Source organism: Methylobacterium sp. A54F (assembly GCF_053346035.1).
Genome location: NZ_JBKFBF010000005.1, coordinates 54601 through 169943, shown reverse-complemented (window position 1 = coordinate 169943; position 115343 = coordinate 54601). Strand labels below are relative to the sequence as shown.

At 71.7% G+C, this 115343-nt stretch carries 90 protein-coding genes (2 of these 90 only partly in view); 48 read left to right on the top strand and 42 right to left on the bottom strand.

From position 1 onward, the window contains the following. The 6 genes from parE to ACLBXP_RS10390 all read left to right on the top strand — a co-directional run. On the top strand, positions 1-1543 hold the 3' portion of the coding sequence (gene parE / locus ACLBXP_RS10415; RefSeq protein ID WP_447667575.1) for a DNA topoisomerase IV subunit B. Its footprint begins 515 nt before the window's first position; the window shows 1543 of its 2058 coding nt (coding positions 516-2058); its start codon lies beyond the left edge, outside the window; the stop codon is at positions 1541-1543. Between the two features lie 433 nt (positions 1544-1976). Beyond that, positions 1977-3122: a transglycosylase SLT domain-containing protein gene (locus tag ACLBXP_RS10410; RefSeq protein WP_447667574.1), complete on the top strand. Its 1146-nt coding sequence runs from the start codon at positions 1977-1979 to the stop codon at positions 3120-3122. Between the two features lie 185 nt (positions 3123-3307). Then, positions 3308-3832 (top strand): response regulator, encoded by a 525-nt coding sequence (locus tag ACLBXP_RS10405; protein ID WP_447667732.1) that lies wholly within the window; start codon positions 3308-3310, stop codon positions 3830-3832. Positions 3833-3933: 101 nt separating this feature from the next. Continuing rightward, complete coding sequence (locus ACLBXP_RS10400; RefSeq protein WP_447667573.1) at positions 3934-4896, top strand: transglutaminase family protein; 963 nt, start codon at positions 3934-3936, stop codon at positions 4894-4896. Next, positions 4893-5711, top strand: a complete 819-nt coding sequence (locus ACLBXP_RS10395; RefSeq protein WP_447667572.1) for a transglutaminase-like domain-containing protein — start codon at positions 4893-4895, stop codon at positions 5709-5711. The genes ACLBXP_RS10400 and ACLBXP_RS10395 overlap by 4 nt, the downstream gene beginning before the upstream one ends. A 129-nt stretch (positions 5712-5840) precedes the next feature. Continuing rightward, positions 5841-6521 carry a L,D-transpeptidase gene (locus ACLBXP_RS10390; RefSeq protein WP_447667571.1) on the top strand — a complete coding sequence of 227 codons (681 nt, stop codon included), beginning with the start codon at positions 5841-5843 and terminating at the stop codon, positions 6519-6521. Between the two features lie 88 nt (positions 6522-6609). Here ACLBXP_RS10390 and ACLBXP_RS10385 read toward each other — a convergent pair whose 3' ends face one another. Together ACLBXP_RS10385 and ACLBXP_RS10380 are read right to left on the bottom strand one after the other, a co-directional pair. Further along, entirely contained in the window at positions 6610-6933 is a 324-nt protein-coding gene (locus ACLBXP_RS10385) for a hypothetical protein (protein WP_447667570.1), read from the bottom strand. A 146-nt stretch (positions 6934-7079) separates the two neighbouring features. Next, positions 7080-7559, bottom strand: coding sequence for a phasin (locus ACLBXP_RS10380; protein WP_447667569.1), 480 nt, complete (start codon positions 7557-7559; stop codon positions 7080-7082). A gap of 247 nt (positions 7560-7806) precedes the next feature. Here ACLBXP_RS10380 and ACLBXP_RS10375 point away from each other — a divergent pair, with 247 nt between their 5' ends. The 5 genes from ACLBXP_RS10375 to ACLBXP_RS10355 all read left to right on the top strand — a co-directional run bounded on the left by ACLBXP_RS10375 (position 7807) and on the right by ACLBXP_RS10355 (position 17053). Next, positions 7807-10599: a sensor histidine kinase gene (locus ACLBXP_RS10375; protein ID WP_447667568.1), complete on the top strand. Its 2793-nt coding sequence runs from the start codon at positions 7807-7809 to the stop codon at positions 10597-10599. A gap of 347 nt (positions 10600-10946) precedes the next feature. Next, positions 10947-12896 (top strand): acetate--CoA ligase, encoded by a 1950-nt coding sequence (acs, locus tag ACLBXP_RS10370; RefSeq protein WP_447667566.1) that lies wholly within the window; start codon positions 10947-10949, stop codon positions 12894-12896. Positions 12897-13011: 115 nt separating this feature from the next. After that, on the top strand, positions 13012-13317 hold the full coding sequence (locus ACLBXP_RS10365; RefSeq protein ID WP_447667565.1) for a DUF485 domain-containing protein: 306 nt from the start codon (positions 13012-13014) through the stop codon (positions 13315-13317). Then, positions 13314-14993, top strand: coding sequence for a cation acetate symporter (locus tag ACLBXP_RS10360; RefSeq protein WP_447667563.1), 1680 nt, complete (start codon positions 13314-13316; stop codon positions 14991-14993). Before ACLBXP_RS10365 ends, ACLBXP_RS10360 begins: the two co-directional genes overlap by 4 nt. A gap of 323 nt (positions 14994-15316) precedes the next feature. Beyond that, positions 15317-17053: an MFS transporter gene (locus tag ACLBXP_RS10355; RefSeq protein WP_447667562.1), complete on the top strand. Its 1737-nt coding sequence runs from the start codon at positions 15317-15319 to the stop codon at positions 17051-17053. Between the two features lie 121 nt (positions 17054-17174). On the opposite strand, the gene purH is transcribed toward ACLBXP_RS10355, so the two are convergent. From purH to ACLBXP_RS10340, 3 genes are all read right to left on the bottom strand, one after another. After that, complete coding sequence (purH, locus tag ACLBXP_RS10350; protein WP_447667561.1) at positions 17175-18773, bottom strand: bifunctional phosphoribosylaminoimidazolecarboxamide formyltransferase/IMP cyclohydrolase; 1599 nt, start codon at positions 18771-18773, stop codon at positions 17175-17177. Positions 18774-18893: 120 nt separating this feature from the next. Continuing rightward, a complete protein-coding gene (locus tag ACLBXP_RS10345; RefSeq protein ID WP_447667560.1) occupies positions 18894-20648 on the bottom strand; it encodes a heparinase II/III family protein in 1755 nt (584 codons plus the stop codon). Positions 20649-20761: 113 nt separating this feature from the next. After that, positions 20762-22201: an RsmB/NOP family class I SAM-dependent RNA methyltransferase gene (locus ACLBXP_RS10340; protein ID WP_447667559.1), complete on the bottom strand. Its 1440-nt coding sequence runs from the start codon at positions 22199-22201 to the stop codon at positions 20762-20764. A gap of 85 nt (positions 22202-22286) precedes the next feature. Between ACLBXP_RS10340 and ACLBXP_RS10335 the strand changes: the two genes are divergently transcribed. Beyond that, positions 22287-22529 (top strand): DUF1674 domain-containing protein, encoded by a 243-nt coding sequence (locus ACLBXP_RS10335; protein ID WP_447667557.1) that lies wholly within the window; start codon positions 22287-22289, stop codon positions 22527-22529. A 20-nt stretch (positions 22530-22549) separates the two neighbouring features. On the opposite strand, the gene ACLBXP_RS10330 is transcribed toward ACLBXP_RS10335, so the two are convergent. Continuing rightward, positions 22550-23065: a L,D-transpeptidase gene (locus ACLBXP_RS10330; protein ID WP_447667556.1), complete on the bottom strand. Its 516-nt coding sequence runs from the start codon at positions 23063-23065 to the stop codon at positions 22550-22552. A gap of 180 nt (positions 23066-23245) precedes the next feature. Then, positions 23246-23890 carry a 5,6-dimethylbenzimidazole synthase gene (bluB, locus tag ACLBXP_RS10325; RefSeq protein ID WP_447667555.1) on the bottom strand — a complete coding sequence of 215 codons (645 nt, stop codon included), beginning with the start codon at positions 23888-23890 and terminating at the stop codon, positions 23246-23248. Positions 23891-24248: 358 nt separating this feature from the next. On the opposite strand from bluB, the gene ACLBXP_RS10320 reads away from it, so the two are divergent. Next, positions 24249-24620 (top strand): DUF2794 domain-containing protein, encoded by a 372-nt coding sequence (locus ACLBXP_RS10320; RefSeq protein ID WP_447667554.1) that lies wholly within the window; start codon positions 24249-24251, stop codon positions 24618-24620. Between the two features lie 86 nt (positions 24621-24706). On the opposite strand, the gene ACLBXP_RS10315 is transcribed toward ACLBXP_RS10320, so the two are convergent. The 3 genes from ACLBXP_RS10315 to ACLBXP_RS10305 all read right to left on the bottom strand — a co-directional run bounded on the left by ACLBXP_RS10315 (position 24707) and on the right by ACLBXP_RS10305 (position 29029). Next, entirely contained in the window at positions 24707-25474 is a 768-nt protein-coding gene (locus ACLBXP_RS10315; protein WP_447667552.1) for a Bax inhibitor-1/YccA family protein, read from the bottom strand. A gap of 255 nt (positions 25475-25729) precedes the next feature. Next, complete coding sequence (locus tag ACLBXP_RS10310) at positions 25730-28309, bottom strand: ABC transporter permease (protein WP_447667551.1); 2580 nt, start codon at positions 28307-28309, stop codon at positions 25730-25732. Between the two features lie 36 nt (positions 28310-28345). After that, the gene (locus ACLBXP_RS10305; protein ID WP_447667550.1) at positions 28346-29029 is read right to left on the bottom strand and encodes an ABC transporter ATP-binding protein; all 684 of its coding nucleotides are present in this window, start codon (positions 29027-29029) and stop codon (positions 28346-28348) included. A 144-nt stretch (positions 29030-29173) separates the two neighbouring features. Here ACLBXP_RS10305 and ACLBXP_RS10300 point away from each other — a divergent pair, with 144 nt between their 5' ends. Both ACLBXP_RS10300 and thpR read left to right on the top strand, forming a co-directional pair. Next, positions 29174-29812: an arylesterase gene (locus ACLBXP_RS10300; RefSeq protein WP_447667548.1), complete on the top strand. Its 639-nt coding sequence runs from the start codon at positions 29174-29176 to the stop codon at positions 29810-29812. Positions 29813-29825: 13 nt separating this feature from the next. Further along, a complete protein-coding gene (thpR, locus tag ACLBXP_RS10295; protein WP_447667547.1) occupies positions 29826-30365 on the top strand; it encodes an RNA 2',3'-cyclic phosphodiesterase in 540 nt (179 codons plus the stop codon). Between the two features lie 6 nt (positions 30366-30371). On the opposite strand, the gene coaA is transcribed toward thpR, so the two are convergent. The 14 genes from coaA to ACLBXP_RS10225 form a co-directional block, all read right to left on the bottom strand. After that, positions 30372-31364, bottom strand: coding sequence for a type I pantothenate kinase (gene coaA / locus ACLBXP_RS10290; RefSeq protein ID WP_447667731.1), 993 nt, complete (start codon positions 31362-31364; stop codon positions 30372-30374). Positions 31365-31390: 26 nt separating this feature from the next. Then, on the bottom strand, positions 31391-31714 hold the full coding sequence (locus tag ACLBXP_RS10285; RefSeq protein ID WP_447667545.1) for a phosphoribosyl-ATP diphosphatase: 324 nt from the start codon (positions 31712-31714) through the stop codon (positions 31391-31393). A gap of 137 nt (positions 31715-31851) precedes the next feature. Further along, positions 31852-32628 carry an imidazole glycerol phosphate synthase subunit HisF gene (hisF, locus tag ACLBXP_RS10280; protein WP_447667544.1) on the bottom strand — a complete coding sequence of 259 codons (777 nt, stop codon included), beginning with the start codon at positions 32626-32628 and terminating at the stop codon, positions 31852-31854. Between the two features lie 7 nt (positions 32629-32635). Next, on the bottom strand, positions 32636-33112 hold the full coding sequence (locus tag ACLBXP_RS10275; RefSeq protein ID WP_447667543.1) for a DUF29 domain-containing protein: 477 nt from the start codon (positions 33110-33112) through the stop codon (positions 32636-32638). A 35-nt stretch (positions 33113-33147) separates the two neighbouring features. Further along, on the bottom strand, positions 33148-33918 hold the full coding sequence (hisA, locus tag ACLBXP_RS10270; RefSeq protein WP_447667542.1) for a 1-(5-phosphoribosyl)-5-[(5-phosphoribosylamino)methylideneamino]imidazole-4-carboxamide isomerase: 771 nt from the start codon (positions 33916-33918) through the stop codon (positions 33148-33150). A gap of 31 nt (positions 33919-33949) precedes the next feature. Then, the gene (gene hisH, locus ACLBXP_RS10265) at positions 33950-34606 is read right to left on the bottom strand and encodes an imidazole glycerol phosphate synthase subunit HisH (RefSeq protein WP_447667541.1); all 657 of its coding nucleotides are present in this window, start codon (positions 34604-34606) and stop codon (positions 33950-33952) included. Positions 34607-34637: 31 nt separating this feature from the next. Then, on the bottom strand, positions 34638-35120 hold the full coding sequence (locus ACLBXP_RS10260; RefSeq protein WP_447667540.1) for a DUF2628 domain-containing protein: 483 nt from the start codon (positions 35118-35120) through the stop codon (positions 34638-34640). Positions 35121-35132: 12 nt separating this feature from the next. Then, positions 35133-35720 carry an imidazoleglycerol-phosphate dehydratase HisB gene (hisB, locus tag ACLBXP_RS10255; RefSeq protein ID WP_447667539.1) on the bottom strand — a complete coding sequence of 196 codons (588 nt, stop codon included), beginning with the start codon at positions 35718-35720 and terminating at the stop codon, positions 35133-35135. A 207-nt stretch (positions 35721-35927) separates the two neighbouring features. Beyond that, positions 35928-36803, bottom strand: a complete 876-nt coding sequence (locus ACLBXP_RS10250; protein ID WP_447667538.1) for an S-methyl-5'-thioadenosine phosphorylase — start codon at positions 36801-36803, stop codon at positions 35928-35930. A 131-nt stretch (positions 36804-36934) separates the two neighbouring features. Continuing rightward, positions 36935-37843: a cytochrome c1 gene (locus tag ACLBXP_RS10245; RefSeq protein ID WP_447667537.1), complete on the bottom strand. Its 909-nt coding sequence runs from the start codon at positions 37841-37843 to the stop codon at positions 36935-36937. 22 nt (positions 37844-37865) lie between these two features. After that, positions 37866-39152, bottom strand: coding sequence for a cytochrome b (locus ACLBXP_RS10240; RefSeq protein ID WP_447667536.1), 1287 nt, complete (start codon positions 39150-39152; stop codon positions 37866-37868). A gap of 39 nt (positions 39153-39191) precedes the next feature. Then, a complete protein-coding gene (petA, locus tag ACLBXP_RS10235; RefSeq protein ID WP_447667535.1) occupies positions 39192-39761 on the bottom strand; it encodes a ubiquinol-cytochrome c reductase iron-sulfur subunit in 570 nt (189 codons plus the stop codon). 154 nt (positions 39762-39915) lie between these two features. After that, a complete protein-coding gene (locus tag ACLBXP_RS10230) occupies positions 39916-41358 on the bottom strand; it encodes an MATE family efflux transporter (protein ID WP_447667534.1) in 1443 nt (480 codons plus the stop codon). Positions 41359-41438: 80 nt separating this feature from the next. Then, on the bottom strand, positions 41439-43313 hold the full coding sequence (locus ACLBXP_RS10225; RefSeq protein ID WP_447667533.1) for an ABC transporter ATP-binding protein: 1875 nt from the start codon (positions 43311-43313) through the stop codon (positions 41439-41441). Positions 43314-43432: 119 nt separating this feature from the next. Here ACLBXP_RS10225 and ACLBXP_RS10220 point away from each other — a divergent pair, with 119 nt between their 5' ends. From ACLBXP_RS10220 to hslU, 7 genes are all read left to right on the top strand, one after another. Continuing rightward, complete coding sequence (locus tag ACLBXP_RS10220; protein WP_447667730.1) at positions 43433-43894, top strand: tRNA (cytidine(34)-2'-O)-methyltransferase; 462 nt, start codon at positions 43433-43435, stop codon at positions 43892-43894. Positions 43895-43960: 66 nt separating this feature from the next. After that, positions 43961-44902: an oxygen-dependent coproporphyrinogen oxidase gene (hemF, locus tag ACLBXP_RS10215; protein WP_447667532.1), complete on the top strand. Its 942-nt coding sequence runs from the start codon at positions 43961-43963 to the stop codon at positions 44900-44902. Further along, positions 44899-46017 carry an ATP-dependent DNA helicase gene (locus tag ACLBXP_RS10210; protein ID WP_447667531.1) on the top strand — a complete coding sequence of 373 codons (1119 nt, stop codon included), beginning with the start codon at positions 44899-44901 and terminating at the stop codon, positions 46015-46017. The genes hemF and ACLBXP_RS10210 overlap by 4 nt, the downstream gene beginning before the upstream one ends. 76 nt (positions 46018-46093) lie before the next feature. Next, positions 46094-46489, top strand: a complete 396-nt coding sequence (locus ACLBXP_RS10205; protein ID WP_447667530.1) for a GFA family protein — start codon at positions 46094-46096, stop codon at positions 46487-46489. A 102-nt stretch (positions 46490-46591) separates the two neighbouring features. Beyond that, entirely contained in the window at positions 46592-47119 is a 528-nt protein-coding gene (gene hslV / locus ACLBXP_RS10200) for an ATP-dependent protease subunit HslV (protein ID WP_447667729.1), read from the top strand. 58 nt (positions 47120-47177) lie between these two features. Further along, entirely contained in the window at positions 47178-48305 is a 1128-nt protein-coding gene (locus tag ACLBXP_RS10195) for a hypothetical protein (RefSeq protein ID WP_447667529.1), read from the top strand. Further along, positions 48302-49615, top strand: coding sequence for an ATP-dependent protease ATPase subunit HslU (hslU, locus tag ACLBXP_RS10190; protein WP_447667528.1), 1314 nt, complete (start codon positions 48302-48304; stop codon positions 49613-49615). The genes ACLBXP_RS10195 and hslU overlap by 4 nt, the downstream gene beginning before the upstream one ends. Positions 49616-50137: 522 nt before the next feature. Here hslU and ACLBXP_RS10185 read toward each other — a convergent pair. The 3 genes from ACLBXP_RS10185 to ACLBXP_RS10175 form a co-directional block, all read right to left on the bottom strand. Beyond that, positions 50138-51850 (bottom strand): methyl-accepting chemotaxis protein, encoded by a 1713-nt coding sequence (locus ACLBXP_RS10185; protein WP_447667527.1) that lies wholly within the window; start codon positions 51848-51850, stop codon positions 50138-50140. 192 nt (positions 51851-52042) lie between these two features. Continuing rightward, positions 52043-53104: an MBL fold metallo-hydrolase gene (locus ACLBXP_RS10180; protein WP_447667526.1), complete on the bottom strand. Its 1062-nt coding sequence runs from the start codon at positions 53102-53104 to the stop codon at positions 52043-52045. Between the two features lie 48 nt (positions 53105-53152). Further along, positions 53153-54274 carry a Rieske 2Fe-2S domain-containing protein gene (locus ACLBXP_RS10175; protein WP_447667525.1) on the bottom strand — a complete coding sequence of 374 codons (1122 nt, stop codon included), beginning with the start codon at positions 54272-54274 and terminating at the stop codon, positions 53153-53155. A gap of 527 nt (positions 54275-54801) precedes the next feature. On the opposite strand from ACLBXP_RS10175, the gene ACLBXP_RS10170 reads away from it, so the two are divergent. The 4 genes from ACLBXP_RS10170 (at position 54802) to ACLBXP_RS10155 (ending at position 59750) form a co-directional block, all read left to right on the top strand. Continuing rightward, the gene (locus ACLBXP_RS10170; protein ID WP_447667524.1) at positions 54802-57675 is read left to right on the top strand and encodes an EAL domain-containing protein; all 2874 of its coding nucleotides are present in this window, start codon (positions 54802-54804) and stop codon (positions 57673-57675) included. Between the two features lie 164 nt (positions 57676-57839). Beyond that, positions 57840-58280, top strand: coding sequence for a DUF805 domain-containing protein (locus ACLBXP_RS10165; protein ID WP_447667523.1), 441 nt, complete (start codon positions 57840-57842; stop codon positions 58278-58280). Between the two features lie 197 nt (positions 58281-58477). Then, the gene (locus ACLBXP_RS10160) at positions 58478-58780 is read left to right on the top strand and encodes a hypothetical protein (protein WP_447667522.1); all 303 of its coding nucleotides are present in this window, start codon (positions 58478-58480) and stop codon (positions 58778-58780) included. A gap of 49 nt (positions 58781-58829) precedes the next feature. Next, positions 58830-59750, top strand: coding sequence for a ferredoxin--NAD(+) reductase (locus ACLBXP_RS10155; protein WP_447667521.1), 921 nt, complete (start codon positions 58830-58832; stop codon positions 59748-59750). Between the two features lie 149 nt (positions 59751-59899). On the opposite strand, the gene ACLBXP_RS10150 is transcribed toward ACLBXP_RS10155, so the two are convergent. Next, positions 59900-62452, bottom strand: coding sequence for a glycogen/starch/alpha-glucan phosphorylase (locus ACLBXP_RS10150; RefSeq protein ID WP_447667520.1), 2553 nt, complete (start codon positions 62450-62452; stop codon positions 59900-59902). A 332-nt stretch (positions 62453-62784) separates the two neighbouring features. Here ACLBXP_RS10150 and ACLBXP_RS10145 point away from each other — a divergent pair, with 332 nt between their 5' ends. The 4 genes from ACLBXP_RS10145 (at position 62785) to ACLBXP_RS10130 (ending at position 69047) form a co-directional block, all read left to right on the top strand. Further along, on the top strand, positions 62785-64383 hold the full coding sequence (locus tag ACLBXP_RS10145) for an alpha-amylase family glycosyl hydrolase (RefSeq protein WP_447667519.1): 1599 nt from the start codon (positions 62785-62787) through the stop codon (positions 64381-64383). Between the two features lie 164 nt (positions 64384-64547). Beyond that, positions 64548-66071 (top strand): glycogen synthase GlgA, encoded by a 1524-nt coding sequence (gene glgA, locus ACLBXP_RS10140; RefSeq protein ID WP_447667518.1) that lies wholly within the window; start codon positions 64548-64550, stop codon positions 66069-66071. Positions 66072-66332: 261 nt separating this feature from the next. Continuing rightward, entirely contained in the window at positions 66333-67175 is an 843-nt protein-coding gene (locus tag ACLBXP_RS10135; RefSeq protein ID WP_447667517.1) for a TY-Chap domain-containing protein, read from the top strand. A 141-nt stretch (positions 67176-67316) separates the two neighbouring features. Beyond that, positions 67317-69047 (top strand): methyl-accepting chemotaxis protein, encoded by a 1731-nt coding sequence (locus ACLBXP_RS10130; protein ID WP_447667516.1) that lies wholly within the window; start codon positions 67317-67319, stop codon positions 69045-69047. A gap of 28 nt (positions 69048-69075) precedes the next feature. Here the strand turns inward: ACLBXP_RS10130 and glgB are convergent, their stop codons facing one another. The 7 genes from glgB to ACLBXP_RS10095 all read right to left on the bottom strand — a co-directional run bounded on the left by glgB (position 69076) and on the right by ACLBXP_RS10095 (position 88795). Then, the gene (gene glgB, locus ACLBXP_RS10125; RefSeq protein WP_447667515.1) at positions 69076-71373 is read right to left on the bottom strand and encodes a 1,4-alpha-glucan branching protein GlgB; all 2298 of its coding nucleotides are present in this window, start codon (positions 71371-71373) and stop codon (positions 69076-69078) included. Beyond that, positions 71374-74640, bottom strand: a complete 3267-nt coding sequence (gene treS / locus ACLBXP_RS10120) for a maltose alpha-D-glucosyltransferase (protein ID WP_447667514.1) — start codon at positions 74638-74640, stop codon at positions 71374-71376. It abuts the gene before it with no gap. Positions 74641-74799: 159 nt separating this feature from the next. Next, positions 74800-78189 (bottom strand): maltotransferase domain-containing protein, encoded by a 3390-nt coding sequence (locus ACLBXP_RS10115; RefSeq protein WP_447667513.1) that lies wholly within the window; start codon positions 78187-78189, stop codon positions 74800-74802. A gap of 64 nt (positions 78190-78253) precedes the next feature. Next, the gene (locus ACLBXP_RS10110) at positions 78254-83164 is read right to left on the bottom strand and encodes a malto-oligosyltrehalose synthase (RefSeq protein WP_447667512.1); all 4911 of its coding nucleotides are present in this window, start codon (positions 83162-83164) and stop codon (positions 78254-78256) included. A 43-nt stretch (positions 83165-83207) separates the two neighbouring features. Then, entirely contained in the window at positions 83208-85010 is a 1803-nt protein-coding gene (treZ, locus tag ACLBXP_RS10105) for a malto-oligosyltrehalose trehalohydrolase (protein ID WP_447667511.1), read from the bottom strand. A gap of 208 nt (positions 85011-85218) precedes the next feature. Next, positions 85219-87336, bottom strand: coding sequence for a glycogen debranching protein GlgX (gene glgX, locus ACLBXP_RS10100; RefSeq protein ID WP_447667510.1), 2118 nt, complete (start codon positions 87334-87336; stop codon positions 85219-85221). A 37-nt stretch (positions 87337-87373) separates the two neighbouring features. Next, positions 87374-88795 (bottom strand): alpha,alpha-trehalose-phosphate synthase (UDP-forming), encoded by a 1422-nt coding sequence (locus tag ACLBXP_RS10095; protein WP_447667509.1) that lies wholly within the window; start codon positions 88793-88795, stop codon positions 87374-87376. A 430-nt stretch (positions 88796-89225) separates the two neighbouring features. Here ACLBXP_RS10095 and ACLBXP_RS10090 point away from each other — a divergent pair, with 430 nt between their 5' ends. The 9 genes from ACLBXP_RS10090 (at position 89226) to ACLBXP_RS10050 (ending at position 95122) form a co-directional block, all read left to right on the top strand. Next, positions 89226-89744 (top strand): hypothetical protein, encoded by a 519-nt coding sequence (locus tag ACLBXP_RS10090; RefSeq protein ID WP_447667508.1) that lies wholly within the window; start codon positions 89226-89228, stop codon positions 89742-89744. Positions 89745-89753: 9 nt separating this feature from the next. After that, on the top strand, positions 89754-90173 hold the full coding sequence (locus ACLBXP_RS10085) for a phage holin family protein (RefSeq protein ID WP_447667507.1): 420 nt from the start codon (positions 89754-89756) through the stop codon (positions 90171-90173). Positions 90174-90184: 11 nt separating this feature from the next. Continuing rightward, the gene (locus ACLBXP_RS10080) at positions 90185-90553 is read left to right on the top strand and encodes a DUF3618 domain-containing protein (protein WP_447667506.1); all 369 of its coding nucleotides are present in this window, start codon (positions 90185-90187) and stop codon (positions 90551-90553) included. A 109-nt stretch (positions 90554-90662) separates the two neighbouring features. After that, positions 90663-91595 carry a hypothetical protein gene (locus ACLBXP_RS10075; protein WP_447667505.1) on the top strand — a complete coding sequence of 311 codons (933 nt, stop codon included), beginning with the start codon at positions 90663-90665 and terminating at the stop codon, positions 91593-91595. A 122-nt stretch (positions 91596-91717) separates the two neighbouring features. Continuing rightward, the gene (locus tag ACLBXP_RS10070; protein ID WP_447667504.1) at positions 91718-92845 is read left to right on the top strand and encodes a UV damage endonuclease UvsE; all 1128 of its coding nucleotides are present in this window, start codon (positions 91718-91720) and stop codon (positions 92843-92845) included. Between the two features lie 41 nt (positions 92846-92886). Next, a complete protein-coding gene (locus tag ACLBXP_RS10065) occupies positions 92887-93438 on the top strand; it encodes an RBBP9/YdeN family alpha/beta hydrolase (protein ID WP_447667503.1) in 552 nt (183 codons plus the stop codon). A gap of 11 nt (positions 93439-93449) precedes the next feature. Then, positions 93450-93950 carry a pantetheine-phosphate adenylyltransferase gene (gene coaD / locus ACLBXP_RS10060; RefSeq protein WP_447667502.1) on the top strand — a complete coding sequence of 167 codons (501 nt, stop codon included), beginning with the start codon at positions 93450-93452 and terminating at the stop codon, positions 93948-93950. A 44-nt stretch (positions 93951-93994) separates the two neighbouring features. Next, a complete protein-coding gene (locus ACLBXP_RS10055) occupies positions 93995-94552 on the top strand; it encodes a peptidylprolyl isomerase (RefSeq protein WP_447667728.1) in 558 nt (185 codons plus the stop codon). A 111-nt stretch (positions 94553-94663) separates the two neighbouring features. Further along, the gene (locus ACLBXP_RS10050) at positions 94664-95122 is read left to right on the top strand and encodes a peptidylprolyl isomerase (protein WP_447667501.1); all 459 of its coding nucleotides are present in this window, start codon (positions 94664-94666) and stop codon (positions 95120-95122) included. Positions 95123-95125: 3 nt separating this feature from the next. Here ACLBXP_RS10050 and mobA read toward each other — a convergent pair whose 3' ends face one another. Further along, positions 95126-95740, bottom strand: coding sequence for a molybdenum cofactor guanylyltransferase MobA (gene mobA / locus ACLBXP_RS10045; protein ID WP_447667500.1), 615 nt, complete (start codon positions 95738-95740; stop codon positions 95126-95128). Positions 95741-95750: 10 nt separating this feature from the next. After that, the gene (locus ACLBXP_RS10040; RefSeq protein WP_447667499.1) at positions 95751-96881 is read right to left on the bottom strand and encodes an Mrp/NBP35 family ATP-binding protein; all 1131 of its coding nucleotides are present in this window, start codon (positions 96879-96881) and stop codon (positions 95751-95753) included. Between the two features lie 390 nt (positions 96882-97271). On the opposite strand from ACLBXP_RS10040, the gene ACLBXP_RS10035 reads away from it, so the two are divergent. The 3 genes from ACLBXP_RS10035 to pncB all read left to right on the top strand — a co-directional run bounded on the left by ACLBXP_RS10035 (position 97272) and on the right by pncB (position 101446). Beyond that, on the top strand, positions 97272-99233 hold the full coding sequence (locus tag ACLBXP_RS10035) for an autotransporter domain-containing protein (protein WP_447667498.1): 1962 nt from the start codon (positions 97272-97274) through the stop codon (positions 99231-99233). 138 nt (positions 99234-99371) lie between these two features. Next, complete coding sequence (locus ACLBXP_RS10030; RefSeq protein ID WP_447667497.1) at positions 99372-99875, top strand: pyridoxamine 5'-phosphate oxidase family protein; 504 nt, start codon at positions 99372-99374, stop codon at positions 99873-99875. A gap of 278 nt (positions 99876-100153) precedes the next feature. Then, entirely contained in the window at positions 100154-101446 is a 1293-nt protein-coding gene (pncB, locus tag ACLBXP_RS10025; RefSeq protein WP_447667496.1) for a nicotinate phosphoribosyltransferase, read from the top strand. Positions 101447-101555: 109 nt separating this feature from the next. Here pncB and ACLBXP_RS10020 read toward each other — a convergent pair whose 3' ends face one another. After that, positions 101556-101912, bottom strand: coding sequence for a translation initiation factor 2 (locus ACLBXP_RS10020; protein WP_447667495.1), 357 nt, complete (start codon positions 101910-101912; stop codon positions 101556-101558). Positions 101913-102231: 319 nt separating this feature from the next. Next, the gene (locus ACLBXP_RS10015; RefSeq protein ID WP_447667494.1) at positions 102232-104886 is read right to left on the bottom strand and encodes an MGH1-like glycoside hydrolase domain-containing protein; all 2655 of its coding nucleotides are present in this window, start codon (positions 104884-104886) and stop codon (positions 102232-102234) included. A gap of 158 nt (positions 104887-105044) precedes the next feature. Here ACLBXP_RS10015 and ACLBXP_RS10010 point away from each other — a divergent pair, with 158 nt between their 5' ends. The 3 genes from ACLBXP_RS10010 to hisN all read left to right on the top strand — a co-directional run bounded on the left by ACLBXP_RS10010 (position 105045) and on the right by hisN (position 108899). Beyond that, complete coding sequence (locus ACLBXP_RS10010; RefSeq protein ID WP_447667493.1) at positions 105045-105803, top strand: LamB/YcsF family protein; 759 nt, start codon at positions 105045-105047, stop codon at positions 105801-105803. A gap of 168 nt (positions 105804-105971) precedes the next feature. Continuing rightward, complete coding sequence (locus ACLBXP_RS10005; protein ID WP_447667492.1) at positions 105972-108026, top strand: AI-2E family transporter; 2055 nt, start codon at positions 105972-105974, stop codon at positions 108024-108026. Positions 108027-108110: 84 nt separating this feature from the next. Further along, complete coding sequence (hisN, locus tag ACLBXP_RS10000) at positions 108111-108899, top strand: histidinol-phosphatase (protein ID WP_447667491.1); 789 nt, start codon at positions 108111-108113, stop codon at positions 108897-108899. Positions 108900-108983: 84 nt separating this feature from the next. On the opposite strand, the gene ACLBXP_RS09995 is transcribed toward hisN, so the two are convergent. Further along, a complete protein-coding gene (locus ACLBXP_RS09995; RefSeq protein ID WP_447667490.1) occupies positions 108984-109307 on the bottom strand; it encodes a hypothetical protein in 324 nt (107 codons plus the stop codon). Between the two features lie 162 nt (positions 109308-109469). On the opposite strand from ACLBXP_RS09995, the gene ACLBXP_RS09990 reads away from it, so the two are divergent. The 3 genes from ACLBXP_RS09990 (at position 109470) to ACLBXP_RS09980 (ending at position 113280) form a co-directional block, all read left to right on the top strand. Next, positions 109470-110624: a hypothetical protein gene (locus ACLBXP_RS09990; protein WP_447667489.1), complete on the top strand. Its 1155-nt coding sequence runs from the start codon at positions 109470-109472 to the stop codon at positions 110622-110624. 120 nt (positions 110625-110744) lie between these two features. Continuing rightward, positions 110745-112193 carry a YcjX family protein gene (locus ACLBXP_RS09985; protein ID WP_447667488.1) on the top strand — a complete coding sequence of 483 codons (1449 nt, stop codon included), beginning with the start codon at positions 110745-110747 and terminating at the stop codon, positions 112191-112193. A 22-nt stretch (positions 112194-112215) separates the two neighbouring features. Beyond that, the gene (locus ACLBXP_RS09980; RefSeq protein ID WP_447667487.1) at positions 112216-113280 is read left to right on the top strand and encodes a YcjF family protein; all 1065 of its coding nucleotides are present in this window, start codon (positions 112216-112218) and stop codon (positions 113278-113280) included. Here ACLBXP_RS09980 and ACLBXP_RS09975 read toward each other — a convergent pair. Beyond that, the gene (locus tag ACLBXP_RS09975; RefSeq protein WP_447667486.1) at positions 113269-113520 is read right to left on the bottom strand and encodes a hypothetical protein; all 252 of its coding nucleotides are present in this window, start codon (positions 113518-113520) and stop codon (positions 113269-113271) included. The genes ACLBXP_RS09980 and ACLBXP_RS09975 overlap by 12 nt on opposite strands. A 108-nt stretch (positions 113521-113628) precedes the next feature. Beyond that, positions 113629-115343, bottom strand: the 3' portion of a protein-coding gene (gene gyrA / locus ACLBXP_RS09970) for a DNA gyrase subunit A (protein WP_447667485.1). It continues 1003 nt past the right edge of the window; only the last 1715 of its 2718 coding nucleotides appear in the window; its start codon lies off the right edge, out of view — the gene reads right to left on this strand; it ends in the stop codon at positions 113629-113631.

The following is a 115343-nucleotide window of genomic DNA, read 5'->3' as shown; positions in this document are numbered from 1 at the left end:
GGTCGCCCGCAACCAGACCCTCTATCGCCAGAGCTTTTCCCGCGGCCACGCACAGGGCGGGTTGGAGACGGTCGGGCGGGTCCAGAACCGTCGCGGCACCCGCGTGCGCTTCCACCCCGATGCCGAGATCTTCGGAGCGCTGAAATTCGATCCGCGCCGCCTGTTCAAGATGGCGCGCTCGAAGGCCTACCTGTTCGGCGGGGTCGAGATCCGCTGGCGCTGCGCGCCGAGCCTGCTCGAAGGGCTCGACGACGTGCCCCCGGAGGCCGTTCACCGCTTCCCGGGCGGCCTGCGTGACTACCTCGCCCGCGACATCGACGGGAAGGAGCTCGTCACCGACGCGATCTTCTCCGGCAAGGTGACGCGGCCGGGCTCCCACGGCTCCCTCGAATGGGCCGTCGCCTGGATGGTCACGGAGGACGGCGTCTCGTCCTCCTACTGCAACACCATCCCGACGCCCGAGGGCGGCACGCATGAATCCGGCCTGCGCGTCGCGCTGCTGCGGGGCCTGCGCGAGCACGCCGAGCGCGTGAACCAGGCCAAGCGCATGACGGCGGTGACCACCGACGACGTCATGGCGACCTGCGCCTCGATGCTCTCGGTGTTCATCCGCGAGCCGGAGTTCCAGGGCCAGACCAAGGACAAGCTCGCCACCGTCGAGGCCTCCCGCATCGTCGAGACGACGGTCCGGGACGCCTTCGACCACTGGCTCGCGGATTCGCCGACGCAGGCCGCGAAGCTCCTCGACTGGGTGATCGACCGGGCGGAGGAGCGCCTGCGCCGCCGCCAGGAGAAGGAGGTCGCGCGCAAGACCGCCACCCGCAAGCTGCGCCTGCCCGGCAAGCTCGCCGACTGCTCGGCCGCCGGCACGGCGGGCTCCGAGATCTTCATCGTCGAGGGCGACTCGGCCGGCGGCTCCGCCAAGCAGGCCCGCGACCGCGCCACCCAGGCAATCCTCCCGCTGCGCGGCAAGATCCTGAACGTCGCATCGGCAAGCCGGGACAAACTCGGCGCGAACCAGCTCATCTCGGACCTGACCCAGGCCCTCGGCTGCGGCACGGGCCATCAGTACCGCGCGGAGGACCTGCGCTACGACAAGGTGATCATCATGACGGACGCCGACGTGGACGGCGCCCACATCGCCTCGCTGCTGATCACCTTCTTCTACCGGCAGATGCCCAAGCTCATCGACAAGGGCCATCTCTACCTCGCGATGCCGCCGCTCTACCGGCTGCAGCAGGGCACCAAGACGGCCTATGCCCGGGACGACGCCCACAAGGACCAGCTCATCCGGACCACCTTCAAAAACGGCAAGGTCGAGATCGGCCGCTTCAAGGGCCTCGGCGAGATGATGCCGGCGCAGCTGAAGGAAACCACGATGGACCCGAAGAAGCGCACGCTGCTCCGGGTCGCGGTGCTCGACGAGGCGCGCGAATCCACGGGCGACGCCGTGGAGCGCCTGATGGGCAACAAGCCGGAGGCGCGGTTCGCCTTCATCTCAGAGCGCGCCACGTTCGCGGACGGCGCGCAACTCGACATCTGAGGCGCTTGGCCCCTGGCTTCTCTGCCGGATACCTCCTCCGGGGCGGGCCGGCAGGCCCGCGCGATTGCCTGAGCGGAGCCCAGTTCGCCCTCGACGTGACCCGGTGGGGCGTCGAGGGCCAAGCCACCGGGAGGGGTGGCTCCTCGCCTGCATCGTCCGCCGTGATGCCCCGTAATACGGACGCGGACCCGCGCGTCCGCGACGAAGCGCGTGCGCCGATTTATTCTCAGTTCTACTTCAGCGCGCTTCAGATGGACTTGCATTTCAACTTTCCGATGCTTTGCGTCCGGGCCTGGGGCGCCGAGCCCCGATTCCGCCGCGAAATGCCTCGGGACGGCCGCAAGCGCGGCCGTGTTGTCGCCACATCTGTCAAGCCACATCGGGGCTGCGGCCAGAATCGCCGCGCGGTTGTGCAAACAGGGTACAAGGCCAGATGCAGGCTCGGGTCGGGACGTCTCGGATCGCTTCCACCAAGGCACGCTTCGGTGCCGGCCCTGCCGTTCCGCCCGATGCGATCACCGTCTCCGCCCTGGTCGGGCGCGACCACGGCAGCCGCCCCGCCCTCACCCGCTCGATCCTGTCCATGACGCTGCTCGCCGGCGGGTTGAGCGCCGTGCTCATCGGCTCCGGGGCGGAACTCGGGCGGATCGGCCTGGAGCAGGCCGTGCCGGCCGCTCATGCGGCCACCGAGATCACCATGCCGCGCCCGCGCCTCCAGGCCGTGTCCGCGACGATTCCGGCTCCGGCACCGACGGTGCTGACGGCCTCGTCGGCCTTCGCGCCCGTGCATGACCTCGACACGGAGCTCGGCTCCAACGCCGTCGACCGCGTCTCCTACGACTTCCTGCTCTCCGAGAGCGCCGTCGGCGACCCGAACGACATCCTCGAGTTCGGGCCGATGAAGATCCGCCGCCACATCGTCCAGACCATCGTGCGCGCTGCGCAGAGTGTGCAGACCGACCCCGTCCTGCTGATGGCCGTGGCGGACAAGGAGTCGAGCTTCATCACGGCGGTCCAGGCGAAGACCTCCTCGGCGACCGGCCTCTATCAGTTCATCGAGCGCACCTGGCTCGGCGTGGTGCGCGATTTCGGCCCAAAGTACGGCCTCGCCCAGGAGGCCGCCCTCGTGGTTCCGGATGCCAACGACCGCCCGAGTGTGACCGACCCCGCCGAGCGCGCCCGGATCCTGGAGCTGCGCCGCGACCCCTACCTGTCCGCGCTGATGGCCGGCGAGATGCTGAAGCGCGATGCCGCCCGCATCGCTCTGCGGATCGGGCGCGAGCTGTCCCTCGGCGAGGTCTACCTGGCGCACTTCCTTGGGCCGGACGACGCCGAGTCGTTCCTCGCCAAGGTGGTGGACAAGCCGAAGGCCGCCGCCGCCCAGCTGCTGCCGGGGCCGGCCCGGGCCAACCGCTCCATCTTCTTCGCGGCGGGCCGCGGCCGGCGCAAGGCGGCGAGCCTGTCCGTGGCGCAGGTTCACGAGAAGTTCGAGGCCATGATGAGTGCACGCGGCGCCCGTTACCGGGACGTGCGCGCGGTCTCCGGCCTCGTGGCCTCCGCGGATACCGCGACAGAGTGAGGGGTGGCCGCCGCTCCGCGGCGAATTGCCGGCTGCGGCGCAACTGACGGACGGTTGCCGACTTTTCTCCTCGTTTGGCGACATCCGCCGCCGACACCGTTGACGGGGGGATCCACGTGAGCACACCGAAGCGCGACGGCCCCGATGGACGCGTCCCGCGCGCCGTCGAGACCCTGACGCCCGGCATTCCGCTGGATCAGATCGGTCAGACCCTCGCCTCGTTCTACGACAGCCTGGTGGCCGAGGGCGTGCCCGAGCACCTCGCGGCCCTGGTGCGGCAGGTGCGGCAGGGACCCGCCGACCGGGCCGAGGCGGATGCCGGACCCGACGCGCAGGCGCGCCTCGCCCTCGTGGTCGAGGATGATCCGTCCGTGCGCGCGCTCGCCGAGACGCTCCTCGAGGAGACCGAGCTGTCGGTGATCGGCTGCGACAGCGCCGAATCCGCGCTCACGGTGCTCCAAGCCCGGGGCGGCGAGGTGGCGCTCGTATTCGCCGACGTGCGCCTTGCCGGCGAGATGGACGGCCTGCAGCTGGCCCACGCGGTCGCGACCCTGTGGCCTAGGGCCCGCCTCGTGATCACCTCGGGCTGCTATTCGGGCCGCCCGCAGATTCCGCCGCAGGCGGTCTTCATCCCGAAGCCCTGGCGCCCCTTCGACGTGTTGGTCCAGGCCGAGCGCGCCACGACCGAACTGCCGCCACCCCTGCGCTGAGGCCGCGACGGCCCGCAGCTTGCTACGCGCTCCACGGCGGAGGGCGGAGCCGTGATGCGGCCCCTCGCCCCGACGCCGCGCGAAGCCGATTGCGACATGCCGTGCCGATTCTCGCCGTCCGCCACGTCACAACCTATCGTTACCGGCAGCCCGTCGCCTTCGGCGAGCACCGGATCATGTTCCGCCCGCGGGACAGCTACGACCAGCGCCTGATCGAGGCGTCGCTGGAGATCGACCCGGCACCGGAGGCGGTGCGCTGGCTGTTCGACGTGTTCGGCAACTGCGTGGCGGTGGCGACCTTCTCGGGACGGGCGCAGGCCCTGACCTTCACCTGCAGCATCACGCTGGATCACCAGCCGGACCACGCGCCGGTCTTCCCCCTGGCGCCCCACGCGACGCATTACCCCTTCGGTTACGGGGCGGAGGACATGCCGGACCTCATCCGGTCGATCGAACGGCAGTATCCGGACCCCTATCACGAGGTCGACGCCTGGGCGCGCGGCTTCGTGCCCGCCGAGGGTCGGATCCCGACGCAGGACCTGCTCGCCGCGATGACCCGCAGCGTGCGGCGGAACTTCACGTATCTCGCCCGCAGCGAGAAGGGCGTGCAGGATCCGGTGACGACGCTGAAGCTGAAGCGCGGCAGCTGCCGCGACTTCGCGGTGCTGATGATGGAGGGCGTGCGGGCGCTCGGCATGGCGGCGCGCTTCGTATCCGGCTACCTCTACAATCCCCGCGGGGACCGCGAGCGCCACGTCGACGGACACCGGGGCGCCGGCTCGACCCATGCGTGGCTGCAGGTCTACCTTCCCGGCGCGGGCTGGGTCGAGTTCGACCCGACGAACGGCATCGTCGGCAATCGCGACCTGATCCGCGTCGCGGTGGCCCGGGACCCCCGGCAGGCGGTGCCGCTGCACGGCTCCTTCTTCGGGTTCCCGCACGACGACCTCGGGATGAGCATCAGCGTGGAGGTGCGCGAGGTCCAGCCGGGCACGATCCCTGCTCCGGGCGAGGATGGCCGGGCCGATCCTCCGGCGGATGCGAAGGCGGGTGGCAGACCATGAAGATCAGGACGGGCTTCGACATCACCTTCGAATCGGCTCAGCCGACACCGATGATCCTGATGCTCAGCGTCCACCCCTCCCGCCTGCCCGACGTCCTGACCCCCGACGAGATCCGCTTCGACCCGCCGATCCCGAGCCAAACCTATCGGGACACGTTCGCCAACACCTGCACCCGCATCGTCACGCCGCCCGGTCGCCTCACCCTGTCGGCCGACTTCACCGTGCAGGATTCCGGGGATCCGGACGCGGTGGAGCCGGGGGCCCGGCAGATCCCCGTGCAGGACCTTCCCGACGACGTGCTCGTCTACCTCCTCGGCTCCCGCTACTGCGACACCGACAAGCTCTCGGCCACCGCCTGGTCGCTGTTCGGCACCGCGCCCGAGGGCTGGAGCCGGGTGCAGGCCATCGTGGACTACGTGCACGAGCGCATCCGCTTCGACTACATGCGCGCCGACGCGACGCGCACGGCGCATGACGGCTTCATGCAGCGGGAAGGTGTCTGCCGCGACTTCGCGCACCTCGCGGTCGCGTTCTGCCGCTGCATGAACATCCCGGCCCGCTACTGCACCGGCTATCTGGGCGACATCGGCGTCCCGAAGGACCCGGCCCCGATGGACTTCTCGGCCTGGTTCGATGCCTTCCTGGAAGGCCCCGAGGGTCCGCGCTGGTACACGTTCGACGCGCGCCACAACGTGCCCCGCATCGGCCGCATCGTCATGGCCCGGGGCCGGGACGCCACCGACGTCGCGATCACCACCAACTTCGGCTACGCGCACCTCGCACGGTTCGCGGTCCATACCGACGAGGTCGCCTAGCCAGGTCGGCATTGCCTACGTCCGAGACTGCGCATTCATCCGCGCTTCAAATTCTTCCACGGCGGGTGGAACCTGAAAGCCACGCTTACGCTTGTAATGGCAAAGGTTACTGCACAGGTAGGCTCCACCATGAAGACCACCGTCAGCGCAATCGCAGCTCTCCTCGGCGTCTGCGTGCTTGCCGCGGCGCCCGCGAAGGCCGCCTCGTCCTACGACCCCTTCGGCGGCGATGCCGACGACTACTATTCGGAGCCCTACCAGCCCTACGGCTACCAGGGCACGCAGAGCCGCGACGCCTACGGCCAGCAGGGCGCCTACGCCCCGGGCTACGGCCAGGGCGTGCAGGCGGCACCCCAGGCGCAGGTTCAGCCGATCCCGCGCGAGCTCGTGCGGTTCGACGGTGCCTACAAGCCCGGCACGATCGTGGTGGTGACGGCCGAGCGCCGGCTCTACTACGTACTGCCGAACGGCGAGGCGATCCGCTACGGCGTCGGCGTCGGCCGGCCGGGCTTCACCTGGTCGGGCGTCAAGACCGTCACCGCCAAGCGCGAGTGGCCCTCGTGGACGCCGCCGGCCGCGATGATCGCCCGCCGCCCCGATCTGCCGCGCTACATGGCCGGCGGCATCGAGAATCCCCTCGGCGCCCGCGCCATGTACATCGGCAACACCGAGTACCGCATCCACGGCTCCAACGAGCCGGACACGATCGGCCAGGCGGTGTCCTCGGGCTGCATCCGGATGACCAACGACGACGTCACCGACCTCTACGAGCGCGTGAAGGTCGGCGCCAAGGTCGTCGTCCTGAACTGAAGCCTCGGCGAGGCGCAGGACGCGGGCCGCGTCGTCTTCGGACGGCGCGGCCCGCCTGCGTTCGGCTTGAGGGACGCCCCTCGGGGCCTCAGGGAACGATCCGCCCGACCGCCGTCTGAGGCGGGCTGAACGAGACCACCGGCATGTCGCAGAAGCAGCGAGCGCCGAGGGGCCGCGGCCCGGGCAGCGGACACGAATAGGGCTGGGGACCGCTGATGCCCTGCTGGATGGCGTCGCAGTTGAGGCCGACCGCGCGGCGCGGCGGCGGACGGACGGCCCGATCCTCGTAGGCCGGGCGCCGCGGGGGGCGCTCGTACTCGTCCTCGCCGTAGTACTGGGCGCTCGCGCCCTGGGCTCCGAACATCCCGGCAAGTATCGCCGCGGCGAGGCCGAGGCGGTGAAGGGGTCGCATGGTTCGTCCTTTCGCGGATGCCTGTGCGGGCCCGGGCTTACGCGGAGAACGGGGGCGAAAACGAGACGGCCCGCCCCGCCTGGTCGGCGGTGCGGGCCTCTCCTTGCTCAAGCAGTGCCGACTGACGCCGGAGCTGCGGGATGGCCTCAGCTGTTGGCGGCCTTCTCGGCGTCGTGGACGGTCTGGCGGGCGGCATCGGTGCCCTGCTCCATCGCCCGGCGTGCGTTATCGGCACCTTCCTGCATCGCGGACTTCGCGCGCTCGGCGCCCTGCTGCATCGCGGTCTGCGCGAGCCCGCCGAACTCCTTGGCCTGGGCCTGGATGGCGGCGAACTGGCTGCGCACGAACTCGGCCTGGTGCTGCATGGCCTCCTGCATGTCGCGGGAGCGGACGATCTTCTGGGCGAGGTCGAAGGCCGCGTTCACGTTCTGCTCAGCGAACTCGAAGCCGCGGGCGGAGACGTCCTGCGCGTTGGTGCGGGCGAGCTCGGCCGAGCCCTGGACAGTGTCGGCAGTGCGGCGGGCGGCGCCGATGAAGCTGTCGAAGGCCTTGCGGGCCTGGTCGACACTCTTCTCCGCAAAGTCACGCATCTCGCCGGGGATCTCGTAATTGGGCGTGTTGGCCATTTGCGTTTCCTCTCCAACTGTATGGTGCAGTGCGATAGTGCGCTGCACAATAACACATCTGCGACCGGATGCCAGCCCCCGACCCCGTTCCGGGACCGGCATTAAGGTTGACATGACGTAAACGTGTGACGCGCGCTTGAACTGTCCAGCGCTCCGGCGCACTCAGCCTACACTATGGGTGACGAACCGACCCATTTTTCGGGGTCGGGGGTTGGACGACGGCAGGAGTGGGGACGGGTCCAGGCGCATGAGCGGGTACGGGGCGGGTACGGACCAGGGGACGGACCAAGGGACGGACGACGCGCTGATCGAGCCGGCCCGGGCTGGCTGGATGGCTGATCCGCGCCTCGGCGCGATCCTCGAGGATCGCTCGGCACCCTGGCTGGTGCTCGATGCCCAGGGCGCGACCATCCTGGAAGCCGGCCCCGGGGCGACCGGTCTCGCGCGGGCGCTCGCAGATGCTGATGGGCACATCGCGGCGGCCATCGACCTGCCCGGACAGATCCTGCGGGCCGGACTTCCCGAGGCAGGGCCGCGCCTCGTCCGGCTGCGGCTCGACGCCCGCCGCCTCGCCGTCCCGGTCACCGCCCTGCTCTGCCGCGGCACGCTCGCGGACGGCACGACGGCTCTTCTCGTCGCGCCCACGGGTGCGCTCCCGGTGCTCCGGCCGCGGGGCCCGTCGCGTTTCGGCGCCGAGTCGCCCGGGCCGGCCGCGCCCGAGCCTTCGCGGGGGGACCGTCCGAGGCCCCGCGTCGGTGATCGCTTCGTCTGGCGCAGCGATGTCGAGGACCGCCTGATCGCGGTCACGGGCGGCTCCGCCGAGGCCCTCGCGCCCATCCTGCTCGGCCAGTCCTGGAGCGGCCTCGCGGCGGCCGGTCGCCTGCAGGCCGCGGAGGCGCTCCTTCGCGCGATCGCGGAGCGCCGCACCCTCCGGTCGGTCGGTGTCCGCCTCCTCGACGCCGGACAGGTTGTCGATGTCGACCTGTCCGGCGCGCCGCTCGCCCGGACAGTCCAGGCCTTCGCGGGCTATGGCGGCTTCGGCCTCGTGCGCGCGGTGTCGGGTACCGCGACCGAGCGGGCTGGCCCGGAGCCCGAAGCCACGCCACCCGCGCTCCCTGAGGACGGTGGAACTCCGCCGACCGAGGACCTCGGGACCGAGCCGACCTCGGGCGGGCCGGAGGCGGCCCCGGAGCCCGCCCTATCGGCCGGGCCGGCGCTCGCCGCCCTGTCGCTCGCCGCCCTCGTCACCGCCGCCCGGTTCGGCAAGACCTGGACCGAGGCGCCCCCCCTGCCTCGCACGACCGGCTCGGCGGGAACCTGGATGCCGCCGGTCCCCCCCTCCGTTCCTGCCTCCGAACCTGCCCTGTCGGTGACCGAGCACGACGCGTTCCGGGAGATCGCCCGGGCGCTCGGTGCGCGCTACGCCGGCGACGAGGAGGCGCCGCGCGACGGTGGGGCCGAGCGGCCGGAAGCCTCCGTGACGCCCTTCCCGGCAACCCGCAGGCCGGAGGACGCGGGCGACGCCGCCGCGTCCGTTCCGAACGGCGGGGCCCGGCCCGACGACGCCGCGGCTCTCCTTGCGGGATGGCCCGAGGCGATCCTGATCTACCGCGGGGACGCGGTCCTCCACGCCAATGCCCGCCTGCTCGCGCTGACGGATTTTCCCGACCTTGACGCGCTGGCGGAGGCCGGCGGCGTCACCAGCTTGTTCAAGGGGCTCGCGCCCCACCGGCACGGCGAGCCGGAGGCCGGGGAGCCGGCGGATGTCCCGGCCTGGAGCATCCTGCCGGTGCCGGTGGCCCTCGCCACCCGGACCGGTGCCAGCCGCAGCGTCGAGATCCGGCACGCGACGGTCCCCTGGCAGGGCGGTCCCGCCGAGTGCCTCCTCCTACGCGAGATCCGGGCGGACGACGCGGCGCGGGAACTCGCCGCGGAGCGGGTCGCGCAGGCCTTTCGTGAGGCGCACTCGGCCGATGCCCGGGCGGCGCTCGATGCCGTCGAGGACGGGATCGTGACCGTGGACGGCGCCGGCCGTGTCGTGGCCCTCAACCTCCGGGCGAGCCTCCTGTTCGGCTGCGACGACCGCGAGGTGGTGGGCGGCAGTTTCGTCGCCCTGTTCGCGGCCGAGAGCGCGGACGCCGTGCGCCAGAGCCTGAACCTGCCCGGCAGCGATGCCTGCCCGGTGACGATCGGCGGTCGCGGCCCGACCACCCTCGACCTGAAGGTCGCCCGCCCCTACGCGGACGGCAAACGCATCGCCACACTGCGGCCGCGGCTCCCCGCCGCCCAGCCGCTCGCCGTGCCCTCCGCCGGAAGGGCTCAGGCGGCCGCCGGCATCGCGCCGACGGAATTCCTCGCCAAGGTGAGCCACGAGATCCGAACCCCGATGAACGGCATCCTCGGCTTCACCGACGTGATGCTGAAGGAGCAGTTCGGACCCGTCGGCAACGACCGCTATCGGCACTACCTGCGGGACATCCACGCCTCCGGCACGCACGTCCTCGGTCTCGTCAACGACCTCCTCGATCTGGCCACCATCGAGGCGGGCGGGCTCGACCGGACGGTCACGGCGCTCCGGCTCAACGACCTCGTCGGCGCCTGCGTCGCGCTCCTTCAGCCCCAGGCCGCGCGCGGGCGGATCGTGGTGCGCACGAGCTTCGCGCCGGACCTGCCCCCGCTGGAGGGCGATGAGCGCTCTCTCCGGCAGGCCGTCCTCAACGTCGTCGGCAACGCGGTCGCGTACACGCCGGCCGGCGGGCAGGTCATCGTATCGACGGGCCTCGCCGAACGGGGCGAGATCGCCCTGCGGGTGCGCGACACCGGCACTGGCATGAGCCCGGAGGAGATCGAGGCCGCCCTGGAGCCGTTCCGGCACGTTACGGTTTCGGGGCCGCGGCGCGGCGGGGGGACGGGTCTCGGCCTGCCGCTCACCAAGGCGCTCGTCGAGGCGAACCAGGGGGGGCTGCACATCGCCAGCCGCCCGGGCGAGGGCACGCTCGTCGAGATCCTGTTCCCGGCCCGCTTGGCGATGAGCGCCTGAGACCAGGCGGGACCGCGGTCGGAGCCGGCCCGTCCCACCAGGAGGCGACAAATCAAAGGCGTTGTCAGCGTCCCCAGCAGCGACGGCGTGGCGCCGCCGCGAGCGGCTCCAGATGCATCTCGCGCTGGGTGCGCCACGGAGGCGACGCTTGCGGCGGCCCGACTCATGTCGACTTGACAGGTGTCGCGTCCGCATCCAAGCACGAATTGCATTGTGCCCAACCGATTTAGACGTCGGGACTGACGCTTGCAGCGGCCGAGAGCCGGAGTCTAAGAAAAGTTTGGAAGATCCGGCTGCGCGGGCTTAACCGCGATACGATCGGACGCCGAAGGACAGGGAAGAACGCGATGGGCGACAGGATCGTTGAGGTTCAGGACGCGTGGCGCCAGGGTGCGCACGTCGACGACGCCAAGTATCTCGAAATGTACAAGGCCTCCGTCAGCGATCCGGATGCGTTCTGGGGTGAGCACGGCAAGCGTATCGACTGGATGACGCCCTACAAGCGCGTCAAGGACACCAGCTTCGAGCCCGGCAACGTCTCGATCAAGTGGTTCGAGGACGGCAAGACCAACGTCTCGTACAATTGCGTCGACCGTCACCTGGAGACCCGCGGTGATCAGACCGCGATCATCTGGGAGGGCGACGACCCGAACGAGTCGAAGCACATCACCTATCGCGAGTTGCACGCCCAGGTCTGCCGCATGGCGAACGTCCTGCGCAACCGCGGCGTCGGCAAGGGGGATCGCGTCACCATCTACCTGCCGATGATCCCCGAGGCCGCCTACGCGATGCTGGCCTGCGCCCGTCTCGGCGCCATCCACTCCATCGTGTTCGGCGGCTTCTCGCCGGATTCGCTGGCCGGCCGCATCGAGGGCTGCGCCTCGAAGCTCGTGATCACCGCGGACGAGGGCCTGCGCGGGGGCCGCAAGGTTCCGCTCAAGGCCAACGTGGACGCCGCGATCGAGCGGCTCGGCAAGGACGTGGTCGACCACGTCGTGGTGGTGCGCCGCACCGGCTCGCAGGTCGCGATGGAGCCCGGCCGCGACGTCTACTACCACGAGGCCGCCGAGCAGGTGACCGACGATTGCCCGGCCGAGGCCGTCGAGGCCGAGCACCCCCTCTTCATCCTCTACACCTCGGGGTCCACGGGCCAGCCGAAGGGCGTCGTCCACACCACCGGCGGCTACCTCGTCTACGCCGCGATGACCCACCAGTACGTGTTCGACTACCGCGAGGGCGACATCTACTGGTGCACGGCCGATGTCGGCTGGGTGACGGGCCACAGCTACATCGTCTACGGCCCGCTCGCGAACGGCGCCACGACCCTGATGTTCGAGGGCATCCCAACCTACCCGTCGAACGCCCGGTTCTGGGAAGTCGTCGACAAGCACAAGGTCAACATCTTCTACACCGCCCCCACCGCGATCCGCTCGCTGATGGGCGGCGGCGAGGGCCCGGTGAAGAAGACCTCCCGGGCGAGCCTGCGCGTGCTCGGCTCCGTCGGCGAGCCGATCAACCCGGAAGCGTGGGAGTGGTACTACCGGGTCGTCGGCGACGAGCGCTGTTCCATCGTGGACACCTGGTGGCAGACCGAGACCGGCGGGATCCTGATCACCCCGCTGCCCGGCGCCACCGCGCTGAAGCCCGGCTCGGCCACCCGGCCGTTCTTCGGCGTGCAGCCGCAGATGGTCGATGCCGAGGGCAAGGTCCTCGATGGCGCCTGCGAGGGCAACCTCTGCATCGCGGATTCCTGGCCGGGCCAGATGCGCACGGTCTACGGCGACCACGAGCGCTTCGAACAGACGTACTTCTCGACCTATCCGGGCAAGTACTTCACCGGCGACGGCGCCCGGCGGGACGCGGACGGCTACTACTGGATCACCGGCCGCGTGGACGACGTCATCAACGTCTCCGGTCACCGCATGGGCACGGCGGAGGTCGAGTCCTCCCTCGTGGCGCACCCGAAGGTCGCCGAAGCCGCGGTGGTCGGCTACCCCCACAACCTCAAGGGCCAGGGCATCTACGCCTACGTCACCCTCAACGAGGGCGAGGAGGGTTCGGACGAGCTGCGCAAGGAGCTCGTCACCTGGGTCCGCAAGGACATCGGCCCGATCGCCTCGCCGGACCTGATCCAGTTCGCGCCGGGGCTGCCGAAGACCCGCTCGGGCAAGATCATGCGCCGCATCCTGCGCAAGATCGCCGAGGACGAGTTCTCCTCCCTCGGCGACACCTCGACGCTCGCCGACCCGGCGGTGGTCGACGACCTGATCGAGAACCGGCAGAACCGGGCGCGCTGAGCACCCGCCGCGACGGGCGCGCGAAGGCGCGCCCGTCGCCCGTTTTCCCTACCCACGTCGATCCTCAACGACCGGAGCCCGCCAGAAGGCTGCCGGCAATACGGGAGTCTGTGCCATGTCCACGCTGGACGTCGAGAGAATCGTTCGAAACCCGGAGTTCCGCCAGCTCGTGCACGAGCGGACGCGCTTCGGCTGGATCCTCACCGGGCTGATGCTGCTCGTCTATTTCGGGTTCATCGGCCTCATCGCCTTCGACAAGGCGCTGCTGGCCACCAAGGTCGGCGGCACGGCCTCGCTGGGCCTGTTCCTCGGCGTCGGCGTCATCGTGTTCGCCTTCATCCTCACCGGCATCTACGTGGCCCGGGCCAACACGCGCTACGACGCGCTCGCGGCCGACCTGAAGCGGAGCGTCGGGCAATGAGCCGCCTCGTCCTCGCGGCCGTCCTCGGCCTCGCCGCCCTGCCCGCGCACGCGGCCGGGCCGGATCTCGGCGCCGTTCAGCAGCAGGCCACGAACTGGCCGGCCATCGGCATGTTCCTGTTCTTCGTGCTGTTCACCCTCGGCATCACGTACCGGGCCGCCAAGGGCACGAAGTCGGCCTCCGACTTCTACGCGGCCGGCGGCGGCATCTCGGCCGGCACCAACTCGCTCGCCATCGCGGGCGACTACATGTCGGCGGCCTCGTTCCTCGGCATCTCGGGCCTCGTCTACACCTCGGGCTTCGACGGGCTGATCTACTCCACGGGCTTCCTGGTCGGCTGGCCGATCGTGCTGTTCCTGATCGCCGAGCGCCTGCGCAACCTCGGCAAGTTCACCTTCGCGGACGTGGCGAGCTTCCGGCTCGACCAGACCGCGATCCGCATCATCTCGGCGACCGGCACCCTCGTCGTGGTGGCCTTCTACCTGATCGCCCAGATGGTCGGCGCCGGCAAGCTGATCCAGCTCCTGTTCGGCCTGCCCTACCTCTACGCGGTCATCATCGTCGGCGTGCTGATGATCGTCTACGTGGCCTTCGGCGGCATGAAGGCGACGACCTGGGTGCAGGTGATCAAGGCCTGCCTGCTCCTCGGCGGCGCGACCTTCATGGCGGGCGCGGTCCTGTACAAGTACGGCTTCAGCCCCGAGGCGCTGTTCGCCTCGGCGGTCGCGACGCATCCGAAGGGCGACGCGATCATGGCGCCGGGCGGCCTCGTGTCGAACCCGATCGAGGCGATCTCGCTCGGCGTCGGCCTGATGTTCGGCACGGCTGGCCTGCCGCACATCCTGATGCGCTTCTTCACGGTGTCGGACGCGCAGGCCGCCCGCAAGTCGGTGTTCTACGCCACCGGCCTGATCGGCTACTTCTACATCCTCACTTTCATCATCGGCTTCGGCGGCATCGCCCTGCTGATGTCGGATCCGGGCTACTTCAAGCTCGGCCCGGCCGGTGCCTTCGACAAGCTCAAGGACATGATCGGCGGCACCAACATGGTCGCCGTGAACCTCGCGAACGCGGTCGGAGGGCCTTACTTCCTCGGCTTCATCTCGGCGGTGGCCTTCGCGACGATCCTCGCGGTGGTGGCAGGCCTGACGCTGGCCGGGGCGTCCGCGGTCAGCCACGACCTTTACGCCCAGGTGATCGCCCGCGGGCGCACCACCGAGGCGCACGAGGTCAACCTGTCGAAGATCTCGGCGGTGGTGATCGGCCTCGTGGCGATCTACCTCGGCTACGTGTTCGAGAACCAGAACGTCGCCTTCATGGTCGGCCTCGCCTTCTCGGTGGCGGCGAGCTGCAACTTCCCCGTGCTCGCGATGTCGATCCTCTGGCGGGGCACCACCACCCTCGGCGCCCTGCTCGGCGGCCTCGTCGGCCTCGTCGCGGCGGTGACGATGGTGGTCCTCTCCAAGGCCGTGTGGGTGACGACGTTCGGGCATCCGGCAGCGCTCTTCCCCTACGACAACCCGGCCCTGTTCTCGATGCCGTTGGCCTTCGCCACGATCTTCATCGTGTCGAAGCTCGACAACACTGCCCGCGCGCGCCGCGAGCGCGACGCCTTCGACGCGCAGTACGTCCGTTCGGAGACCGGGATCGGAGCGGCGGGCGCCCACGCGCACTGAGGCACCGCAGAGAAACTCGCTCAACGGATGCAACGGGCGCGGCGCATGCCGCGCCCGTTGCATTTTCAGAGTCCGGCGCGTGATCGGAGTTACAAAGTCGAAACGAGCTGTTGCTGAGTAGTAAATTCAGGGCGTCCACCGGTTGGGCCCGGTTGAGACGTGCGGTAACGTCGCCGTGTTCGACGGTGTGATCCAGGCCAGTGCCTTGCCGGCAGACGGCTTTTCTGGATCGGGCAGTGCGGATCGACGGCGCGGGGGCGCCGTTGCAAGCCGGATCCCGTGAGGGAGACCGGAAACAAGGACAGGCTGGAGGATACGACGTTATGGCTGTGGCAACGACTGTTCCACAAAGGGCCGATGCAGCGAGGCCCATGACCGCCGGCGAGAAGAAGGTCATCCTGGCCTCCTCGCTCGGTACGGTCTTCGAGTGGTACGACTTCTACCTGTACGGCTCCCTCGCGGCGATCATCGGGGCGCAGTTCTTCTCCGCCTACCCGGAAGCGACCCGCAACATCTTCGCCCTGCTCGCCTTCGCGGCGGGCTTCCTGGTCCGCCCGTTCGGAGCCCTGGTGTTCGGCCGGCTCGGTGACATGGTCGGCCGCAAGTACACCTTCCTCGTCACCATCCTGATCATGGGCATCTCGACCTTCGCGGTCGGCCTGCTGCCCTCCTACACCACGCTGAATGCCTACGGCGTCGGCTGGATCGCGCCCGTGACGCTGCTCGCGCTGCGTATGCTCCAGGGCCTGGCGCTGGGCGGCGAGTACGGCGGCGCGGCGGTCTACGTGGCCGAGCATGCGCCTCCCGGACGCCGCGGCTTCTACACGGCGTTCATCCAGACCACCGCGACGCTCGGCCTGCTGCTCTCGCTGATCATCATCCTGTCGACGCAAGGCTACGTGAACAGCGCCTACCCGGCCACTACGGTGACCAACCCGGACGGCACCACCTCGACGCTCACGGCCTTCCAGGTCTGGGGCTGGCGCATCCCGTTCCTCGTCTCCGTGGCGCTCCTCGCCATCTCGGTCTGGATCCGGCTGCAGATGCAGGAGAGCCCGGCCTTCCAGAAGATGAAGGACGAGGGTACCCACTCCAAGGCGCCGCTCTCGGAGGCGTTCGGCCAGTGGCGGAACGCCAAGTGGGCGCTCCTCGCCCTGCTCGGCCTCACGGCCGGTCAGGCGGTCGTCTGGTATACCGGCCAGTTCTACGCGCTGTTCTTCCTGCAGAGCATCCTGAAGGTCGACCAGTTCACGGCGAACGTGGTCATCGCCTGGTCGCTGGTCCTCGGCACCGCGGGCTTCCTGATCTTCGGCAGCCTGTCCGACAAGATCGGCCGCAAGCCGATCATCCTCGGCGGCTGCCTGATCGCGGCGCTCACCTACTTCCCGCTGTTCAACATGCTCACCGCCAACGCCAACCCGGCGCTCTACGCGGCGCAGGCGAACGTGCCGGTGGTGGTGAAGACGAACACGGCCGAGTGCTCGTTCCAGTTCAACCCGGTCGGTACGGCCAAGTTCACCAAGGAGTGCGACATCGCCAAGGCGCTGCTCGCCCGCTCCGCGGTGAGCTACCGCACCGAGGAGGTGCCCGCTGGCTCGCCCACCGTGGTGAGCGTCAACGGCAAGGACTTCCCGGTGGCCGACCCGACCTTCGCCAAGGCCGTGCCGGCGGCTCTGACCGAGTCGGGCTACCCCTCGGCCACGAGCAACCCGACGGTGATCAAGGCCGCGAACCCGATCGACGTCTTCACGAGCCAGAAGCTCGCGGTGATCGGCATCCTGACGATCCTCGTGGTCTACGTCACGATGGTCTACGGCCCGATCGCGGCGGCGCTGGTGGAGCTGTTCCCGACCCGGATCCGCTACACCTCGATGTCCCTGCCCTACCACATCGGCAACGGCTGGTTCGGCGGCCTGCTGCCCGCCACCGCCTTCGCGATGGTGGCCCAGACCGGCGACATCTACTACGGCCTCTGGTACCCGATCGTGATCGCGCTGTTCACCTTCGTCGTCGGGCTGATCTTCATCCCCGAGACCAAGGACCGCGACATCCTCGCGTAACGAAGACGAGCGCCCGCGCAAGACGCGGGCGCCCGAAAGACTGGGGGCGCGGGCTTCAGGGCTCGCGCCCCTTATGCGTTCCGGGACCGCTCGATCCGTTGGGGCGGATGCGCCGAACCGCTCAGTGCCGGAAGTGGCGGTGGCCGGTGAAGACCATGGCGAGGCCCGCCTCGTCGGCGGCGCGGATCACCTCGTCGTCGCGCATGGAGCCGCCAGGCTGGATCACGGCGGTGGCGCCGGCCTCGGCCGCGGCGAGGAGACCGTCGGCGAAGGGGAAGAAGGCATCGGACGCCACCACCGCGCCACGCGCGAGGCTTTCGGAAAGCCCGAGGCGCTTGGCGCCCTCCGCGGCCTTCCAGGCGGCGATCCGGGAGGAATCGACTCGCGACATCTGGCCGGCACCGATGCCGACCGTGGCTCCGCCCTTCGCGTAGACGATGGCGTTCGACTTGACGTGCTTGGCGACCCTGTAGGCGAAGCGCAGGTCCGCGTATTCCTCAACGCTGGGCTCCCGCCGCGTCACGACGCGCAGGGGCATGTCGTCGACGACGGCGTCGTCGCGGCCCTGCACCAGGAGGCCGCCCGCGAGGCTGCGCACCGTCTCGCCAGGCGCGCGCGGATCCGGCAGGCCGCCCGCCAGGAGCAGGCGCAAGTTCTTCTTGGCCGCGACGATCGCGACGGCCTCCTCGCTCGCGTCCGGCGCGATGATCACCTCGGTGAAGATCTCCACGATCCGCCGGGCCGCCTCAGCGTCCAGGGGGCGGTTGAGGGCCACGATGCCGCCGAAGGCGGAGGTCGGGTCGCAGCTGAGCGCCGACTCGTAGGCCGCCAGCAGGGTCTCCCCTTCGGCCACGCCGCAGGGGTTGGCGTGCTTGATGATGGCCACCGCCGCCGTGCGGGCCGGATCGAACTCGGCGACGCATTCGTAGGCCGCGTCCGTGTCGTTGAAGTTGTTGTAGGATAGCTCCTTGCCCTGGAGCTGGCGGGCGCTCGCGACGCCGGCCCGCACGAGGCCCGGAGCGCGGTAGAACGCCGCCGCCTGATGGGGGTTCTCGCCGTAGCGCAGGCCCTGGGCGAGGCTGCCGCCGAAGGTCCGGAACGCAGCGGCCTCCTGGGGGCCGATCTCGCCCGCGAGCCAGTTGGCGATGGCCGCGTCGTAGGCGGCGGTGCGCGCGAAGGCCTTCTGGGCGAGGCGGCGACGCAGCGCGGCGTCGAGGGTGCCGCCGGCCGCCTCCAGGGCCGCGAGGACCGCGGCATAGTCCGCGACGTCGGTGACGACGGCGACGTCGGCGTGGTTCTTGGCGGCCGCGCGGATCATCGCCGGGCCGCCGACGTCGATGTTCTCGACGCAGTCGTCGTAGGCGCGGCCCGCCGCGATCGTCGCCTCGAACGGGTAGAGGTTGACGACGAGGAGGTCGATCGCCCCGATCCCGTGGGCGGCGAGCGCGGCCTGATGCTCGGGGTTCTCCCGGACGGCCAGGAGGCCGCCGTGCACGGCCGGGTGCAGGGTCTTCACGCGCCCGTCCATCATCTCGGGAAAGCCCGTGAGGTCGGCGACCTCGGCGACGGCAAGGCCCGCCTCACGCAGCGCCCGGTGGGTGCCGCCGGTCGAGACCAGCTCGATCCCGCGGGCGCTCAGCGCGCGGGCGAAGTCGATGAGGCCCGCCTTGTCGGAGACGGAGAGGAGCGCGCGGCTGATCCGCACCTGATCTTGCGACATCGTGGAAGTCTTGGGTGTCCGGTGAACGTCCTGGGCGCCAACGGAGCGGTGCGCCCGCCTGTCGCGGCGCGGTAGCACGGAAGCGGGCCCCCGGGCCAGGGGAGCCGGCGGATGCCCGTATCAGCCGGCCTGCGCCGTCGTCGGGGCGCCCATCGCGGCCCGGTCGAAGGACCAGCGCACCTCGGCCTCCTCGGCGACGGTGAGGTGGAGCACGATCTGGTCCGTGCGCCGGGCCCCCGTGAGGCCCGCGAAGTAGACGCTCTCCTCGATCGCCACGTCGGCGCCCTCGGCGCGGAAGCGCCAGACCTCGCCGAGCGGCGCGGCGAGTTCGAGCCCCTCGCCGTCGCTGCGCACCGCGATGGCGGGATGCAGGTGGAAGCGGATCGCCACGCTGGCCGGGCGCCTGCCGAAGCGCTTTGTCCCGCGCTTTCCGGCTTGCTCGCGCAGGAGCCGGTCCGTTCCCTCCAGGCGACCGTCCGGCGCGAGGTGCCAGCGGCGCTCGTGCACGAGGCCGAAATCCGGCTGGTAGCCGTCATGGCGCGCGGCGAGCAGCAGGGCGCCGCCATCCTCCGCGCGTTCCGCCCGGACCTCGCCGGGCCCTCGCAGGATCACCGCCCCGAGGCGGGTCTCGAGCCACGCCCCGGCGAGCCGGTCGCCCCACCACGACCCGCCCTTCAGGAAGCGGCAGGAGGAGGCCGCCTCGACGCAGGCGGTCGAGTGGGCCGCGGTGGTGCGGGCGAGCCGGCGCAGCTCCGGCCCGCTGTCCGGCAGGCCGCAATTGACGACGATGCGCTGCGGGCCGCTGGACATCTCGAAGGACAGGCAGCCGGCCCCGGCGTTCAGCGAGAAGGACAGCGGCGGCGCCCGGCCGACGTCAGCCACCACGACGACCCGGCCGCGCTCCAGGCGCTCGTAGCCGGTGTTCGGGGCGTGCATCAGGGGCTGGGCGAGGGCTCCGTCGTAGACAAGGAGCGTGGCGAGATGGTCGGCGGCGGTGGCGCCCATGCCGTTGAAGTGGCTGAGCGAGGCGTCGGCGTGGCGCAGGAGCCGCAGCAGCGGCAGCATCCGGTCGATGGCGCGCAGGAGCGCGTCCGGCGGCTCGACGTTGCGGCTGAGGTAGCTCTGGCGCAGGGGCAGCAAGTCGAGCAGCAGCTCCATGGCGTAGCGCGGATCGCGCGAGCGATGGCCCCCGTCGGCCAGGATCTGCCGGTCGAGCTCGCGGCTGAGCACCCGCGTGGCCCGCCGCAGGATTGGCTGGATGCCCTCGCAGCACAGCCCCGCGTAGCAGAGGGCCACCGCCGCGTTGAGCCGCCACTGCGGGGGGATGCCGCGGCGCAGGTCGCGCTCGAGCTGCTGCGCGCCGCGGGCGATCGCCTTCAGGAAGGTCTGGTAGAAGGCGCGGTCTGCGCCCTCCAGCACCAGGGGTGACTGGCACAGGAAGGAGATGAGGCGCCGCGCCGCCACCGGTGTGGGGCGCGCGAGCGCCGGGTCGCCGCGCCCGGCCATGAAGTCGGCCACGAAGGCCCGGGCGTTGGCGCGGGCGAGTGCGGTGTCGGCGGCGCGCAGGTGGCGCAGCCAGCCGAACCCGTAGAGCACGTCGGCCCATTCCGGACTCGGGGGCGTGTAGTCGAAGGGCGAGCGTCCGCTGACCGCCAGCGAGCGTCCGGCGAAGACGAACAGGCCGGCGTAGATATCGTCCGCGAAGGTGGCGTCGCTGGTGCGCAGGTCGTGGGGCGCGATGACGAGGCCCGTGACCCGGACGCGGGCGAGGATATCGGGCGGGGCGCTCAGGCGCGCGCTGGCGGCACGGATCGCGCGGGCGAACTCGCGTCCGATCAGGCCGTACAAGCGCCAGCGGTCAGGCCCCCACGCCACGCGGTCTCCTCGCCCGGCGGCGCGCGGGCGCCCGGCCGGTCTCCTCACTGCAGGGTTCAAGCTAGGCCGTGCGTCTTAACCACCGGTTAAGCATAAGCCCAGGGAAAACGCATTCAGCGCAGGCGCGTGAGCCGGCTCGCGAAGAAGCCGTCGAGGCCGCCGAGCTCCGGCAGGTGGCTCGGCAGGGTGCGCAGGTCCCCGGACCCGTCGATCAGCTCTGCCCGGTCCCCGACCTCCTCGGGGCGCAGAGGCACCCGCGCGAAGGCGTCGTGGCGGGCGAGGAAGGCGGCGAGCTGGGCCTCGCTCTCCTCGGGCTCCAGCGAGCAGGTGCAGTAGACGAGGCGCCCGCCCGGCCTCACCAGGGCGGCCGCCTTGTCGAGGAGGCGGGCCTGCAGCGCGACGAGCCGGGCGAGGTCGGCCTCGCTCTTGGTCCAGGCGACATCCGGGTGCCGGCGGATGGTGCCGGTGGCGGAGCAGGGCGCGTCGAGGAGGACGGCGTCGTAGGTGCCCTCCCCGTCGAGGGCGAGGGCGTCTCCGACCTGCACCTCGGCGTCGAGCCGCAGGCGCGCCAGGTTCTCGCGCAGGCGCTCCAGCCGGGCCGCGGAGCGGTCGACGGCGGTGACGGCGGCCCCCGTCGCTGCGATCTGCGCGGTCTTGCCGCCCGGCGCGGCGCAGAGGTCGGCCACGCGCTCGCCCGCCTGCGTGCCGAGGAGCCGGGCCGGCAGCGCGGCCGCCGCGTCCTGCACCCACCAGGCGCCCTCGGCATAGCCCGGCAGGCTCGCGATGGCGGCGCGTGCCTCCACCGGCTCGTCACCCGTCTCCGCAGGCCCCTCCCCCGTCGGGATTGCCTCCCGGCGCGGGGCGGAGGCGAGCCGGAGCGAGCCGGTCGGCAACAGGGTGGCGCCGAGGCGCTCGGCCCAAGTCGCGGGGTCGGCGGCGGGGTCGGCGCGGACGGTCAGGTCGATCGCCGGGCCCGCCAGATGCGCCCGCGCGATGGCCTGCGCGCCGGCCTCGCCGTAGGCGGCGCGCCAGCGGCGGGCGAGCCAGTCCGGCGTGTTGTCCGCGAGCGGATCCCCGGCCGCCAGGATCTCGGCCCGCTCGCGCGCCACACGGCGCAGCACCGCGTTCACGAGGCCGCCGAGATGGGCGGTCTCCGGCTCGGCCTTGGCGAGGCGCACCGCGAGGTCGACCGCCGCGTGGTCCGGCACCGCGAGGTCGAGGATCTGGGCCGCGCCGGTGGCGAGGAGCGCCACGAGGCGCGGCTGGTTCTGCGGCAGGCCCTGCGCCATGCGCGCGCCGAGCGCCGCCCGCAGAAAGCCGAGGCGCCGGAAGGTGGCGGTGGCGATGGCGCGGGCGAGGCCCGCATCGGCCGCGTCGAGCCCGGCGTTGCGCCCGGCCTGCGCGAGCGCATCCTCCAGCGCGAGTGCGCGGCCCTTGCCGAGGAGATCGGCCACGGCGCTGCGGGCCACCGCCCGGCTGGCAAGCCCTGCGATGGGCGCGCCCGGCTCGCGGCTCGCCCGCTCCCTGTCCGCGGCGTTGCGGCGTGTCGCCATGAGGGCCATGTTCCTGCGTATGAGACCGCACGGCGCCGTCGCGCCCGTGTTCGAGGCCAACGCCCCTTCCACCTGAGCGATCCTGATGCAAGTCCCGACGCAACGCCCGACGCAAGAGCCTGCTGACCCGGAGGCCGCCCCCGTCGCGCCGCGCCGCCCCCTGAGCCCGGCCGCGGAGCGCGCCCTCGCCGAGGCCGCCGCGCGGCGGGCCGACGTCGATGCCCGGGCGGCCGCGATCGCCGCGGCGCCCGAGCGCCAGGGCCGCGGCGGCCTCGAGCCCGTGCGCTACGACGACTGGGAGGTGAAGGGGCTGGCGGTCGACTTCTGAGCCGCCGATGTCTCGGACGGTCAGCGCACCATGTAGACCTGCGCGCCCACCGAGACGCGCCCGTAGAGATCGACCACGTCCTGATTGTACATGCGCACGCAGCCGTACGACGCATAGGTGCCGACCGAGCTCGGCCGGTTGGTGCCGTGGATGGCGTACTGGCCGCCCGCCAGCGTCATCGCGGCGGCGCCCATCGGGTTGTGGGGCGATCCGCCCGCGATCAGGTTCGGCAGGCGCGGGTTGTCGCGCTTGACCTCCCAGGGCGGCGACCAGGCGGGCTGCACGTACTTGCCGTCGATCCGGGTCTGGCCCACCCACTGCTTGCCCGGCTTGCCCACCGCCACGGGGTAGCGGATCGCGGTCCCGTCGCCGTTGACCAGGTAGAGCCGGCGCTGCGAGATGCTGATCACCACGGAGCCGGGCTCCGCGGCCTCCGCGAAGGCCACCACCTCGCGTGCCTGCGCGGGTGCACCCGCGCCGAGACCCGCCAGCACAGCGCCGGCTGCCACCGCACACCAACCTCTCCGACCGAACATGGGAAGACGTCCTCGACCAAGCGTGACCTTACGCTTGACAGTAAGTCACGGCCGAGCTTGCCGTTCCACCAAGTGATTCGGTGCGTAGTCCTCCCATGCACCCGTTTCCTGGATTTCGGTCAAAAACGTGCGACTTCAAAGGGATGAAGGCGCTGCATCGGGGCAGGCCCCCGCTAACCATCACCGCTCGAGAAGCTCGCGGCAGGCCGAATCCGCACCCTGCCAGCCGTGGCGGATCAGCTCCGGGTCCCGATGTTCCTCGACCGGATGGCCGACGCACAGGTAGGCGACGAAGTGCCAGTCGGGCGGGACGTCGAGGAGCCGGGTGACGCGGTCCGGCTCGAGGATCGAGACCCAGCCGACGCCGAGCCCGTGCGCGCGCGCCGCGAGCCAGAAGCTCATGACCGCGCCGACCACCGAGTAGCGCAGCATCTCCGGCATCGTCATGCGGCCGAGGCCGTGGCCAGCGGTGGCAGCCTCATCGCAGAACACGGCGAGGTGCACCGGCGCCTGCCGCAGGCCCTCCAGCTTGAGGCGGAGATAGAGCTCGCGCTGGCTCCCCGCATAGCCCGAGGCCGCAGCCGCGTTGCATCGTTCGAAGCTTTCCGCGACGCTGCCGCGCCGGCTCGGATCAGCGACCCGCACGAAGCGCCAGGGCTGGCTGTTGCCGACCGAGGGGCTGTGGCAGGCGGCGGCGAGGCAGGTCCGCAGGGTCGCTTCGTCGACCGCATCCGGACGGAAGCGGCGCACGTCCCGCCGCCAGGCGAACAGGTCGTCGAGGTTGCGACGGAAGGCGTCGTCGAAGGTGGGGGGCGGCGTCGGCATGGCGTTTCCGCCCTCTTAGCCCGATCCCGCGGATCCGCGCAGAAAAAAGACCGCCCCGAGGGGCGGCCCTGAAGTCCTTGGGTCTCGAAACCTCTGGAGTGCCGGTCGTGGATCCGGTGCGCCGTCCGAGGGCTGGGGAGCTCGGGTTTCGGACGGAGCGCCGGGCACGAGCCGACGAGGTTCACGAGTGTTGTGATTGGGCAACAAGGCTCGGAAAAGGCGCGAATGCGGCGAAACCGTGGTGAAAGGTTTCTGGTGCGTGGCTCTGCGGCAACGCCGACCGCGGCCTTGCGAGGTGTGGTTTGCCGGCCCATCATCCGCGTACGAACTCAGACAATTCCCGACAGAAGGAGCGACGATGAGCGAGCGGACGAGCGCAGAACCCAGTTACGCCTCCAACGACCGCGTGGTCCCCTTTCCGACCTCATCGCCCCCACCCCAGATCGCCTTCGACCGCGACGAGCTGCGCACGATCTTCAACCTGTACGGGCGCATGGTCGCCGAAGGCGAGTGGCGCGACTACGCCCTCGATTTCCGCCGCGACAAGGCGGTGTTCTCGATCTACCGGCGGGCGTCCGAGATGCCCCTCTACCGGGTGGAGAAGGACCCGAAGCTGGCGCGCCGCCAGGGCGCCTACGCGGTCGTCGCGGCGAGCGGAATGGTGCTCAAGCGCGGCACGGACCTCGCCCGCGTGCTGGCCGTGCTGGAGAAGCCCCTTCGGGCGGTCTGACGCCGGAATTCATCGGGGAGACCCGGCATGAAAAAGGCCCCGGTGCTCGCGCACCGGGGCCCGGAAGTCCTCAGTTCAGGCCCTGATCAGCGACGGTCGCCCATCAGCGAGAGCAGGAACTGGAACATGTTGATGAAGTCGAGGTACAGCGTCAGGGCGCCGTTCACCGACATCTTGGCCGCGCCCTCGGCATCGAAGCCGCTGTAGAGGTACATCTCCTTCAGCTTCTGCGTGTCGTAGGCGGTGAGGCCCGCGAAGATGCCGACGCCGAGGAACGAGATCGCCCACTGCAGGCCCGAGGACTGCAGGAACAGGTTCACCAGCGAGGCGATGATCAGGCCGATCAGGCCCATCATCAGGAACGAGCCCATGCCCGACAGGCTGCGCTTCGTCGTGTAGCCCCAGAGGCTGAGGCCGCCGAAGGTCGCCGCCGTGATGAAGAACACCCGCACGACGCTGGCCCCCGTGAAGACGAGGAGCAGGGTCGACATCGAGGCGCCCATCACTGCCGCGAAGGCGAAGAAGGTCATGCGCGCCGAGGCCGCCGACATCCGGTCCATCCGCATCGAGAAGATGAAGATGAAGGCGAGCGGGGCGAGCATCAGCACCCACTTGAGCGGGCTCGTGTAGAGGAGCTGGCCGAACGGCGTCAGAGCGAGCTGCCCCGTCGCCGTCTGCGCGGTGGCGGCCATGTTGAGGCCCAGCGCCACCAGTCCCGAGATGCCGAGACCGATGACCATGTTGTTGTAGACGCCGAGCATGAAGGTGCGCAGGCCCTGATCGACCTCGACCTGCGTGCCGGCGTAGCCGGGGCTCTGGGCCCCGTACCGGAAGGGGCTGTTCTCGAAGGCCATGGGAGTTCCCTTGAGGATGCTCTCTCAGCGTGGTGTTCGGGACGAGGCCCACGCAGGACCTCTGGCGCCACGGGGCGCCTCGGGCCTGAATATGTTGCTTCGCAATGCCGGACACAAGTGGGCCGCCGAGCTTCCCCGCCCGGTTTTCGGTATCGCGGCGCGGGTTTTTCTTGAGTTATCGCAGGGATTAAAACGTCGTAACCTCTCGTTGCACCGCCGCAAGCGCAGGAGCACTCGCTAGAGCACGAGGACTCGCTAGATCTGGCGCAGGTAGGGTGCGGGCTTCTGGCCCAGGATGCGCCAGGTGCCCGCGAGGCCGAGCACCACGGCCAGCACGACCGCGAGCCCGGCAGCCGTCAGGGCCCCGGACATCTCCGGCGCGAAGTCGAGGCGCATCACCCGCGTCACGATCGTCCAGGCCGCGAGGGTGCCGGCGCCGAGGCCGAACAGGGCGGTGGCGGCACCGAGGAGCCCGTATTCGAGGCTGTAGGCGAGGAGCAGCCGCCCGCGTGAGGCGCCGAGCACCTTCAGCACCACGGCGTCGTAGAGCCGGGCCCGATGGCTCGCCGCGACGGTGCCGGCGAGCACCAGGAGGCTCGCCAGGATGGCGATGGCGCTCGCGCCGCGGATCGCGAGGACGAGCTTGTGCACGAGGCCGTCGATGGTCTCCAGGGCGTCCTTCACCCGCACGCTGGTGACGGACGGGTAGGCCTTGGCCACGTCTCGCAGGATGGCGTTCTCGGCCGCCGCCGGCGTGCCGGGCGGCAGCGTCAGGGTGGCGAGGTCGGAGTGCGGCGCCCCCCGGAAGGTGCCGGGCGAGAAGACCATGACGAAGTTGATCCCGAGGGAGCGCCACTGCACCTTGCGCAGGTTCGCCACCCGCGCGGTGAGATTGCGGCCCAGGACGTTGACGGTGACGCTGCCCCCGACCTTCAGGCCGAGGCTGCGGGCGAGCTCCGCATCGAACGAGACGAGCGGTGTGCCCGCCTCAGCCTCGCTCCACCAGCGGCCTTCGACCACGGTCGAGCCCTCCGGCACCTCCGCCGCGTAGGTGATGCCCCGGTCCCCGTCGAGCACCCAGGCCGCGTCCTCGGGCGGCCGGATCCGGCCAGCCGGCACCCCGTCGAGGGCAGTGATCCGCCCGCGCATCATCGGGACGCGCTCGATGCGCCCGGTGGGAGCCGCCCGGCCCAGGAAGGCGTGGAAGCCGTCCGCGTCGGCCGCCGGAATGTCGAGGAAGAACAGGTTCGGGGCGTGGGCCGGCAGCGTGCTGGTGAGGGCGCGGCGCACGTTGGCGTCGATCAGGCTCAGCGTCACGAGGAGCGTCACGCCGAGGCCGAGGGAGAGCACCATCGCCTGCGTCAGAGCTCCGGGCCGATGGAGGTTGGCGAGAGCCATCCGGGGCGCGGCCCGCCGCGGGCGCGGCAGGCGCGCGGCGCCCGCCATCAGGCCGAGCCCGACGAGGCGCAGCAGCCCGAAGGCGATGGCGGCGGCGGCGATGAAGATGAGCGCCACCCGCCGGTCGAAGGCGGTGGCGAGGCTGAGCGCCACGAGGGCCGCGAGCGTCGACCACAGGACCGCGCGGTAGCGCAGCCGCACCCCGCGGCCGGCGGGGTCGACGGCGTCGCGGAACAGCCCGGAGACCGGGATGTCGTGGGCGCGTCCGAGGGGCGTGATCGCGAAGGCGAGCGCCGTGAGGAGGCCGTAGGCGGCGGCCAGGGCGAGCTCGCCCGGCGCGAGCGTCGGGTCGAGGGGGAGCGGCAGCTCGTCCCGGAACACGGCGTCGATCAGGAAGGGCAGGCTGCCGCCGACGACGAGGCCGATCGCCGTGCCGAGGCCGGCGATCAGCATCACCTGCGTCAGGTAGAGCACCACCACCTGGGAGCCCGGCGCCCCGACGCTCTTCAGCGTCGCGATGGAGGCGCGCTTGCGCTCGACGAAAGCGTGGACGGCGTTGGCCACCCCGACGCCGCCGACGATGAGGGCCGTGAGCCCGACGAGGGTCAGGAACTGGGTGAAGCGCTCGATGCTCTTCGAGAAGCGGGGGTCGGCATTCGTGCGCGCCCGCATCTCCCAGCCGGCCTCCGGCGCGGCCGCGGCGACGGCGGCGGCCGCCGCCTCGACGCGGGCATCGTCCGCGCCGGGCAGCAGGATCCGGTAGGTCCAGCGGTTGAGGCTGCCGGGCTGGATCAGCCCCGTCCGCTGCAGGGCCGCCTGCCCGATGATGAGGCGCGGCCCGAACCCGACGCCGGCGGCGATCCGGTCCGGCTCGCTGACGAGGCTCGCCCGCACCGCGAAGGGCTGGCCCGCCAGGGTGAGCCGGTCCCCGACCTTGAGGTCGAGGCGGGTGAGGAGCGCCGGATCCGCCACCGCGCCCGCGACGCCGTCCCGGTCCGCGAGGAGGTCCGCCAGCGGCGCGGCGGGCTCCGTCACGAGTTCGCCCGCCGTCGGGTAGCTGGCGTCCACCGCCTTCAGCTCGACGAGGGCGGCGCCCCCCTCGCCGGAGACCGCCATGGCGCGGAGCTGGGCCACCACCGACACGCGCCCCCTTGCGTCGAGCGCCGCCCGCTCGGCCGGGCTCGCCTCGCGGTTGATCAGCGTGTAGGCGAGATCCGCCCCGAGGATGCGCCGGCCCTCGCGCCCCAGCCCGTCCGAGAGCGAGCGGGCGATCGAGGCGATGCCGGCGATCGCCGCGACGCCGAGGGCGATGCAGGCCAGGAACACCACGAAGCCCGAGAGGCCGCCGCGCAGCTCGCGCAGGGCGAGGCGCAGCGTCAGGGGCAGGCGCAGCCCGGAGGGCCGCCGCGGCTCAGGCTGGGCGAGCGTGCCGTGCATGCGGTCTCCTCCAGGCGTCCGGTGATGCGGGCGGGATCACGCTGCCGCCATCGCGTCGATCCGTCCGGAGCGGAGCCGGACCGTGCGGTCGCACAGGCGGGCGAGGCCCGGATCGTGGGTGACGAGAACCAGGGTGGCGCCGCGGTCGCGCTTCAGCCGGAACAGGAGGTCGACGATCTGGCGGCCGGTCGCCTCGTCGAGGTTGCCGGTCGGCTCGTCCGCCACCAGGATCGCCGGATCCGGCGCGATCGCGCGGGCGATGGCGACCCGCTGCTGCTCGCCGCCCGAGAGCTGGGCCGGGTAGTGGTGCAGGCGATGGCCGAGCCCGACGGCCTCGAGCTCGGCGGCCGCGCGGGCATGCGCGTCGGGCTTGTCGGCGAGTTCCAGCGGCAGGGCGACGTTCTCCAGGGCCGTCATGGTCGGCACGAGGTGGAAGGCCTGGAACACGATGCCGATGCGCCGGCCCCGGAAGCGGGCGAGCGCGTCCTCGTCGAGACCGCCGAGGTCGGTGCCCTCGACGAGGATCGACCCGGAATCCGGACGCTCCAGCCCGGCCATCACCATGAGGAGGGTCGACTTGCCGGAGCCCGAGGGGCCGACGAGGCCCACCGCCTCCCCGGGTGCGACGGCGAGGGAGATGCCCCGCAGCACGTGGACCCGCGCGGCACCCCGCCCCAGGCTGAGGTCGATCTCTGAGAGGGCAATGGCCTTGTCGGACATCGACGGGCGACCGATCTGTGCGCGGGACGACGAGAGTGAGGGTCGGAGTTGGACAGCGATGAATCCGTGCGCTTCCGCACCAACCGTGGCGCCGATATGGCCCGTATGCCGTCTCGGCGCCATGGCGGCTGGGCCGTTCGGCTGATGGCGCTGATTGCCGCATCGGTTCTCGCCGTCCTCGCGGCGGGGGGCGCCCGCGCAGAGCCCAAGGCCCGCACCCTCAACCTCGTGGCCTTCGGGGACAGCCTCTCGGCGGGCTACCGGCTCCCGGCCGACGCCGCCTTCCCGGCGGTGCTGGAGCGCGCCCTCAAGGCCAAGGGCTACGACGTCGCGGTGGCCAATGCGGGGGTGTCGGGCGACACCACCACCGGGGGGCGCGACCGGCTCGACTGGTCGGTGCCGGACGGGACCGACGGCGTCATCCTGGAGCTCGGCGCCAACGACATGCTGCGGGGGACCGACCCCGCGGTCACCGAGAAGGCCCTCGACGCGATGCTCGCCCGCCTGAAGGCCCGCGGCATCCCGGTGCTGCTCGCGGGCATGAAGGCCTCGCGCAACCTCGGGCCCGACTACGTGGCCCGCTTCGACGCGATCTATCCCGACCTCGCCAAGCGCTACGACCTCGTCCTCTATCCCTTCTTCCTCGACCCGATCTTCGGCGACAAGTCGGCCCATCTCGACGACGGCCTGCACCCGAACCAGAAGGGCGTCGAGGCGATCGTCGCCGGAATCCTCCCGAGCGTCGAGAGCTTTCTCGGCCGCCTCGGCGCCAAGTCGCAGTGACGGCGGCTTCGCGATGCCCCGCCTGTTCACTGGCCTGGAGATCCCGCCCGAGGTCGGCGCGGCGCTCGCGCGTTATCGCGGCGGGCTGCCCGGGGCCCGCTGGATCGAGGCCGCCGACTACCACGTGACGCTGCGCTTCCTCGGCGACGTCTCGAACGATCGGGCGAACGACTTCTGCGAAGCCTTGAGCGAGGCGCGGATGCGCGACCCGATCGTCGTCACGCTCGACGGCCTCGCGAGCTTCGGCGGCGACAGGCCCCGCGCGCTCCTCGCCGCGGTCGCTCCGAACCCCGACCTCGACGACCTGCAGGCAGAGCACGAGCGCATCGCCCGCCGGGTCGGCGCGGAACCCGAGCGTCGCCGCTTCACCCCGCACGTCACCCTGGCGCGCCTGCGCCGCGAGGCGAGCCCGGAGGGCGTCGCGCAGTACCTCTCGCAGGCCGGAATCTTCGCGCCGCTGAGCTTCACGGCGCGGCAGGTGGCGCTGTTCTCGGCGCGGGACTCGACGGGGGGCGGCCCCTACGTGACGGAGGCCGCGTTCCCATTCGGCTGACGGCGCCTACAGTCGCCGGAGGGCCACGCTCTCGATGCGGTGGCTCGCCCCCTTGGCGAGGATCAGGCTCGCCCGCTGGCGGGTCGGCAGGATGTTCTCACGCAGGTTCGGCAGGTTGATGCTCGTCCAGAGGTGGTCCGCGATGGCGAGCGCCTCGGCCTCGGGCACCTCGGCGTACTTCCGGAAATAGGAGCGCGGGTCGCGGAAGGCGGTCTGACGCAGCTTCATGAAGCGGGTGACGTACCAGCGGTGCAGGTCGTCCTCGTGCCCGTCGAGGTATATCGAGAAGTCGAAGAAGTCGGAGACGAAGGGGATCGCGGTCCCGTCCCGCGGCAGGCGCGCGGGCTGGAGGACGTTCAGGCCCTCGACGATCAGGATGTCGGGAGTCTCGACCAGGGTCTCCTCACCCTGCACCCGGTCGTAGACGAGGTGGGAGTAGAGCGGCGCGGTCACCCGCTTGCGGCCTGACTTGATGTCGTGGAGGAACTGCAGGAGCGCGGCCGTGTCGTAGCTCTCCGGGAAGCCCTTGCGCTCCATGGCGCCGTGGCGGGCGAGGTCGGCGTTGGGCAGCAGGAAGCCGTCGGTGGTGACGAGATCGACCTTCGGGGTGTTGGGCCAGCGGGCGAGCAGCGCCTTGAGGATGCGGGCCGTGGTGGACTTGCCGACCGCCACCGAGCCCGCGAGTCCGATGATGTAGGGCACCTTCGGCTCGCGCTCGGCCATCAGGAAGCGCTGCGTCGCCTTGAACAGCCCCTGCGTCGCCGCGACGTAGAGGGACAGGAGGCGCGAGAGCGGCAGGTAGATCGCCACCACCTCCTCGACGGAGATCGGGTCGTTGATCGATTGCAGCCGCTCGATGTCCTCGGCCTTCAGGGTCAGGGGCGTGTCGGCGCGCAGTTGCGCCCACTCGCTCCGGCTGAACAGGCGGTAGGGCGACAGGCTCTCGGGCCCCTCCCCGGTCACCGGGTCCTGGCCTGGGCCCGGGTCGGGCTCGGGCAGTGACGTCGGGAGGCCCGGGACGGCGTTCACGCGTGGCGCCTCGCGGCCTTCTCGGCGAGGCCGCTCTGCGCGGTCCGCCGCTCGAGCTCGGCCATCACCTCGTTCAGCTCGACGCCGCCGGTCCGCAGCACCACGAGCAGGTGGTAGAGGACGTCGGCCGCCTCGCTGACGAGGCCGGCGCGGTCGCCCTGCACGGCGGCGATCGCGGCCTCGACCGCCTCCTCGCCGAGCTTCTTGGCGGCCTTGGCCGGGCCGCCGGCCAGGAGCTTCGCGGTGTAGGACTGATCGGCCGGGGTGCCGGCGCGGCTCCTGATGAGGGCCGCGAGGTCGTCGAGGGAGTACGTCGTCATGCCGTCCGGTGCGTCAGGGGCCGCTGCGGGCGGCCGGTGTCGCGCCAACCTGCGTCAACGGCGCCTGACGGGCAAGCGCGGCGGCTGACAGAGGGCGCGCCTTTGCACATCGGGCAGGCACCGAGCCGGGCGCCGGACTAGGCATCGAGTCGCATGGCGAGGCCCGCCGCGGCCATGTGGGCCTTGGCTTCCGCGACCGTGTGCTGGCCGAAGTGGAAGATCGAGGCCGCCAGCACCGCGCTGGCGCCGCCCTCCGCCACGCCCGCCACGAGGTCGTCCAGGCCCCCGACGCCGCCGGAGGCGATCACCGGCACGCTCACGGCGTCCGTGATGGCGCGGGTCAGCGCGAGGTCGTAGCCCGACCGGGTGCCGTCTCGGTCCATGGAGGTGACGAGCAACTCGCCCGCCCCCCGCGCCGCCACCGTGCGGGCGAACGCGACCGCGTCGAGGCCGGTGGGGTTGCGCCCGCCATGGGTGAAGATCTCCCAGGCAGCCGGCGCGCCGGGAGCGGAGACGCGCTTGGCGTCGACCGCCACCACGATGCACTGGTTGCCGAACTTCTCCGCCGCCCGCGCCACGAGGTCGGGGTCCTTCACGGCGGCGGTGTTGATCGCCACCTTGTCGGCCCCCGCCAGCAGCAGCGCGCGCACGTCCTCGACGGCGCGGACGCCGCCGCCCACGGTCAGCGGCATGAAGCACGCCTCCGCGGTCCGGCTCACGACGTCGAGGAGGGTGCCGCGGGCCTCATGGCTCGCCGTGATGTCGAGGAAGCAGAGTTCGTCCGCGCCGGCGGCGTCGTAGGCCCGGGCGGCCTCGACGGGATCGCCGGCATCGCGCAGCTCCAGGAACTGCACGCCCTTGACGACGCGGCCGTCCTTCACGTCGAGGCAGGGGATGATGCGGGTCTTCAGCACGGCGCGCTCAATCCTCCGGGTCGGTCGGGAATGGGCGCGTCAGCATCTCGTCCCGGGTGTAGGGGCAGGTCTCGGGAAAGCGCTTCAGGGGAAGGCCCGTTTCCTTGGCCGCCTCGATGCGCGCGCGGCTGTAGGCGCGGTCGAGGGCCTCGGGCAGGCGCCTCTTGAGACCCGGATTGTCCTTCAGCACGAAGCCGGCCTCCTTGCGCTGCTCGGCGATCGACAGCGCCCATGAGCGCGTCCGCCGCTCCGGTTGATAGTCGACCTTCAGCATGTGCAGCAGGATCACCCGCCACGCGCCGACGAGGCTGTTGAACTCGCTGCGGCCCAAGCTCTCGATCTCCTCCGCGAGGTTCGCGAGGTCGAGGCCTGCCAGGTCGCCCGCGCGCAGGCGCGCGCCCTGCTCCTGGGTCCAGGTGTAGAAGTCGTCCTCGTAGGCGGTCCCGGCCGGCATCGGCCGGGCCGCAGCCTTCGCAGTGCTCATCACAGACTCACGGCCGACGCGCCGTCCCGATCCTATCACGCTCCGCCCGCGGACGGGGGGACATCCATCATGGAGCCGGCGGCCTTGCGGATCGCCACGAGCGCGGCCTGCGGGTCGATGCGGCCGTCGTAGAGCGCGCGGCCCGTGATGGCGCCGGCGAGCACCGCGCAGTCCGGCTCCAGCAGGCGATGCACGTCCTCGATCGAGGCGAGACCGCCGGAGGCGATCACCGGGATCGTCACGGCCTGCGCCAGCGCCAGCGTCATGCCGATGTTGAGGCCCTTCAGGATGCCGTCGCGGGCGATGTCCGTGTAGATGATCGCCGCGACGCCGGCATCCTCGAAGCGGCGGCCGAGCTCCTCGGCGGTCATGCTCGAGGTCTTGGCCCAGCCCTCCACCGCCACGCGGCCGTCCTTGGCGTCGATGCCGACGGCGATCCGGCCCGGGTGCCGGCGGGCGGCCTCGCGGACGAAGGCGGGGTCGCGCACTGCCGCGGTCCCGATGATCACGCGGGCGACGCCCTTCTCGAGCCAGGCTTCGAGGGTGCGCATCTCGCGCACGCCGCCGCCGAGCTGCACCGGAATCTTGACCCGTGCCAGGATGGCGTCGACCGCCGCCGCGTTCATCGGGGCGCCAGCGAAGGCGCCGTCGAGGTCCACCACGTGCAGCCAGGGAAAGCCCTGGTCCTCGAAGATCCGCGCCTGGGCGCCGGGATCGTCGTTGAAGACGACCGCCTGGGCCATGTCCCCCTGCACGAGGCGGACGCAGCGCCCCTCCTTCAGATCGATGGCGGGAAACAGGATCACGGGGCAGCTCGCCTGAGAGGGTCGGGCGGCCTCACGGCCGCCAGCGCAGGAAGTTGGCGATCAGCGCCAGGCCGAGGCGCTGGCTCTTCTCGGGGTGGAACTGGGTGCCGGCGACGTTGTCGCGGCCGACGATCGCCGTGACGGGGCCGCCGTAGTCGCTGTGGGCGACGACGTCGTCCGGCCGATCGGCCTTCAGGGCGTAGCTGTGCACGAAGTAGGCGTGCAGGCCGTCCTCGCCCGTGGGGATGCCGTCGAGGAGCGGATGCGCGCGGTCGGGCCGCAGGGTGTTCCAGCCCATGTGCGGGACCTTCAGGCCGGGATCGGCCGGGCGGATCGGTCCGACATCGCCGGGGATCCAGCCGAGGCCCGCCGTGGTCTCGTACTCGAGGCCCCGGGTCGCGAGGAGCTGCATGCCGACGCAGATGCCGAGGAAGGGCCGCCCCTTGCGGTGGGCCGCCTCCTCCATCGCCTCGACCATGCCGGGCACCGCATCGAGGCCGCGCCGGCAATCCGCGTAGGCGCCGACGCCCGGCAGCACCACCCGATCCGCGGCGGCCACCGCCTCGGGGTCGCGCGTCACCAGTATGCGGGCCACGCCCGCCTCCCGGGCCGCCCGCTCGAAGGCCTTCGCGGCCGAGTGCAGGTTGCCCGATCCGTAATCGATGATCGCGACCGTCTCGCCCGCCACGCTCAGCCCCTCGCCCGTTCGGCCACCCGCCTCATCGGCTGCCCTCGCGAAGCGGGAAGAGGCCGATCACGGCCTCGCCGGCGCGCGAGCCGCCGGCCGCGTAGGGGGTGCCCGGCGCGCGCACGGTCGCCGGGTCGAGCCAGCGGGTGAGCGCCTTCATCTCCGCCTCCTCGGCGCTGCCGGCCACCACCGCGTCGCGGACGGGGCGCCCGCGGCGACCGAGGGTCCAGCGCCGGAGGCTGGACGCCTCGAGCCCGACCAGCACGGCGGACAGCAGGGTGACGGCGGTGCCGGCGCCCGTCGACAGCCCGAGGTAGCGGCCGAGCATCGCCACGGCGACGAGCCCGGCCAGGACCCCGAGGCCGGCGAGCCAGAGGCGATGGTAGAAAAACCACAGCACCGTGAAGGCGAAGGCCGACCAGGAAAACCCGTCCCGCACCAGCACGGCGCGGTCGAGGCCGTGGGGGGAGCCGGGCTGCGCCTCGCGGGGCAGGTGGAGCGTGTAGCTGCGCATGGCCGTCCGCTCCTACAGGGAACCCTTGGTGGAGGGCACGCGGCCCTCCTCGCGGGGGTCGACCGCGACCGCCTGGCGCAAGGCGCGGGCCAGCCCCTTGAAGCAGCTCTCGGCGATGTGGTGGGCGTTGTCGCCGTAGAGCGTCTCGACGTGGAGGGTGAGCCCCGCGTTCATCGCGAAGGCCTGGAACCACTCGCGGACGAGTTCGGTGTCGAACTGCCCGATCTTCTCCACCCGGAACTGCGTGCGGAACACCAGGAAGGGCCGGCCGGAGATATCCACGGCGACCCGGGTCAGCGCCTCGTCCATGGGGAGGTGGATGTCGGCGTAGCGGGCGATGCCGCGCTTGTCGCCGAGCGCCTTCGCGAAGGCCTGGCCCAGCGCGATGCCGGCATCCTCGGTGGTGTGGTGCTGGTCGACGTGGAGGTCGCCGGTGACGTTCACGGTGAGATCGAACAGCCCGTGGCGGGCGAACAGCTCCAGCATGTGGTCGAGGAAGCCGACCCCGGTGGCGATTTCGGCCTTGCCGGTGCCGTCGAGGTCGACGGCGACCGAGACGTCGGTCTCGGCGGTCTTGCGGCTGATGCTGGCGTTGCGCATCGTTCTTAACGCTTCACTTCAAGTCCGGGCCGGGGCGCCCCCAGCCGCCTTCTAAGCCGCATCCGCCGCCCTGTCACAGGGTCGGCGGCGGAAAATGCTGCGCAAGCGCGCCGATCCGTTTCGGTCCCGGGCGCATCGATCGGGGTGCCCCGGATCGGGATCGGCGAAGCCCGCCAGGGGCTTGCGCGGGAAACCTCGGGTGGCGTCTCAGGCTCCGAGCACGCGGCCCGCCACGGCATCGAGCTTCGCCACGAGGTCGGGATCGCGGTGGCTCGCGCCCGTCATGATGGCGCCGTCGAGCGCCTTGTGGGAGCCCGCCGGGCAGGGCTCGCGCTCGGCGGGCAGGTCGCGGGCGAGGCGCGCCACGAGGCGCGCCGCCTTGTCGGCGTTGGCGCGGGCCACCGCCACCACGGAGGCCACGTCGACCGCGTCGTGGCTCGGGTGCCAGCAGTCGAAGTCGGTCACCATGGCGATGGTCGCGTAGGTGATCTCGGCCTCGCGGGCGAGCTTCGCCTCCGGCATGTTGGTCATGCCGATCACGTCGAAGCCTTGCGCCTTGTAGTGCTTCGATTCCGCGAGGGTCGAGAATTGCGGCCCCTCCATGCAGACGTAGGTGCCGCCACGGTGGAAGGCGATCTCCTCGGCCTCGGCCGCCGCCGCGATGCGCTTCTGCAGGGCCGGCCCGACCGGATGGGCGACGGAGACGTGGGCGACGCAGCCGTTGCCGAAGAACGAGGTCTCGCGGCCCACCGTCCGGTCGACGAACTGGTCGACGAGGACGAACAGGCCGGGATGCAGCTCGTTCCGGAAGGAGCCGCAGGCGGAGAGCGACACGAGGTCGGTGACGCCCGCGCGCTTCAGCGCGTCGATGTTCGCGCGGTAGTTGATGCCCGACGGCGAGAGCCGATGGCCGCGGCCGTGGCGGGCCAGGAACACCACGCGGGTCTCGCCGATGCGGCCGATACGCAGGGCGTCCGAGGGCTCGCCCCAGGGCGAGGCGACCCGCTCCTCGCGGACCTCCTCCAGTCCCGGCAGGTCGTAGACCCCGGAACCGCCGATCACCCCGAGCACCGCTGCGGTCATGGATTCGTCCTTGTCGCGGCGGGACGCCGCTCGCGCGGGGACCGGTAGCACGATCCCGGCCGCGGCGGACCCCCGGAACGCGAACGGGCCCCGTGCGGGGCCCGTCGTGGTACGCGGCGCTTCGAGGCGCCCTAGTAGGTCTTGTGCAGCTCCGGCTGCAGGCCGTGGGTCTCGCCGCCCACATCCGACCAGATCCGCTTCTTCACGTAGTAGAGCAGGCCGGCGAGGACGATCAGGAACAGGATCACGCGCAGGCCGAGCGCCTTGCGGGCCATCATGTGCGGCTCGGCCGCCCAGGCCATGAAGGCGGCGACGTCCTTCGAGTACTGGTCGACCGTCTCGGGCACGACCGGCTCGCCCTTGTCGTTCTTCGGATAGGTCACCTGGCCGTCGCTGATCGGCTTCGGCATCGCGATGAGGTGGCCCGGGTAGTAGGTGTTGTAGTAGACGCCGGCCGGCACCTCCATGCCCTGCGGCGGGTCCTCGTAGCCGTTGAGCAGCGCGTGGATGTAGTCGACGCCCTGCTCCGAGTAGCCGATGAACGGCATCGCGTCGAAGACGAACCAGGGGAAGCCGCGCTCGAAGGTGCGCGCCTTGGCGAGCACCGAGAAGTCCGGCGGCGCCTTGCCGCCGTTGGCGGCGGCGGCGGCCTGGTCGTTCGGGAAGGGCGGCGGGAAGGTGTCGGCCGGCCGCGCCGGACGCTCGAACATTTCGCCCGAATCGTTCGGGCCGTCCTTCACCTGGTAGGTCGCCGCCAGCGCCTTGACCTGCGCGGCCGAGTAGTCCGGGCCGCCCTCCTCCGCCAAGTTGCGGAAGGCCACGAGCTTCATGCTGTGGCAGGCCGAGCAGACCTCCTTGTAGACCTGGAAGCCCCGCTGGAGCTGGGCCTGGTCGAAGCGCCCGAAGGTGCCGGCGTAGCTCCATTTCACCCGCGGCGGCTGCGGGCTGCCGTGGGCGTCCTCGGCCGAGGCCGAGGGCGCGCCGAGGAGGACGAGCGGGAGGGCCGCCAGGGCGGCGACGAGGACGCGGGTCTTGGTCATGTCTCTTCTCTCGTCCCCGTCCTCAGCCCTTGGTGCTCGGCGAGGCGGCGGCGCCCGCCGGCATGCCCGCGCCGCCCACCTGCTTGCCCGGCCCGGTCACGCTCTCGAGGATCGAGCCCGGCAGAGCCCGCGGGGTCTCGAACAGGCCGACCAGCGGCATGACGATCAGGAAGTGCGCGAAGTAGTAGATCGTGCAGATCCGCGCCGCGAGGACGTAGCCGCCCTCCGGGGGCTTCGCGCCGAGCCAGCCGAGCAGCACGCAGACGATCACGAACACCCAGAAGAACTGGCGGTAGATCGGCCGGTAGTTCGACGAGCGCACCCGCGAGGTGTCGAGCCACGGCGCCAGCGCCAGGATCAGCACCGCGCCGAACATCAGGATCACGCCGCCGAGCTTGTCCGGCACCGCGCGCAGGATCGCGTAGAAGGGCAGGAAGTACCATTCGGGCACGATGTGCGCGGGGGTCACCGCCGGGTTGGCCGGGATGTAGTTGTCCGCGTGGCCGAGGTAGTTCGGCTGGTAGAAGATGAACCAGGCGAACAGGATCATGAACACCACCGTGGCGAACACGTCCTTGATCGTCGCGTAGGGCGTGAACGGCACCGCGTCCTTGCCCGACTTGATCGGGATGCCGGTTGGGTTGTTCTGACCCGTCACGTGCAGGGCCCAGACGTGCAGCACCACCACGCCCGCGATCATGAAGGGCATCAGGTAGTGCAGCGAGAAGAAGCGGTTGATGGTCGGGTTGCCGACCGAGTAGCCGCCCCAGAGCAGGCTCTGGATGGTGTCGCCGACGACCGGGATCGCCGCCAGGATGTTGGTGATGACGGTGGCGCCCCAGAAGCTCATCTGGCCCCACGGCAGGGTGTAGCCGAGGAACGCGGTGGCCATCATCAGCAGGTAGATGACGACGCCGAGGATGTAGAGCACCTCGCGCGGGGCCTTATACGACCCGTAGTAGAGCGCCCGGAAGATGTGCACGTAGACCGCCACGAAGAACATCGAGGCGCCGTTGGCGTGCGCGTAGCGCAGCAGCCAGCCGTAGTTCACGTCGCGCATGATGTGCTCGACGGAGTTGAAGGCGTTCCCGGCCGAGGGGTCGTAGTGCATGGCGAGCCAGACGCCGGTGACGATCTGGGAGCCCAGCATGGCGATCAGGATCGCCCCGAAGGTCCAGAAGTAGTTCAGGTTCCGGGGCACCGGAAACGCGATGAACGACGAGTGGATCAGTCCGGCGATGGGCAGGCGCGCCTCGAACCACTTCGCGAAGCGGCTCTTCGGCACGTAGGTGGTGGCGTGTGCGCTCATGGAGGGATTCCTGCGTCTCGTCCTGCGTCGCTGTCTGGGTCAGGCCGCGGCCTTGCCGCCTTCCTCGCCGATCCGGATCTTGGTGTCCGTCTGGAAGGCGTAGGGCGGCACGGGCAGGTTGGTGGGGGCGGGGCCGCGGCGGACGCGGCCGGAGGTGTCGTAGAGGGAGCCGTGGCAGGGGCAGGACCACCCCTCGTACTGCCCCTGGTGGCCGATCGGCACGCAGCCGAGATGCGTGCAGTTGCCGTAGACCACGAGCCACTTGGCGTGGCCCTCCTTGACCCGGGCGGAATCGGGCTGCGGGTCGATGAGCTCGGACATCTTCACGTCCTGGGCTTCCTTGATCTCCTTCTCCGACCGGTTGCGGACGAAGATCAGCTTGCCGCGCCAGAACACGTTGATGATCTGGCCGTCCTGGATCGGGGCGAGGTCCACCTCGATCGGGGCGCCGGCCGCGATCACCGCGGCGTCGGGCGCCATCGAGGCGACGAACGGCCAGGCGACCGCGCCGGCCCCGACCGCGAGGCCCGCGCCCGTGGCGAGGAAGAAGAAGTCGCGCCGGGTGCCCTCGGCGGGGGCGGCAGCGGTGGTGGCCACGGTGTTCGCCAAGGCTCCAAACTCCAAGCGTGCAAGCGGGCGATCCGCCGCCCCCGCGGGTGCGGAGGCGGGCCGATCGGGCATGGGGAGGGATGCCGACCCGCGTGGGACGGAAGCATTATCGTTCTAAACTGTGCAATGCGACCGCGCGTCGCCCGAAGTCAAGCTAGGCCGCGCCTGCGCGCTGCACAAAGAGCGGCGGCCTGTGACCCCCTGCGCCGACGAGGCGCAGCCAGCGCGCCACGAGCAGGACCGCCACCACGAACAGGCCGGCGCAGAAGCCGATCCAGATGCCGTACCCTTCGAGGCCGAAGCCCCAGGCGAGGACGCAGCCGACCGGCACACCGACGCCCCAGTAGCCGAACAGGGCGACGAGCATCGGCACCCGCGTGTCCTGCAGGCCCCTGAGAAGGCCGAGCGTCACGGACTGCACGCCGTCCGAGACGGCGAACAGGGCCGACAGGCCGAGGAACCCGACCGCGAAGGGAATCACCGCGGCGTTCGCGGGGGCGGCGAGGTCGAGGAACAGGCCGAGCAGGGTGCGGGGCAGCCCGACCTGGGCGAGGGCGCACAGGCTCATGAAGGCCAGCGCAAGGGCCAGCGCGACGCCGCCGGCGCGCCGCGCTGCCGCCGCGTCCCGTGCCCCGAAGGCCAGGCCGACCCGCACCGTCGCGGCCTGCGCGACGCCGTTCGGCACCATGAAGCAGAAGGCCGCGATCTGGATGGTGACCGCATGGGCCGCGAGCTGGGCGGTGCCGAACAGGCCCATGCCGAGCACCGCCGCCTCGAACAGGCCGGCCTCGGCGAGGCCCGTCGCGACCATCGGCAGCCCGAGGCCGAACACCGCCCGCAGGCGCGCACCGTCCCAGCGCCAGATCCGGTGCAGCAGGCGCAGGCGCCGCAGCCGCGGATCGACGAGCACCACGGCGCAGAGGAGGGCAAGCGAGAGGATCCCCGAGAGGGTCGTGGCGAGCCCGATGCCCGCCAGGCCGAGGCCAAGCCGGCCGGGCCCGTCGAAGGCGAGCCAGAGCGCCAGCCCCACGTTGACGGGCAGCACGGCGAGGCTCGCGGCGAGCGGCCAGACCGGGCGCCCGAGGGCCGCCAGCGCCCCGCGCAGGGCCATGAACAGCAGCGCCGGCCACATCGCCCATTGCAGGACGCGCATGTAGGCGCCGGCGCCGGCCGAGAGCGCCGCCGGCTCGCCGATGGCGAGCAGCAGCGCCTCCGTGTGCCAGAGGAGCAGCATGAGGGGCGCGCAGACGATGGTGGCCGCCCAGAAGCCGGCCTGCACCACGCGGCGGGCCTCGTCCTGGGCGCCGGCGTCGCGCCCCAGGGCATCCGCGACGAGGGGCGAGACCGCGGCCGTGACGCCGAGGCCGCCGATGAACAGCACGAAGTACAGGCTCGTCGCGAGCGCGCCGGCGGCCAGGGGCTCGGCGCCGAGGCGGCCGAGCAGCACCACGTTCGCGGTCACGAGGCCGTGCTGGGCGAGGTTCGTGAGCACGAGGGGCGCGGCGAGGCCGAGGGTCGCGCGCAGTTCGCGGAGGATGGGGCGGTCGATGGGAGCCCGCCCCCGGGCGGCGGATGCCGCGAGGCCGAGTGCCGTCATGATGGGGAATCCTGTGCCTGAGATCGTGTCGGGCGCGGCCGGCCCGGGAGGAAGGGGCCGGTGCGGGAGTTGCGCGTGGCCTAGCCCGTCAACGCGTCGGAAATCCGGCGGCCGTCCGGTTCGTCGCCGAGGAAGCCGCCGGATTGGCGAGCCCAGAGCCGGGCATAGAGGCCGCCCCCGCGGATCAGCTCCGCATGGGTGCCCTCCTCCACGATCCGGCCGGCGTCGATGACGATCAGCCGGTCGAGGGCCGCGATGGTCGAGAGGCGGTGGGCGATGGCCAGCACCGTCTTGCCCTGCATCAGGGTGTCGAGGGAATCCTGGATGGCCGCCTCGACCTCGCTGTCGAGGGCGGAGGTGGCCTCGTCGAGGATGAGGATCGGCGCGTCCTTGAGGATGACGCGGGCGATGGCGATGCGCTGGCGCTGCCCGCCCGAGAGCTTGACGCCGCGCTCGCCCACCTGGGCATCGTAGCCGCGCCGCCCCTTGTGGTCGACGAGGTCGCGGATGAAGCCGTCCGCGTGGGCGAGCCGCGCCGCCCGCTCGATCTCGCCCTGCGTCGCCTCGGGCCGCCCGTAGGCGATGTTGTCGCGGATCGAGCGGTGCAGGAGGGAGGTGTCCTGCGTGACGACCGCCACGGCGTCGCGCAGGCTCGCCTGGCTGACGCCCGCGATGTCCTGCCCGTCGACGGTGATGCGCCCGCCCTCGAGGTCGTGCAGGCGGAGGAGCAGCGAGGTGATCGTGGTCTTGCCCGCGCCGCTGACGCCGACGAGCCCCACCTTCTCGCCCGGTCGGATGCGCAGGGAGAGGTCCTCGATCAAGGTGGCGTCCCCGCGCCCGTAATGGAAGCTGACCCCCTCGAAGCGGATGTCGCCGCCCGTCACCGTCAGGGTCCCGGCGCCTGGCGCATCGACCACCCCGTGGGGCCGGGCGATCGTCTGCATGCTCTCCTGGATCACGCCGACGTTCTCGAACACGCCGCGGACGGTCTGCATCACCCAGCCGGACATCGCCATCAGCCGCAGGATGAGCGCCAGGCCGGCGGAGGCCTCGCCGGTGGTCATGCCCCCCTGGCGCCAGAGCGTGAAGCAGGCTGCCGCTGTCACCACGATCAGCGCGCTGTTGAGGATGCCGAGCAGGGTCGTGGTCAGGGTGACGAGGCGAAACTGGTGCAGGTAGGCCTGCGTGTGCACGTCCATCGCCTCACGCACGGCGGCGCGCTCCTCCCGGTCACGGGCGAAGAGCTTGACGGTGAGGATGTTGGTGTAGCTGTCCACGATCCGCCCGATCAGCGTCGAGCGCGTGTCGGCGGTGCGGTGCGAGCGCACGCGGGCGCGGGGCACGAACCAGCGGGTCAGCCCCGCATAGGCCGCGATCCAGGCGACGACCGGCAGGGCGAGCCAGATCGAAATCGAGCCGAACAGGCCGACCGCCGTGACCGCGTAGATGGCGACGTAGAGCAGGGTGTCGATGAACACCACGGCGAGCTCGCGCACCGCGGGGCCGACCTGCACGACGCGGTTGGCGAGGCGCCCCGCGAAATCCGCCTGGAAGTAGGAGAGCGAGTGCCCGAGCGTGTAGAGGTGCGTGCGCCAGCGGATCTGGCTCGTCGCCTGCGGCACCACGAGCTGGTTCGAGAGCGCCTCGTGCGCCCAGATGGAGAGCGGCCGCACCACGAGGAGGAGGAGCGCGGCGAGCGCGAGGCCGGTGCCGTGCTCGGCCACCACAGTGTTTCGGTCGGCGCTGGCGAGGAGGTCGATGAACCAGCGCATCAGCAGGTACAGCGAGGCCTCGATGCTGCCCGCCACCACCGCAATGGCGAACAGGGCGGCGAGCGCCCCGCGGATCGGATGCAGGTAGAAGCGCGCGAAGCCGAGCACGGTCTTCGGGGGCATGCGCGCCTCGTCGAAGGGCGCGAACGGGTCGATGCGGCGCTCGAGCCAGTCGAGGGGCATTGGTGCTTGCGATCCGAGATTGGGGTTTTCGGTCGGGGGCCGATCCACGGATGTAAGGACGCTTGACGCCCTGCCAAGCGAGGGGCGATGCCGCAGCCGTGCCGAACCTCACGCCGCCGATGCTCCGCCTCGCCCTCTACCAGCCCGACATCCCCCAGAATGCCGGCACGATGCTGCGCCTCGCGGCCTGCCTCGGGGTCCCGGCCGAGATCATCGAGCCGGCGGGCTTCGACGTGTCGGACCGGCACCTGCGCCGCTCCGGCCTCGACTACCTCGACCACGTGGCGATCACGCGCCACCGCTCCTGGGCGGCCTTCGAGGCGTGGCGCCGGGGCGTCGGCATCCGCCTCGTGCTCGCCACCACGGCGGGAGCCCTGCCCTACACGGACTTCGCCTTCGCGCCCGGCGACTGCCTCCTGATGGGCCGCGAATCGGCGGGCGTACCCGAGGCCGTGCACGCGGCCGCCGACGCCCGCGTGGTGGTGCCGATCCGGGCGGGCCTGCGCTCCCTCAACGTCGCCGTCGCGGCGGCGATGATGCTGGGCGAGGCGGTGCGCCAGACCGGGCACCGGCCGGGCTGAGCCCCGGAGCATCGCGGCGCGGCTTCGGGTTTGACGGCCCGCGGCCGGAATGGGAAAGCGGACGGCATGACGAGCCCGAATCCGAGCCCCGCCTCCAATCCTGCGCCCCTACCGTCGCCGGACGACCTCGCCGCCCTGAAGGGCGAGGCGGCGGCCTGGTTCGCGACCCTGCGCGACCGGATCGTGGCCGCGCTCGAGGCGCTGGAGGCGGACGCCGCGGGCCCGTTCCACCCGGACGCCCCGACCGAGCCGGGCCGGTTCGAGAAGACCCCGTGGGAGCGCACCGACCACAGCGGCGCGCCGGGCGGCGGCGGCACCATGGCGATGCTGAAGGGCCGGGTGTTCGAGAAGGCGGGCGTGCACATCTCGACCGTCCACGGCGAGTTCGCCCCCGAGTTCCGGGCGCAGATGCCGGGCGCCGCCGAGGACCCGCGCTTCTTCGCCACCGGCATCTCGCTGATCGCCCACCCCTGGAACCCGCACGCGCCGACCGTGCACATGAACACGCGCTTCGTGGTGACCACGAAGGCGTGGTTCGGGGGCGGCGCCGACCTCACGCCGGTGCTCGACCGCCGCCGCACGCAGGACGACCCCGATTCCCGCGCCTTCCACGCTGCCCTGAAGACCGCTTGCGACGCCCACGCCCCGGCCGCGGACTACGCCCGCTACAAGGCGTGGTGCGAGGAGTACTTCCACCTGAAGCACCGCAACGAGCCCCGCGGCATCGGCGGCATCTTCTACGACTACCACTGGACCGGGTCGCCGCAGGCGGACCTCGCCTACACGCGCGACGTCGGCCTCGCCTTCCTGGGGGTCTATCCCGAGATCGTGCGGGCGAACGTCGAGACGCCCTGGACGGAGGCGGACCGGCTGGAGCAGCAGGTGCGCCGGGGGCGCTACGTGGAGTTCAACCTGCTCTACGACCGCGGCACCATCTTCGGGCTGAAGACCGGCGGCAACGTCGCCTCGATCCTGTCCTCCCTGCCCCCCACCGTCCGCTGGCCGTGACGGAGGCGCTGCCGACCCGCTTCGCCCCGCAGCAGGACGACGCGCTGAAGGCGATCGGCGAATGGCGCAAGGGCGGCGGCGCCCAGGTCTTCCGGCTGTTCGGCTACGCGGGCACGGGCAAGACGACGCTCGCCCGCCGCATCGCCGACGACGTGGACGGCCCCGTGGTGTTCGGCGCCTTCACGGGCAAGGCGGCCTCGGTGATGCGCCAAAAGGGCTGCCACGACGCCTCGACCATCCACGGCCTGATCTACCGCACCAAGGAGACCGAGGAGGGCGGCCCCGCCTTCACGCTCAACCGCTCCGGGCCCGCCGCCAAGGCCGACCTCATCATCATCGACGAGTGCTCGATGGTGGATGCCGACCTCGGCAACGACCTCCTCTCCTTCGACAAACCGGTGCTGGTGCTGGGCGACCCCGCCCAGCTGCCCCCGGTGCGCGGCGGCGGCTTCTTCACGGAGGCAGAGCCCGACGTGATGCTGACGGAAGTCCACCGGCAGGCCGCCGACGACCCGATCGTGCGCATGGCCATGACGGTGCGGGAGGGCGGCCGCCTCAGCGCAGGCACCTACGGGGAGAGCCGCGTCGTCTCCCGCCGCGACCTCGACCCGGCCTGGATCACGACCGCCGACCAGGTGCTCGTCGGCCTCAACCGCACGCGGCGCCTCTACAACGCGCGCCTCAGGGAGCTCGCCGGCCACGTCGACCCGATGCCGGCGGTGGGCGAGAAGCTCGTCTGCCTCAGGAACGACCGCACCAAGGGCCTCCTCAACGGCTCGACCTGGACCGTGCACGCCCTGCGCGCCCCGCCCCGCCCCGACACGATCCGCCTCGACGTGGTGCCGGAGGACGACCCGGCGCTCCGCCGCAGGCCCACCGACATCAAGGTCCTGCGCGCGGTGATCGAGGGCTCGGAGGAGGAGATCCCGGCCTTCCTGCGCCGCGAGACCGACGAGTTCACCTACGGCTACGCGCTGACCGTCCACAAGGCGCAGGGCTCGCAGTGGGACGCGGTGGCCCTGTTCGACGAATCCTACGCCTTCCGCGAGCACCGCGCCCGCTGGCTCTACACGGGCCTGACCCGGGCGGCCCGGTCCGTGACGGTGGTGGTCTGACCGCGCCTTGCCGAGGCGGGACGACCGTGCGAGACCGCCCCTCGCGAGATCGGCTCCGGGCCGAGGAGGAACGCCGATGAGCCTGACGGGAGGCTGCCGCTGCGGAGCGGTCCGCTACGCGCTCTCCGGGGAGCCGGCCCACGCCGCGCTCTGCCACTGCACCGATTGCCGCCGCTCCTCCGGGGCGCCGGTGGTGGGCTGGGCCCTGTTCCCGCGCGAGCGCGTGAGCGTCACGGGGAGCCCGGCGAGCTACGAATCCTCGCCCGGGGTGGTGCGCCAGTTCTGTGCCACCTGCGGCACCGGCCTGTTCTACCTGAACGAGGCGACGTTCCCGGGCCAGGTCGACGTGCAGACGGGGAGCCTCGACGATTCCGAGGCGCTCCCGCCGGCCGTGCGCATCCAGGTCGCCGAGGCGCCGGGCTGGTTCGAGCGGTTCGGGGCGTTGCCGGCCTTCCCGCGCTATCCGGGCTGAGCCCGCGGGTTGGAGCGGGCGGGGCGAGCGCCTACCTGAGCGCCGTCGTCCTCGTTCCGGAGCGTCCCCGTGTCCCATCCCGAAGCCGGTGGCCCGCCGGCCATGCACGCCACCACCATCCTGATGGTCCGCAAGGGCGGCCGGACGGTGATCGGCGGCGACGGGCAGGTCAGCCTCGGCCAGACCATCGTGAAGGGCAACGCCCGCAAGGTGCGCCGCCTCGCCAAGGGCAGCGTCATCGGCGGCTTCGCGGGCGCCACGGCGGATGCCTTCACGCTGTTCGAGCGGCTGGAGGCCAAGCTGGAGCAGTATCCCGGGCAGCTCACCCGCGCCTGCGTGGAGCTCACCAAGGATTGGCGCACCGACCGCTACCTGCGCCGCCTCGAGGCGATGATGCTGGTGGCCGACCGGGATGTCGGCCTGCTGCTCTCGGGCGCCGGCGACGTCCTGGAGCCCGAGGGCGGCGTGATGGCGATCGGCTCGGGCGGCAACTTCGCCCTGGCGGCCGCCCGCGCCCTGGAGGACCAGGACCTCGACGCGGAGGCGATCGTGCGCCGCGCCATGCGGATCGCCGCCGAGATTTGCGTCTACACGAACGGGAACCTCGTGATCGAGGCGCTGGACGCCTGAGGCGTCGCGAGGACGGCTGCGCCTGGAAAGCGCGGCCGCGGGCGCTTAAATGGCCTGCATGCCAGACCCGACGCCCGACCGAACCGGAGGCGGCGCCCCGGCGGCTCCGGCCGTCGCGGACGCGGCGTTCCTCGGGCTCGCGGTGGAGCGCGGGCTCCTCGATCCCGCGCAGGCCGCGGCGCTGCTCGACCTCCGCCGGGAGATGGCGGGCCAGGATCCGTCCGTGCCGGATCTCGCCGACGACGAGGAGCGGGTCCGCTTCGTCACGGGCTTTGCCGACATCTTCGTCAGCATCGGCATCCTGCTCGTGCTCGGCACGACCGGCTACCTCCTCGTCGGGCGCGTCGAGCCCGCCCTCGGCTGGGGTGCGGTCGCGGCGCTGGCCTGGGGGCTCGCCGAGCTGTTCTCGCGCCGCCGGCGCATGGCGCTGCCGAGCATCGTCCTGCTCGTCGCCTTCGTGGGTGCCGGCTACGCGGGCGTGGTCGCCCTCCTCGGCGGCGAGGCCGGGCTCCGCGCGCACGTCCTGGGGCCCCGCGGCTCGCCCGGCGGCGCCCTGCCCTATCTCGGCGCGACGCTCGCCGCCTGCGGGCTCGCCGCCCTGCACTTCCGGCGCTTCCGGGTGCCCATCACGGTCGCGGCCGGTGCGGGGGCGGCGGCCGCCGCGGCCTACGTGCTGGCCGGCGCCCTGCTGCCCGCACCGGAGCGGGGCGCGCTGAACGCCGTCATGGCGCTCCTCGGGCTCGCGATCTTCGCCCTCGCCATGCGCTACGACCTGTCGGACCCGGCGCGCGCGACGCGGCGGACCGACATCGCCTTCTGGCTGCACCTCCTCGCGGCGCCGCTCATCGTGCACCCGGTCCTCGGCCTCGTGACCCTGCGGGCGGCGGCCGTCTCACCGGCCGCGGCGCTCGCGGTCCTCGCCCTGATCCTCTGCCTCGCCCTCGTCGCCCTCGCGACGGACCGCCGCGCCATCCTGGTCTCCGGCCTGACCTACGCGGGCATCGCCCTCGGAACCCTGATCCGCGAGGTCGGGTTCGGCACGCAGGCCGGGCCCTACAGCCTCCTGGGCCTGGGGCTCTTCGTGCTGCTCATCAGCCTGACCTGGCGGGACCTGCGCGGCCGCGTGCTGCGCGCCCTCCCCGATTCCCTCGCGGCCCGCCTGCCGCAGCCCACAGGATTCCGATGACCACCTTCTCACCCCGCGAGATCGTCTCCGAGCTCGATCGCTTCATCGTCGGGCAGCACGACGCCAAGCGCGCGGTGGCGATCGCCCTGCGCAACCGCTGGCGGCGCCAGCAGCTGAAGGGCCCGCTCCGCGAGGAGGTGGCGCCCAAGAACATCCTGATGATCGGCCCGACCGGCTGCGGCAAGACCGAGATCGCCCGGCGCCTCGCCCGCCTCGCCGGCGCGCCCTTCCTCAAGGTCGAGGCCACCAAGTTCACCGAGGTCGGCTACGTCGGCCGCGACGTCGAGCAGATCGTGCGCGACCTCGTGGAGGTCGGCATCGGCCTGCGCCGCGAGGACAAACGCCGCGCCGTGAAGGTGAAGGCGGAGGCGGCGGCCGAGGAGCGCATCCTCGACGCGCTGGTCGGCCCCACCGCGAGCCAGCCGACCCGCGACAGCTTCCGGCGCAAGCTCCGCAACAGCGAGCTCGACGACAAGGAGGTCGAGATCGAGCTGGCCGGCGGCTCCCCGGCCGGGCTGCCGATGTTCGAGATCCCCGGCGTCCCCGGCGCCTCGATGGGGGCGATCAATATCGGCGACATGCTCGGCAAGGCGCTGGGGGGCCAGCGCGGCAAGCCCCGGCGCATGAGCGTGCGCGACGCCCACGCCCCCCTCATCGCGGAGGAGTCGGACAAGCTCGTGGACGACGACGCCCTGGTGCAGGAGGCGATCCGCGAGGTCGAGGACAACGGCATCGTCTTCCTGGACGAGATCGACAAGATCTGCGCCCGCGAGGGCCGCTCCTCGGCGGACGTCTCCCGCGAGGGCGTGCAGCGCGACCTGCTGCCGCTCATCGAGGGCACGACGGTGGCCACCAAGCACGGGCCGGTGAAGACCGACCACGTCCTGTTCATCGCGAGTGGCGCCTTCCACGTCTCGAAGCCCGCCGACCTGCTGCCGGAGCTGCAGGGCCGCCTGCCGATCCGCGTCGAGTTGAGCCCGCTGACCGTCGAGGACTTCAAGCAGATCCTCACCAGCACCGAGGCGAGCCTCCTGAAGCAGACGGTCGCCCTGATGGAGACCGAGGGCGTCACTCTCGCCTTCACGGACGACGCCGTGGACGCGCTGGCGCGGGTTGCCGTTGAGGTGAACGGCTCGGTCGAGAACATCGGCGCCCGCCGCCTCCAGACGGTGCTGGAGCGGGTGATCGACGAGATCTCCTTCACGGCGACCGACCGGGGCGGCGAGACGGTGACGATCGACGCCGCCTACGTGCGCGACCGCGTCGAGAGCCTGGCGGCGAACGCGGACCTGAGCCGGTTCATCCTGTGATATTAGACTCTTGTGATTCCGTCGGGACGGTAGGGGTCACTCCCGCTCAGACACTAACCCCCGTCATCCCGGGGCCGCGCAGCGGAGCCCGGGATCCAGACCCGCTGGGGCGGCAGAACGAGACGCCGTCGGCGGCTCTGGATTCCGGGCTCGCCTCCGGCGCCCCGGAATGACGGAGGTAGCGGCTGGGGCGATGCAGATCGCCCTTTCATCCGGCATCGGCCTGATCCCTTCGGGATCCCGAGCCGCCATCGCTCATGCGCCGTGTGGGCTCGGCTGCTAGGCGCCCCGCTTGGCTCAAGCGAAGCCCGTATGAGGGGCGGGTCGCCTCGTCCGTCCCGGCGCCCGCTTCAGGCTGAGGTGCCGCGCTCGGCGTGTCGTGACCGGGCGGATGCCCGGTGCCGATCGCGCAACGGACCGCGTTCGCTCGTCGAGCAGACTCCAAGCGTCCGATCGGGCCGGGCGAAGCCGGGACGCTTCGATCCGAAGGAACGACCGGAACCGACAAGCCCCCCTACGCCCTCAGGCCGCCACCGCCTGCAGGAAGCGGCCGATCTCGGCGTCGAGCTTCGCGGCCACCTCCTCCACGGTCGAGGCGGCGCCCTCCACCGTCGCGGCCATCTCGGCGGTCTGGCGGGCGGCGGCCGCCACGGTGTCGAGGTCGCCCGCGATGGCGACGCTGGTGCGGGCCGTCTCGCCGACGTTGCGGGCGATCTCGCCGGTGGCGCTGCCCTGCGCGGCCACCGCGCCGGAGATGTCGGCGGTGGCGGCGCTGATCGCGCCCATGCGGTCGCTCATCCGGCCGATCGCCTCGACGGTGACGCCGGTGGCGGTCTGCACGCGGGCGACCTGGCCCGCGATCTCGTCGGTGGCTCGCGCCGTCTGCTCGGCGAGCGCCTTCACCTCGGCTGCGACCACCGCGAAGCCGCGCCCCGCCTCGCCGGCCCGGGCCGCCTCGATGGTGGCGTTCAGCGCCAGGAGGTTCGTCTGCTCGGCCACGGCGCGGATCAGCCCGACCACGTCGCCGATGCGGCGCCCGGTGGCGGCGAGGTCGCCCACCTGCGCGTTCATGGCCTCGGCCTCGCCGAGCGTCTCCGCGACGGCATCCTGCGCCCGGCCGATGCGGGCCTGGATCTCGGCGACCGAGGCGGTGAGCTCCTCCGTGGCGCTCGCCACGCTCTGCACGTTCGCGGAGGTCTCGCGGGCGCCGGCCGAAGCACCGCCGATCGCCTCCTGCGCCCGGCCCGACAGGGCGGCCATGGCGCCGGCCCGCTCGCGCATCGCGTCCGTGCGGCTGCCGAGCAGGCGAAGCGAGTCCTGCACCTCGACCCGGAAGCGGGCGACCTCGGCGTCGAGGCGCTCGCGCCGGGTGCGCTCGCCCGCGCCGCTCGCCGCCCGGTCCGCCTCCAGGGTGCGGGCATGGCGGCCGACGTCCCGCAAGGCCGCGAGGGCGCGGGCCACCGCGCCGATCTCGTCCCGGCGCGCCTGCGAGGGGATCGGCGCGTCGAGGTCGCCCTCGGCGAGGCGGGTGGTGCGGGCGCTGATCGCCTCCAGCGGCCGGAACAGGCGCAGGCCGACGGGCAGGATCAGCAGGCAGGCGACGAGGGCCACGGCGAGGGCCGCGACGGCGGTGGTGCCGACCGTCGTCGCGTAGGCGTCGTGGTACCGCTCCAGCGGGATGCCGACGTAGAGGATGCCGTTGACCCGGCCCGCCGGATCGAGGGTCGGGTGGTAGACCGTGTAGAAGGGCCGCCCGAACAGGGTCACGGCCCCCGCGAAGGGCTTGCCGGCGCGCAAGGCCGCCTGGGCCGGATGGTCCGGCGCCAGGGCCGTGCCGACGGCGCGCTCGCCGTTCTCCTTCTTCACGTTGGTGATGCGGCGCACGAAGCGATCGCCCGCGGCCTCGTAGGCGAAGACCGTCGCGTTGCCGCCCACGTAGGCGGCGACGTCGTCGACCACCGAGAGGTCGCTGAGCCGGCCGAGGTCCGGCGCCACCGCGCGGGCGATGCGCGGACCGTCGAGGGCGACGGCCGCCCCCGGCACCTTGGCGTCGAACACCAGCGCCAGGGTGCGGATGTGCATCTCCGCCTCGTCGCGCTGCTTGGCCTTGAGCTCCGACCAGATCTGGTGGCTGCTGACCGCGAGGACCGCCGCGACCGTGAGCACGATCGCGGCTCCGGCGAGCAGGATGACCTTGGCCGTGAGGCCGCGCAGGCGCTGCGGAAGGCCCTTCATGACACCCATCCCCCCGAACCCCGCCATGACGGGGCCGATGCCGCGCGCCGGGCTGCCGCGGCAGGCGCCGCGGTACTGGGCCGGCTCGTCTTCACGCGGACGTGATTGCGAACTAGGGTTGTGTAGCGAGATCAGACCTAATTTTCGGTGAAGGTCGGTTGCGGGCAATGCACGGCCCGATGCCCCTCGGGCTCAGGCCTGCCAGACCTGGCCCGGCCGCAGCGCCAGGAAGGTCTCGGCCGGCCGCCCCGCCGCGGCGAGCGCGGCGGCGAGCGCCTCCGCGGGCCGCTCCACGCCCTCGTCGGTGAGCTGGAAAGTGCCCCAATGGTGCCCGAGCACCTGGGCCGCGCCCAGCATCCCGGCGGCCGCCACCGCGTCCTCGGGGTTCATGTGCTGGGGCTTCATGAACCAGCGGGGCTCGTAGGCCCCAATCGGCAGGGTGGCGAGGCGGGGCTCCCCGAAGCGCGCCCGCACCGCCCGGAAGATCGCGCCGTCTCCGAGGCCGGTGTCGCCGACATGGTAGTGGACACCCGCCGGACAGGTCAGGACAAACGCACACCACAGGGCCATCCGCTTGTCGCCGAGGCCCCGCGCCGACCAGTGGTTGGCCGGCGTCAGGTGCACGGCGAGGCCGCCGCCGAGATCGACACTCTCGCCCCAGTCGCGGGTCTCGACGTGCATGGTCTCGTCGTAGCTCCGCAGGATGGCGTCATTGCCGAGGGGCGCCACCACCAGAGGTTGGTGCGCCTGCCAGAGCCGCGCCATGGTGGGGCCGTCGAGATGATCGTAGTGGTTGTGCGTGATCAGCACCGCGTCGACCGGCGGCAGGTCCGCGAAGGCGATGCCGGGCGGGTTGACCCGTTTCGGCCCGGCGAACCGGACCGGGCTCGCGCGCTTGGCGAAGACCGGATCGACCAGGATGTTGCGGCCGGCCACCTGAAACAGGTAGCTCGCATGCCCGATGAAGGCGACGCGCAGGGCCTCGCTGCGCTCCGGCGGCCGATCGGCCGGGAACGGGCTCGGGAAGCGGGCAGGCCAGGACTCGCCCGAGCGGGCGAACTGCCAGCGCAGCACGTCGACGAGGTCCTTGTCGGCGGCCTGCTCCGGCGCGTGGAAGCGCAGGCCGTCGAAGTGGTCGCTCTTCGGCCCGTCGTAGTAGGGGTTGCCCCGCCGGCGATGGGCGGCGTAGCCGACCCCCCCGAGGGTCATCACCGTGGCCGCGCTCGCGACCGTGAGCAGGCTTCGCCGTTTCATGCGGCCGGAGATGGCGGGGCTGCGCGCGCCGTCAAGCGGCCCGCGGCATCAGGAGCGCCAGCGCAGCTCCCGTGGCTCGAGTGGGTTGGCGAAGGGCCGGCCCGCGCGCGCCGCCTCGAGCGCCTCGCGCTTCAGGCGGAAGTACCATTGCGAGGGCAGGTCGCCCTGCCCGAACAGCACCATGGTGGGCTTGCGGTCGAGCCCCGCCTGCGCGTGCTGCAGCACCTGCTGATCCTGCGTCAGGAACTGGCGCATCAGCAGGCGGGCGAGCGGCTTCAGCGGGTTCAGGACCGGCATGTTCCAGTAGAGCGCGTTCGTCAGCATCGTGCGGCCCTGGCCGAGGGGCGTCGCAAAGGTGTAGTTCGCGACCCGCTTCTCCCCCGCCACGATCCGCTCCAGGCGCACGCCGGGCAGGCGGAACTCGATCTCGACGTCGGGCACCCCGCCGAGCAGCCGGTAGACCGGTGAGCTCGTCGTGGTGGCGTGGCTCGTCATGGTGAAGCCGTGCGGGGTCGGCGTGAAGGTCTTCACCTTCTCCCGCAGCGCCTTGGACGGCCGGAACCACCAGGAATCGTGAACGAACGCGACGTGGCCGGGGTCCACGAGGCTCAGCGTCGTCAGGTCGAAGGAGGCCTCCACCACGAGTTCCACCACGACCCGCCCGGCGGGCTTGAAGGTCAGCTCCGGCAGCGCGGGCACGTCGGGTGCGGAGGTCCCGAGATGCGGGTTCACCCAGGCGAAGCCCGCGCTCTCGCGAACGGGGAAGCGCTGCACGACGATGCGCGAGAAGTCGGCCGCATCGTGGGCCGATAGGGTCGGAACGTCCCGGCAGCGCCCGTCCGTGCCGAAGCGCCAGCCATGGAACGGGCAGGTGAGACCGTCCCCGTCGAAGCGGCCTTTCGAGAGGGCCATGCCGCGGTGGGGGCAGCGGTCGCGCAGGGCGAACAGGGCGCCGGCCCCGTCCCGTCCGACGACGATCTGCTCCCCGTCGAGCTCCGCCGCGCGCAGGCCCCGCGGTCCCGCCGTGAAGCTCTCGGACCGGCCGACGCAGTACCAGGCATCCGGCAACGGCCGGCGCATGGCCTCCGGGTCGAGGGCCTCGTCGGCGGAAGCGGGCTCACGCACGGGCTGGCGCACGGGCTGGACGGTGGAGGTCACGGCGCTGGTCATGTCTCGGGTGGCCGGCCTGTCTACGCCGGGCGCCGCACGCTGGCCAGCGGCGAGAGGGCGCAGGCGCCGCGGCACCCGCGCCGCTTCCCATCCGCGGCCCGCGTCCCTACCTTGGGCTTCCCAGCAACAAACGAAAGGAGGTGATCCAGTGTCTCATTGCTTCATGCCGCGGTCGTCGGCGAACCGGACCTGGACCGTCATCTCCGGCGCTGCTCTCGAGCGCGTCTGAGTCGTTCGACAGGTTCGGCCGAGCCACCGCGGTTCGGCAATGGAAGGGCCGCCCATCGGGCGGCCCTTCGGCTTTTCTGGGCTCGGGCCCAACCGTCCCCAACTTGTTTTGGCCGCAAAGGCGCGCGATCCCGCCTCCCGGTGTCGCGGCGGAAGGCCACGGGCGCCGCCGCGCGGACGTAGGGTGACGCCGGGTCCGTGCATCGTGCCCCGCACACCTTGCCCGCGTGACGGCGCAGCCTTACCACTGCCGCGGAACCTGAGCCGCACTCTCGACGCCCGGCCGGAACCCTCGCCCGTTGCGCATCCTCGCCCTCCTCCTCGCGTTCCTGGCCGCCACCCTCGCCATCGGCGGCTCCGCGCACGCCGTCGAGGCGGTGCGCGTCACCCTCGACGCGCCGGTGATCGACCTGACCTCGGCGATTGAGCGCTACCGCTCCGACGGCGACCTGATCCAGATCTCGACGGCGCCCGGCAAGGACGGGATCGTGCGCCGGATCGTCGTGAAGGCGCGCGACACGGGCGCCCGCCCCGACTGGATGGTCTTCGCGCTCACGAACGACACCGACGAGCAGATCGACCGCATCCTCGTCGCCCCGCATTTCCGCTTGGTCGATTCCGGGGTGGTCTGGCCCGACCTCGGAGGCTCGCGCATCGCCGCGATCACGGCGAGCCAGGGCATCCGTCCGGAACGGGACGAGAACCCGGAGGCCGACCAGTTCGTCATCACGCTGGATCCGGGCACCACCGTCACCTTCGTGGCGGAGCTGCGCGGCCCCAACATCCCCCAGGTCTACCTCTGGGACCAGGACGCCTACCGCAAGAAGACAGCCGGGCTGACCCTCTACAAGGGCATCATCATCGGCATCGCCGGCCTCCTCGCCCTGTTCCTGACGATCATCTTCGTGGTGAAGGGGGCGATCATCTTCCCGGCGGCGGCTGCGCTCGCCTGGTCGGTGCTCGCTTACGCGTGCATCGATTTCGGCTTCCTGCAGCGGGTCTTTCCCGTCACCGAGATCGCCGAGCGCGTCTACCGCGCCTCCGCGGAGGCGGTGCTCGGGGCGACCCTCCTCGTCTTCCTGTTCGCCTACCTGAACCTGTCGCGCTGGCACGTGCGCTACAGCCACGTCGCCTTCTTCTGGCTCGCCTTCCTGGCCGGCCTCGTGGGGCTCGCGGTGTTCGATCCGCCGGTGGCGGCCGGCGTCGCCCGCATCTCCATCGCGGCCGTGGCGGGCGTGGGACTCCTGCTCATCGTCTACCTCGCCGCCCACAACGGCTACGACCGGGCGATCCTGCTCGTGCCGACCTGGACGCTCCTGCTCATCTGGGTGGTGGCGGCGGGCTTCGCGATCACGGGCCAGATCGGATCGGACCTCGTGCAGCCGGCGCTGATCGGCGGCCTCGTCCTCATCGTCATGCTGATCGGCTTCACGGTGATGCAGCACGCCTTCGCGGGCGGCGGCCTGACCCATGCCCTCGTCTCCGACACCGAGCGCCGGGCGCTCGCCCTCACCGGCGCGGGCGACGTGGTGTTCGACTGGGACGTGCCGGGCGACCGCGTCTTCGCGGGCCAGGAGATCGAGGGGCAGCTCGGCCTCAAGCGCGGCGCCCTGGAGGGCCCGGCGGCCAACTGGCTCAACCTGCTCCACCCCTTCGACGTCGAGCGCTACTCGGCGGCCCTCGATACGGTCATCGAGGAGCGGCGCGGCCGCATCATCCACGATTTCCGCCTGCGCGCCTCCAGCGGTGCCTATTACTGGTACCGTCTGAAGGCGCGGCCGGTGATCGGCTCGGACGGCGAGGTGCTGCGCATCGTCGGCACCATCGCGGACGTCACCGAGCTCAAGACCGCCGAGGAGCGCCTGCTGCACGACGCCGTGCACGACAGCCTGACCGGCCTGCCGAACCGGGAGCTGTTCGGGGACCGCCTCGACGCCGCGCTGGCCTTCGCGAGCCAGGACGCGCGCCTGAAGCCGACGGTGATCGTCCTCGACATCGACCGATTCAAGTCCATCAACGACGGGATCGGCCTCTCGGCTGGCGATTCCATCCTGCTCACCCTGTCGCGCCGCCTCGGACGGCTCCTGCGCCCGCAGGACACGCTGGCCCGCGTAGCGGGCGACGAGTTCGCCGTGATCCTCGTCTCCGAGCGGGATCCCGACCGCATCCTGGCCTTCGCGGAGATGATCCGGCGCGCCATCGCCACCCCGATCACCTACGCGGACCGCGAGATCTTCCTCACGGTGTCCATCGGCCTCGCGCTCCACGAGACCGGCGCCGCGCAGAAGCGCGACGACGTGTTCAAGGCCGCCGAGATCGCGATGATCCAGGCCAAGCGCAGCGGCGGCGACCGGATCGAGGTCTTCCGCGCCAACATGCGCAACGAGCGCTCGGACCGGCTGATGCTCGAGGGCGACCTACGCCGGTCGCTCGAGCGCAACGAGATCAAGGTGCTGTTCCAACCGATCGTGCGGCTGGAGGACCGGACGGTGGCAGGCTTCGAGGCGCTCCTGCGCTGGGACCACCCGAAGCTCGGCCGCATCCCGCCCTCGACCTTCATGCCGGTCGCCGAGGAATCCGGCTTCGTCGTCAACCTCGGCATCTTCGCCCTGGAGCGCACCGCCCTGGAGCTCGCGGCCTGGCAGCGCTCCCTCGACGTCGAGCCGCCGATCTTCGCGAGCGTGAATGTCTCCTCGCGCCAGCTCCTGCGCCACGACCTCCTGCACGACGTGAAGACCGTGCTGGCGCGCTCGGGCGTGCTGCCGGGCTCGCTCAAGCTGGAGCTGACCGAGGGGCTCGTGATGGAGAACCCCGAATACGCGGCCCAGATGCTCGCCCGCATCCACGACCTCGGAGCCGGCCTGTCGCTCGCCGATTTCGGTACCGGCTACTCGGCGCTGGCCTACCTGCAGCGCTTCCCCTTCGACACGATCAAGATCGACCAGAGCTTCGTGCGCCAGATGGCGGCGGGCAACACCGTGATCCTGCGCTCCATCGTGAAGATGGCGAACGAGCTCGGCCTCGCCATCGTGGCCGAGGGCGCGGAATCCGAGGGCGATGCCCAGGCGCTCGCGGAGCTCGGCTGCGAGTATGCGCAGGGCTACGCATTCGGCGAGCCGATGACGACGCTGCAGGCGCGCCAGCTGGTCGGCGCCGCGCCCGAGGCGGCCTGAGGGCCGGGCCCGCGGCCCGAAATGCCCGAGCGTCCCGATTCCTTGGCCGGACGTCCAAACCGTGTCCACGGACGTTGAAGACTGCTGTCCTATGTCATAGGCCCCGTCCGGCCGCGTGTCCGGGATGAACCCGCGAGCCGGCATGCAATCTGGGGGCTGGGACGATGCTGAGACTTCTGTTCACGAAGAGGGGCCGCTGCGCACGCGGCCAGTTCTGGACGATCACCCTGGCGGGGACGACCCTCTACGCGGTGTTCGTCGGCGTGGTGGCCTACTTCGCCGCGCAGGCCTTTCCGCCCGAGCTGACGAACGCCGAGACGAACAACTACGACATCTCCACGATGCTGGTGCCCCTGATCGCGGCGACGCTGATCCCGACCCTGATCTTCCTCTGGTCGATGCTGTGCGTGACGATCAAGCGCTGGCACGACCGGGGCAAGTCGGGCTGGTGGATCTTCATCAGCCTCGCCCCCGTGATCGGCGGCGCCTGGCACTTCATCGAGACCGGATTCCTGCCCGGCACGCCCGGCCCGAACGCCTACGGACCCGATCCGCTCGCAGCGCGCGACGTGCCCGGAGCGCTGGGCCTCGCCACGACGCCCTGAGCGCCCCTAGCGCCGGGCCGCCCGTCGGTGTGGCCCGGCGGACCCCGCATGGCGCAGCAATTTAAACCTCCCTTAACCATGATGCTGCAAGCATGGGTTAGGGTTCGGTCGGTGCGGCAGCACCGCGGACCGGATCTCGGAGGTGCGTGATGGCCGATGCGGCGAGGCGGGTTCGCGAGGGAAGCGGTTCGGACGTCGTGCGTCGTCTCCTCGCGCGGCCCATCCGGCTCGATCCCGCGCGCGTGACGGCCGCCGCGCCGGCGGAGCTCGACCGCGAGCCGGCGCCCGAGGCGGACGATGCGGCCTCCGAGTCCGTCGCGCGCCTGCGCACCGAGATGTCGGTGATGAAGGCCATCATGATGGCCGAGCGCGGCGAGGCCGCGCGCCTGCGCGCCGAATTCCACCGCATCGCCGGCCCGGATCCCGTCGGCGAGGAAGCCCGCGTCGTGCGCGATCGTTGGGCTGCCCTCGTGGACGGCCTGCTGAACGCCCCGCGCTGAGGCGGCCGCGGACCTCCATGTTCACCGCGAAGCAGGCGGGAGAGCTGCCATGAGTGCGCGCTGCTCGCTCGTCGTCAACGGCAAGTCCGTGCGGGTCTCCACCGGCGACACGCCCCTGGAGGCCGCCGTGGCCGAGGGCATGATCGCGCCGGCGCTCGGCGTGCCCGGTGCCGAGCTGCTCGGCCAGGCCCCCGCGGTGCGCCGGAGCCCGCCGCGCGGACGCCGCCTGGACGGCGTGCGGATTGCCCCCGCCCAGGCCGCGACGTTCCATCCCCTGCCCGAGCCCCGCGCCACCCCGCTGGTGCGACGGGTCGGGACGGTCACCCAGGTCACGCCCCTCGGCCCCCGGGCGATCGAGGTCGTCGTGACGGTGACGAAGGCCTTCGCGTTCGAGCCCGGCCATCAGGTCGAACTGCTGTGCTCGGGCGAGGCGCCCGTCACCCTGAGCCCGACGCTCCGCGTCGACGGGGCCGCCGAGCTGAACGAACTCGTCCTCCACCTGCCGGCCTCGCTCGCGGCGGCGAGCGCCCTCGGCCGCCTGGGCTGCGACGTGAAGGTGAAGGGCCCCCTCGGCCGCGCGCAGTATCGCCCCGGCGGCGGGCGCCTCGTGCTGGTGGCGTCCGAGACCGGCTTCGCGCCGGTCTGGGCGATCGCCCGGGCCGCGCGCTACATCGAGCCGGCCCGGGAGGTCGCGGTCTTCGCCGGCGCCCGGGATCCCCTCGACCTGTACATGCGGCCGGCCCTCGACTGGCTGCGCGCCACCGGCGTCGCGCGGGTGGTTCTCGCGGCCGACCGCGCGCGGCAGCGGCCGCCGGATGTCCGGCCGGGTCCCCTCACCGCGCACCTGCCGCCGCTGCGCGCCACCGACGTGGTTCACGTGGCGGGGTGTGCCTCGACGGTGGGCGCCGTCCAGGTGCTGGCGGCGGCCGTCGGCGCGCGCTGCTACCCGATCCTGCTGCCGGACGCCTGACGCGGATTCAGCGAGGCCGGGGGCGGAGATCGGACCCACCCGCTCGCTCGTCACGATGAGGGAGGGCACGCCCGCTCCACGCGCCGCTCATGCGCGCGGCCCCTCCCGGATGGAAGGGGCCGCGACAGGCTACCCGGCTACGGCGGCGTTCAATCCACCTTCACCCGCCAGATCTCCTCGGCATATTCCCGCATCGAGCGGTCGGAGGAGAACCAGGCCATCCGGGCGGTGTTGAGAATCGCCTTGCGCCACCAGGCGGCGGGGTCGTTCCAGGCGGCGTCGACCGCGCGCTGCGCCCGCCAGTAATCGTCGAAGTCGGCGGTGAGCAGGTACTGGTCGCGATGGCGCAGGTCGTCGGTGAGGGGCCGGAAGCGGTTCGGCTCCTCCGGCGAGAACCGGCCCGCGGCGATCATGTCCAGGGCGGCGGCGAGGCGCGGCGAGGCCCAAATCGCGTCGCGGGCGTGGTGGGGCTCGGCGGCCCTTGCCTGCACGGCCGCCGCGTCGAGACCGAAGATGAAGATGTTGTCCGCGCCCACGTGGTCGCGGATCTCGATGTTGGCGCCGTCCAGCGTCCCGATGGTGAGCGCGCCGTTGAGGGCGAACTTCATGTTGCCGGTGCCGGACGCCTCCATGCCGGCCGTGGAGATCTGCTCGGAGAGGTCGGCGGCCGGGATGATCGCCTCGGCGAGGCTCACCGAGTAGTTCGGCAGGTAGACCACCTTGAGCCGGTCGGCGACCTCGGGGTCGTCGTTGACGGCGCGGGCCACATCGCAGGCGAGCTTGATGATGAGCTTGGCCTGGGTGTAGCTCGGCGCGGCCTTGCCGCCGAAGATCTTGACCCGCGGCGTCCAGTCCTTGTGTGGCTCGGCCTTGATCGCCTGGTAGAGCGCCACCGTCTCGATGACGTTCAGGAGCTGGCGCTTGTACTCGTGGATGCGCTTGATCTGCACGTCGAACAGGGCCGCCGGATCGACGTCGATGCCCGTGCGGTCCGCGATGATGCCGGCGAGCGCCACCTTGCGGCCGTGCCGGACCGCCGCGTAGCGGTCAGCGAAGGCGCGGTCGCCCGCGAACGCCTCGAGCCCCCGGAGGCGGCCCGGATCGTCGAGCACGGCCGCGCCCACGGCCTCCACGGCGAGCTTCGTCAGGCCCGGGTTGGCGTTGTGCAGCCAGCGCCGGAAGGTGATGCCGTTCGTCTTGTTGACGATCTTCTCCGGGTCGAGCGCGTGCAGGTCGCGGAACACGGTGGAGCGCATCAGGTCGGTGTGGAGCGCCGAGACGCCGTTGACGCGGCGGGACCCGTGGAAGGCGAGGTGCCCCATCCGGACGCGGCGGCCGTGGCTCTCGTCGATGAGCGACACGGCCGCGAGGTGCGCGGCGAAGTTCGGGGCGTCCTGGCGCCCGTGCCGGCCCTGCTCCTCCAGGTGCATCCAGTTGATCAGGTAGATGATCTGCATGTGGCGCGGCAGCAGCCGCTCCATCAGTTCCACCGGCCAGGTCTCCAGCGCCTCGGGCAGCAGCGTGTGGTTGGTGTAGCTCAGCGTGTTGGTGGTGACGTGCCAGGCGTCGTCCCAGGTGAGGCCGTGGTCCTCCAGGAGGATGCGCATCAGCTCGGGCACGGCGATGGCCGGGTGGGTGTCGTTGAGCTGGATCGCGGCATGGTCGTGCAGGCTGCGCACGTCGCCGCGCTCGGCGACGTGGCGCCGCACGAGGTCCTGCAGCGAGGCCGAGGTGAAGAAGTATTCCTGGCGCAGGCGCAGCTCCTGCCCGGCCGTCGAGGAATCGCTCGGGTAGAGCACCCGCGAGATCGCCTCGGCGCGGGCGCGGCCCGCCACCGCGCCGACATGGTCGCCGCCGTTGAAGGACGCGAGGTCCACCGGCGCCTCGGCCTCGGCCTTCCACAGGCGCAGGGCGTTGACGGTGCGGCCGCGCCAGCCGACCGCGGGTACGTCGTAGGCCACCGCCCGCACGGTCTCGGCCGGCGTCCAGTGGCGGCGGATCACCCCCTCGGACACCGCCGACAGGGTGACGGTGCCGCCGAAGCCGATCGTGTAGGTCGCCTCGGGCCGGGCGAACTCCCAGGGGTTGCCCTCCGCGAGCCAGGTCTCGGGCGCCTCGCGCTGCCAGCCGTCCTCCAGCGACTGCCGGAACAGGCCGTGGTCGTAGCGGATGCCGTAGCCGATGGCCGGGATGCCGAGGCTCGCCATGCTGTCCATGAAGCAGGCGGCGAGCCGCCCCAGGCCGCCGTTGCCGAGCGCCGCGTCGGGCTCGGCCGCCTCGACGTCCCCGAGCTCGACTCCGAGCTCGGCCAGGGCCGCGCGGGTCGTCTCCACGAGGCCGAGGTTGTTCATGGCGTCCGACAGGAGGCGCCCGATCAGGAACTCCAGGGACAGGTAGTAGACGCGCTTGTTGGGCACCGCCCGCTCGGATTCCATGCAGGCGTCGACGATGCGGTCGCGCAGCGCGAGCGCCGTCGCGGCGTACCAGTCGCGCTCGCGGGCCGTCGCGGGCGTCTTCCCGATGGCGTAGGCGAGCTTGGCGCGGATGGCCTCGCGCAGATCCGCGACCGCGTCACCGCCCGACGGGCGTTCGGGCGTGCGCCAGACCTGGGCCAGGCGTCCGGGGCCTGTCGCCGCGGAAGCGCTGGGAACTCGCTCGTCTCCCTTCTCGGGAGCGGTCATCAGTTCGTTCAACACGTTCATCCCCCATCATCGCTGGCGCTGCGCGACCCTCTCGCGAGGTTTCACGCGCGTCTGTCGGCGGTGATTGGCCCCCTCGGTCTGAGAGGGCACGATCGTGGGTCGCCTCTATGGCCTTGTCGAGACGCGGGCCGACCGAAGGTCGCCTTCGGCCATTGTCGTGCGTCTCTGTGTCATTGCAGACACAACCTTCCGGAGATCCCCCTCTACCTCCCGAGAGTATGCCATCGGCCCTTGAAGCGAATCTGAACGCCGCGCGAAGTCCCGCGCCGGTCGCCTCGGGCGACGTCAGCGATTAAGGACGGGCGGCCGACCGACTCGCGAGGAGCGACCCGATGCCTGAGACGATCTGGTGGAAGCGCGGCACGGTCTACCAGGTCTATCCCCGCTCGTTCCAGGACAGCGACGGCGACGGTGTCGGCGACCTCCGGGGCATCACGACCCGGCTCGACTACCTCGCCTGGCTCGGCGTCGATGCGCTCTGGATCTCGCCCATCTACCCGTCGCCGATGGCCGATTTCGGCTACGACGTGGCCGATTACTGCGGCATCGATCCGCTGTTCGGGTCGCTTGCCGATTTCGACGATCTGGTGACCGAGGCGCACCGGCGCAAGCTGAAGGTGATCCTCGACTTCGTGCCGAACCACTCCTCGATCGCGCACCCGTGGTTTGCCGAGAGCCGCGCCTCCCGCGAGAACCCCCGCCGCGACTGGTACGTCTGGCGGGATCCCGCCCCGGACGGCGGGCCCCCGAACAACTGGCTCTCGAACTTCGGCGGCCCGGCCTGGACGCTCGATCCCGCCACCGGCCAATACTACTACCACGCCTTCCTGGCCGAGCAGCCGGACCTGAACTGGCGCAACCCCGCCGTGCGTGCCGCGATGCACGACGCCCTGCGCTTCTGGCTCGACCGCGGCGTCGACGGCTTCCGCGTCGACGTGATCTGGCACCTGATCAAGGACGCGGATTTTCGCGACAACCCGGGCAATCCCGACTTCCTGCCGCACCAGCCCGAGATCAACCGCTTCACCCAGGTCTATTCCGCCGATCGCCCGGAGGTGCTCGACGTGATCGCCGGGATGCGCCGCGTGCTCGACGCCTACGACGAGCGGGTTCTGATCGGCGAGATCTACCTGCCGATCGAGCGGCTCGTGGCCTATTACGGGCCCGACCTCGATTGCGCCGATCTGCCCTTCAACTTCCAGCTGATCCAGACGCCGTGGCGGGCCGACGCGGTGGCCGAGCTCGTCGAGAATTACGAGGCGGCCCTGCCCGAGGGCGGCTGGCCGAACTGGGTGCTCGGCAACCACGATCAGCCGCGCATCGCCGCTCGCATCGGCCAGGCCCAGGCCCGGATCGCCGCGATGCTCCTCCTGACCCTGCGGGGCACGCCCACCCTGTACTACGGCGACGAGATCGGCCTCGACCACGTCTCGATCCCGCCGGAGCGCGTGCGCGATCCCTGGGAGCGCAACGAGCCCGGCCACGGCCGGGACCCCGAGCGCACGCCGATGCAGTGGGATGCCGGGCCGCAGGCGGGCTTCTCCGAGGCCGAGCCGTGGCTGCCACTCTCGCTCGATGCCGAGATCCGGAACGTCGAGGCCCTGCAGGACGCGCCGGGCTCGATCCTGACGCTGTACCGGCGCCTGCTCGCCCTGCGGCGCGAGCACCCGGCCCTCTCGGTCGGTGCCATCCGGAGCCTTCCGGGCGACGGCCCGGAGGACCTCACCGACATCCTCGCCTACGAGCGCAGCGCGGAGGAGAGCGTGATCCGCGTGCTGCTCAACTTCGGCCAGGCCTCACGGACCGTGCCGCTTCCGGAAGGCTCGACGTGGCGGATCCTCCTGTCGAACCCGGCCGGACGGGGTGGCGACGACGCCCGCGGTAGCGTGACGCTGGCCGGCGCCGAAGGTCTGATCTTGCTGCGCACCTAAATCCGCTGCATTGCAGCGCGGCGGCATGGAAAATTAACGCTCCCGATGGCCTGACTTGTGCATCGCAGCGGAACCGGCGAGGCGCGAGGGCGTTGGTGATGTCGACGTTGGCTGCGGGCAGGGTTGCCCGCCATGAGCATCCGGCTCGGCGTGGGAATGCGTTCATGGCTTATGTCGGCTCCGTCGAGGGCGCTGTGAGCGCGCCCGCTCCCGGCTCGGCCGACATCACCAACGCCCTTCCGGAGATCAGAACCTCCCTGCAGCCGCGCATCCTCTACGCGACGCCGGAGATGGCCGACTTCGTGAAGACCGGAGGCCTCGGCGAGGTGGCGGGTGCCCTGCCCCGGGCGCTCCGCCGGCACTACGACGTGCGCGTGCTGATCCCCGGCTACCGGCAGGTGCGCGAGGCCCATCCGGACATCCCGGTCGTGGGCCGCCTCGAGGGCTTCGCGGGCGTGCCGCCCTGCGACCTCGGCCTCGTGGAGACGGGCGACGGGCTTCGCGTCTACGTCCTCCTCAGCCCGGACCTCTACGAGCGCGACGGCACCCCCTACGGCAACGCCGAGGGTGACTTTCCCGACAACGACCTGCGCTTCGCGCGCCTCAGCCTCGCCGCGGCCGAGCTCTCGCAGGGCGCCGACCCAGCCTGGTCGGCCGACCTCCTCCACCTCAACGACTGGCAGGCCGCGTTGGCGCCCGCCTACCTCGCCTGGCGCGCGGCCCGCGTCCCGAGCGTCCTGACGATCCACAACCTCGCCTACCAGGGGCTCTTCCCGCAGGACAACCTCGCCCGGCTCGGCGTGCCGGACCATGCCTTCCAGATGAACGGCGTCGAGTTCTACGGGCAGCTCTCGTTCCTGAAGGCCGGCATCTTCTACGCCTCCCACGTCACCACGGTGAGCGAGACCTACGCCCGCGAGATCCTGACGCCGGATTCGGGCTGCGGCCTCGACGGGCTGCTGCGCACCCGCGCCGCGCAGGGGCGGCTCGCCGGCATCCTCAACGGCATCGACGAGAGCTGGGACCCCCGCACGGACCCGCACCTCGCCACGCGCTTCGAGGCGGACGACTGGAAGGGCAAGCGCGCCAACACCGAAGCCGTGCGCCGGCAGTTCGGCCTCGCGCTCTCCCGCGGGCCCCTCTTCGCCATCGTCTCGCGCCTCGTGCACCAGAAGGGCATCGACCTCTCGATCCAGGCGGCCGAGACGATCGTGGCCGAGGGCGGGCAGCTCGTGGTCATCGGACAGGGCGAAGGCCGCTTCGAGGACGCGCTGCGCGGGCTGGCGCGCCGGCACCCCGATACGGTCGGCGTCCACGTGGGCTTCCGGGAGACGGATGCCCGCCGGATGTTCGCGGGCAGCGACTTCCTGCTGATGCCCTCGCGCTTCGAGCCCTGCGGCCTCGCGCAGATGTACGCCCAGCGCTTCGGCTCTCTGCCGATCGTGCGGCGCACGGGCGGCCTCGCCGACACCGTCGAGGACGGCGTCACCGGCTTCACCTTCACGGATGCCTCGCCGAAGGGCTTCAGCCAGGCAATCCGGCGGGCCCTCGACACATTCGGCCAGAAGAAGCGCCTGAACGCCATGCGGCGCACGGCGATGTCGCGCAGCTTCGGCTGGGACGGGGCTGCGCTGAACTACAGCGCCCTCTACGCCCGCGCCTTCGGCAACAACGCCGCGGTGCGCTGACGCGCGGCCTGAACGGGCCGAACGCTCACCGGAACGTTCGTTGACCCCCCGAGACGTCCCGTGATCGCCTGACCGGGCGGGAGACGACGCGCGAATCAACGCGGCCGGCGCCCGCGCCCGGGGGGGCTTGGGGCGATGAGGTCTGCGCGCGCGATCCTGGCGGCCGTTCTCGCCGCGCTTGCCCTTCAGAGAGCGGGCGCGTTTGCGGCCCCGCAGGCGGAACCCCTCGCCCGGGTCGACGGGGCGCTCCGGAGCGTGACCGTGCTGACCCGGCCCGATCAGGTGGGCTACGCCACGGTCTGGGATGGCAACAAGGCGGTGCAGTGCCGGCGCATGCCCGACCGCACCCTCCGGTGCGAGGCCGCTGGCACCCGGATGCAGCCTTCCCTCGACGCGGTCCTGACGCCGGAGCGCGTCGCGGCGATTGCGCGCCTCGGTTGGTCCCTCGACCCGAGCTTCGGCCTGTACGTGCGGACGTTTCCGGCCGACATGCCGACCGGGATGGTGGCCGGACACATCCTCGATCTGCTGATCTCGGGCTACGCGGCCGCCGGCGACGCGCTGGAGGTGGGGACCGACTACGTGCCGGACACGCGCTGCCCGCCGCGCAGCGGCCCGTCGCAGAACCTCGCCGGCCTCGTCAACGACGCGCCCTCCCTGCGCAGCGTGGTCGTGCGGACCTGCGCCTACGTGGCGGACCCGCCGCCGCGGCGGGCCGAGACCCTGGAGGACCTGATCGCGCAGCACGGCGATCGGGTCGCGGCCGAGCTGCAGCGCCTGCGCGTGAACGCGGGCCGATCCGTCTTCGTCGTGCTCGATGCCGGCATCGGCTACGTCCAGTGCGCCCCCAAGTCGCCGGAAGCGCTCTACTGCGAGGCTCAATCGGTCCAGAGCTGGCCGGCGCTCGCCGCGGTGCTGACGCCCGAGCGGCTCGAAAGGCTGCGTGCCGCCGGGTTCGCCGAGCCGGGACGCAGCCCAAACCATTGGCGGGATTATGCTTTGGACGAATGGTCCGACGCGGCGATTGCCGCGAGCCTTCTGACAATCCTCCGGGAGGTCTACGGTTTCGGGGGCTCCGCCTCGCTCAAGTTCATCGCTCAGTAGGCCGGGGGCGCGACGTCGGTTCAGACATCGTTGACTGATTTGAGGCCTAGAATGTCCCGATAATACGGGGGATTCGCCGTGGGGAAGTTGGTCAGAATATTTTCTGGACTTTGCGTTGCAAGCTTAGTGTCTGGTGCAACCTTGGCTTTGTCGATCAACCGCCACGACGCTGCGGTCGAAGGAGTCGTACGGGCCCACGAGGCGCGGCTGCAATCCCTGCTCCTCGCCGACGAGATCCGCCAGGGGTCCGACGACCTCACGCGCCTCGGGCGCACCTACGTGGTCACCGGCGATCCGGCCTGGAAGCAGCAATACCAGGACGTTCTCGACATTCGCGGCGGCCGCAAGGCCCGCCCCCAGCAGTACCACCGCATCTACTGGGACTTCGTCGCCGGTGGGGAGGCCAAGCCCCGGCCCGATGGCGAAGCGGTGCCGGTCTCGACGCTCATGGAACGCCTCGGCTTCACGGATCAGGAGACCGGAAAGCTCGCGGAGGCGGTACGGAACTCGGATGGTCTCGTGAAGCTCGAGGTCGAGGCGATGAACCTCGTCGAGGGGAAGGACCCTGCGGGGGCCGCGATCGCGGACTGGAACCCCGAGAAGGCGCGGGTGCGCGCCGCCGGCCTCGTTCATTCCGCCGATTACCACCGGTTCAAGGCCGCAATCATGCGGCCCCTCGACGAGTTCTACGTCCTTCTGCAGGACCGCACGACCGCGACGGTCGCCCGGAACGAGGCCGAGGCGACGTTCTGGTCAAGGGTCGTGCTGGCGGCACTGCTGCTGACCATCGCCTCCATGCTGGCACTCGGCTGGTTCGCCTACCGGGCCCTCGTCCGGGGCTATGCGGCGGTGGGCGCGGCCATGGCGACCGTTGCGCGGGGCGATTACACCGCCGCTATCCCGGGCCGCGATCGGCCCGACGAGGTCGGCGACATGGCGCGGGGCCTCGAATCGCTCCAGCACAGCCTCGCGCGGGCCGAGGCGGAGCGCCGCCTGGAGGAGGGAGCGGAGCAGGAGCGCGCCCGCCGGGCAGGCACCATCGCGATGGCGGACGCGTTCGAGACGGCGGTGGGGCCGATCGTGCGCGGCCTTGCGGGCTCGGTCGGAGAACTCCAGGCTGCGGCTCGGACGATGACCGACACCGCCTCGGACACGACGAGCCGGTCCGAGGCCGTCGCGTCGGCCGCCGGCGTGGCATCGACGCATGTCGAGGGCGTCGCCTCGGCGGCAGCGGAACTCAGGACCTCCGTCTCCGAGATCGCGCGGCAGGTGGATGCGTCCTCGGCCCTCGCCAGGACCGCCGTGGACGAGGCCGGCCGCACGGCGGCCCTGGTGCGCGACCTGAGCAGCGCCGCGACGCAGGTCGGGACCGTGGTCTCGATGATCTCGGCGATTGCCGGGCAGACCAACCTCCTGGCGCTCAACGCCACGATCGAGGCGGCCCGCGCCGGCGAGGCCGGCCGCGGCTTCTCGGTGGTGGCCGCCGAGGTGAAGGAACTCGCCAACCAGACGGCCCGCTCGACGGACGAGATCAGCCGTCAGATCGGCGGCATCCAGGACGCGACGCAGCAGGCGGTCTCGGCCATCGCGGGCATCGGTTCGCGCATCGAGGCGATGAGCGCGGTCGCGGGCAGCATCGCCTCCGCGGTGGAGGAGCAGGGCGCGGCAACGCAGGAGATCGTGCGCAGCGTCGCGCAGGCCGCCGCCGGGACAGGCGCCGTCACGTCCAACATTGCGGGCGTCGCCGACGCGGCCGGCGAGACGGGGGCCGCCGCCGCGCAGGTGTTGGCCTCGGCCTCCGAGCTGTCCCGCCAGTCGGGACAGCTCGGCGCGGAACTGGCCTCCTTCCTCGCACGCGTGCGGGCCGCCTGAGGCGGCCCGTCCCGCGGGCGGCTCCGGATCAGCCCTCCAGCACGAAGATCATGGTGGCGAGGGGCGGGAGCGTGAGGCAGAGCGAGTGGCCCTGCCCGTGGCTCTCGCTCGCGTCGGCGTGGAGGCCGCCCATGTTCCCGACGTTCGAGCCGCCGTAGCCCTCGGCGTCCGAGTTGAACGCCTCCCGGTAATAGCCTGCCGCCGGTACGCCGATCCGGTAGCCGTTGCGGGGCACGGGCGTGAAGTTCGAGACGATGATCGCGATCTCGTTCGGCGCCTTGCCCTTTCGGGCCCAGGCGATGACGCTGTTGTCCTGGTCGTCCGCCACCAGCCACTGGAAGCCGCCGGCCTCGACGTCGCGGCTGTAGAGGGCGGGCGTCGTCGTGTAGAGCCGGTTGAGGTCGCGGATCGCGTCCTTGACGCCCCGGTGCAGGGGATCGTCGAGGAGGTGCCAGTCGAGGGACTGGTTGTGGTTCCACTCCCGCTCCTGGCCGAACTCGCCGCCCATGAAGAGCAGCTTCTTGCCGGGATGACCCCACATGAAGCCGTAATAGGCCCGGAGGTTGGCGAACTTCTGCCAGCGGTCCCCCGGCATCTTGCCGAGCATCGAGCCCTTCCCGTGCACCACCTCGTCGTGGGAGAGCGGCAGGATGAAGTTCTCGGAGAAGGCGTAGAGCAGGCCGAAGGTCAGGTCGTGGTGGTGGTAGCGCCGGTGGATCGGCTCCTTCGAGATGAACTGCAGGGTGTCGTGCATCCACCCCATGTTCCACTTGAAGCCGAAGCCGAGGCCGCCCGTGTAGGTCGGGTGCGACACGCCGGGCCAGGAGGTCGATTCCTCCGCGACCGTCATAGTGCCGGGGGCGTGGCTGTAGGTCGCCTCGTTGGTCTTGCGCAGGAAGTTGATCGCGTCGAGGTTCTCGTTGCCGCCGTACTGGTTGGGGATCCACTCGCCGGCGCGCCGCGAATAGTCGAGGTAGAGCATCGAGGCGACGGCATCCACGCGCAGGCCGTCGAGGTGGTAGTGCTCCAGCCAGAAGCGCGCGTTGGCGGCGAGGAACGCCGCGACCTCGCTGCGGCCGAAATTGTAGATGTAGGTGCCCCAGTCCTGGTGGAAGCCCTGGCGCGGGTCGGCGTGCTCGTAGAGATGCGTGCCGTCGAACTGGCCGAGGCCGTGCGCGTCGAGGGGGAAGTGGCCCGGCACCCAGTCGAGCAGCACGCCGATGCCGGCATCGTGGGCGGCATTCACGAACTCCGCGAAGTCGTCCGGCGTGCCGAACCGGCTCGTCGGCGCGAACAGCGAGACCGGCTGGTAGCCCCATGACCCGTCGAACGGATATTCCGTGATCGGGAGCATCTCGATGTGGGTGAAGCCCATTTCCTTGACATAGGGGATCAGGCGGGCTGCAAGCTCCCGGTAGGTCAGGTAGCGGTTGCCCTCGTCGGGCACCCGCGCCCACGAGCCGAGATGCACCTCGTAGATCGAGATGGCGGCGTGCCGCGGGTCCTTCTCGCCGCGCGTGCTCATCCACGCGTCGTCGCGCCACTCCGGATCCGAGGTCCCCTGCAGGACGGAGGCCGTCTCGGGCGGCTGCTGAGCCGCGAAGGCCACCGGGTCTGCCTTCAGCGGCAGCAGGCTGCCGTCGGGCCCGCGGATCTCGAACTTGTAGTGCGCACCGGTCTTCAGTCCGGGGACGAACAGCTCCCAGATGCCCCCGTCCTGCCAGAGGCGCATGGGATGGCGGCGGCCGTCCCAGTCGTTGAAGTCGCCGACGATGCTGACGCGCTTGGCGTTCGGCGCCCAGACCGCGAAGCGGAAGCCGTCGATGCCGTCGAGCGTGCCCTTCTGCGCGCCGAGCACGCGGTAGACGACGTTCGAGCCGACTTCGCGCAGGTTGTTGATGTCGTGCTGCTCGAGCGACGAGCCGAAGCCGTAGGGGTCGTGCCGGCGCCGCTTCGCGCCGTCCCAGAACTCGACCTCGATCTCGTAGAGGGGGCGGCCCTCCGCCTCGATCCGCGCGACGTAGAAGCCGTCCGGATGGCGCCGCTCGAACGGGATGCTGCGCCCGGCCGTCAGCAGGGCGGCGGACTTCGCCTCGGGCAGGACGGCCCGGACCTCCCAGGCGCCGGCCCCCACCTTGTGGGGGCCGAGGACCGAGAAGGGGTCGCCGTGGTTCGCGGCCATGATCGCCGCGACCGCGTCCGGATGGGGGCCGGTCCGCGGCTCGCCGGGCCGCGCGGATGGGGCGGGCGGCGCAACCTCAGCAGCCCGGGTCTTGCCCGATCCGAGATCGGCCCTGGTCGCGAAGGTCTCGTCGATGCCCGTCATTCACATGCCTCTCTTGGTTTCATCCAGAATGTTGAGAACCCCCCGGGCGGGGATTTCGATCCAGTCCGGCCGGTTGTTGGCCTCGTAGTCCACCTCGTAGAGCGCCTTCGTGAGGAGGCAGAGGCGGAGCAGGCGCGCGTGGGTCTCGGGATCGCGCACGGCCGCCCGGCTCGTCCCTGCCGCCGCCTCGTAGCCCTCCAGGAAGGCTGCATCGATCATGCCGCGCCAGGCGATGGAGGCGTTGCGGGCCCGCTCCTCGGAATCCGCGAAGCGGCTCGCGATCTCGCGGGTGACGGTCTCGGCGCCGTACGCGAAGGAGCGCAGCATCCCGGCGACGTCGCGCAGGGGCGTGGACTTGGCGCGCCGCTCATCGGCGGGCCGCGAGGGCTCCCCCTCGAAGTCGACGATGACGAGGTCCCCCTCGGAGGCGAGCACCTGGCCGAGGTGGTAATCCCCGTGGATGCGGGTCTTCCAGGCCCCGTGCGGCTCCGCCTCGGTCAGGCTTCCGATCAGCGCCTCGACCTCGTGGCGGCGCTCTGTGAGGGCCGCGCAGGCGGGCTTGCCGGCATCGAGCCCGCGGTCGATCAGGGTCGCGAGACCCCGGAAGGCCCGCTCGGCCTGATGGCGGGCGTCGCGCCCGAGCAGGTCGAGGTCGTCGGCCGTGAACGGCTCCGCGGCGAAGGCCGGATCGTCGGTCTCGATCGCGAAGGCGTTGTGCATCTCGGCCGTGCGCCGCCCGAGAAGGTCCGCCCAGCGCAGGTGCGCGTGGAACGCCTCCTCGGGCGTCGGCGCCTCGCTCTCGGGCGCGAGCACCACCGTGTCGAAGTCCCGGCGAAGCCCCTCGAGCATCAGCGTCCAGGCATCGCCCTGGTTCAGCACGTAGGACTGCAGGAGTGCGAGCGCCGTCCGGGTGCCGTCCGGCGCGACGTGCTCCAGGGTACCGAGCAGGGCCGGGGTGTTGCCGAACTCGGCCTCCTCGGTCAGGAAGCGGCCGACCTCGATCTCGGGATGCGTGCCCGGCTGCAGGCGGCGCAGCAGCTTGAGCATCATCTTCGAGCCGATGGCGATCGAGGTGTTGCTCTGCTCTGCCGAGAGCCGGCGCACCTCGCTCTCCTCGAAGGCGATCTCGCGGTCGAAGGCGGAGGTCGGAGCGAAGACGAGGGTGCCCGTCTCGCTCGGGATCTCGCGGCCCGCCCGCATGCTCTCCACGAGGCTGATCGCGAAGGCGGAGGAGGCCGCCGCTCCGTAGAGGAGGCCGGTGCGGGGGCCGCGCCGGACGCGGGCGACCGCGTGCGACATCAGCACCTCGTCCTCGCGGCCCTCGTCGACGCCGACCGGCACGAAGTATTCCTGCCGCTCGCCGTTCGACAGGGTCACGGCGACCCGCGGCAGCAGGAACTTCGCCTCGCCCTGCCCGTCCTTGAGCCCGGCGAAGTCGACGACCTGCACGGCCTTGATGCGCGAGCCCTTGGCGCCGAACCAGCGCCGGCTCGCGATGAAGGGCGGCACCACGGTGCGCTCGAAGGCGGTGCGCTCGCGCCCCGCCATCAGGGTCTCGATCCCGCCGGTCAGGACCAGCGTGAACAGCTCCGGTGCCTCGGGCTGGGGCCCGACCGCGCCCGCATGCGCAGCGCTGAGCGTGAACCAGTAGAAGCCGTAGGACGGCAGCGTCAGCAGGTAGGGCAGCTCGCCGATCGGCGGAAACTCCGAGCCGCCGGTGAGCTCGATCGGCACGGCGCTGCGCAGTTCCGAGAGGTCGAGCTGCACGGCCTGGGGCGCCCGCGAGAGGTTCGCGACGCACAGGACCCGCTCGCCCTCGAACTCGCGGATCCAGGCGAGCACCTTGCGGTTCGCGGGGTAGAGGAACTGCATCGTGCCGCGCCCGAGGGCGACGCTGTTGTTGCGGATCGCGATCATGCGCCGCGTCCAGTTGAGCAGGCTCGTCTGCGACTGGGTCTGCGCCTCGACGTTGATGGCGTCGAAGCCGTAGATCGGGTCCTGGATCGAGGGCAGGAACAGCCGCTGCGGGTTCGCCCGCGAGAAGCCGCCGTTGCGGTCGGGAGACCACTGCATCGGCGTGCGCACGCCGTCGCGGTCGCCGAGGTAGATGTTGTCGCCCATGCCGATCTCGTCGCCGTAGTAGAGCACCGGCGTGCCGGGCATCGACAGGACGAGGGACTTCATCAGCTCGATCTTGCGCCGGTCGTTCTCGAGGAGCGGCGCGAGGCGGCGGCGGATGCCGAGGTTGATGCGGGCGCGCCGCTCGGCGGCGTAGAAGGACCAGAGGTAGTCGCGCTCCTCGGCCGTGACCATCTCGAGCGTCAGCTCGTCGTGGTTGCGCAGGAAGATCGCCCACTGGCAGCCCTCGGGGATCTCCGGGGTCTGGCGCATGATGTCGGTGATCGGGTGCCGGTCCTCCCGGGCGATCGCCATGTACATCCGCGGCATCAGCGGGAAGTGGAACGCCATGTGGCACTCGTCGCCGTCGCCGAAGTACTGCGCCGTCTCCTCGGGCCACTGGTTGGCCTCGGCGAGCAGCATCCGGTCCGGATAGCTCGCGTCGAGGGCCGCGCGGATCTTCTTGATGACGTCGTGGGTCTCGGCGAGGTTCTCGCAGTTCGTGCCGTCGCGCTCGATCAGGTAGGGGATCGCGTCGAGACGCAGGCCGTCCACGCCCATGTCGAGCCAGTAGCGCATCACCTCGATGACCGCGTCCAGCACCTTCGGGTTGTCGAAGTTCAGGTCGGGCTGATGGCTATAGAAGCGGTGCCAGAAGTACTGCTTTGCGACCGGGTCCCAGGTCCAGTTCGAGGCCTCTGTGTCGAGGAAGATGATGCGCGTGTCGCCGTAGGGCTCGTCCGTATCCGACCAGACGTAGAAGTCGCGCTCGGGGCTGCCGGGGGGCGCTTCGCGGGCGCGCTGGAACCAGGGGTGCTGGTCCGAGGTGTGGTTGATCACGAGCTCGGTGATGACGCGCAGGCCGCGCTCGTGCGCCGCCTCAACGAAGCGCCGGAAGTCGTCCATCGTGCCGTAGGACGGGTTGATGTCGCGGTAGTCGGCGATGTCGTAGCCGTCGTCGCGCAGGGGCGAGGGATAGAACGGCATCAGCCAGATCGCCGTGACGCCGAGGTCGCGCACGTAGTCGAGCTTCTGGGTGAGGCCCTCGAAGTCGCCGATCCCGTCGTTCGTCGAGTCGAAGAACGACTTGACGTGGATCTGGTAGATGATGGCGTCCCGGTACCATTGCGGATCGCTGCGATCGATCATCGCGTCGCTGCCTCGTGCCTTCGGTTGAGGGCGTTCCCCGGCCACCGCGCGGCGACGCCGCCCGGCCCATGAACGTCGGGCGGATTGCTCAGCCCATCATCTTGGCGAGAGCGCGGCCGGGGCGGCCGCGCGCGTCGGTTCCTGCTGACACGCGGGCCCTCATTCGGCAACCCGCCGCGGCGCTCTGAGGCGCCAGATCACGCAGGGGCGCTCGGCCGGGTCGAGCGCGATTCGGTGGGACTTGCCCCGCAACTCGAAAGTGTAGCCCTGCAGCAGGTCCTCGACCTCGACGGCGCCGTGATCCGGCTGGCCGAGCAGCCAGAGCGGTACCTCGTAGGTGCATTCCTGGCGGTTCTTCGGGTCGAGGTTGACCATCACGAACACGCAGTTGTCGCCCTCCGGCGTCGTCTTGGCGTAGGCGATGATGTTGTCGTTGAAGGCGCCCGTGAAGGTCACGTTCCGGAAATCCCACAGGGCCGGGTTCTCGCGCCGGATGGCGTTGAGCCGGACGATGTGCTCGCGGATGTTGCCGGGCCGGTCGTAGTCCCAGGCCTTCAGCTCGTACTTCTCGGAGTTGAGGTACTCCTCCTTGCCCGGGTAGGGCGCGGCCTCGCACAGCTCGAAGCCGTTGTAGATGCCGTAGACCGAGGAGAGGGTCGCCGCGAGCGTCGCGCGCACGACGAAGCCCGGGCGTCCGCTCGTCTGGAGGTAGTATGGATTGATGTCCGGCGTGTTCGCGAAGAAGTTCGGCCGGTAGTACTCGCCCATCTCTCCGGCCAGTTCGAGCGCGTAGTCGGTCAATTCCTGCTTGGTGTTGCGCCAGGTGAAGTAGGTGTAGCTCTGCTGGTAGCCGGCCTTGGCGAGCTTCTTCATCATCTTCGGGCGCGTGAACGCCTCGGCCAGGAAGATCGCGTCGGGATAGCGGCCGTTCACTTCGCCGATCATCCACTCCCAGAACGGAATCGGCTTGGTGTGCGGGTTGTCGACCCGGAAGATGCGCACGCCGCGGGCGCACCACCCCATCACGATGTCGCGCAGCTCGATCCAGAGGGAGGGCAGCGCCCCGCCGTAGAAGTGGACGTTCGAGATGTCCTCGTACTTCTTCGGCGGGTTCTCGGCGAACTTCAGCGTGCCGTCCGGCCGCCACTCGAACCATTCCGGATGGTTCTTGATCCAGGGATGGTCGGGCGAGCACTGGATCGCGAAATCGAGGGCGATCTCCATGCCGTAGGCGTGGCTCGCCGCGACGAGGCGCTCGAAATCCTCGAACGTGCCGAGGTCGGGATGGACCGCCTCGTGGCCCCCCTCCGCGGCGCCGACCGCGTAGACCGACCCGACATCCCCGTCGAGGGCCTTCAGGGTGTTGTTCTTGCCCTTGCGGTTGGTCCGCCCGATCGGATGGATCGGCGTGAAGTAGAGCACGTCGAAGCCGAGTTCGCGGATCTCGGGCAGGCGCGCGATCACGTCCGCGAAGGTGCCGTGGCGGTTCGGATCGCCCGATTGCGAGCGTGGGAAGATCTCGTACCAGGCCGAGAAGCGGGCCGCGAGGCGGTCCGCGATGACCGGGATCTCGACGGGGTAGCGCGAGGCGTTGACGCGCTCGGAATGGCGCCGCACCAGCGCGGTGGTCTCGGGCTTCAGGATCAGGTCGAGCTGCGCGGCGGAGCCCGTCTCCTCGGCGCCAAGCGCCGCGACCGTCGCGGCGAGACGCTCGCGGTCGCGGCCCTCGGCGAGCCCCGCGGCCGTCTGAACGAGGCTGACGCCCTCGATCGTCTCCAGGTGCACGTCGACGCCGGCATCGCGCTTCTTCAGGGTATCGCGCACCCAGGACGAGAACGCGTCGCGCCACGCCTCGATGGTGAAGACGTAGCGCGCGTTGCGCTCCAGCGGGAATTGCCCGGCCCAGCGGTCGTTATCGACGAACACCATCGGGTCGCGCCGCCACGTCCCGCCGCTCGCGGGGCGCGACAGGATCGCCGCGTTGATGATCTCGTGGCCGTCCGAGAAGATGTCGGCCTCGACCCGCACGCTCTCGCCGACCACGCGCTTGATGGCCGAGCGGCCGCCGTCGATCTCCGGGGTGACGGCCTCGATGACCACGCGGCCCTGCCCGTCCGGCTCGCCGAGCCCGGGGACCTTGGCGACGGTCGCGGCCTCCGCCGCGAGGATCCGCAACTCGCCGGGCGCGAGGTCGATGGCGCTGCCGGGATGGAAGGCGATCGGCTCGGCCTCGGGCGTGCGATCGACGAAGGGGCCGAGCAGTCCACCGGTGCGGGCGATGAGCGCGCCGGCATCGACGGGCGCCGGCTGCGTCGACGGGTTGAACAGCACCAGCGTGGCGTTCCGCGCCGAGGCCGGGTGGCCGGTGTCGTAGCGGACCAGCGCCACGAAGGGAGCGTCGGGCGCCGAGAGGCGAGCCTGCGCACCCTCGACGTTGGCGGCCGGCAGCTCGGCCCGCAGCGCGTTGACGGCCGCGACGAAGCCCGAGATGTCGACGCCGCTCTCGCCCTCGCGGTCGGCAGGCGTCGTCTCGACGACGTGGAGCGCGCGGGCGTAGCCCCACTCGTAGCCGATCGGCATCAGCACGCCGGCCGAGAAGAAGGCGGCGAGGGCGTAGCGGTTGCGCAGGGCCGCGGCCACCGCCTCCGGGCCGCCGCCGACTTCGGCGGCGAGCCGGGCCATGTCGTGGTTCTCGGGGAACGCGATCGAGGGCGCGATGGTGCGCAGGCGCTCGTACTGCTCCAGCGCCCAGGACTTCTTGAGGTCCCACCACGCGAAGGAATTGAACAGATAGTCGAAGCCCGCGCCGGCGGTGGCGCGTGCCTCCTCGAAGGTGCAGCCGAGGGTCTCGGCGGCGAACAGGCAGGCGCCGTCCCGGGCCTTCGCCTCGCCGATCAGGACGCGCCAGACCTCCGGGGGCACCTTGTAGGCGGCGTCGCACCGGAAGCCCGAGACGCCGAGCCCCTGCAGGTGTGCGACGTAGGCGCCCCAGATCCGGGTCAGCTCCCTGCGCGGGCCCTCCGCATGGTAGTCGAGCTCGGCGAGATCGCCCCAGACCGTGCGGATCGACGGATCGTCGGGGTCGATCGCGGCGGGACTGGCGATGCTGCCGTCCGCCTCCTTCACGAACAGGTCGGGCCGCTCGCGGGCAAGGCGCCCGTCATTGGCGGTGTGGTTGATGACGAGGTCCGTCATGACCGAGAGGCCGTGGCGCCGGGCCTCGTCGCAGAAGCGGCGGATCTGCTCGTCGTCCGGCGTCCCGTCCTCGTCGCGGAAGCGCGCATCGAGGCTCTCGGGGTCCGCCACCGCGTAGAGGCTGCCCGACCCGCCGGCCTGATGGAAGGGATTGAGGTAGATCCAGTCGAATCCGAGCCCCGCGATCCTGGGAAGCTCGGCGGTCCAGTCCGAGACCCGCCCGACCAGGAGCGGGAAGAGGTTGTAGATGCGCGGGCCCTCCGCCCGGGGCGCCAGGGTTCCGGCAAGCGGCACGGCTCCGGTGCCGGGCGCGGCGGGCGTTGCGATCGGGGTCGCGCTGGTCGGTGCGTTCATGCCGCTCTCTCCGGTTGCCTCTTTCCGGGTCCCTTGCCGGTCACTTCGTGTCGTCGGGCGGTGGTCAGGCGGAACGCCGGAGCACCGCATAGGGCAGCGTCGCGAAGAGCCGCCCGAGGTCGAGGGTGGGGCCTTCGTGCGTCACGCCGGTGACGAGGTCGTGCCAGGTCCCGTCCGCCATGCTCCCCTCGGCCGACAGGACGAGGGTCGAGCCCGAGAAGGCCTCGCCCGACCAGACCGCGTCGCCGACGAGTTCGGTGACCAGACGGGGAATCGCGATCAGGAGGTCGCCGGTTCCGGAGGCCGCATCGGATCGGGTGAAAGCCACCACCTGTGCGGCCCGCGGGCCTGTCGCCGCCAGGGGCTGGTAATCCGCCTCCGCATAGAAGGCCGGGCGCTCGGCGCGGTCCGCGAGGAGGCGCAGGAGGGTCGCCTGCTTGACCCTGCCGTCGGGCCAGGATGCGAGAAGGCCTGCGGCCTCGCCCGCTGCCTCAAGCGCCTGCGCGCGCGCCGTGTAGTCCACGGCGCGCCGGTTGTCGGGATCCACGAAGGAGAAGTCCCAGAACTCGGTGCCCTGGTAGATGTCGGGCAGGCCCGGAAGCGTCGCCTTGAGGACGGTACGCCCGAGGCTCGCGATCATGCCGAGATGCGCGAGCTGCCGCGCGAAGGGGCGCAGCCGGTCGAGGAAGGCCGAGCCCGGCGCGATCAGCGCCGTGAACAGCGCCTTGACGGCACCCTCGTAGGTCTCGTCCACGTTGACCCAGCTCGACCGCCGCTTGCCCTCCCGCATGGCCTTCTCGGCGTAGGCGATGAGGCGGTCGCGGAAATCGGCGATCGCCTCGGGCTCGTCGTGCTCCAGGAGCTCCAGCGGCCACGCGCCGAGGATCGCCTGGAAGAACATCCATTGGTCGTTGGCGTCGGGTGCCGGCTCGTCGTCGATGGCGCCGAGGTGCGGCGTGGCCGTCTCCCGCCACAGGTCCCAGGCGCGGGCCCAGGCCTCGGGCATCTCCGAGAGGGCGAGGAGGCGCGTGCGGGCGTCCTCGCTGCGCTTGGTGTCGTGGGTCGCGGTGGTGATCATGGCGTTCGGCCAATCGCGCGCCCGCGCCGCCTGCAAGGCGTGGAAGTGCTCCGCGTCGATGCCGTACTCGCCGGGGTCGCCCCCGACCTCGTTGAGGCCGAGCAGCATCGCGTAGCGGTAGAACAGCGTGTCCTCCAGACTCTTGGCCATGACCGGCCCGGTGAGCTGCTGGAAGCGCCGGCGGAAGCGCAGGACGGTGCGGGCGTCCGGCCGCCCGGGCCCACCTGTGTCGACCCGCCCCAGGAGGGTGTTCGCCGCGAAGTCGTGGACCGAGCGGTCGGGCAGCGCGCTCCAGCGCTTCGCCTTGGCGACCGCCCCCTCGATCAGGCGGACATCCTCGGGCTCGACGTCGCTCTCCTCGAGGTCCGGCGGGAGGTAGCTGCGATAGGTCGGAAAGCGCGCGATGATCTCGATGAGCGCCCGGCGGATCGCGTTCACGGAGAAGTCGCGGGTCCGGCGGTCGGCGTCGGCGATCTCCTTGAGGTCCGTCGTCAGCACCTCGAGCTCGCTCGCGAAGCTGATCTCCAGGATCTCGGCCTTAGCGGCGCGGAGCTGGAAACCGTAGGGCTCGTCGAAGCCCGTCGCCCATTCGTAGAGCCGCCGGATCCGGCCTCGCTTGGCCTTGTCGACCAGGATTCCGTCGAGCTGGTTCAGCACGTCGTAGCCCGTGGTGCCGGCAACCGGCCACGGCCGCAGCCGCTCGCCGGGCTCCAGGATCTTCTCCACCACGACGTAAAAGCCGGGGCCGACCGCGGCCTGCAGCGCGCGGGCGTAGCCCAGGGGATCGGCCAGGCCATCGATGTGGTCGATGCGCAGGCCATCGATGCGGCCCTCGCGGACATGCCGGAAGACAGTCTCGTGGGACAGGTGGAAGATGTCCGACTTCTCGACCCGAAGGCCGGCCAGCGAGTTCACGTCGAAGAAGCGGCGGTAGTTGATGTCGCTTGAGGCCACCCGCCAATGGGCGAGGCGGTAGGCCTGGCTCTCCAAGAGGCGGTGGAGCGGCCCGAAGCTGTCGGGATGCCCCTTGAAGCCGTTGAGGAGCCGCAGCGCCCGCTCGACGGCGTCCCGGATCGCCGGGGAGGCCGCGTGCACCGCGGCGAGGCGCCGCTTCAGCCCCTCGGCCTCCTCGGGGAAGGCCCGGCGGCGCTCCGGGTCCGTCTCCTCGCCCATGGTCCGCAGGCGCTCGGAGAGCGCGAGCAGATCGGCGGACGATTCATCGCCGACCTCTCCGAGGGCCGCCAGCACCCGGTTGAGGATGGTCGGGTAGTTGAGCGGGCGGATTGGGAACTGGTGCTCGTAGTGCCAGACGCTGAAGGCGCCGGCGGCCGCGTCGAACTTCAGCTCCAGGGTGCCCTTCTCCAGGGCCTCGCCGTAGCGGTCGCCGAGGAAGGGGATGACGAGGTTGCGGTTCGCGCCGAGGCGCTCCCAGTCGATGTCGAAGGCGTGGGCATAGGGCGAGAGCGGTCCCCATTCGAGCACCGAGAGCCACCACGGATTGTCGGCGCCGCCGACGCCCATGTGGTTCGGCACGATGTCGAGGAGGAGCTTGAGGCCGTGGGCGCGCAAGGCGTCCGAGAGCTTCACGAAACCCTCTTCGCCGCCGAGCTCCGGGTTGATCGCCCCGTGATCGACGATGTCGTAGCCGTGGGTCGAGCCGGGCCGGGCCTTCTGGAGAGGCGAGGCGTAGACGTGGCTGATGCCGAGGCGCGCCAGGTAGGGGACGATCGCCTCCGCGTCCGCGAAGGTGAAGCCCTCGTGGAACTGCAGGCGGTAGGTCGCCCGCGGCGGTGAGGAGGCGAGGCGCGCAGCACCCGAGCGCGGACCGCGATCCTCCGCGGCGAGGCTCGCGGCGAGCTTGGCCAGCGGGCCGCCCTGCGCGGCGATCGCGCCGAGGTCGCGATCGAGCTTGCGCCGCCAGTTCGGGTAGCCCTCCGTCGAGCCCGGCACGTTGGCCTGGCTCAGCTCTGAGACGACGTCCTCGTACTGCACGGCCGTCAGCATGGATGGCGCGCGGGCGAGGTAGCGGGCGGCCGCCTCGAAGGGGGCGGCGTCGGGTGCGTCGTAGCCCGGCAGGAGCTGCTCGGTGGCGAGCGCCTCGGTCAGCCGGGCGCGCTCGGTGACGCGCTCCTGGCGCTCGGCATCGGCGCGGTCGGCGTCGTAGAGGCCGAGCGACTGGCGGGTGTCCGTATCGACGCCGCGCCACCAGCCCACGAAGGTCGGGAGGTCGTGGGTGGTGATGGCCGTGAGCGCATCGCGCGGGTAGGCGCCCGGCACCTTGAAGCGCCCGTCGCCTTCCCGCTCGAAGGCGAGGATCCGGTAGCTCAGGATTCCGGCCTGCATCAGGGCGTCGGAGAAGCCCTCCGGCGCGGTGCCGAGATCCTCGGCGATGACGAGGCATTTGTGGCGGTGGCTCTCCAGGCGCAGCACAGCCAGCATCGGCTCGAAGGGCATCGCCACGTAGGCGCCGTCCCGCGCGCTGCCGGAGAGGGGGATGAGGTAGAGCCGTGCGAGCTGGAAGGCGTGATCGATGCGGATCGCGCCGGCATGGCGCATGTTGGCCCGCACCAGGTCGCGGAAGGCCGCGAGCCCGTCGCGCTCCATCGCCAGGGGGTCGAAGGCCGGCAGGCCCCAGTCCTGGCCCTTCGGGGCGAGGAGGTCCGGCGGCGCGCCGATCGAGACGCGGTTGGCGAAGCGCTCCGGATGCGACCAGATCTCGGAACCGCCGCGGTCGGCGCCGACCGCGAGGTCGCGATAGAGGCCGATCCGCATGCCGGCCTCGTGGGCCGCCTCCGCGGCGGCGGCGAGCTGGCCGTCCGCGAGGTATTGCAGCCAGAGGTGATAGCTCACCGCCTCCGCGTGCTCGGCCGCGAAGGCCCGGACCGCGTCGGTGCCGGCTCGGCGATACGCTTCCGGCCAGTCGCCGAGCCAGTGGGCGCCCTGGGTCCGGAAGTGCTCCGAGAGCGCTTCGAAGGTCGCGTGCGAGGTCAGGTTCTCGCCGCCCTCGGCCCGGAACGCGTCGAAGCCCGCATCCGTGCCGGCGCGCGCGGGCGACGCCTCCCAGAGGGCGCGCAGCACGGGGGACAGCACCTCCCAGACGCCCGCATGGTCCACGAGGGCCGCGTCCCGCAGGGCCGCGATGCGCGTCTCGGCTTCGTCGAGCAGCCGCTCCGCCGGCGACCCGACGAGCCCGGGCAGGCTGCGGGGCGCGATGAATAGCGTTTCGAGGAAGAGCCGCGAGGAGGGCGAGTAGGGGGAGATCTTGGTGCGGTCGCTGGCGAACAGGGCGTGGACGGGGCTGAGGCCCAGGAACGAGGCACCCCGCAGGCCGGCATCGCGGGCGGCGCGCCCGGCATCGGCGTAGGTGCCGATGCCGATATTGTCGGCCGAGCGCAGCCCGTAGAGCTGGGCGGCGAGGCCCCAGTCGCTCGCACCTTCGTCCGCGTAGGCGCGCGGTCGCCAGCAGCGCTGGGGCGCGGCGATGACCCAGGTTTCCGCGCGCACGTCCCCGAGGGTCGCCGCAAGGTGGTGGTAGCCGGGGGTGAGGGGCGGCAATTCCAGGTGGGGCGCGTGGCCCGAGAGCGCGAGCCGGCCCTCCCGCACGCCTCCCCGCTCGTCGGTGAGGCGCCAGACGAGCGTCCCACCCTCCGCCCGCACCGGCACCCGGGCCGCGCGGCGCGCCTCGACGGGGAGGAGCGGCGGCAGCAGGCCGTGCCGCTGCGCCTCGACGGCGGCGAGGCTCCGGGCGACGTCCTCGTCGGAGCCGACCGGAAATCCGAGGGCGTCGAGGAGGCCGCGGCGGGTCTCCAGGCTCGTCTCGACGCGCTGCCCGAAGGCATCGGTGTAGCCGGCTGCGACGCCGACGAGGTCGGCCAGACGTTCGAGGGTGCCGGTCACGCGGTGGCTTCCGTTTCGTCGTTGCGGATCGGGGCGCGCCGGCTCACGCGGCGCCCTCGATGAAGACGCCCGTCCAGGCCGGAAGCGCGCGGCCCGTGCCGTCCGGCGCGTTCGTCCAGACTACGCGGCCTGCGCCGAGCTCCGGGGTGAACGGGTCCGCTCCGACGTTTCCGACGAAGCGCCAGGTGCCGGTGCCGAAGCGCCAGGTGCAGTCCACGACGTCCGGGCGCGGCAGATGTGCGGCGGCGCCCCGGTAGCCGGACTTGGCGAGGGGGACCAGGACGTCCCGGCGCAGCGCGAGGAGCCGCGTCGTCTCGGCCAGCACCTCGCGGTGTGGAGAGCGCTCGCGCTCCGACCAGTCGAGGCGCGAATCCGTGAAGGTCTTCGCCTCCGTCGGGTCGGGGATCACGGAGGTATCGTCCGCGAAGGCCGCGAAGCTCTTGAACTCCCGGCGTCGCCCTTCACGCACCGCCGTGTTCAGCTCCGTGTCGGGGGCGAAATCCACGAAGAACAGGAACGGCGTGGAGGCCGACCATTCCTCGCCCATCCAGAGCATCGGGATCTGGGGCGCCAGGAGGAGCCCCGCCCGGGCCAGGTCGAGCTTCGCAGGGTCGGCGAGGTGGCTGAGGCGCTCGCCGAGCGCGCGGTTGCCGACCTGATCGTGGTTCTGCAGGAAGGTCACGAAGGCGGAGGGCGGCAGGTGACCGGACGGCTCGCCGCGGGGGTGGTTGTCGAGCGTCCTGAACGGCTCGCCCTGGTAGGCGAACCCCTCCGCGAGGCAGCGCGCCAAGTGCTCGACGGGCTTGTCGGAGAAGCTCGCGTAGTAGCCCGAATCCTCCCCGGTCAGCAGCACGTGCCAGCAATGATGCAGGTCGTCCGCCCACTGGGCGTCGTGCATGCGCGGCTTGCCGGCGGTGTCGCGCTCCAGCCACCGGGCCTGATTGGCCTCGTTCTCCAGCATCAGGTGGATCTGCCGGTCGGGGAACGTCCGGCGGACGGTCTCGCCGAGCTCCTGCAGGAAATGCGTCGGCGAATCGTCGAGGATCGCGTGCACCGCGTCGAAGCGAAGGCCGTCGAAGTGGTACTCCTCCAGCCAGTAGAGGGCATTCTGAATGAAGAACTGCCGCACCGTGTGGCCGCTCTCCCGGCCGTCGAAGTTGATGCCCGCTCCCCAGGGCGTCTGGTGCCGCTCGGTGAAGAAGGTCTTGGCGTAGGCGTTGAGGTAGTTTCCGGCCGGACCGAAGTGGTTGTAGACCGCATCGAGATAGACCATCAGGCCGAGCTCGTGGGCCCGGTCGATCAGCCGCTTGAGGTCGTCCGGACGTCCGTAGGCACCGTCCGGCGCGTAAGGCAGCACGCCGTCGTAGCCCCAGTTGCGGCTGCCCTTGAAGTCGGCGAGCGGCAGGAGCTCGATCGCGGTGACGCCGAGGTCGCGGAGCGCTGGAAGCTTCTCGGCGAGCCCCGCATAGGTGCCCTCCGGCGTCGCCGTGCCCACGTGCGCCTCGTAGATCACGGCCTCCTCGAACGGGCGCCCCTTCCAGCCAGAGTCCCGCCAAGCGTAGGCGGCGGGATCGATCACCTCGCTGAGGCCCGAGACGTCGTCCGGCTGGAAGCGTGCGGCGGGATCGGGCACCACGAGGTCGCCGTCGATGCGATAGCCGTAGCGGGCGCCCGCCCCGACGCCCGGCAGCGTGACGCGGCGCCACCCTCCCCCAGCCTTGGGGATCGCGTGATCGGCGCCGTCGACCACGAGGGTGACATCGCCCGCGGTCGGCGCCCAGAGGGCGAAGCGCACGCCGTCGCCGCTGATCTCGGCGCCAAAATCCATCGTGTGGTTGCGCCGCATGAAGCCTAGACTCTCAGGTGTTGCAAATGCGCCGGAAGGCCCCTGGGGCAGCGAGGCGACGCATCACACAAGGCCGCCCGGACGGCTCTGGTTCCCCGCACCGCAACTAAGGCGAGGATGCGCAGCGGCAATCGTCGCGGGGGCGCAACAGTGCCCGTGTGGAGCAGGTCTCCGACAGAGCCGCCCGCCCCGCCGAGTGGTCGGCCGCTCAAATCCCTGCGCCGTCGCCGGTGTCTCGCGCGTAGGGACTCGTCAGCACGAGGACCGAGCGCTCGGTGAGCGTCACCGTTGCGGTGGCCGGATAGGCCAGCCGCTCGGCCTCCGGGACCGATCCGGTCGCCCGCGCGGTGTCGAAGATCGGCGACCAGGGGCCGCCGATCACCGGGCTCAGCCGGAAGTCGCAAGGGGTCTCCCCGGCGTTCAGCAGCACGAGCAGGCGATCGCCGTCGGTGAGGTCGTTGCCGATCTGCATGCCGAAGCAGCGTCGGCCGGCATCCCCCCAGGCATCCCCCGCCATCTCGCGGCCCTCGGGGTCGAGCCAGTGCACGTCGCGCAGCGCCTCGTCGGGGTCGATCCGGCGGCCGTCGAAGAAGCGGCTGCGCCGGAGCGCCGGCTGCTCCCGCCGCAGGCGGGTCAGGTTCGAGAGGAACGCAGCGAGGTCCGGATCCGGATCCTGCCCCCAGTCGAGCCAGCTCGTCGGGTTGTCCTGGCAGTAGGCGTTGTTGTTGCCGCCCTGCGAGCGCGCGCGCTCGTCGCCCATCAGGATCATCGGCACGCCCTGCGCGAGCATCACGGTCGCCAGCATGTTGCGCCGCTGCCGGGCGCGCAGGCCCAGGATCTCCGGGTCGTCGGTTTCCCCCTCGACGCCGTAGTTGCGCGAGACGTTGTGGCCGTGGCCGTCGCGGTTCTCCTCGCCGTTGGCGTGGTTGTGCTTCTCCTCGTAGGCCACCGTGTCGGCCAGCGTGTAGCCGTCGTGGCTCGCCACGAAGTTGATGCTGGCGAGCGGCGAGCGGCCCGACGGCGCGAAGATCTCGCGGGAGCCCGTGAGACCCTGGGTCAGCCGGGCGAGCTGACCGGCATCGCCCCGCCAGAAGCCGCGCAGCGAATCGCGGAACTGGTCGTTCCACTCGCTCCAGCCGAGGGGATAGCCGCCGAGCTGGTACCCCCCTGCCCCGATGTCCCACGGCTCCGCGATCATCTTGACGCGCGCCAGGACCGGATCCTGGGCGACGGCCTGGAAGAAGGCCGCCCGGGCCGTGAAATCCTGCGGGGATCGGCCGAGGCTCGTGGCCAGGTCGAAGCGGAAGCCGGCGATGCCGTAGGCGCTGACCCAGTGCCGCAGGGAATCGAGCACGAGCTGCATGACGCGGGGGTGGGACACGTCGAGGGTGTTGCCGCAGCCGGTGCAATCGACCTCGTCGCGGGGGTTCTCGGGCTTGAGCTTGTAGTAGCTCGCGTTGTCGATGCCCCGGAACGAGAGGGTCGGCCCGGTGTGGTCGGCCTCGCAGGTGTGGTTGTAGACGACGTCCATCAGCGTCTCGATGCCGGCGGCGTTCAGCTCGCGGATCGCCGCCTTGAGACCGCCGATGCCGGCCTCGCCGAGGTAGCGCGGCTCGGGCGCGAAATAGTTGAGGGGCGAATAGCCCCAGAAGTTCACGAGGCCCCGCTCCACCAGGAACCGGTCGTCCGCGAAGGACTGGATCGGCAGCAGCTCCAGCGCCGTGACGCCGAGGCGCAAGAGATGCTCGATGATCGCCGGGTGGGCGAGCGCCGCGTAGGTGCCCCGCTCCGTCTCGGGAACCGCCGGGTGCAGCATCGTCAGCGCCTTGACGTGTGCCTCGTAGATCACCGTGCCGGAAAGCGGGTGATGGACCGGGCGCAGCGCGAGGTCCGGCACCTCGGGGGCCGTGACGACGCCCCGCGGCATGTGGATTGCGCTGTCGCGCCGGTCGATCTGGTCCGGCCGCAGGAGGCCGCGCCGGTGCCCGTAGAGGGCGTCGTGCCAGTGGATGCGGCCGTTCAGGGCCCGGGCGTAGGGGTCGAGCACGAGCTTCGAGGCGTTGAAGCGGTGTCCGTGCGCCGGGTCCCACGGCCCGTGGACCCGGTAGCCGTAGAGCTGGCCGGGCAGCACGCCGCGGAGGTAGCCGTGGAAGACGTCGTCCGTCCGGCAGGGCAGCCGGATCGTGCGGGTCTCGTGCCGCTCGCCGGGCTCGAACAGGCAGAGATCGACCGCGCAGGCGTTCTCGGAGAACAGCGCGAAGTTGACGCCGCGGCCGTCGAAATGGGCGCCGAAGGGCGCGGGCGCTCCGTCGTCCAGGCCGATCATCGAACGTCCAGCGGCGTGTCCAGGGGGTGGCGCGGCGCTATTCCGCGGCCGCCGCCGTGGTCGGAGGCTCGCGCTCGACGGTGCGGAAGTTCTCGAGTTCCGAGAGGAAGTTGCGCGCCCACCAATCCACGTCCTCGCGGGTCATGCGCTCGACCATCGGCTTCCAGCGCTCCAGGCGCTCGCTCCGCGGCATGTAGAGCGCGGTGCGGATCGCCTCAGCCACCTCGAAGCGGTCGTAGGGGTTGACCAGCAGCGCCTCGGGCAATTGGCGTGCCGCGCCGGCGAACTTCGAGAGCACCAGCACGCCCGGGTCCTCCGCGCTCTGGGCGACGATGTACTCCTTGGCGACGAGGTTCATGCCGTCGCGCATCGGCGTCACGAGGCCGACGCGGGCGGCGCGGTAGAGGCCGGCGAGGACGGGGCGCGGATAGGCCTTGGTGACGTACTGGATGGGCGTCCAGGCCGGCTCGCCGAGGCTGCCGTTGATCTCGCCGACCGTCTCGTTCACCTCGCGGGAGAGCTGCTCGTACTCGGGCACCTCCGAGCGCGATTTCGGGGTGATCTGCAGGTAGACGACGTTGCCGCGCTGGTCGGGGTTCGAGGCGAAGAAGCGGTCCACCGCCTCCATGCGCTCGGGCACGCCCTTCGAGTAGTCGAGCCGGTCGACGCCGATCAGGAGCTTGCGGGTGCGCAGGCCCGCCATGGTGTCCCGGACCACCTTGTTCGACGCCGCCTTGTCGGCCGCCTCCTTGAAGCCCGCCACGTCGATCCCGATCGGGAAGGAGCGGATGCGGGTGCGGCGCCCGTCGACCATCAGCGAGCCGCCGCCGAGGGGGATCGCCCGCAGCGTGTCGCAGAGGTTGCGGTGCAGGTTCTGGACGTCCGAGTCCGTCTGCAGGCCGATCAGGTCGTAATCGGCGATGGCGCGCAGCAGGTCGCCGCTGGCGGGCAACGAGTTGAACACGTCGGCCGCCGGCCAGGGAATGTGGTGGAAGTAGCCGATCGGGTTGGCGATGCCGAGGCCGCGCAGCTCCGATGCCAGCGGCAGCAGGTGGTAGTCGTGCACCCAGATGATGTCGTCGGGCTCGATGAGCTTGGCGAGGGTGCGCGCGAAGATGCGGTTCACCCGAGAGTAGCCGGCGTAGTCCGACCGGGAGAACGAGCCCAGGCCGAGGCGGTAGTGCATGATCGGCCAGAGCGCCCGGTTGGCGAACCCAGCGTAGTATTCCTTGTGGTCCTGGGGCGAGAGGTCGACGACCGCGTACTGGACGCGGCCGCGGTCGATCAGGGTCGGTTCCTCGGAGGGCTCGTCCGTGACGTTGCCGCTCCAGCCGAACCAAAGGCCCTCGTAGGCCGTGAAGGCCTCCTTGACCGCGACGGCGAGGCCGCCCGCGGCCACCGCCTTGCCTCCCTCTTCGGGGACAGCCACGCGGTTCGATACGATCACGAGACGTGCCACGAAGCCGGCTCCGGTCCTCTGTGCGCGCGGGCACGACGTTCCCCGCGCCCGTCCAAACGTTTCCTCAGGTGAACGCGCGGAAGCCGAGCGCGATCCGTTGGCACTAGCCAAGCGTGATCAAACCCCCGGGGTCAAGATCCAGTTTCTCCCGCCTCACGACGAAAGGCGTGGACTGTCGGTCTCGCGCGCACCTCATCCCCACCCCCTCGCCGGCCGGCTCGCCGCGACAGGACGCACCGTGCACCGCGGGGGCTGAACGCGGGCTGAGGGCATCCCGTCGCCGCCGCGGCACCCGCGCGTCTCCCTGTGGGCTCCCGCCGACCGACCGGAACCGCCCGCGGGGCACAGGGTTACCAAGCCGAGTTGATCAGCCGCATCCGAACGTCCCCCTCGGACGTTCGTAAAGACCGTCCCGCGTGAGGAGCCCGACATGGCCGCGACCGAGATCCCGAACCCCTCCGCCGCGCCGTCCGGCGACCCCGCGGCGCGGGAGGCGGCCGACTGGCGCGGCCTCAAGGGCGAGGTCGAGGGCATCGCCGACGTGGCCGCCGAGCGCGGCCGCAGCCTCATGGACGCCGCCCGGGCGCAGGCGCAGGATTACGTCGAGCGCCGCAAGGGCGACGCGGCCCAGTCCGTCAACGACCTGGCCAAGACGCTGCGCGATTCCAGTCGCACCTTCGACGACCGGCCCAACATCAAGGCGTTCTTCGACAGCGCGGCCGAGGGGCTGGAGCAGCTCGGCGGCTCGATCGAGGCGCGCAGCTTCACCGACTTCTACGAGGAGGCGGAATCCTTCGCCCGGCGCGCGCCCGTCGCCGTCGCGGTCGGGACCTTCGTGGCGGGCTTCATCGCCGCCCGCTTCATCAAGTCGTCCAGCCTGCCGGAAGCTTCGGGCCTGCCGCGGGACACCCGCCGGCACGACCGCGACGCCTTCGACTACCGCGCCTGAGGTCGTCCGATGTCGAACGGACCGAACGCCGCCCCGCCCCCCGGGCCCCCGCCCAGCAGCATCCAGGGCCTGATCGGGGACGCCCTGCGCGAGACCAACGAGCTCGCCCGCAAGGAGATCGCCCTCTTCCGGGCCGAGATGGCGAGCAACGTCCGCTCGCTGTTCGTCGGCCTCGCCTGCCTCGTCGCCTCCGCGGTCTTCGCCGTGGTGGCGCTCATCGTCCTGATCGGCGCCTTCGTGAAGTGGCTCGCCACGATCGTCGGCTCGGAATGGCTGTCGGCGCTGATCGTCGGCGGGGTGCTCCTCGTCATCGCGGTCGGCCTCGCGCTCTGGGGCCGGAGCGCCATGTCGCTGTCGACGCTGGCGCCGATGCGCACCACCCGGCAGGTCCGCCAGGATGCCCGCGCGCTCTCTGAAAGGGTTTCCTGACCATGAGCTCGATGAACGACCTCGAGCAGGACATCGAGGCGAGCCGCGCCCGCCTCGACCAGACGATCGATCAGATCCAGGGGCGGCTGACCGTCTCGAGCCTCGTGGACGAGATGCTCGGCACCGCCCGGCGCACCCCGTTGAGCGGCGTCTACGACAACGCCCTCGACGCGGTGCGGCGCAACCCGGTGCCGGTGATGATCATCGCGGCCGGCGTGGGCTGGCTGATCCACCGCATCTCGAACGACGCCGCCCGGCGCCGCGGCGACGTCCGCGCCGCCCGCGTGCCGGTGATGAACACGGGTGCCGCACGGGTCTACGACCCCGATCTCCCGACCCGGCAGCCGAGCCGGGAACTCGCCGAGGAAACACAGGTCTGAGCGTCCGCCGTCGCGCCGGCCAACCCGCTCCGGCGCGCGGGCCGACCGGCGCTTCCGCCATCAGGATCGGCTCGGGACCACAGACCAACCAGACCGACAGGAGTCAGCCATGAGTGACAACCCGAAACCCAAGACACCCGGCTCGCTCCCGGAGAACCTCGCCGCGGAGGCCGGCATGCCGGCGGGCAGCTCCGCCCGCAGCCTGCATCAGACCCCGCCGAAGGATGCACCCTCCCCGGGGAGCCTCGATCCCCACGCGCGCTCGGCCGACCATACGCTGCGGCCCGATCCGAAGGGCGCCGGCGACTCCATCGGCACGGCCGACCACGATCCCCACGCCCGCTCGGGCGACCACAGCTTCCGCCCCGATCCGACCGGCAGCCGCGATCCGCTCCCCGGCGCGGCCGCCGACCTGCGTGCGCGCGCATCCGATTATTCGGGGCAGGCCCGCGGCAAGGCCGATGACCTGGCGGGGAAGGCCCGTGACACGGCCGACGACCTCGCGGGGCAGGCGCGGGACGTGGCGGGCGACCTCGCCGACCGGGCCCGCGACAGGTTCGGCGCAGCCGCGGGCCGCGCCTCCGATCTGGCCGACCAGCTGCGGGGCCAGGCGCGGGACACGGCCGATCAGGCGCGCGACTGGGCCTCGGACGTCCGCGCGAGCGGCCGGCGCCGGGCCGAGGACCTGCGGGATCGCGGTCAGGCGCGCCTCGACCAGGGCCGCACCGCCGTCGAGCAGTTCGTGAGCGAGAACCCGCTCCTCGTCGGCGTGGTCGGCGTCGCGGCGGGCCTCCTCCTCGGCGCGCTGCTGCCGCGCACCCGCCAGGAGGACCGCAACCTCGGGCCCTGGGCCGACGAGGTCCGCGACCAGGGACTGCGTTACGCCCGCGAGTTCACGCACCAGGGCCGCGCCTTCGTGGAGCGCGCCCTCGACCCCGACAATCTGCAGGCCGCGGCCGAGCAGCCCGGCGGCCAGTCCCCCCGGCCCGGGCAGCCCGGCCAGGGTGCGCCCCGCGACGACCGGACGGCACACCGGCTCTGAGCCGACACAGACTGTCGGGCTTTGCGGGCGGCGCCTCCGGGCGCCGCCCGCTTCGTTTCGATCCGGCCCTCGGACGGAGCATCGACCGTGCGTCGAATCCAGGGTTGCGGCGTTGTCCCGGGATGAGCCCCCCCTCGCCCGCCCCCGGTCCCATCGAGCCGCTTGCCGAGCCTCCCGCCGACGACGCACCCCGCCTGGGATTCTGCTGCAAGTTCATCCCGGACGAGCCACCCGGCACCCACAAGACGCTGAAGGCCGCCAAGGACGCGGCGCTCGCCATGAACCTGACGAGCGTCACGGTGGCATACCTGCAGCGGCTCGCGCCCGATGCCGCGCGGGCGAAGCTCGGCGAGATCGTCGCGCACAACCTGGTGGCCCTGCGCCGGCAGATCACCTGGGTCGGTGCGCGCCCGCCGCTGGAGCGGCTCCTGCGCATGGCGAGCTCGGTCCTGCCCGCCTACACCCATCCGGCCGTCCGCCCCCTCTACGCCGAGCCGGAGCTCGACCGCGTGATCGAGGAGGGCTTGGCCGCCTGCGGCGCCCTCGCCCGCGCACTCGGCGTGCGCCTGAGCCTCCATCCCGGCCCGTTCTGCATCCTGGCGAGCCGCAACCCGGCCGCGCTGCAGAACGGCATCGAGGAACTCGACTACCACGCTGAGGTCATGGACCGGATGGGCTACGGCGGCGGCTGGCACCCGCACGGCGCCCACATCAACATCCACGTCGGCGCCCGGGACCCCGGCGTCGCGGGCTGGCGCGAGACCCTGCCCCGGGTGAGCCGCGTGGCGCGCGACCTGGTGACGGTGGAGAACGACGAGAACTCCTTCGGGCTCGATGCGGTGCTGCAGCTCTCCGACCTCGTGCCGGTGGTGCTCGACATCCATCACCACTGGGTCGAGAGCGGCGGCCAGTACATCGAGCCGGACGATCCCCGGATCGCCCGTGTCCGGGAATCCTGGCACGGCGTGCGGCCGGTGGCCCATGTCAGCGTCTCCCGCGAGACGGTGCTGGCCGACCACGACCCGGACCGCTTGCCGGACTTCCGGGCGCTGCGCGAGGCCGGTCATTCCTGGCGGGACCTCGCGGCGCATTCCGACATGATGTGGAACCGCGCCCTGAACGCCCTCGTCGCCCGACACCTCGCCTGGGCCGATTTCGAGATCGAGGCGAAATCGAAGAACCTCGCCTCGACAGGCATCGCCGCCGAGATCGGAGCAGCCCCGGCCCTCCTGCCGGCCGCCGCCGAGTAAGGCGGCTCGACGGGTCCGGCCCCTTTGGTTAGGCAGGGGCCATGAAGACCGCCGATTGCGACATCCTGATCGTTCCGGGCCTCGCGGGCTCCGGGGAGGAGCACTGGCAGGCCCGCTGGGCGAGCCGGCTCGCCACCGCCCGGATCGTCGAGCAGGACGACTGGCACGCGCCGGAGCCCGGCGCCTGGCGCGGCCGCATCGCCGAGGCCGTGCGGGGCGCCACCCGGCCCGTCATCCTCATCGCCCACAGCCTGGGCGTCGTCGCCTGCGTCGAGGCCGTGCCGGACTTTCCCCCGGGCGTGGTGCGCGGAGCCCTGTTCGTGGCCCTGCCGGACGTCGAGGAGACGCCGAACCTCCCCGACTCCACCCGCGCCTTCGCGCCGATCCCGCGCGACCCGCTGCCGTTCCCGAGCCTGCTGGTCGCCAGCCGGACCGACCCCTACTGCGCCTACGAGCGGGCCGACGACTTCGCCCATGCCTGGGGCTCCGCCCTCGTGGATGCCGGCGAATCCGGTCACATCAACGTGGCGAGCGGGCACGGGCCCTGGCCGGAGGGCCTGATGCGGCTCGCGGGCTTCCTCAAGACGCTGTAGAGCGTGCCCCGATGATCCGCACCGCGCTCTACGCCGGCTCCTTCGACCCGGTCACCAACGGCCACCTCGACGTCATCCGTCAGGCCTGCCGCCTCGTGCCGCGCCTCGTGATCGCGATCGGCGTGCATCCCGGCAAGGCGCCGCTCTTCACCGCCGACGAGCGGGCGGAGCTGCTGGCCGAGACCTGCGCACCGCTCGCGGCCTCGGAGGGGACGGAACTGGAGATCGCCACCTTCGACGATCTCGCGGTCTCGGCCGCGCGGCGCTGCGGCGCCACCCTGTTCATCCGCGGCCTGCGCGACGGCACCGACCTCGACTACGAGATGCAGCTCGCGGGGATGAACGGCGCCATGGCGCCCGAGGTGCAGACCGTGTTCCTGCCCGCCTCGATCCAGGTGCGCCCGATCACCGCGACCCTCGTCCGGCAGATCGCCGCCATGGGCGGGGACGTCGCCCCCTTCGTGCCCCCCGCGGTGGCCGAGCGCCTCGCCGCGCGCTTCGCCAGAGCCTGAACCCCGACCCGGAGATCCTCCCGCCCATGAACCCGATGAACCCGATGAACCGTCGTCACGTCATCCGGACCGCAATCCTCGCCCTCGCCCTCGGCGGCGGCCTCACGGGGGCGGCGCGCGCCGCCGACCAGAACACCGTCTACCTCGACACCAAGGACGGGCGGGTCACGATCGAGCTGCGGCCGGACCTTGCGCCGCGCCACGTCCAGCAGCTCAAGACGCTGATCAACCAGGGCTTCTACAACGGCCTGAAGTTCCACCGCGTCATGGACGGCTTCATGGCGCAGACCGGCGACCCCAAGGGCAACGGCACCGGCGGCTCCAGCCTGCCGAACATCCCGGCCGAGTTCTCCTCGGCCCAGTTCCGCCGCGGCACGGTGGGCATGGCCCGCTCGGCGGACCCGGATTCGGCGAACTCGCAGTTCTTCATCTGCCTCGGGGACGCGTCCTTCCTCAACGGCAAGTACACGGTGGTGGGGCTCGTCTCGAGCGGCATGGAGGCGGTCGACGCGATCAAGAAGGCGGCGCCCGGCGCTCCCGGCGGGGCCGTCCAGAACCCCGACAAGATCGTGAAGATGCAGATGGCCGAGAAGGCCCGGTAGCGGGCCCGCGCGGGTCCCGCCGCCCGAACCCTGGATTTGCGGTCCCGGCCCAGGCGGGCTAGGCCCCCTTCCGATCCACCACCGCGATCCACCACGGACGGAGACGCACACATGGCCGACACCGAAACCATCGTTCTGGAGACCACCAAGGGCCGCGTCGTGATCGGCCTGCGGCCCGACCTCGCGCCGAACCACGTCGAGCGCATCAAGACGCTCACGGGCCAGGGCTTCTACGATGGGGTGCCGTTCCACCGCGTCATCGACGGCTTCATGGCGCAGACCGGCGACCCGACCGGCACGGGCTCCGGCGGCTCGGACCTGCCCGACCTCAATGCCGAGTTCAACAGCGAGCCGCACACGCGCGGCACCTGCTCCATGGCCCGCACCAACTTCCCGCACTCGGCGAACTCGCAGTTCTTCATCTGCTTCGACGACGCGCGCTTCCTCGACAAGCAGTACACGGTCTGGGGGAAGGTCATCGAGGGCATGGAGGTGGTCGACACGATCAAGCGCGGCGAGCCCGTGCGCGATCCGGACCGCATCGTGAAGGCCACCGTCGCGGCGGCCTGAGGCTCACGCCGGGCCGAGGCGCTCCAGCAGCGCCTCGGCGCGCGCCAGGTCCTCCGGCGCGTTGACGTTCAGGAACGGGTCCACCGGCTGGTCGGGCCAGGCGACCGGGACGGCGGCGTGGCGCGCGAGGTAGGCGCCGACCCGGCGCTCGTCCCGCTCCACCAGGGCGGCCCGCAGGTCGTCGCGCAGGTCCACCGACCACAGCGCCGTGGTGAAGTGCCGGCGCTCCCCCGAGGCCGCGACCGCGATCGGCGCATCGCCCCGCGCCGCGTCGAGGCGGGCGACGAGGTCGCCCGGCAGGAACGGCGCGTCGCCGGTCACGCTCACCATCTGCGCGGCGTCCGGGTGATGGGTCCGGGCGTAGTCGAGGGCCGCCAGGATGCCCGCGAGGGGACCGGGATGGCCCGCGACCCCGTCCGCCACCACCGTGCCCGGGAAGGCGAAGCGGGCGGGATCGCCGTTCCCGTTGAGGATGAGCCCCAGCGCGCATTGCGGGCCGAGGCGGGCCGCGACGCGGTCGAGAAGGCGGACGCCCCCGAGGGAGCGCAGCGCCTTGTCGCCTCCGCCCATGCGCCGGGACAGGCCGCCCGCCAGGATGACGCCGAGGGTCGGGCGCACCGGCGGGACCCTACTCGATGACGATGCGGGGCGCCGCGCGCCCGGCCGGCGCGCCCGAGAGGTTCGCCCAGAGCTGGCGGGCGATGGCCCGGTAGCCCTGCGCCGGCGGGCCTTCGGGATCGGTGGCGACGACCGGCCTGCCGGAATCCGAGGTCTCGCGGATCGTCATGGTGAGGGGCACCTCGCCGAGGAACGGCACGCCCAGGCGCTGGGCCTCGGCGCGGGCGCCCCCGTGTCCGAAGATGTGCGAGGCGTGTCCGCAGTTCGGGCACACGAAGGTCGCCATGTTCTCGATGACGCCGAGGATCGGCACCGCCACCTTCTTGAACATGGTCACGCCCCGGCGCGCATCGATCAGCGCGAGGTCCTGCGGGGTGGAGACGATCACGGCGCCGGACAGCGGCGTCGCCTGCGCCATGGTGAGCTGCGCGTCGCCCGTGCCGGGGGGCATGTCCACGAGCAGCACGTCGAGCTCGCCCCAGGCCACCTCGCGCAGCATCTGGGTGATCGCGGACTGCACCATCGGCCCGCGCCAGATCATCGCCGACTCGGGTTCGATCAGGAAGCCGATCGACATCACCTTGAGGCCGTAGCCCTCCATGGGCTCCAGCACGCGGCCCTCCAGCACCCGCGGCTTGCCCGACAGGCCGAACAGCTTGGGCACCGAGGGGCCGTAGATGTCGGCATCGAGGAGGCCGACCTTCAGCCCCTGCCCGAGGAGCGCGAGGGCGAGGTTGCAGGCGGTGGTGGACTTGCCGACCCCGCCCTTGCCGGAGGCCACCGCCACGATGTGGCGCACGCCCGGCAGCTGCGGGCCCTGGTTCGGCGGGGCACCGGGCCCCGGCGGCACCGGCCGCGGCGCGGCCGCCGACTGCGCCGGCATGTTCGGCCCGCGCTCCGAGGTGAGGCTCGCGAACACGCCCGAGACGCCCGGCATGGCGAGCACCCGCCCCTCCGCCTCGCGGCGCACCGCCTCGAACCGCTCCGCCTCGCTCGGGTCGATCAGGATCGAGAACATCACCCGGCTCGTCGGGTCCACGACGACCTGGGAGAGGCGCCCGGATCCCGGCAGGGTGGTGCCGGCGGCATCGACCGTGACGCCCGCCAGCGCCCTCATCACGTCGTCGCGGGTGATCGCCAAGGGGAACTCCTCACCGGTGGTGCGGCCCTGCGCTCGGGCCGTCCTGCGCCATGCAGGCCCCCGCCATGTAGACCCTGCGGCCGCAAACGCGAAGGGCCCCAGTCCGGAACGCCGCGGGGCCCGAATCGGGGCCGGCGGCGCGGTGCCCGAGGGGTTTCTATAGGAGTCCCGGAGTGCGCAAATAACGCTCAACCACAGAATTGGTAATAGTCCTTGGTAAAAACTTGTCCTTTCTGGTCGATTTGCTGAGACAGCAAAGCAACACGTAGGTCTCCGCGTTGCGGCCAAAGATCGATCATCCTTGCATGTCTTCGCGGCGGAATGATCGGTTGGCGGCCTCATCGAGAAAATGCGCGCAGCCGAGAAGGCTCGCACAAAAGGGGGATCGGAATGTTCAGGAAGCGCGCGGCCGCCGTTCTCGGCGGCCTTCTCCTCGGCTGCGCGAGCGCCCAGGCCCAGCAGGGCTACTTCACCCGCTACGTCGCCTTCGGCGACAGTCTCACCGACAACGGCCGCATCCCGCGCGAGGTGAACGGCTACAGCCCGCCCGAACTCCTGCAGGGGACGTGGCGCATCTTCGAAGGGGGCCGCTGGTCGAACGCACCGAACTACTTCGAGGTGGTACCGGGCCGGATCGGCGTGCCCTACCGGGCGGGTGACGATTACGCTGTCGGCGGTGCGCGCCTGATCCGTCAGGCGCCCGACCCGTTCTCGTCTCCGGCTTTCGCCTGGGGCCTGCCGGACCAGATCGACCAGGCGCAGGCGCGCATCGGCCAGTTCGGTCCGCGCGACCTCGTCAACGTCTGGATCGGCTACAACGATATCACGCCCGTCGCCGTGAACGTCGGCGCGACGCCGCAGCAGAAGGCGGACACGGCCGCCTTCGTCGTCGACAACACGGTCGGGGCGATCAACCGCCTCGCGGGTCTGGGCGCACGACAGTTCGTGGTCTTCAACCAGAAGACCGATCGCGCACCCGAATTCGTCGTCCCGGGCTTAGGGCCCGTCAATCTGGGCAGCAACGAGATGTCCCTGGCCGTCAACGCCGCGCTGCCCAACGCCCTCTCGCCCCTCTCCGCCCGGGGCCTCAACATCCACTACTTCGACGCGGCCGGTGTGATCGCCCGCCTGCGCGCCGACCCCACCGCCTACGGTTTCGGTCCAGACGCCCTGACGCCTTGCACCCTGGTGCAGGCCTGCGTGACGAACGGCACCGCCAGCAACGGTGCCCTGGAGAACCAGCGCATCCTGGTGGATGGCGCGCACAACACGGGCCGGACCAACACCTGGATCGCCCAGTTCCTGGCCAACCAGCTCAACGCGCCGCTGACTATCGGGCCGCAGGGTGAGCTCGGCCAGGCCGCCGGCCTCGCCTTCGGCTCCGCCCTGATGGGCCGCCTCAACGCCGAGCGCCGCCGCAACGCCCTGCCCACCGTCCCCGGCCAGTACGCCGCCGACCTGCCGAACCGCGCGCCCCCGACCCTCATCCCCGTCCAGGTCGGCAGCCCGCTCTCGCTGTTCGCGCTGGGCACCTACGCGGCCCTCGACCGCACCGCGCAGAACACCGCGCAGGGCAGCCTGGGCTCGACCTACGGTGCCGATTTCGGCGGCGTCACCGCGGGCCTGCAGTACCAGGCGACCCCCAACCTCGTGATCGGCGCCGCCTTCAACTACCTCAACACGAGCGTGGACCTGCGCGGCCTCTCGAACGGCCGGATCGACCTCGACAGCTTCCAGGGCGGCCTCTTCGCCTCCTACACCGGGCCGAACCTGTTCCTCGACGGGGCCGTCACCTACGGCTCCAACCGCTACACCCTCGACCGACCGGGCGTGATGAACGACCGCATCGGCGCGCGGCCCTCCGGCGACACCGTGACGGCCTCGGGCCGGGCCGGCTACCTGTTCGACCTCGGCAGCTTCCGGGCCGGGCCGATCGCCGAGATGAGCTACGCCAACGTGCACGTGGGCGCCTACCGCGAGAGCGGCGACCCGCTGCTGACCATCGGCGTGCGCGGGCAGCGGCTGGAGGGCCTGACGGTGGGCGGCGGCCTGCAGGTGCGCACGCTCCTGCCGGTCCTCGGAGGGGCGGTCTCGCCGTTCGTGAACCTGACGGCGCAGCACGATGTGCTCGACGGGGTGCGCACGGTGTCCTCGTTCCAGACCTACGCGCCGGCACTGCTGATCCGCACGCAGACGGGGCGGCTGGGCGACGACGTCTACGGGCGCGTCTCGGGCGGGCTCGACATCGACCTCGGGCGGGGCCTCAGCGGCGTGGTGACGGGCTCCACGAGCTTCGCGCGCTCGGGTGGGGACGACCGCACGGTGTCGGCGGGCCTGCGCTACCGCTTCTGAGCCTGCGACCCGGGCCGGGGCGCCGCGAAACCATCGCGGCGCTCCCTCGTTGTCGACTCGACTTACGGGCAGGCCGCATCCGGGGGGACGCACCGGCGCCCCGCACCTGCCGTTCGGACGAGTTGGAGAGATCACCCCATGCACCAGGGCAACCACCGCGATCACGAGGGCGCCAAGAAGCTGTTCGAGCTGATCAAGGACGTCAAGATCGCGATGATGACCACCGCGGATCCGGACGGGAAGCTCTACAGCCGCCCGATGTGGAACAACGACGCCGACGAGAACGGCGACCTGTGGTTCTTCACCAAGCTGCATTCGCCCAAGACCGCCGAGATCGGGCGCGACAACCAGATCAACCTCGCCTACGCGGACCCCTCGAACCAGACCTACGTCTCGATCGCCGGCAAGGCCGAGATCGTGCGCGACCAGGCGATCATCAACGACAAGTGGCAGGAGAGCCTGAAGACCTGGTTCCCGAACGGGAAGGACGACCCGGAGGTCGCGCTGATCCGGGTCCATCCGGAGAAGGGGGAGTACTGGGACAGCCCCAACAGCACGATGGTCCACCTCTACGGCTACGTGAAGGCGACGCTCACGGGCGAGAGCCCGAAGACCGAGACCAAGAAGGTCGACCTCGCCTGACGCGGGTCCGCCGGGCGGGCGCGTAGACGGCGTGCCCGCCCGGCACCGTCTCGTGAAAAAATAGTGCGGCCGCGCCCCTGGTTTCGCGGCCGTTATGCTTTAGCTTCACGGGGCCGGCCCCTCAATCACCGGCCGTCCGCGCCTGCCGATCCGCTCGACTAGCCCTTGGCGTTTAGATCGGCGGGCGCGGATCGTTGTCCGGCGGCGCCCAATCTCACGGCGCTTGTCTTTCAGCGCTTGGTCTCCGGCGCTGGCCCGCGCGAGGGTTGCCTCCCCCGATGCTCGATATCGCGACCCGGGTCTACAACCACAATTTCCGGATCGACCCGATCGTCCGCTCGCTGCTCGACACGGACTTCTACAAGCTCCTGATGGCGCAGACGATCTTCCGTCGCCATCCCGACGTCGCCGTCACCTTCGGCATCCAGAACCGCACGCGGCGCATCCGCATCGCCGACGAGGTCGACCCCGGCGCCTTGCGCGAGCAGCTCGACCACGCGCGCACGCTCCGGCTCAGCCGGGGCGAGTCCACCTGGCTGCGCGGCAACACCTTCTACGGCGAGCGCCAGATCCTCTCGGCCGCCTTCATGGACTGGCTGGAGGCGTTCCGCCTGCCGGAGTACGAGCTGGAGGCCCGCGACGGGCAGTACGTGCTGACCTTCCACGGGCCCTGGATCGAGACCACGATGTGGGAGGTCCCGGCGCTCGCGATCCTCAACGAGCTGCGCTCGCGGGCGACGCTACGCGGCATGGGGCGCTTCGAGCTGCAGATTCTCTACGCCCGGGCCATGGCCCGGGTGTGGGAGAAGATCGAGCGCCTGCGGCGCCTGCCCGACCTCTCGATCGCCGATTTCGGCACGCGGCGGCGCCATGGCTTCCTCTGGCAGGACTGGTGCGTGCAGGCGATGCAGGAGGGCCTGGGCGCGGGCTTCCTCGGCACGTCGAACTGCCTGATCGCCCTGCGCCGCGAGGTCGAGGCGGTGGGGACCAACGCCCACGAACTGCCCATGGTCTACGCGGCCCTCGCGGAGGACGACGCGGCGCTCGCCCGGGCGCCCTACGAGGTCCTGCGCGACTGGCAGCAGGATTACGCCGGCAACCTCCTCGTCGTCCTGCCCGACACCTACGGTACCGCCGGCTTCCTGGCGGGCGCGCCTGACTGGCTCACGGCCTGGACGGGCATCCGCATCGATTCGAAGGATCCGATCGAGGGCGGCGAGGAGGCGATCGCCTTCTGGCGGAGCCGCGGCGCCGATCCGGCGACCAAGCTCGCGATCTTCTCGGACGGCCTCGACATCGACGCGATCGAGCGCATCCATGGGCATTTCCACGGCCGCATGCGGATCGGCTACGGCTGGGGGACGCTGCTGACCAACGACTTCCGCGGGCTCGCCCCGGGACAGGGCCTCGACCCCATCTCGATCGTCTGCAAGGTCATCGCGGCCGACGGGCGCCCGGCGGTGAAGATCTCCGACAACCCCACCAAGGCGATCGGGCCGGAGGCGGAGGTGGCCCGCTACAAGCGGGTGTTCGGGGTGGGCGAGCAGGCCGCGCAGGAGGTGCTCGTCTAGGTCGCGAAACCCTGACGTCCGGCACCGGTGAGCCGGACCACGGTCAGCCTTTGCGGAGACGACGGGTTCCGGATGGCGCGGTTCGACCTGACGGAGGCGGCGCGGGCGGTCACAGTCCGGCCTCGCCGCGACGCGGTTTCCGGCTGCGGGCCTGAGCGCTCGGCAGCGCGTCCGGCACCAGGGTCACGCTGACCGGGTTCGGCGTGTGATCCAGGGCGGCGCCCGTCGCGGCATCGACGCCCATGCCGATCGCACCGCCAATTAGGATGTTGCCCGCGAAACCGGCGGCTCCCTTGCCGACAATCTTGGTCCGGACCGGCACCGTCTGCGGCCGATAGCCGGGCTTCGTGAAGGTGACGTCGAACTCGTCCGAACGATCGACCGCTAGGGAGCAGGGCGTCGCGGGGCACGCATAGTGCCTGTTCGTGACCATCTGAGCGCCGGGCGGCTCCGTCAGGAACGACATCTGCTCTGTGATGCCGCGCGTGATGCTTCCGCACGCGCCGACGCTCGCGGCGAGCAGCGCCGCGGCAACAAGTCGAACTCTCATGTGCACCCCCCGGCGCCGCGTCGTTGCGCGGCTCACTTATGTGTAAGGAATTTGTTCTCCGGGCAATCCTGATGATCGTCAGGGCGCGTTGATCGCGGGCAACTGTGCTCGGTTCTACACAGGAACTCGACGGGCAAGATCAATATATCTCGGTCCCAGGCTCGGCTCGCGCACGGCAAGGCCGCCCTCGAACCAAACCCACCCGCGGGAGCTCCGGGCGTTTGGGACCGCACACCTAGGGAGCCGGCGCCGTCCGGGACCCCCGCCCCGCCTGGTGGAGCAGCAGGTTCATGATCAGCGCCGTCCAGCCGGTCTGGTGGGAGGCGCCGAGGCCGCGCCCGGTGTCGCCGTCGAAGAACTCGTGGAACAGGAGCTCGTCCGGGCTGCCGTGCGCGGGGGCCTGCGCCCCATGGTAGGGCCTGCGCCCCGCCGCGTCCCGCGTGAACAGGCCGATCAGGCGGTCCTCCAGCGCGTCCGCGATCGCATCGAGCGTCAGGTGCCGGTCCGAGCCCGTGGGATACTCGACCAGGAAATCGTCGCCGTAATAGGTGTGGAAGCGGCGCAGCGCCTCGACGATCAGGTAGTTCATCGGCATCCAGACCGGCCCGCGCCAGTTCGAGTTGCCGCCGAACATGTTCGAGGTCGAATCGGCCGGGTCGTAGTTCACCGAGAATGAGGCCCCGAACGCGTCGAGCACGAAGGGCTGCGCCTGGTGGGCCTTCGACAGCGAGCGCACGCCGTGCTCCGACAGGAACTCCGCCTCGTCGAGCATCCGCCGGAGCAGGGCCTTCATGCGGTGCCCGCGCAGCAGCGAGAGCAGCTTGCGGTCGCCGACGCCGCCCTCGTTCCAGCGGGACACCAGGCGGGCGAGGTGCGGACGGTTCTGCAGCACCCAGTTGAGGCGGCGGGCGAAGTCCGGCAGGCGCTGCAGCACGGTCGGCTCGATCACCTCGACGGCGAAGAGCGGCACCAGGCCGACGATGGAGCGGACCCGGAGCGAGACCATGCGCCCGTCCGGCATGTCCACCTCGTCGTAGTAGAACTCGTCCTGCTCGTCCCACAGGCCGAAGCCCTCGCCGCCCATGTCGGTCATGGCCTCGGCGATCAGGAGGAAGTGCTCGAAGAACTTCGACGCCGTGCTCTCGTAGACGTCGTTGTGGAGCGCGAGCTCGAGGGCGATGCGCATCATGTTGAGGGCGTACATCGCCATCCAGGCTGTGCCGTCCGCCTGGTGGACGACGCCGAAGCCGGGGGGCGGGCGGGAGCGGTCGAACACGCCGACATTGTCGAGGCCGAGGAAACCGCCCTGGAAGACGTTGCGCCCCTGCGCGTCCTTGCGGTTCACCCACCAGGTGAAGTTGATCAGGAGCTTGTGGAAGACGCCCTCCAGGAAGGCGAGGTCGCCGCGCCCGCCGCGCCGGGCCCGGTCGATCTCGAACACCCGGTACGTGGCCCAGGCGTGGACCGGCGGGTTGGCGTCGCCGAACTCCCACTCGTAGGCGGGCAGCTGCCCGTTCGGGTGCATGTACCACTCGCGGGTCATCAGCAGGAGCTGGCCCTTGGCGAAGTCCGGGTCGAGCACCGCGAGTGGCAGGCAGTGGAAGGCGAGGTCCCAGGCGGCGAACCACGGGTATTCCCAGGCGTCCGGCATCGAGAGCACGTCGGCGGCCGCGAGGTGGCGCCAGTGGATATTGCGCCCCTCTGCGCGCTCCCGCGGCGGGGCCGGGAGCCCGACATCCCCGTCGAGCCACAGGCGCACGTCGTAGCGGTAGAGCTGCTTCGTCCAGATCAGCCCGGCGGCGGCCTGCCGGAAGATGCGCTGGCGGTCCGGGTCCTCGATCCCGTCCTGCAGGAGCTCGTAGAAGGCGTCGGCCTCGGCGATGCGCCGGCGCAGCAGCCCGTCCTCCGCGTCGACCGGCCGGAAGGTGCCGCCCGCGCAGAGGCGCAGACGGACGGTGGTGCTCGCCCCGGCATCGAGCCGGAGGGCGTAGTGCAGGCCGACCTTCGTGCCGGACGCGTCCGACACCGCGCCCGCGTCCCCGTCGACGATGCGGGCGTGCAGGCCGTCCTTGAACGGGCCGGCGGCGTCCGGAAGGCCGCCGTGCAGGCGCAGGTTGGTCTCGTTCTCGCAGAACAGGAGGTCGGGCTCGCCCGCGTAGGAGAGCCCGTAGCTGCCGAGGCGCGGATGCTCGCAGGCGACGCCGCCGCGACCGCGCAGCAGCACCGGGCGCGCCGCGTCCGCCTGCCAGGCCCAGGTGTTGCGGTACCAGAGCTGCGGCACGAGGTGCAGCTCCGCCGCCTCGTCCCCGCGGTTCACGGCGGTGACCACCATGTGGATGTCGTCGACGTCGCCCTTCGCGTACTCGACCGTGACGTCGAAGTAGCGGCCGCCGTCGAGCGCGCCGGTGTGCTCCAGCTCGAATTCCGGCTGGCCCCGGCCCCGCCGCCGGCCTTCCTCATGGAGCCGGTCGTACGGGAAGGGCCCGTGCGGGTAGCGGTAGAGGAGCTTCAGGTAGGCGTGGCTCGGGACCGCATCGAGGTAGTGGTAGACCTCCTTGACGTCCTCGCCGTGGTTGCCCTCCCCGTTGGTGAGGCCGAACAGGCGCTCCTTGAGGATGTGGTCGCGCCCGTTCCAGAGGGCGAGCGAGAGGCACATCAGGCCGTGCTCGTCGCTCAAGCCCGCGAGGCCGTCCTCGCCCCACCGATAGGCACGGGAGCGCGCCTGGTCGTGCGTCAGCGAGCGCCAGGCGTTGCCGTCCGGGCTGTAATCCTCGCGCACTGTGCCCCATTGCCGCTCGCTGAGGTAGGGCCCCCAGTGCCGCCAGGCGCGCTCGCCCCGCGCCTGCTCGGCGATGCGCCGCCGCTCCGCCCAACGATCCAGATCGTCCACGATGACCCCTTCCGCCGCGCGCGATGGACCCGCGGCTCATGCATCTTCGACGCCAAGGTCCCGGGGCCGGGCGCGCGGAATTTCGGTTCGGGGCGGGCTTGTGCGCGGCGCGCGGATGGGCTCACTCCGAGCGACGACCGACCCTGCCCGAGGCTCCCATGCGCATCGACCTGAACAGCGACCTCGGCGAGGGCTACGGCCCCTGGACCCTCGGCGACGACGCCGCGATGCTGGACATCGTCACCTCGGCGAACGTCGCCTGCGGCTTCCACGCGGGCGACCCCGGCATCATGGTGGAGACGGCCCGGGTCGCCAAAGCCAGGGGCGTGGCGGTGGGGGCGCATCCGGGCTTCGAGGACCGCCAGGGCTTCGGGCGCCGGCGCATCCCCCTGACCCCCGCCGAGATCGAGCACAGCGTCGCCTATCAGGTCGGCGCCTTCGCGGCCTGCGCGGCGCTCGCCGGGCACCGGGTCACCTACGTCAAGGCGCACGGCGCCCTCGCCAACCTCGCGAATGCCGACGACGCCGTCGCGGCCGCCGTCGCGCGCGCGGTGCGGGGCGTCGACCGCGACCTCATCCTGATGGTGATGCCGGGCCTGCCGGCGGAGCGCGCGGCGCTCGACGAGGGGCTCGCCACGGTCCGCGAGGTCTATGCCGACCGCGCCTACGCGGATGACGGCCAGCTCGCCTCCCGCGCCCTGCCGGGCTCCGTCCTGTCGGACGCCGATGCGGCCGCCGCCCACGTCCTGCGCATGGTCGAGGACGGTGCGGTGACGACCCTCTCGGGGCGGCGCCTCCCCCTCGCGGTGGACACGGTCTGCGTCCACGGCGACAGCCCCGGCGCGGTCGCCATGGCCCGTGCGGTGCGCGCCGCGCTGGAGGCGGCCGGCCACACCCTCGCGCCCTTCGCGGGCTGAACCGCGCGAGCCTCGCGCCTTCGCTTCTCAGCCACTTTCACGCGCCCGTGAGGAACGCGGCCCGTCGAGGGATCGTTTGGGCCTGCGCCGCCGTTCCCGTGTTGCGACGCGCAACGCTCGATGGAAGCGACGCGGGGCGCGAGGCGTGGCGTAGCGGGACGGACCGGCATGGCGAGCAAGACGACCGAGGAGGGGCCGCCGGTGCCGCCGCGACCGACGCGGATCGCCGCGGCCGAGACGCCCAAGGCCGCCATCGTCTCGCCGGTCCTGGTCGGCGGCGTGATCATCGCCGGCCTCTACTTCGGCCGCGAGATCCTGATCCCCATCGCCATCGCGGTGCTGCTCTCGTTCGTGCTCGGGCCGCTGGTGGCCCTGCTGCGCCGGCTGCGGCTGGGGCGCTTCCCGTCCGTGGCGCTCTCGGTGCTGCTCACCCTCGGGGTCGTGGCGGCCCTGGCGACGCTGATCGGCGTGCAGCTCGCCGACCTCGCCGGTGACGTGCCGCGCTACCGCGACACCATCGAGCGCAAGGTCGAGGGCCTGCGCGACAGCCCGGCCGGGCGCCTCACCGACTACGTCGCCAATATCGGCCGAGCGATCCACAGCGCCGGCAGCGAGGACCCAGCCAAGGATTCCTCCAAGGATCCCGGCAAGGATGCCGGCAAGGCGCAGCCCGCGCCGCCCTCCGCCGCGCCGCCCGCGGAGGCGGAGCGCAAGCCCGTCCTCGTCGAGATGAAGCCCCACCAGCCCGGCCCCCTCGAGCTCGCCGGCACGCTCCTCTCGCCGACCCTCCAGCCCCTCGCGACCGCCGGCATCGTGTTCGTGGTGCTGCTGTTCATCCTGATGCAGCGGGAGGACCTGCGGGACCGGATGATCCGCCTCGTCGGCTCGCGCGACCTCCACCGCACAACCCTCGCGATGGACGACGCCGCCCGCCGCCTCAGCCGCTACTTCGTCGTACAGCTCGCGCTCAACACCGCCTTCGGGCTCGTCATCGGCGTCGGGCTCTACCTGATCGGCGTGCCGAACCCGGTGCTGTGGGGCATCTTCTCGGCGCTGATGCGCTTCGTGCCCTACATCGGCGCCTTCCTGTCGGCGCTCCTGCCCCTCGGCGTGGCGGCGGCCGTCGACCCGGGCTGGAACATGGTGATCGCCACCGCGCTCCTGTTCCTGATCCTGGAGCCGCTTGTCGGGCACCTCGTCGAGCCGATGCTCTACGGGCACTCCACGGGGCTCTCGCCCTTCGCGGTCCTCGTCTCGGCCCTGTTCTGGACCTGGCTGTGGGGGCCGGTGGGGCTGCTGCTCTCGACCCCCCTCACCGTCTGCCTTGTGGTCCTCGGCCGCCACGTCGACCGGCTCGAATTCCTCGACGTGCTGTTCGGGGACCGCCCCGCGCTGACGCCCGTCGAGAACTTCTACCAGCGCATCCTCGCCGACGATCCCGAGGAGGTGCAGGAGCACGCCGACCTGATCCTCAGGGCCTGCTCGCTGTCGGCCTACTACGACGAGGTGGTGATCCGCGGCCTGGAGCTTGCCGCGCGGGACGCCGCCCGCAACGTCCTCTCGGCCGAGCAGAAGTCCGGCATCCGGACCGCCCTGGCCGACCTGATCGAGGACCTGGCCGACCGCGAGGACCGCACGCCCGATCCGCGGAGCCCGGCGGCCCGGCTCCTCGGCGCGGAGGGCGACGTGCCGCCGGCCTGCGGACGCGAGCCCCTCCCCGCGGACGCGCCGACGCCCGAGACGATGCCGGAGATCTGGGCCCGGGAGGGCGCCGTGCTCTGCGTCGCCGGCCGCGGCTTCGTGGACGGCGCGGCCGCCGCGATCCTCGCCCAGCTCCTCGCCAAGCGCGGCTTCGGCGTGCGGGTGGTGCCCTTCGCGGAGCTGGCCCGGGCGCGCATCGATGCCTTCGATCCCGGCCCCGCCCGCATGGTCTGCATCATATCGCTCGCCATCAGCGGCGAGCCCGCTCACCTGCGCCGCCTCGTGGCGCGGCTGCGCGGGCGCGTCCCCAACGCGCGGTGCGTGGTCGGGCTCTGGCAGGCGGACGACGCGATCCACACCGACGAGGCCCAGCGCGCCGCGCTCGGGGCGGACGACCACGTCGTCTCCCTGCGCGCCGCCGTCGAGGCCGCGCTCGCGGCCGCCCGGGCGGACCGGGCCGGCGTCGCCCCACCCCCGGCACCCGCCTCGCCCGCGCGCGCCCTGGTCCCCGCGGGCGAGTGAGCGCGCCCGGGGCTTGACGGACCGGCACCCGACCCGGTTTCGTCCCCGGGCCGCCGTGCCGGCCGGCCGACCGAGGGGGCCCAGATGAGCGTCGTAGACCTCGCAGCGTTCATGGATGATCTCGCCGAGCGGTCGGGCCAGGCGATCCTGCCGTTCTTCCGGACCCAGCTCGGCCTCGACGATAAGGCGTCGGGCGGGGCGCCGTTCGACCCTGTCACCGAGGCGGACCGCGCCGCCGAGGTGGTGCTGCGCAACATGATCCGCGCGGCGCTGCCGGGCCACGGCATCCTCGGCGAGGAGTTCGGTTCGGAGCGCCTCGACGCGCAATGCGTCTGGGTGCTCGACCCGATCGACGGAACCCGGGCCTTCATCGCGGGCCTGCCCACCTGGGGCACCCTGATCGGGTTGAAGAAGGACGGCGTCGCTGTGCGCGGCCTGATGCACCAGCCCTATCTCGGCGAGCGCTTCGTCGGCGATTGCGGCAGCGCGCGCCTCGTCTCGCCCCGCGGGACCCGGACCCTGCGTACTCGCCGCTGCGAGGATCTCGGGCGGGCCATCATGGCCACGACCGATCCGCGGCTGTTCACGGAGGGCGCGGAGGCGGAGCGCTTCGCCGAGCTCGAGGGGCGCGTCCGCCTCTCCCGCTACGGCACCGATTGCTACGCCTACTGCATGCTGGCCGCGGGCCAGATCGACCTCGTGGTCGAGAGCGGGCTCAAGCCCTACGACATCGTCGCCCTGATCCCGATCGTCGAGGGGGCGGGCGGCGTCGTCACTGCCTGGGACGGAGGCCCGGCGACGGAGGGCGGCCGCATCGTGGCGGCCGGCGATCCCCGCCTCCACGAGACGGTCCTGCAGCACCTCAATCCCTGACGGCCGGTGCGCCGATCGATGCGGGCGCGGCATCGTCGGACCCGACACGGCGATCGAACGGACATCGATGCACGCCGGCCCGGCTCAATCCTCGCAGGAGCCGCCCGAATCCCCGTCGCAGCCGCCACCCGTGTCCGTGGATCCGCCGGGGTCGCCGGAGCCCCCGCCGCTGCCGCGCCTGCGGCGCTCGAACCAGGCGCCGTCGAGCCACATCCGGATCAGCTGCCAGCCCCCCGCCATCATGACCGCGGCGATTGCGAGGGCGACGAGGCGGGGCGCGTCGAGGCGCTGGCCCGGCCAGGCCAGCCACGACCACAGCGCACCGCCCGCAAGGTAGGCGCCGAACAGCGCCACGGCCGCTCCGATGGCGGCGTCCCGGCCCCCGGCCGGACGGGGTTCGGCGCTCATCGCCGCCTCCATATTCCGTAGTAGCCCTCAGGTTTCACGAGAGCTCCTCCTGCGAGATGGGACGTGTGGGCGGCGCTGCCAGCCCTGCATTGAACCCTTGCGAGACCGGAGCCGTTTCCCACACGCTGCCGCGCTCGCCCGCTCCGTGGCCCCGGAGGCTCATTGCTCCTGCCCGCGCTGATCGTCCTGACGCTCGCCGTCCCTCGGCTCGGGGCGGAGCTCGACGCCGCCCGGACGCGGGCTGCGGCGGGGGTCGCCGCCCTGGAGGCGCTCGCCGCCGCGCCGCCCGCCGGGATGCCGCGCTTCCTCGCGGAAGCCCGCGCGGTCTCGAACTGGCGCGGCGAGGCCGCGGCCTCCCTCCGGCCCGGCGCCCTCGCGCTGGCGGTGCGCTTCGCGGCGAACGATCCCGCCTTCGTGGCCCGCTGCGTGAAGCTCAACAACTACTGGTGCATCAAGCGGGCCCGCTGGACGGGGGAGATCGGCGCCGACGCCGAGGGGCACACCGCCTTCGCGACCGCCGCGAACGGCGCCGATGCGGCGGCCCTGCTGCTGCGGCGCTACTACCGCGGGTTCGGGCGCCGCACGGCGCTCGCCGTGGTGCGGCGCTGGGCGCCCGCCGAATGCGGGCCCGCGCGCGGCACGGGCGCCGCCCCGGTCTCGACGGCGCTGGCCCCCCGCGGGATCGGCGGTACGCTCCGCGCCCGCTACCTCGCCCGCCACCGCCCCGGCGGTGCGCCCCGCCGCATGGCCGGGGCGCCGGGCCGGGCCGGGGCGCTGCGGGTGCAGCCCTGGTCGCGCCTCGCGCAGGGCGGCCCCCGCGCGCGGTCGCGTCCCCTGGCGCCGCTCCCGCCCCTGAAGCCGGTGCCGGACGTCGTGGCGCGTCTCTCGCCTGAGCCGCTGGCCGCTAGGCCCGAGCCCAAGCCGAGCCGGGGTGCGGCGGATCCGGCAGCCCTCCTCGACCGGCGCACGCCCGCGCCCCGGACCCTCGTGGTCGAATCGGCCGCCCTCCCGGCCATCGCGGCGGGGCTGCCGCTCCTGCCCCTCACGATGCCGCCGCCGCTCCTCTGCGCCGGCGACGAGGTGCGGATCGCGAACTACGCCGCCCGGATCGCCGGGAGCGTCGGCGCGCGGCCGGGCGACGACCTCGCCCTGTTCCTGCCGGACGGGCGCCCGGGGCCGAACCTCGCCCCGGTCCTGCTCGCCATGTCGTCGGTCGAACTCGGCACCTTCGCGGCCACCCCGGCGCTCGTCGAGGCGGCCATCGCCCGGCTCGCCGAACGGCCTATGGAGGACCCGACCGCCGAGGCCAGGCGCTGATCGGCGGGCGTCGATCGAGAGCGCGCAAGCCTTGCGGTGGGCGTCCCCCCGCGCCACCTCAGCCCGGCCCCCGCACGCCCCCGCGTGCCGCCCCACGTCCTTCCGAGCCCGAGCCGAGCCGTGCCGCCCCTGTTGAGCTTCGCCGCGCGCGCCGGAAGCGCCGTCCGGTCCTTCGCCGAGGCGTCGAGCGACCTCCTGATCCAGCCGACGCTCCGCCTCGGCGTGACGGGCCTCGCCCGCTCGGGCAAGACGGTGTTCACCACGGCGCTGATCCACCACCTCGTGGAGGGCCACGCGCTGCCGGCCTTCGCGCCCGCCCAGGAGGGGCGCCTGCGCCGCGCCCGGCTCGTGCCGCAGCCCGACGACGACGTGCCCCGCTTCCCCTTCGAGGATCACATCGCCGCGCTCACCGAGGCGCGGCGCTGGCCGCGCTCCACGGACCGGATCAGCCAGTTCCGCCTCGCCATCGAGTACGAGCGGGCCGGCGGATGGCGCTCGGGCCCCGGCAGCCTGATGCTCGACGTCGTGGACTATCCGGGCGAATGGCTCCTCGACCTCGCGCTGATCGAGCAGAGCTACACGAGCTGGTCGCGCGCGACCCTCAGCGGCACCCGCCGGACCGGGCGCGGGGCGGCCGCCGCGCCCTGGCTCGCCGTGACCGCCGCCCTCGACCCGAACGGACCCCTCGACGAGCCGCTTGCCGAGCGGGCGAGCGAGGCCTTCAAGGGCTACCTCGCGGCGCTGCGGGCCGGCCCCGAGGCCGTCGCCACCACGCCCCCTGGACGCTTCCTGATGCCGGGCGACCTCGCGGGCTCGCCGGCCCTCACCTTCGCGCCGCTCGACAACCTGCCCGAGACGATCGCCCCCGACAGCCTCGCGGGCCTGATGGAACGGCGCTTCGAGGCCTACAAGGCCAAGGTGGTGCTGCCCTTCTTCCGCGAGCACTTCCAGCGGGTCGACCGCCAGATCGTGCTGGTCGACGTGCTGGCGGCCGTCGATGCCGGCCCCTCCGCCCTCGCCGAGCTGGAGGAGGCCCTGGACGCGGTGCTGCTCAGCCTCAACATCGGGCGCAACACGCTGCTGTCCCGCCTGTTCGCGCCGCGGGCGGACCGGGTGCTGTTCGCCGCGACCAAAGCCGACCACCTGCACCAGACAAGCCACGACCGGCTCGATGCGCTGCTGCGCCTGCTGGTGTCGCGCGCCATGCGCCGCACGGAGGCCGCGGGCGCGCGCGTCGGCACCGTGGCCCTCGCCTCCGTGCGGGCGACCCGCGAGACCACCGTCCACGACGACGGCGCCGCACTGCGGGCCGTCGCGGGGACGCCGGAGGCGGGCGAGGCGATCGGCGGCGAGGTCTTCGACGGAACGAGCGAGGCCGCGGTCTTTCCCGGCGAGCTTCCCGTGCGGCCCGAGGCGGTGCTGGAGGGCGCGGTGCCGCCGGGCTCCCTGCGCTTCCCGCGCTTCCGCCCGCCGGCGCTCCGCCCCGACGCCCTCGGCCGGCCCGGCCACCTGCCGCAGATCCGCCTCGACCGGGCCATGCAGTTCCTGATCGGCGACCGGCTCGCATGAGGCCGGCCTTGAGGATGATCCGATGAGCTCCTCCCAGCGTCCGCGCGCGTTCCGCATCACGCCGACGGACGGCACCGACGCCGCGCACGGGACCGCTCCCTCGCCGGAGTTCCCGGAGGGCGTGCGCATCGTCGAGGAGCCGTTCGAGATCGTGGAGGCGGCCGACGGCGTCGCCGTGCCGGTCGCGCCGAAGCGGCGCGCGCCCTGGGGCTCGCTCCTGATGCTGGCGCTCGGCGGCCTCGTCTCGCTGGGGGTCGGCCTCTCCGTGGAGCGGCTGATCGCGGACCTGTTCCAGGCCGCGCCCTGGCTCGGCGGGGTGGCGCTGGCGCTGCTCGCGCTCGCGGGCGTCGCCTTCCTGGCGCTCGTCGCGCGGGAGCTCGGCGGGCTCTGGCGGGAGCGGAAGATCGAGCGCCTGCGCCAGGATGCCGTGGACGCCATGGCGGCGCGCGACCACACCGGCGCGCAGGGCGTGGTGCGCGAGCTCGCGGGCCTCTACGCGAACCGGCCCGGGCTCGCCGGGGGCCGCCAGCGCCTCGACGCGCTGGGGGATGCGATCCTGGACGTCGAGGACCGGCTCGGCATCGCCGAGCACGAGCTGCTCGCCGACCTCGACCGGCAGGCCCGCAACGCCATCGCGGCGGCGGCCAAGCAGGTCTCGGCCGTCACCGCGCTGAGCCCGCGGGCGATCGTGGACGTCGCCTTCGTGGTCTTCTCCGCGGTGCGCCTGCTGCGCCGGCTCGCCACGATCTACGGCGGGCGGCCGGGCTTTCTCGGCTTCCTGCGGCTCGCCCGCGCGGCCTTCGCGCACCTCACGGTCACGGGCGGCATGGCGGTGGGCGAGAGCATGATCCAGCAGGTGCTGGGCCTCGGGCTCGCCGCCCGCATCTCGGCCAAGCTCGGCGAGGGCGTGCTGAACGGGCTGATGACCGCCCGGTTCGGGCTCGCGGCGCTGGCGGTCTGCCGCCCCCTGCCCTTCGTGCGCGAGGCACCGCCTCGCCTCGCCGACGTGGCCGGGGAACTGCTCCGCTCCGCCGAGGCGGAGACCAAGGGCGAGGAGCGGGGCGCCGGGCGGGGCTCAGCCCCCTGAGGCCTGCTTCGCCCCCGGTGCGGCCTGCGCCGCCCGCCGGTTGGCGATGCGGCTGAACATGTTGCCGGTGTAGTCGGCGACCTTCGGCTTCTCGACGGCGTCGACCTGCGCCTCGAAGGCCTCGATGCGCTTGAGGAGCGCCGCATCGTTGAAGATGGAGCTGTTGAAGGTGGTGCTGGCCCTCGGGCCGAGGGCCGCCTGCACCCGCTCGAGCCGTTCCAGGAGCTCTTTTCTCGTCACATCGGTCTCCCGCGGGGGGCGAAGCGCCCCGAACCCGGGACCCATCCAGCCCCCGCAGGGTTAACGGTGCGTTAAGGGGCGCCGGTTCTCCACGGCTCCCGGCGCGGGTCAGACCTCCTCGGTCCCCTCCTCCTCGCCCTCGATGTGCTCCACCGAGACGACGCGCTCGGCCTTGTCCGTGTTGAACACGGTGACGCCCTGCGAGGCGCGGCCGACGATGCGGATGTCGTCCACCGGCACGCGGATCAGCTGGCCGGCATTGGTCACCAGCATGATCTGGTCCGTGGCCTCCACGGGAAACGAGGCCACGAGGCTGCCGTTGCGGGGGTTGACGCGCATCGCCGTGATGCCCTTCCCGCCCCGGTTCGAGGTCCGGTACTCGTAGGAGGACGAGCGCTTGCCGAAGCCCCGCTCCGACAGGGTCAGCACGAACTGCTCGGCCGCGCTCATCTCGGCGTAGCGCTCCGTGGAGATCGCGGCCTCGCCGGTGGCCTCCTCGGCCTCCTCCGGCGCCTCGCCCTCCGCTGCGTCGCCCATCACGGCGCGGCGCATCTTGAGGTAGCCGGCCCGCTCCTCCGGGCTCGCCTCGAAGGCGTTGAGGATCGCCATCGAGATCACGCGGTCGCCCTCGGCGAGGTTGATGCCGCGCACGCCCGTCGAGTCGCGTCCCTTGAAGACGCGCACGTCCTCCACGGGGAAGCGGATGCACTGGCCCTCTCCCGTGGTGAGCAGCACGTTCTGGTCGGGGCGGCAGATCTCGACGTGGACGATGTGGTCGCCCGCATCGAGCTTCATGGCGATCTTGCCGTTGCGGTTCACCTGCACGAAGTCGGACAGCTTGTTGCGGCGGACGTTGCCGCTCGCGGTCGCAAACATCACGTCGAGGGTCTCCCAGGAGGCCTCGTCCTCCGGCAGCGGCATGATGGTGGTGATGCGCTCGCCCTGCTGCTGCAGCTGAAGGATGTTGACGAGCGCCTTGCCGCGGGCGTTCGGGGCGGCGATCGGCAGGCGCCAGACCTTCTCCTTGTAGGCCTGGCCCTGGTCGGAGAAGAACAGCACCGGCGTGTGGGTGCTCGCCACGAACAGGCGGGTGACGAAATCCTCGTCGCGGGTCGTCATGCCCGAGCGGCCCTTGCCGCCGCGGCGCTGCGCCCGGTAGGTCGAGAGCGGCACCCGCTTGACGTAGCCGGCGTGGGACACGGTGACGACCATGTCCTCCCGCTGGATCAGATCCTCGTCCTCGACGCTCGAATCGTAATCGACGATCTCGGTCCGGCGGGGCGTGGCGAACTGCGTGCGCACCTCCGTCAGCTCGTCCTTGACGATGCCCTGGATGCGGGCGCGCGAGCGCAGGATGTCCAGGTAGTCCGCGATCTCGTCCGCGAGCGTCTTCAGCTCGTCCCCGATTTCGTCGCGGCCGAGCGCCGTGAGACGCTGCAGGCGGAGATCGAGGATCGCGCGGGCCTGCACCTCGGAGAGCCGGTAGGTGCCATCGTCGGCGACGCGGTGGCGGGGATCGTCCACCAGCGCGATCAGCGGCGCGATGTCGTGGGCCGGCCAGTCGCGGGCCATCAGCGCCTCGCGGGCGGTGTTCGGGTCCGGCGAGGTGCGGATCAGGCGGATCACCTCGTCGATGTTGGCGACCGCGATGGCGAGCCCGCACAGGACGTGGGCGCGTTCGCGCGCCTTGCCGAGCAGGAACTTGGTGCGCCGGGAGACCACCTCCTCGCGGAAGTCCACGAAGGCGAGGAGCAGGTCCCGGAGGTTGAGGAGTTCCGGGCGGCCGCCGTTCAGCGCCACCATGTTGCAGCCGAACGAGGTCT

Bases quoted from the DNA above. Each gene is read 5' to 3' on its own strand.
- ACLBXP_RS10075 (WP_447667505.1), top strand. From the start codon at position 90,663: ATGAGTGACAACCCGAAACCCAAGACACCCGGCTCGCTCCCGGAGAAC.
- ACLBXP_RS10385 (WP_447667570.1), bottom strand. From the start codon at position 6,933: ATGCGACCCCTTCACCGCCTCGGCCTCGCCGCGGCGATACTTGCCGGG.
- treS (WP_447667514.1), bottom strand. From the start codon at position 74,640: ATGATCGATCGCAGCGATCCGCAATGGTACCGGGACGCCATCATCTAC.
- ACLBXP_RS10080 (WP_447667506.1), top strand. From the start codon at position 90,185: ATGAACGACCTCGAGCAGGACATCGAGGCGAGCCGCGCCCGCCTCGAC.
- ACLBXP_RS10305 (WP_447667550.1), bottom strand. From the start codon at position 29,029: ATGTCCGACAAGGCCATTGCCCTCTCAGAGATCGACCTCAGCCTGGGG.
- thpR (WP_447667547.1), top strand. From the start codon at position 29,826: ATGCCCCGCCTGTTCACTGGCCTGGAGATCCCGCCCGAGGTCGGCGCG.
- ACLBXP_RS10090 (WP_447667508.1), top strand. From the start codon at position 89,226: ATGGCCGCGACCGAGATCCCGAACCCCTCCGCCGCGCCGTCCGGCGAC.
- ACLBXP_RS10390 (WP_447667571.1), top strand. From the start codon at position 5,841: ATGAAGACCACCGTCAGCGCAATCGCAGCTCTCCTCGGCGTCTGCGTG.
- ACLBXP_RS10155 (WP_447667521.1), top strand. From the start codon at position 58,830: ATGAGTGCGCGCTGCTCGCTCGTCGTCAACGGCAAGTCCGTGCGGGTC.
- ACLBXP_RS10065 (WP_447667503.1), top strand. From the start codon at position 92,887: ATGAAGACCGCCGATTGCGACATCCTGATCGTTCCGGGCCTCGCGGGC.
- ACLBXP_RS10365 (WP_447667565.1), top strand. From the start codon at position 13,012: ATGTCCACGCTGGACGTCGAGAGAATCGTTCGAAACCCGGAGTTCCGC.
- ACLBXP_RS10175 (WP_447667525.1), bottom strand. From the start codon at position 54,274: ATGACCAGCGCCGTGACCTCCACCGTCCAGCCCGTGCGCCAGCCCGTG.
- hslU (WP_447667528.1), top strand. From the start codon at position 48,302: ATGACCACCTTCTCACCCCGCGAGATCGTCTCCGAGCTCGATCGCTTC.
- acs (WP_447667566.1), top strand. From the start codon at position 10,947: ATGGGCGACAGGATCGTTGAGGTTCAGGACGCGTGGCGCCAGGGTGCG.
- ACLBXP_RS10085 (WP_447667507.1), top strand. From the start codon at position 89,754: ATGTCGAACGGACCGAACGCCGCCCCGCCCCCCGGGCCCCCGCCCAGC.
- glgA (WP_447667518.1), top strand. From the start codon at position 64,548: ATGGCTTATGTCGGCTCCGTCGAGGGCGCTGTGAGCGCGCCCGCTCCC.
- purH (WP_447667561.1), bottom strand. From the start codon at position 18,773: ATGTCGCAAGATCAGGTGCGGATCAGCCGCGCGCTCCTCTCCGTCTCC.
- ACLBXP_RS10165 (WP_447667523.1), top strand. From the start codon at position 57,840: ATGCTGAGACTTCTGTTCACGAAGAGGGGCCGCTGCGCACGCGGCCAG.
- ACLBXP_RS10275 (WP_447667543.1), bottom strand. From the start codon at position 33,112: ATGAGCACTGCGAAGGCTGCGGCCCGGCCGATGCCGGCCGGGACCGCC.
- coaD (WP_447667502.1), top strand. From the start codon at position 93,450: ATGATCCGCACCGCGCTCTACGCCGGCTCCTTCGACCCGGTCACCAAC.
- hisN (WP_447667491.1), top strand. From the start codon at position 108,111: ATGAGCGTCGTAGACCTCGCAGCGTTCATGGATGATCTCGCCGAGCGG.
- ACLBXP_RS10180 (WP_447667526.1), bottom strand. From the start codon at position 53,104: ATGAAACGGCGAAGCCTGCTCACGGTCGCGAGCGCGGCCACGGTGATG.
- bluB (WP_447667555.1), bottom strand. From the start codon at position 23,890: ATGCCGACGCCGCCCCCCACCTTCGACGACGCCTTCCGTCGCAACCTC.
- ACLBXP_RS10330 (WP_447667556.1), bottom strand. From the start codon at position 23,065: ATGTTCGGTCGGAGAGGTTGGTGTGCGGTGGCAGCCGGCGCTGTGCTG.
- ACLBXP_RS10395 (WP_447667572.1), top strand. From the start codon at position 4,893: ATGAAGATCAGGACGGGCTTCGACATCACCTTCGAATCGGCTCAGCCG.
- ACLBXP_RS10360 (WP_447667563.1), top strand. From the start codon at position 13,314: ATGAGCCGCCTCGTCCTCGCGGCCGTCCTCGGCCTCGCCGCCCTGCCC.
- ACLBXP_RS10310 (WP_447667551.1), bottom strand. From the start codon at position 28,309: ATGCACGGCACGCTCGCCCAGCCTGAGCCGCGGCGGCCCTCCGGGCTG.
- ACLBXP_RS10410 (WP_447667574.1), top strand. From the start codon at position 1,977: ATGCAGGCTCGGGTCGGGACGTCTCGGATCGCTTCCACCAAGGCACGC.
- ACLBXP_RS10115 (WP_447667513.1), bottom strand. From the start codon at position 78,189: ATGAACGCACCGACCAGCGCGACCCCGATCGCAACGCCCGCCGCGCCC.
- glgX (WP_447667510.1), bottom strand. From the start codon at position 87,336: ATGATCGGCCTGGACGACGGAGCGCCCGCGCCCTTCGGCGCCCATTTC.
- ACLBXP_RS10300 (WP_447667548.1), top strand. From the start codon at position 29,174: ATGGCGCTGATTGCCGCATCGGTTCTCGCCGTCCTCGCGGCGGGGGGC.
- ACLBXP_RS10070 (WP_447667504.1), top strand. From the start codon at position 91,718: ATGAGCCCCCCCTCGCCCGCCCCCGGTCCCATCGAGCCGCTTGCCGAG.
- ACLBXP_RS10010 (WP_447667493.1), top strand. From the start codon at position 105,045: ATGCGCATCGACCTGAACAGCGACCTCGGCGAGGGCTACGGCCCCTGG.
- glgB (WP_447667515.1), bottom strand. From the start codon at position 71,373: ATGACGGGCATCGACGAGACCTTCGCGACCAGGGCCGATCTCGGATCG.
- ACLBXP_RS10260 (WP_447667540.1), bottom strand. From the start codon at position 35,120: ATGCGCAGCTACACGCTCCACCTGCCCCGCGAGGCGCAGCCCGGCTCC.
- ACLBXP_RS10005 (WP_447667492.1), top strand. From the start codon at position 105,972: ATGGCGAGCAAGACGACCGAGGAGGGGCCGCCGGTGCCGCCGCGACCG.
- ACLBXP_RS10380 (WP_447667569.1), bottom strand. From the start codon at position 7,559: ATGGCCAACACGCCCAATTACGAGATCCCCGGCGAGATGCGTGACTTT.
- hslV (WP_447667729.1), top strand. From the start codon at position 46,592: ATGCACGCCACCACCATCCTGATGGTCCGCAAGGGCGGCCGGACGGTG.
- ACLBXP_RS10320 (WP_447667554.1), top strand. From the start codon at position 24,249: ATGAGCGAGCGGACGAGCGCAGAACCCAGTTACGCCTCCAACGACCGC.
- ACLBXP_RS10355 (WP_447667562.1), top strand. From the start codon at position 15,317: ATGGCTGTGGCAACGACTGTTCCACAAAGGGCCGATGCAGCGAGGCCC.
- ACLBXP_RS10205 (WP_447667530.1), top strand. From the start codon at position 46,094: ATGAGCCTGACGGGAGGCTGCCGCTGCGGAGCGGTCCGCTACGCGCTC.
- ACLBXP_RS10340 (WP_447667559.1), bottom strand. From the start codon at position 22,201: ATGGCGACACGCCGCAACGCCGCGGACAGGGAGCGGGCGAGCCGCGAG.
- ACLBXP_RS09995 (WP_447667490.1), bottom strand. From the start codon at position 109,307: ATGAGCGCCGAACCCCGTCCGGCCGGGGGCCGGGACGCCGCCATCGGA.
- ACLBXP_RS10285 (WP_447667545.1), bottom strand. From the start codon at position 31,714: ATGACGACGTACTCCCTCGACGACCTCGCGGCCCTCATCAGGAGCCGC.
- ACLBXP_RS10245 (WP_447667537.1), bottom strand. From the start codon at position 37,843: ATGACCAAGACCCGCGTCCTCGTCGCCGCCCTGGCGGCCCTCCCGCTC.
- treZ (WP_447667511.1), bottom strand. From the start codon at position 85,010: ATGCGGCGCAACCACACGATGGATTTTGGCGCCGAGATCAGCGGCGAC.
- hemF (WP_447667532.1), top strand. From the start codon at position 43,961: ATGACGAGCCCGAATCCGAGCCCCGCCTCCAATCCTGCGCCCCTACCG.
- ACLBXP_RS10375 (WP_447667568.1), top strand. From the start codon at position 7,807: ATGAGCGGGTACGGGGCGGGTACGGACCAGGGGACGGACCAAGGGACG.
- ACLBXP_RS10185 (WP_447667527.1), bottom strand. From the start codon at position 51,850: ATGAAGGGCCTTCCGCAGCGCCTGCGCGGCCTCACGGCCAAGGTCATC.
- hisB (WP_447667539.1), bottom strand. From the start codon at position 35,720: ATGCGCAACGCCAGCATCAGCCGCAAGACCGCCGAGACCGACGTCTCG.
- ACLBXP_RS10225 (WP_447667533.1), bottom strand. From the start codon at position 43,313: ATGCCCCTCGACTGGCTCGAGCGCCGCATCGACCCGTTCGCGCCCTTC.
- ACLBXP_RS10035 (WP_447667498.1), top strand. From the start codon at position 97,272: ATGTTCAGGAAGCGCGCGGCCGCCGTTCTCGGCGGCCTTCTCCTCGGC.
- ACLBXP_RS10050 (WP_447667501.1), top strand. From the start codon at position 94,664: ATGGCCGACACCGAAACCATCGTTCTGGAGACCACCAAGGGCCGCGTC.
- ACLBXP_RS10335 (WP_447667557.1), top strand. From the start codon at position 22,287: ATGCAAGTCCCGACGCAACGCCCGACGCAAGAGCCTGCTGACCCGGAG.
- ACLBXP_RS10315 (WP_447667552.1), bottom strand. From the start codon at position 25,474: ATGGCCTTCGAGAACAGCCCCTTCCGGTACGGGGCCCAGAGCCCCGGC.
- ACLBXP_RS09980 (WP_447667487.1), top strand. From the start codon at position 112,216: ATGAGCTCCTCCCAGCGTCCGCGCGCGTTCCGCATCACGCCGACGGAC.
- ACLBXP_RS10150 (WP_447667520.1), bottom strand. From the start codon at position 62,452: ATGAACGTGTTGAACGAACTGATGACCGCTCCCGAGAAGGGAGACGAG.
- ACLBXP_RS10030 (WP_447667497.1), top strand. From the start codon at position 99,372: ATGCACCAGGGCAACCACCGCGATCACGAGGGCGCCAAGAAGCTGTTC.
- ACLBXP_RS10220 (WP_447667730.1), top strand. From the start codon at position 43,433: ATGCTCCGCCTCGCCCTCTACCAGCCCGACATCCCCCAGAATGCCGGC.
- ACLBXP_RS10240 (WP_447667536.1), bottom strand. From the start codon at position 39,152: ATGAGCGCACACGCCACCACCTACGTGCCGAAGAGCCGCTTCGCGAAG.
- ACLBXP_RS10145 (WP_447667519.1), top strand. From the start codon at position 62,785: ATGCCTGAGACGATCTGGTGGAAGCGCGGCACGGTCTACCAGGTCTAT.
- ACLBXP_RS10250 (WP_447667538.1), bottom strand. From the start codon at position 36,803: ATGACCGCAGCGGTGCTCGGGGTGATCGGCGGTTCCGGGGTCTACGAC.
- pncB (WP_447667496.1), top strand. From the start codon at position 100,154: ATGCTCGATATCGCGACCCGGGTCTACAACCACAATTTCCGGATCGAC.
- ACLBXP_RS10055 (WP_447667728.1), top strand. From the start codon at position 93,995: ATGAACCGTCGTCACGTCATCCGGACCGCAATCCTCGCCCTCGCCCTC.
- ACLBXP_RS10230 (WP_447667534.1), bottom strand. From the start codon at position 41,358: ATGACGGCACTCGGCCTCGCGGCATCCGCCGCCCGGGGGCGGGCTCCC.
- ACLBXP_RS10020 (WP_447667495.1), bottom strand. From the start codon at position 101,912: ATGTCGTTCCTGACGGAGCCGCCCGGCGCTCAGATGGTCACGAACAGG.
- ACLBXP_RS10195 (WP_447667529.1), top strand. From the start codon at position 47,178: ATGCCAGACCCGACGCCCGACCGAACCGGAGGCGGCGCCCCGGCGGCT.